Annotated in this window: 109 protein-coding genes, 4 tRNA genes and 1 pseudogene (2 of these 114 only partly in view); 61 read left to right on the forward strand and 53 right to left on the reverse strand. The window is 65.1% G+C overall.

Annotated features, from left to right (window positions below):
• Window positions 1-2,803: the 3' portion of an error-prone DNA polymerase gene (locus GGR40_RS11615; protein ID WP_429276393.1), read on the forward strand. Its footprint begins 428 nt before the window's first position; 2,803 of the gene's 3,231 nt are visible here — the last part of the coding sequence; its start codon lies beyond the left edge, outside the window; it ends in the stop codon at window positions 2,801-2,803.
• Between the two features lie 8 nt (window positions 2,804-2,811).
• Here the strand turns inward: GGR40_RS11615 and GGR40_RS11620 are convergent, their stop codons facing one another.
• The 3 genes from GGR40_RS11620 to GGR40_RS11630 form a co-directional block, all read right to left on the reverse strand.
• Entirely contained in the window at window positions 2,812-5,313 is a 2,502-nt protein-coding gene (locus GGR40_RS11620; RefSeq protein WP_429276394.1) for a PepSY domain-containing protein, read from the reverse strand.
• Window positions 5,314-5,789: 476 nt separating this feature from the next.
• The gene (locus GGR40_RS11625; RefSeq protein WP_429276395.1) at window positions 5,790-6,890 is read right to left on the reverse strand and encodes a glycosyltransferase family 4 protein; all 1,101 of its coding nucleotides are present in this window, start codon (window positions 6,888-6,890) and stop codon (window positions 5,790-5,792) included.
• 109 nt (window positions 6,891-6,999) lie between these two features.
• Window positions 7,000-7,857, reverse strand: a complete 858-nt coding sequence (locus GGR40_RS11630) for an MJ0042-type zinc finger domain-containing protein (protein WP_429276396.1) — start codon at window positions 7,855-7,857, stop codon at window positions 7,000-7,002.
• A 163-nt stretch (window positions 7,858-8,020) separates the two neighbouring features.
• On the opposite strand from GGR40_RS11630, the gene ftsE reads away from it, so the two are divergent.
• Genes ftsE through GGR40_RS11650 form a run of 4 tightly spaced genes read left to right on the forward strand, consistent with a single transcriptional unit; the run spans window position 8,021 to window position 10,923 of the window.
• Window positions 8,021-8,734, forward strand: a complete 714-nt coding sequence (gene ftsE / locus GGR40_RS11635) for a cell division ATP-binding protein FtsE (protein WP_429276397.1) — start codon at window positions 8,021-8,023, stop codon at window positions 8,732-8,734.
• Entirely contained in the window at window positions 8,731-9,651 is a 921-nt protein-coding gene (locus tag GGR40_RS11640) for a cell division protein FtsX (RefSeq protein ID WP_429276398.1), read from the forward strand. The genes ftsE and GGR40_RS11640 overlap by 4 nt, the downstream gene beginning before the upstream one ends.
• A 31-nt stretch (window positions 9,652-9,682) precedes the next feature.
• Window positions 9,683-10,222, forward strand: coding sequence for a YdcF family protein (locus GGR40_RS11645; protein ID WP_429276399.1), 540 nt, complete (start codon window positions 9,683-9,685; stop codon window positions 10,220-10,222).
• Window positions 10,219-10,923 (forward strand): lysophospholipid acyltransferase family protein, encoded by a 705-nt coding sequence (locus tag GGR40_RS11650; RefSeq protein ID WP_429276400.1) that lies wholly within the window; start codon window positions 10,219-10,221, stop codon window positions 10,921-10,923. Before GGR40_RS11645 ends, GGR40_RS11650 begins: the two co-directional genes overlap by 4 nt.
• Here the strand turns inward: GGR40_RS11650 and GGR40_RS11655 are convergent.
• The 3 genes from GGR40_RS11655 to hisC all read right to left on the reverse strand — a co-directional run bounded on the left by GGR40_RS11655 (window position 10,920) and on the right by hisC (window position 13,838).
• A complete protein-coding gene (locus GGR40_RS11655) occupies window positions 10,920-11,705 on the reverse strand; it encodes a transglutaminase-like domain-containing protein (protein WP_429276401.1) in 786 nt (261 codons plus the stop codon). The genes GGR40_RS11650 and GGR40_RS11655 overlap by 4 nt on opposite strands.
• A 79-nt stretch (window positions 11,706-11,784) precedes the next feature.
• Window positions 11,785-12,717 (reverse strand): prephenate/arogenate dehydrogenase family protein, encoded by a 933-nt coding sequence (locus GGR40_RS11660; protein WP_429276402.1) that lies wholly within the window; start codon window positions 12,715-12,717, stop codon window positions 11,785-11,787.
• Complete coding sequence (gene hisC / locus GGR40_RS11665) at window positions 12,714-13,838, reverse strand: histidinol-phosphate transaminase (protein ID WP_429276543.1); 1,125 nt, start codon at window positions 13,836-13,838, stop codon at window positions 12,714-12,716. Before hisC ends, GGR40_RS11660 begins: the two co-directional genes overlap by 4 nt.
• A gap of 116 nt (window positions 13,839-13,954) precedes the next feature.
• Here hisC and metX point away from each other — a divergent pair, with 116 nt between their 5' ends.
• Together metX and metW are read left to right on the forward strand one after the other, a co-directional pair.
• Window positions 13,955-15,055 carry a homoserine O-acetyltransferase MetX gene (metX, locus tag GGR40_RS11670; RefSeq protein ID WP_429276403.1) on the forward strand — a complete coding sequence of 367 codons (1,101 nt, stop codon included), beginning with the start codon at window positions 13,955-13,957 and terminating at the stop codon, window positions 15,053-15,055.
• A complete protein-coding gene (gene metW, locus GGR40_RS11675; RefSeq protein ID WP_429276404.1) occupies window positions 15,052-15,663 on the forward strand; it encodes a methionine biosynthesis protein MetW in 612 nt (203 codons plus the stop codon). The genes metX and metW overlap by 4 nt, the downstream gene beginning before the upstream one ends.
• 4 nt (window positions 15,664-15,667) lie before the next feature.
• Here metW and GGR40_RS11680 read toward each other — a convergent pair whose 3' ends face one another.
• Entirely contained in the window at window positions 15,668-15,979 is a 312-nt protein-coding gene (locus tag GGR40_RS11680; RefSeq protein ID WP_429276405.1) for a hypothetical protein, read from the reverse strand.
• A 95-nt stretch (window positions 15,980-16,074) separates the two neighbouring features.
• On the reverse strand, window positions 16,075-16,704 hold the full coding sequence (locus tag GGR40_RS11685; protein WP_429276406.1) for a LysE family translocator: 630 nt from the start codon (window positions 16,702-16,704) through the stop codon (window positions 16,075-16,077).
• Between the two features lie 160 nt (window positions 16,705-16,864).
• On the opposite strand from GGR40_RS11685, the gene GGR40_RS11690 reads away from it, so the two are divergent.
• The 10 genes from GGR40_RS11690 (at window position 16,865) to dut (ending at window position 25,514) form a co-directional block, all read left to right on the forward strand.
• Window positions 16,865-17,536, forward strand: coding sequence for a glutathione S-transferase family protein (locus GGR40_RS11690; protein ID WP_429276407.1), 672 nt, complete (start codon window positions 16,865-16,867; stop codon window positions 17,534-17,536).
• A gap of 174 nt (window positions 17,537-17,710) precedes the next feature.
• The gene (locus GGR40_RS11695; RefSeq protein WP_429276408.1) at window positions 17,711-18,760 is read left to right on the forward strand and encodes a ribonucleotide-diphosphate reductase subunit beta; all 1,050 of its coding nucleotides are present in this window, start codon (window positions 17,711-17,713) and stop codon (window positions 18,758-18,760) included.
• A gap of 212 nt (window positions 18,761-18,972) precedes the next feature.
• Complete coding sequence (locus GGR40_RS11700) at window positions 18,973-19,347, forward strand: hypothetical protein (protein WP_429276409.1); 375 nt, start codon at window positions 18,973-18,975, stop codon at window positions 19,345-19,347.
• A gap of 35 nt (window positions 19,348-19,382) precedes the next feature.
• On the forward strand, window positions 19,383-19,808 hold the full coding sequence (locus tag GGR40_RS11705; protein ID WP_429276410.1) for an MAPEG family protein: 426 nt from the start codon (window positions 19,383-19,385) through the stop codon (window positions 19,806-19,808).
• A 10-nt stretch (window positions 19,809-19,818) separates the two neighbouring features.
• The gene (locus GGR40_RS11710; RefSeq protein ID WP_429276411.1) at window positions 19,819-20,112 is read left to right on the forward strand and encodes a DUF1294 domain-containing protein; all 294 of its coding nucleotides are present in this window, start codon (window positions 19,819-19,821) and stop codon (window positions 20,110-20,112) included.
• A 69-nt stretch (window positions 20,113-20,181) separates the two neighbouring features.
• Complete coding sequence (locus GGR40_RS11715; RefSeq protein ID WP_429276412.1) at window positions 20,182-20,925, forward strand: class I SAM-dependent methyltransferase; 744 nt, start codon at window positions 20,182-20,184, stop codon at window positions 20,923-20,925.
• A gap of 7 nt (window positions 20,926-20,932) precedes the next feature.
• Window positions 20,933-22,513, forward strand: a complete 1,581-nt coding sequence (gene ubiB / locus GGR40_RS11720; RefSeq protein ID WP_429276413.1) for a 2-polyprenylphenol 6-hydroxylase — start codon at window positions 20,933-20,935, stop codon at window positions 22,511-22,513.
• Window positions 22,480-23,652: a hypothetical protein gene (locus tag GGR40_RS11725; protein ID WP_429276414.1), complete on the forward strand. Its 1,173-nt coding sequence runs from the start codon at window positions 22,480-22,482 to the stop codon at window positions 23,650-23,652. Before ubiB ends, GGR40_RS11725 begins: the two co-directional genes overlap by 34 nt.
• A 37-nt stretch (window positions 23,653-23,689) precedes the next feature.
• Window positions 23,690-25,060 carry a bifunctional phosphopantothenoylcysteine decarboxylase/phosphopantothenate synthase gene (locus tag GGR40_RS11730; RefSeq protein ID WP_429276415.1) on the forward strand — a complete coding sequence of 457 codons (1,371 nt, stop codon included), beginning with the start codon at window positions 23,690-23,692 and terminating at the stop codon, window positions 25,058-25,060.
• Window positions 25,044-25,514 (forward strand): dUTP diphosphatase, encoded by a 471-nt coding sequence (gene dut, locus GGR40_RS11735; protein ID WP_429276416.1) that lies wholly within the window; start codon window positions 25,044-25,046, stop codon window positions 25,512-25,514. The genes GGR40_RS11730 and dut overlap by 17 nt, the downstream gene beginning before the upstream one ends.
• Window positions 25,515-25,549: 35 nt before the next feature.
• On the opposite strand, the gene GGR40_RS11740 is transcribed toward dut, so the two are convergent.
• Together GGR40_RS11740 and GGR40_RS11745 are read right to left on the reverse strand one after the other, a co-directional pair.
• A complete protein-coding gene (locus GGR40_RS11740; protein ID WP_429276417.1) occupies window positions 25,550-25,729 on the reverse strand; it encodes a hypothetical protein in 180 nt (59 codons plus the stop codon).
• A gap of 126 nt (window positions 25,730-25,855) precedes the next feature.
• Window positions 25,856-26,539 carry a DUF4136 domain-containing protein gene (locus tag GGR40_RS11745; protein WP_429276418.1) on the reverse strand — a complete coding sequence of 228 codons (684 nt, stop codon included), beginning with the start codon at window positions 26,537-26,539 and terminating at the stop codon, window positions 25,856-25,858.
• A 216-nt stretch (window positions 26,540-26,755) separates the two neighbouring features.
• Here GGR40_RS11745 and GGR40_RS11750 point away from each other — a divergent pair, with 216 nt between their 5' ends.
• Window positions 26,756-27,412 carry an MOSC domain-containing protein gene (locus tag GGR40_RS11750; protein WP_429276419.1) on the forward strand — a complete coding sequence of 219 codons (657 nt, stop codon included), beginning with the start codon at window positions 26,756-26,758 and terminating at the stop codon, window positions 27,410-27,412.
• Window positions 27,413-27,424: 12 nt separating this feature from the next.
• On the opposite strand, the gene trpS is transcribed toward GGR40_RS11750, so the two are convergent.
• From trpS to secB, 4 genes are all read right to left on the reverse strand, one after another.
• Window positions 27,425-28,444 (reverse strand): tryptophan--tRNA ligase, encoded by a 1,020-nt coding sequence (trpS, locus tag GGR40_RS11755; protein ID WP_429276420.1) that lies wholly within the window; start codon window positions 28,442-28,444, stop codon window positions 27,425-27,427.
• Between the two features lie 15 nt (window positions 28,445-28,459).
• Window positions 28,460-28,621, reverse strand: a complete 162-nt coding sequence (locus tag GGR40_RS11760; RefSeq protein ID WP_429276421.1) for a hypothetical protein — start codon at window positions 28,619-28,621, stop codon at window positions 28,460-28,462.
• A 12-nt stretch (window positions 28,622-28,633) separates the two neighbouring features.
• The gene (gene murJ / locus GGR40_RS11765) at window positions 28,634-30,214 is read right to left on the reverse strand and encodes a murein biosynthesis integral membrane protein MurJ (protein ID WP_429276422.1); all 1,581 of its coding nucleotides are present in this window, start codon (window positions 30,212-30,214) and stop codon (window positions 28,634-28,636) included.
• A gap of 173 nt (window positions 30,215-30,387) precedes the next feature.
• Entirely contained in the window at window positions 30,388-30,903 is a 516-nt protein-coding gene (gene secB / locus GGR40_RS11770) for a protein-export chaperone SecB (protein WP_429276423.1), read from the reverse strand.
• Between the two features lie 372 nt (window positions 30,904-31,275).
• Between secB and GGR40_RS11775 the strand changes: the two genes are divergently transcribed.
• The 3 genes from GGR40_RS11775 (at window position 31,276) to GGR40_RS11785 (ending at window position 33,961) form a co-directional block, all read left to right on the forward strand.
• Window positions 31,276-31,971, forward strand: coding sequence for a Tim44/TimA family putative adaptor protein (locus GGR40_RS11775; RefSeq protein WP_429276424.1), 696 nt, complete (start codon window positions 31,276-31,278; stop codon window positions 31,969-31,971).
• Window positions 31,972-32,133: 162 nt separating this feature from the next.
• Window positions 32,134-33,345, forward strand: a complete 1,212-nt coding sequence (gene mltA, locus GGR40_RS11780) for a murein transglycosylase A (protein WP_429276544.1) — start codon at window positions 32,134-32,136, stop codon at window positions 33,343-33,345.
• Between the two features lie 10 nt (window positions 33,346-33,355).
• Window positions 33,356-33,961, forward strand: a complete 606-nt coding sequence (locus tag GGR40_RS11785; protein WP_429276425.1) for a Smr/MutS family protein — start codon at window positions 33,356-33,358, stop codon at window positions 33,959-33,961.
• 61 nt (window positions 33,962-34,022) lie between these two features.
• Here the strand turns inward: GGR40_RS11785 and GGR40_RS11790 are convergent.
• Window positions 34,023-34,096: transfer RNA gene (locus GGR40_RS11790), tRNA-Cys, on the reverse strand.
• A 191-nt stretch (window positions 34,097-34,287) separates the two neighbouring features.
• Here GGR40_RS11790 and mobA point away from each other — a divergent pair.
• Window positions 34,288-34,809 carry a molybdenum cofactor guanylyltransferase gene (gene mobA, locus GGR40_RS11795; RefSeq protein ID WP_429276426.1) on the forward strand — a complete coding sequence of 174 codons (522 nt, stop codon included), beginning with the start codon at window positions 34,288-34,290 and terminating at the stop codon, window positions 34,807-34,809.
• A gap of 3 nt (window positions 34,810-34,812) precedes the next feature.
• Here the strand turns inward: mobA and GGR40_RS11800 are convergent, their stop codons facing one another.
• Complete coding sequence (locus GGR40_RS11800) at window positions 34,813-35,523, reverse strand: winged helix-turn-helix domain-containing protein (protein ID WP_429276427.1); 711 nt, start codon at window positions 35,521-35,523, stop codon at window positions 34,813-34,815.
• A gap of 173 nt (window positions 35,524-35,696) precedes the next feature.
• Entirely contained in the window at window positions 35,697-36,896 is a 1,200-nt protein-coding gene (locus tag GGR40_RS11805; RefSeq protein ID WP_429276428.1) for an LL-diaminopimelate aminotransferase, read from the reverse strand.
• Window positions 36,897-37,119: 223 nt separating this feature from the next.
• Between GGR40_RS11805 and GGR40_RS11810 the strand changes: the two genes are divergently transcribed.
• The 5 genes from GGR40_RS11810 to lptG all read left to right on the forward strand — a co-directional run bounded on the left by GGR40_RS11810 (window position 37,120) and on the right by lptG (window position 43,352).
• Window positions 37,120-38,994 carry a PHA/PHB synthase family protein gene (locus GGR40_RS11810; protein ID WP_429276429.1) on the forward strand — a complete coding sequence of 625 codons (1,875 nt, stop codon included), beginning with the start codon at window positions 37,120-37,122 and terminating at the stop codon, window positions 38,992-38,994.
• A gap of 295 nt (window positions 38,995-39,289) precedes the next feature.
• A complete protein-coding gene (locus tag GGR40_RS11815) occupies window positions 39,290-40,336 on the forward strand; it encodes a phasin family protein (protein WP_429276430.1) in 1,047 nt (348 codons plus the stop codon).
• Window positions 40,337-40,506: 170 nt separating this feature from the next.
• Window positions 40,507-40,845 carry an ATP-dependent Clp protease adapter ClpS gene (gene clpS, locus GGR40_RS11820; RefSeq protein WP_429276545.1) on the forward strand — a complete coding sequence of 113 codons (339 nt, stop codon included), beginning with the start codon at window positions 40,507-40,509 and terminating at the stop codon, window positions 40,843-40,845.
• A gap of 181 nt (window positions 40,846-41,026) precedes the next feature.
• Entirely contained in the window at window positions 41,027-42,253 is a 1,227-nt protein-coding gene (gene lptF / locus GGR40_RS11825; RefSeq protein ID WP_429276431.1) for an LPS export ABC transporter permease LptF, read from the forward strand.
• 1 nt (window position 42,254) lies between these two features.
• Window positions 42,255-43,352 carry an LPS export ABC transporter permease LptG gene (gene lptG, locus GGR40_RS11830; RefSeq protein ID WP_429276432.1) on the forward strand — a complete coding sequence of 366 codons (1,098 nt, stop codon included), beginning with the start codon at window positions 42,255-42,257 and terminating at the stop codon, window positions 43,350-43,352.
• A gap of 43 nt (window positions 43,353-43,395) precedes the next feature.
• Here lptG and GGR40_RS11835 read toward each other — a convergent pair whose 3' ends face one another.
• Window positions 43,396-44,490: a fatty acid desaturase family protein gene (locus GGR40_RS11835; protein WP_429276433.1), complete on the reverse strand. Its 1,095-nt coding sequence runs from the start codon at window positions 44,488-44,490 to the stop codon at window positions 43,396-43,398.
• 137 nt (window positions 44,491-44,627) lie between these two features.
• Here GGR40_RS11835 and GGR40_RS11840 point away from each other — a divergent pair, with 137 nt between their 5' ends.
• Both GGR40_RS11840 and GGR40_RS11845 read left to right on the forward strand, forming a co-directional pair.
• Window positions 44,628-45,788: an N-acetyltransferase gene (locus GGR40_RS11840; RefSeq protein WP_429276434.1), complete on the forward strand. Its 1,161-nt coding sequence runs from the start codon at window positions 44,628-44,630 to the stop codon at window positions 45,786-45,788.
• 253 nt (window positions 45,789-46,041) lie between these two features.
• The gene (locus tag GGR40_RS11845) at window positions 46,042-46,416 is read left to right on the forward strand and encodes a pyridoxamine 5'-phosphate oxidase family protein (protein WP_429276435.1); all 375 of its coding nucleotides are present in this window, start codon (window positions 46,042-46,044) and stop codon (window positions 46,414-46,416) included.
• Between the two features lie 6 nt (window positions 46,417-46,422).
• On the opposite strand, the gene GGR40_RS11850 is transcribed toward GGR40_RS11845, so the two are convergent.
• Complete coding sequence (locus GGR40_RS11850; RefSeq protein WP_429276436.1) at window positions 46,423-47,094, reverse strand: glutathione S-transferase family protein; 672 nt, start codon at window positions 47,092-47,094, stop codon at window positions 46,423-46,425.
• A gap of 83 nt (window positions 47,095-47,177) precedes the next feature.
• Window positions 47,178-47,630: a glycine zipper 2TM domain-containing protein gene (locus tag GGR40_RS11855; RefSeq protein WP_429276437.1), complete on the reverse strand. Its 453-nt coding sequence runs from the start codon at window positions 47,628-47,630 to the stop codon at window positions 47,178-47,180.
• Between the two features lie 164 nt (window positions 47,631-47,794).
• On the opposite strand from GGR40_RS11855, the gene GGR40_RS11860 reads away from it, so the two are divergent.
• Entirely contained in the window at window positions 47,795-48,640 is an 846-nt protein-coding gene (locus GGR40_RS11860; protein ID WP_429276438.1) for a PhzF family phenazine biosynthesis protein, read from the forward strand.
• Between the two features lies 1 nt (window position 48,641).
• Here GGR40_RS11860 and GGR40_RS11865 read toward each other — a convergent pair whose 3' ends face one another.
• A complete protein-coding gene (locus GGR40_RS11865; protein ID WP_429276439.1) occupies window positions 48,642-49,271 on the reverse strand; it encodes a TetR/AcrR family transcriptional regulator in 630 nt (209 codons plus the stop codon).
• Between the two features lie 98 nt (window positions 49,272-49,369).
• Here GGR40_RS11865 and GGR40_RS11870 point away from each other — a divergent pair, with 98 nt between their 5' ends.
• The 4 genes from GGR40_RS11870 (at window position 49,370) to GGR40_RS11885 (ending at window position 54,250) form a co-directional block, all read left to right on the forward strand.
• A complete protein-coding gene (locus GGR40_RS11870) occupies window positions 49,370-50,791 on the forward strand; it encodes an efflux transporter outer membrane subunit (protein WP_429276440.1) in 1,422 nt (473 codons plus the stop codon).
• A complete protein-coding gene (locus tag GGR40_RS11875; RefSeq protein ID WP_429276441.1) occupies window positions 50,784-51,908 on the forward strand; it encodes an HlyD family efflux transporter periplasmic adaptor subunit in 1,125 nt (374 codons plus the stop codon). Before GGR40_RS11870 ends, GGR40_RS11875 begins: the two co-directional genes overlap by 8 nt.
• Entirely contained in the window at window positions 51,908-53,467 is a 1,560-nt protein-coding gene (locus tag GGR40_RS11880) for a DHA2 family efflux MFS transporter permease subunit (protein WP_429276442.1), read from the forward strand. Before GGR40_RS11875 ends, GGR40_RS11880 begins: the two co-directional genes overlap by 1 nt.
• Before the next feature lie 177 nt (window positions 53,468-53,644).
• Entirely contained in the window at window positions 53,645-54,250 is a 606-nt protein-coding gene (locus tag GGR40_RS11885; RefSeq protein ID WP_429276443.1) for a DUF938 domain-containing protein, read from the forward strand.
• On the opposite strand, the gene GGR40_RS11890 is transcribed toward GGR40_RS11885, so the two are convergent.
• From GGR40_RS11890 to GGR40_RS11910, 5 genes are all read right to left on the reverse strand, one after another.
• Window positions 54,237-55,580, reverse strand: a complete 1,344-nt coding sequence (locus GGR40_RS11890; protein WP_429276444.1) for an MATE family efflux transporter — start codon at window positions 55,578-55,580, stop codon at window positions 54,237-54,239. The genes GGR40_RS11885 and GGR40_RS11890 overlap by 14 nt on opposite strands.
• A gap of 457 nt (window positions 55,581-56,037) precedes the next feature.
• A complete protein-coding gene (locus GGR40_RS11895; RefSeq protein ID WP_429276445.1) occupies window positions 56,038-58,077 on the reverse strand; it encodes a putative bifunctional diguanylate cyclase/phosphodiesterase in 2,040 nt (679 codons plus the stop codon).
• Between the two features lie 177 nt (window positions 58,078-58,254).
• The gene (locus GGR40_RS11900) at window positions 58,255-60,462 is read right to left on the reverse strand and encodes a putative bifunctional diguanylate cyclase/phosphodiesterase (protein ID WP_429276446.1); all 2,208 of its coding nucleotides are present in this window, start codon (window positions 60,460-60,462) and stop codon (window positions 58,255-58,257) included.
• Window positions 60,463-60,614: 152 nt separating this feature from the next.
• Window positions 60,615-60,785, reverse strand: a complete 171-nt coding sequence (locus GGR40_RS11905; protein WP_429276447.1) for a hypothetical protein — start codon at window positions 60,783-60,785, stop codon at window positions 60,615-60,617.
• 68 nt (window positions 60,786-60,853) lie between these two features.
• Window positions 60,854-62,446 (reverse strand): isocitrate lyase, encoded by a 1,593-nt coding sequence (locus GGR40_RS11910; RefSeq protein ID WP_429276448.1) that lies wholly within the window; start codon window positions 62,444-62,446, stop codon window positions 60,854-60,856.
• Between the two features lie 149 nt (window positions 62,447-62,595).
• Between GGR40_RS11910 and GGR40_RS11915 the strand changes: the two genes are divergently transcribed.
• The 5 genes from GGR40_RS11915 to GGR40_RS11935 all read left to right on the forward strand — a co-directional run bounded on the left by GGR40_RS11915 (window position 62,596) and on the right by GGR40_RS11935 (window position 67,127).
• On the forward strand, window positions 62,596-63,984 hold the full coding sequence (locus GGR40_RS11915) for a helix-turn-helix domain-containing protein (RefSeq protein WP_429276449.1): 1,389 nt from the start codon (window positions 62,596-62,598) through the stop codon (window positions 63,982-63,984).
• Window positions 63,981-64,700 (forward strand): TonB family protein, encoded by a 720-nt coding sequence (locus tag GGR40_RS11920; RefSeq protein WP_429276450.1) that lies wholly within the window; start codon window positions 63,981-63,983, stop codon window positions 64,698-64,700. The genes GGR40_RS11915 and GGR40_RS11920 overlap by 4 nt, the downstream gene beginning before the upstream one ends.
• Window positions 64,701-64,792: 92 nt before the next feature.
• The gene (locus tag GGR40_RS11925) at window positions 64,793-65,836 is read left to right on the forward strand and encodes a mannose-1-phosphate guanylyltransferase (RefSeq protein WP_429276451.1); all 1,044 of its coding nucleotides are present in this window, start codon (window positions 64,793-64,795) and stop codon (window positions 65,834-65,836) included.
• Window positions 65,837-65,846: 10 nt separating this feature from the next.
• The gene (locus tag GGR40_RS11930; RefSeq protein ID WP_429276452.1) at window positions 65,847-66,668 is read left to right on the forward strand and encodes a class I mannose-6-phosphate isomerase; all 822 of its coding nucleotides are present in this window, start codon (window positions 65,847-65,849) and stop codon (window positions 66,666-66,668) included.
• Window positions 66,669-66,674: 6 nt separating this feature from the next.
• Window positions 66,675-67,127 carry a DUF2721 domain-containing protein gene (locus GGR40_RS11935; protein ID WP_429276453.1) on the forward strand — a complete coding sequence of 151 codons (453 nt, stop codon included), beginning with the start codon at window positions 66,675-66,677 and terminating at the stop codon, window positions 67,125-67,127.
• A 2-nt stretch (window positions 67,128-67,129) separates the two neighbouring features.
• Here GGR40_RS11935 and GGR40_RS11940 read toward each other — a convergent pair whose 3' ends face one another.
• From GGR40_RS11940 to GGR40_RS11950, 3 genes are all read right to left on the reverse strand, one after another.
• Window positions 67,130-67,630, reverse strand: coding sequence for a DUF421 domain-containing protein (locus GGR40_RS11940; RefSeq protein ID WP_429276454.1), 501 nt, complete (start codon window positions 67,628-67,630; stop codon window positions 67,130-67,132).
• A gap of 19 nt (window positions 67,631-67,649) precedes the next feature.
• Window positions 67,650-68,183: a hypothetical protein gene (locus GGR40_RS11945; RefSeq protein ID WP_429276455.1), complete on the reverse strand. Its 534-nt coding sequence runs from the start codon at window positions 68,181-68,183 to the stop codon at window positions 67,650-67,652.
• 107 nt (window positions 68,184-68,290) lie between these two features.
• A complete protein-coding gene (locus GGR40_RS11950) occupies window positions 68,291-70,051 on the reverse strand; it encodes a fatty acyl-AMP ligase (RefSeq protein WP_429276456.1) in 1,761 nt (586 codons plus the stop codon).
• Between the two features lie 150 nt (window positions 70,052-70,201).
• Here GGR40_RS11950 and GGR40_RS11955 point away from each other — a divergent pair, with 150 nt between their 5' ends.
• Together GGR40_RS11955 and GGR40_RS11960 are read left to right on the forward strand one after the other, a co-directional pair.
• Window positions 70,202-70,822 (forward strand): regulatory protein RecX, encoded by a 621-nt coding sequence (locus GGR40_RS11955; protein WP_429276457.1) that lies wholly within the window; start codon window positions 70,202-70,204, stop codon window positions 70,820-70,822.
• On the forward strand, window positions 70,823-71,311 hold the full coding sequence (locus tag GGR40_RS11960; RefSeq protein ID WP_429276458.1) for a DUF192 domain-containing protein: 489 nt from the start codon (window positions 70,823-70,825) through the stop codon (window positions 71,309-71,311).
• 304 nt (window positions 71,312-71,615) lie between these two features.
• Here GGR40_RS11960 and GGR40_RS11965 read toward each other — a convergent pair whose 3' ends face one another.
• The gene (locus GGR40_RS11965) at window positions 71,616-72,710 is read right to left on the reverse strand and encodes an extracellular catalytic domain type 2 short-chain-length polyhydroxyalkanoate depolymerase (RefSeq protein ID WP_429276459.1); all 1,095 of its coding nucleotides are present in this window, start codon (window positions 72,708-72,710) and stop codon (window positions 71,616-71,618) included.
• 194 nt (window positions 72,711-72,904) lie between these two features.
• Here GGR40_RS11965 and GGR40_RS11970 point away from each other — a divergent pair, with 194 nt between their 5' ends.
• Complete coding sequence (locus tag GGR40_RS11970) at window positions 72,905-73,312, forward strand: NADH:ubiquinone oxidoreductase subunit NDUFA12 (protein WP_429276460.1); 408 nt, start codon at window positions 72,905-72,907, stop codon at window positions 73,310-73,312.
• Window positions 73,313-73,562: 250 nt separating this feature from the next.
• Window positions 73,563-73,745, forward strand: a pseudogene (locus tag GGR40_RS11975) (DUF2155 domain-containing protein); the annotation flags it as partial.
• A 35-nt stretch (window positions 73,746-73,780) separates the two neighbouring features.
• On the opposite strand, the gene aat reads toward GGR40_RS11975, so the two are convergent.
• On the reverse strand, window positions 73,781-74,617 hold the full coding sequence (aat, locus tag GGR40_RS11980; protein WP_429276546.1) for a leucyl/phenylalanyl-tRNA--protein transferase: 837 nt from the start codon (window positions 74,615-74,617) through the stop codon (window positions 73,781-73,783).
• 125 nt (window positions 74,618-74,742) lie between these two features.
• Here aat and GGR40_RS11985 point away from each other — a divergent pair.
• From GGR40_RS11985 to rplA, 6 genes are all read left to right on the forward strand, one after another.
• A tRNA-Trp gene (locus tag GGR40_RS11985) sits at window positions 74,743-74,818 on the forward strand.
• A 59-nt stretch (window positions 74,819-74,877) separates the two neighbouring features.
• Window positions 74,878-76,515, forward strand: a complete 1,638-nt coding sequence (locus GGR40_RS11990) for a hypothetical protein (protein WP_429276461.1) — start codon at window positions 74,878-74,880, stop codon at window positions 76,513-76,515.
• 144 nt (window positions 76,516-76,659) lie between these two features.
• Window positions 76,660-76,854 carry a preprotein translocase subunit SecE gene (gene secE / locus GGR40_RS11995; RefSeq protein ID WP_008830820.1) on the forward strand — a complete coding sequence of 65 codons (195 nt, stop codon included), beginning with the start codon at window positions 76,660-76,662 and terminating at the stop codon, window positions 76,852-76,854.
• A 29-nt stretch (window positions 76,855-76,883) separates the two neighbouring features.
• On the forward strand, window positions 76,884-77,420 hold the full coding sequence (gene nusG / locus GGR40_RS12000; RefSeq protein ID WP_429276462.1) for a transcription termination/antitermination protein NusG: 537 nt from the start codon (window positions 76,884-76,886) through the stop codon (window positions 77,418-77,420).
• 280 nt (window positions 77,421-77,700) lie between these two features.
• Window positions 77,701-78,132, forward strand: coding sequence for a 50S ribosomal protein L11 (gene rplK, locus GGR40_RS12005; RefSeq protein ID WP_429276463.1), 432 nt, complete (start codon window positions 77,701-77,703; stop codon window positions 78,130-78,132).
• 4 nt (window positions 78,133-78,136) lie between these two features.
• Window positions 78,137-78,838 (forward strand): 50S ribosomal protein L1, encoded by a 702-nt coding sequence (gene rplA, locus GGR40_RS12010; protein ID WP_429276464.1) that lies wholly within the window; start codon window positions 78,137-78,139, stop codon window positions 78,836-78,838.
• A 111-nt stretch (window positions 78,839-78,949) separates the two neighbouring features.
• Here the strand turns inward: rplA and GGR40_RS12015 are convergent, their stop codons facing one another.
• From GGR40_RS12015 to rimO, 4 genes are all read right to left on the reverse strand, one after another.
• Window positions 78,950-79,444: a hypothetical protein gene (locus GGR40_RS12015; protein WP_429276465.1), complete on the reverse strand. Its 495-nt coding sequence runs from the start codon at window positions 79,442-79,444 to the stop codon at window positions 78,950-78,952.
• 31 nt (window positions 79,445-79,475) lie between these two features.
• Window positions 79,476-80,237, reverse strand: coding sequence for a competence/damage-inducible protein A (locus tag GGR40_RS12020; protein WP_429276466.1), 762 nt, complete (start codon window positions 80,235-80,237; stop codon window positions 79,476-79,478).
• Window positions 80,238-80,472: 235 nt separating this feature from the next.
• Window positions 80,473-81,135: a thiaminase II gene (tenA, locus tag GGR40_RS12025; protein WP_429276467.1), complete on the reverse strand. Its 663-nt coding sequence runs from the start codon at window positions 81,133-81,135 to the stop codon at window positions 80,473-80,475.
• 244 nt (window positions 81,136-81,379) lie between these two features.
• Window positions 81,380-82,759 carry a 30S ribosomal protein S12 methylthiotransferase RimO gene (gene rimO, locus GGR40_RS12030; RefSeq protein WP_429276468.1) on the reverse strand — a complete coding sequence of 460 codons (1,380 nt, stop codon included), beginning with the start codon at window positions 82,757-82,759 and terminating at the stop codon, window positions 81,380-81,382.
• 128 nt (window positions 82,760-82,887) lie between these two features.
• Here rimO and GGR40_RS12035 point away from each other — a divergent pair, with 128 nt between their 5' ends.
• Complete coding sequence (locus GGR40_RS12035; RefSeq protein WP_429276469.1) at window positions 82,888-83,280, forward strand: DUF1761 domain-containing protein; 393 nt, start codon at window positions 82,888-82,890, stop codon at window positions 83,278-83,280.
• Window positions 83,281-83,292: 12 nt separating this feature from the next.
• Here the strand turns inward: GGR40_RS12035 and GGR40_RS12040 are convergent, their stop codons facing one another.
• The 4 genes from GGR40_RS12040 to serS all read right to left on the reverse strand — a co-directional run bounded on the left by GGR40_RS12040 (window position 83,293) and on the right by serS (window position 87,658).
• Window positions 83,293-84,330 carry a potassium channel family protein gene (locus tag GGR40_RS12040; RefSeq protein WP_429276470.1) on the reverse strand — a complete coding sequence of 346 codons (1,038 nt, stop codon included), beginning with the start codon at window positions 84,328-84,330 and terminating at the stop codon, window positions 83,293-83,295.
• Window positions 84,327-85,460 (reverse strand): LysM peptidoglycan-binding domain-containing protein, encoded by a 1,134-nt coding sequence (locus GGR40_RS12045; protein WP_429276471.1) that lies wholly within the window; start codon window positions 85,458-85,460, stop codon window positions 84,327-84,329. Before GGR40_RS12045 ends, GGR40_RS12040 begins: the two co-directional genes overlap by 4 nt.
• Window positions 85,457-86,221 carry a 5'/3'-nucleotidase SurE gene (gene surE, locus GGR40_RS12050; RefSeq protein ID WP_429276547.1) on the reverse strand — a complete coding sequence of 255 codons (765 nt, stop codon included), beginning with the start codon at window positions 86,219-86,221 and terminating at the stop codon, window positions 85,457-85,459. Before surE ends, GGR40_RS12045 begins: the two co-directional genes overlap by 4 nt.
• A 156-nt stretch (window positions 86,222-86,377) precedes the next feature.
• Entirely contained in the window at window positions 86,378-87,658 is a 1,281-nt protein-coding gene (gene serS, locus GGR40_RS12055; RefSeq protein ID WP_429276472.1) for a serine--tRNA ligase, read from the reverse strand.
• A gap of 200 nt (window positions 87,659-87,858) precedes the next feature.
• Here serS and GGR40_RS12060 point away from each other — a divergent pair, with 200 nt between their 5' ends.
• A complete protein-coding gene (locus GGR40_RS12060) occupies window positions 87,859-87,990 on the forward strand; it encodes a hypothetical protein (RefSeq protein WP_429276473.1) in 132 nt (43 codons plus the stop codon).
• A gap of 60 nt (window positions 87,991-88,050) precedes the next feature.
• Here the strand turns inward: GGR40_RS12060 and GGR40_RS12065 are convergent.
• Window positions 88,051-88,125: transfer RNA gene (locus tag GGR40_RS12065), tRNA-Val, on the reverse strand.
• A 78-nt stretch (window positions 88,126-88,203) separates the two neighbouring features.
• On the opposite strand from GGR40_RS12065, the gene GGR40_RS12070 reads away from it, so the two are divergent.
• Window positions 88,204-88,530, forward strand: coding sequence for a DUF3297 family protein (locus tag GGR40_RS12070; protein WP_429276474.1), 327 nt, complete (start codon window positions 88,204-88,206; stop codon window positions 88,528-88,530).
• A 52-nt stretch (window positions 88,531-88,582) separates the two neighbouring features.
• Here the strand turns inward: GGR40_RS12070 and GGR40_RS12075 are convergent, their stop codons facing one another.
• Window positions 88,583-89,251 (reverse strand): CHAP domain-containing protein, encoded by a 669-nt coding sequence (locus GGR40_RS12075; RefSeq protein WP_429276475.1) that lies wholly within the window; start codon window positions 89,249-89,251, stop codon window positions 88,583-88,585.
• Window positions 89,248-89,472: a hypothetical protein gene (locus GGR40_RS12080; protein ID WP_429276476.1), complete on the reverse strand. Its 225-nt coding sequence runs from the start codon at window positions 89,470-89,472 to the stop codon at window positions 89,248-89,250. Before GGR40_RS12080 ends, GGR40_RS12075 begins: the two co-directional genes overlap by 4 nt.
• Between GGR40_RS12080 and der the strand changes: the two genes are divergently transcribed.
• Window positions 89,471-90,850, forward strand: a complete 1,380-nt coding sequence (gene der, locus GGR40_RS12085; RefSeq protein WP_429276477.1) for a ribosome biogenesis GTPase Der — start codon at window positions 89,471-89,473, stop codon at window positions 90,848-90,850. The two genes, GGR40_RS12080 and der, sit on opposite strands and share 2 nt — an antisense overlap.
• 35 nt (window positions 90,851-90,885) lie before the next feature.
• On the opposite strand, the gene GGR40_RS12090 is transcribed toward der, so the two are convergent.
• From GGR40_RS12090 to GGR40_RS12110, 5 genes are all read right to left on the reverse strand, one after another.
• A complete protein-coding gene (locus GGR40_RS12090; protein ID WP_429276478.1) occupies window positions 90,886-92,040 on the reverse strand; it encodes an AI-2E family transporter in 1,155 nt (384 codons plus the stop codon).
• A 146-nt stretch (window positions 92,041-92,186) separates the two neighbouring features.
• Entirely contained in the window at window positions 92,187-92,672 is a 486-nt protein-coding gene (bfr, locus tag GGR40_RS12095) for a bacterioferritin (protein WP_429276479.1), read from the reverse strand.
• Window positions 92,673-92,744: 72 nt separating this feature from the next.
• A complete protein-coding gene (locus tag GGR40_RS12100; RefSeq protein WP_429276480.1) occupies window positions 92,745-92,939 on the reverse strand; it encodes a (2Fe-2S)-binding protein in 195 nt (64 codons plus the stop codon).
• 63 nt (window positions 92,940-93,002) lie between these two features.
• Entirely contained in the window at window positions 93,003-94,301 is a 1,299-nt protein-coding gene (locus tag GGR40_RS12105) for a DUF418 domain-containing protein (RefSeq protein WP_429276481.1), read from the reverse strand.
• Window positions 94,280-95,284, reverse strand: a complete 1,005-nt coding sequence (locus GGR40_RS12110; protein WP_429276482.1) for an SPOR domain-containing protein — start codon at window positions 95,282-95,284, stop codon at window positions 94,280-94,282. Before GGR40_RS12110 ends, GGR40_RS12105 begins: the two co-directional genes overlap by 22 nt.
• 268 nt (window positions 95,285-95,552) lie before the next feature.
• Between GGR40_RS12110 and GGR40_RS12115 the strand changes: the two genes are divergently transcribed.
• Window positions 95,553-96,284, forward strand: coding sequence for an AAA family ATPase (locus tag GGR40_RS12115; RefSeq protein WP_429276483.1), 732 nt, complete (start codon window positions 95,553-95,555; stop codon window positions 96,282-96,284).
• 14 nt (window positions 96,285-96,298) lie between these two features.
• The gene (locus GGR40_RS12120; RefSeq protein ID WP_429276484.1) at window positions 96,299-97,618 is read left to right on the forward strand and encodes an SPOR domain-containing protein; all 1,320 of its coding nucleotides are present in this window, start codon (window positions 96,299-96,301) and stop codon (window positions 97,616-97,618) included.
• Between the two features lie 179 nt (window positions 97,619-97,797).
• Here the strand turns inward: GGR40_RS12120 and GGR40_RS12125 are convergent, their stop codons facing one another.
• Both GGR40_RS12125 and GGR40_RS12130 read right to left on the reverse strand, forming a co-directional pair.
• A complete protein-coding gene (locus tag GGR40_RS12125; protein ID WP_429276485.1) occupies window positions 97,798-99,051 on the reverse strand; it encodes a dihydroorotase in 1,254 nt (417 codons plus the stop codon).
• Window positions 99,048-100,028: an aspartate carbamoyltransferase catalytic subunit gene (locus GGR40_RS12130; protein ID WP_429276486.1), complete on the reverse strand. Its 981-nt coding sequence runs from the start codon at window positions 100,026-100,028 to the stop codon at window positions 99,048-99,050. The genes GGR40_RS12125 and GGR40_RS12130 overlap by 4 nt, the downstream gene beginning before the upstream one ends.
• Before the next feature lie 154 nt (window positions 100,029-100,182).
• Between GGR40_RS12130 and sppA the strand changes: the two genes are divergently transcribed.
• Window positions 100,183-102,081, forward strand: coding sequence for a signal peptide peptidase SppA (sppA, locus tag GGR40_RS12135; protein WP_429276487.1), 1,899 nt, complete (start codon window positions 100,183-100,185; stop codon window positions 102,079-102,081).
• A gap of 94 nt (window positions 102,082-102,175) precedes the next feature.
• On the opposite strand, the gene GGR40_RS12140 is transcribed toward sppA, so the two are convergent.
• Window positions 102,176-102,340: a hypothetical protein gene (locus GGR40_RS12140; RefSeq protein ID WP_429276488.1), complete on the reverse strand. Its 165-nt coding sequence runs from the start codon at window positions 102,338-102,340 to the stop codon at window positions 102,176-102,178.
• A gap of 144 nt (window positions 102,341-102,484) precedes the next feature.
• On the opposite strand from GGR40_RS12140, the gene GGR40_RS12145 reads away from it, so the two are divergent.
• Window positions 102,485-102,569: transfer RNA gene (locus tag GGR40_RS12145), tRNA-Leu, on the forward strand.
• A gap of 76 nt (window positions 102,570-102,645) precedes the next feature.
• On the forward strand, window positions 102,646-104,220 hold the full coding sequence (tig, locus tag GGR40_RS12150) for a trigger factor (protein WP_429276489.1): 1,575 nt from the start codon (window positions 102,646-102,648) through the stop codon (window positions 104,218-104,220).
• 91 nt (window positions 104,221-104,311) lie between these two features.
• On the opposite strand, the gene GGR40_RS12155 is transcribed toward tig, so the two are convergent.
• Window positions 104,312-104,956 (reverse strand): hypothetical protein, encoded by a 645-nt coding sequence (locus GGR40_RS12155; RefSeq protein ID WP_429276548.1) that lies wholly within the window; start codon window positions 104,954-104,956, stop codon window positions 104,312-104,314.
• A 282-nt stretch (window positions 104,957-105,238) separates the two neighbouring features.
• Between GGR40_RS12155 and clpP the strand changes: the two genes are divergently transcribed.
• Together clpP and clpX are read left to right on the forward strand one after the other, a co-directional pair.
• Entirely contained in the window at window positions 105,239-105,904 is a 666-nt protein-coding gene (gene clpP, locus GGR40_RS12160) for an ATP-dependent Clp endopeptidase proteolytic subunit ClpP (RefSeq protein WP_429276490.1), read from the forward strand.
• A 124-nt stretch (window positions 105,905-106,028) separates the two neighbouring features.
• Window positions 106,029-107,291, forward strand: coding sequence for an ATP-dependent Clp protease ATP-binding subunit ClpX (gene clpX, locus GGR40_RS12165; protein ID WP_429276491.1), 1,263 nt, complete (start codon window positions 106,029-106,031; stop codon window positions 107,289-107,291).
• A 107-nt stretch (window positions 107,292-107,398) separates the two neighbouring features.
• On the opposite strand, the gene GGR40_RS12170 is transcribed toward clpX, so the two are convergent.
• Both GGR40_RS12170 and GGR40_RS12175 read right to left on the reverse strand, forming a co-directional pair.
• The gene (locus tag GGR40_RS12170) at window positions 107,399-108,421 is read right to left on the reverse strand and encodes a DUF6624 domain-containing protein (RefSeq protein ID WP_429276492.1); all 1,023 of its coding nucleotides are present in this window, start codon (window positions 108,419-108,421) and stop codon (window positions 107,399-107,401) included.
• A gap of 36 nt (window positions 108,422-108,457) precedes the next feature.
• Entirely contained in the window at window positions 108,458-109,402 is a 945-nt protein-coding gene (locus GGR40_RS12175) for a cation diffusion facilitator family transporter (protein WP_429276493.1), read from the reverse strand.
• 353 nt (window positions 109,403-109,755) lie between these two features.
• On the opposite strand from GGR40_RS12175, the gene GGR40_RS12180 reads away from it, so the two are divergent.
• On the forward strand, window positions 109,756-111,030 hold the 5' portion of the coding sequence (locus GGR40_RS12180) for a TonB-dependent receptor (RefSeq protein WP_429276494.1). The gene runs 1,263 nt beyond the window's last position; 1,275 of the gene's 2,538 nt are visible here — the first part of the coding sequence; its start codon is at window positions 109,756-109,758; its stop codon lies off the right edge, out of view.

Consider the following 111,030-nt stretch of genomic DNA (forward strand, 5'->3'; position numbering starts at 1 on the left):
CACGCTGACGCCCAAACTCTGGCTGGCCGCGACGATGCCGCGCGCAGGCCGCGACGCCCGGCGGCTGGCGCAGCGCATGGTCCTTTCCCGGCGCACGGGCGTGCCCCTGCTGGCCACCAACGACGTGCTCTATGCCGTGCCGGAGGACCGCCCGATGCAGGACGTCCTCACCTGCATCCGCGAAGGCCTGACCATCCAGACGGCAGGCCGCCGCCTCGCCGCCAATGCCGAGCGCCACCTCAAGTTCCCGGCGGAAATGGCCCGCCTGTTCCGCGCCTGCCCCGATGCCATTTCCGCAACCGCAGACCTGCTGGACTGCGTGACCTTCACGCTGGAAGACCTGCGCTACGAATACCCGCACGAACCCGTTCCCGAAGGCTGGGAGCCGCAAGCCTGGCTGGAACATCTAGTCATGGAGGGCGCGCGCGAGAAGTTTCCCGATGGTTTGACGCAGGAATACCGGACCGTTCTCCAACAGGAGTTTGGCCTGATCCGGTTGAAGGAGTATGCCTATTACTTCCTGACCGTGCATGACATCGTTCGTCATGCCCGCAGCCTGACCCCCCCGATCCTGTGTCAGGGACGCGGCAGCGCAGCCAATTCGCTGGTCTGTTACTTTCTTGGCGTGACCCCGATCGACCCTGTGGATCAGAAGCTGCTGTTCTCTCGCTTCCTGTCACCCGGTCGCAACGAGCCGCCCGATATCGACGTAGACTTCGAGCATGAGCGGCGCGAGGAGGTGATGCAGTATATCTACCAGCGCTATGGCCGGGACCGTGCCGGGATCGCCGCCACGGTCATATCCTATCGGCAGCGCAGCGCCATTCGCGAAGTCGGCAAGGTGCTGGGCCTGAGCGAAGACGTGACGGCGCGGCTGTCAGGCACGGTATGGGGTAGCTGGGGCGGAGATGAACTGCCTGAAACCCGGCTGGCCGAAGCGGGGTTCGATCCCGCCAACCCTGAGGTCGAGCGGATGCGCGATCTGGTCGGCAGGTTGCTGAACTACCCCCGCCATCTTTCGCAGCATGTCGGCGGCTTCGTGCTGAGCGAAGGCCGGCTCGACGAACTGGTCCCGATCCATAACGGCGCAATGGAGGAACGCACTTTCATCGAATGGGACAAGAACGATCTTGAAACCCTGAGTCTGATGAAGGTCGATATTCTGGCGCTCGGCATGCTGACGGCGATCCGCAAGAGCTTCGATCTCCTGCGCGAACAGCAATTGGCCGACCTCACCCTCGATACGGTGCCCAAGGAGGATGAGGATACGTACAAGATGCTTTGCAGGGGCGATAGCATCGGCACGTTTCAGGTCGAAAGCCGCGCCCAGATCGCCATGCTGCCGCGCATGAAGCCTGCGGAACTGTACGATCTGGTCATTCAGGTCGCGATCGTGCGACCGGGGCCGATCCAGGGCGGGATGGTGCATCCCTACCTACGACGGCGGACCAAGGAGGAAGAGGTCGTCTACCCGGGTCCGGAAGGCGAGATGTATGACCTTCTGAGCAAGACGCTGGGCGTACCGCTTTTTCAGGAACAGGCGATGAGGCTGGCAATCACTGCGGCTGGCTTCACCGCGCCCGAAGCCGATCTCCTGCGCCGTTCGATGGCGACGTTTCGACGTAATGGCACCATTCACCAGCATCAGGAAAAATTCGTCGAAGGCATGGTCCGGCGTGGCTACCCGCAGGACTTTGCCGAAGGCTGCTTCAAGCAGATCGAGGGCTTTGGCGAATACGGCTTTCCCGAAAGCCATGCGCAGGCGTTCGGGTGGCTGGCCTATGTGTCGTCGTGGCTCAAGTGCCATTACCCGGCGGTCTTCACCTGCGCGCTGCTGAACAGCCAGCCCATGGGGTTCTACGCGCCCGCGCAACTGGTTGCCGATGCGCGCGATCACGGGGTGGAGGTGCGGCCCATCGACATTGTCGCCAGCGACTGGGACAACACGCTGGAAGCGGAGCGTGTGCTGCGGCTGGGGCTGCGCCAGATCGGCGGGTTCAAGCAGGAATGGGCTGTGGCGCTGGCAGAGGCGCGCGCGTCGGCGCCGATCACCGGCATGGAGGACGCCGCGCGGCGTGCCGACCTGCCTTCGCGCGCGCTGCGTCTGCTGGCCGATGCCGACGCGCTGGGTTCGCTCGGGCAGAACCGGCGGCAGGCGGGGTGGGAGGCGCGGCGGGTGCCGGCGGTGCAGCTTCCCCTGTTCGCAGCCCTTGATGCCCCTGAACTGGCGCGGGAACCCGATGCCGCGCTTCCGGCCATGGCGCCGTCGGAGGAAGTCGTCGCGGATTACCAGACGCAGCGGCTGTCGCTAAAAGGGCATCCGATGCAGTTCCTGCGCAGCCATTTCGCCGGGCAGGGGGCGCAGACCTGCGCTGAAATCAATGCCGGGCGCGATGAGGCGAAAGTCCGCGTCGCAGGTGTGGTCCTGATCCGCCAGAGGCCGGGGAAGGGCAACGCCATCTTCATCACCATCGAGGACGAGACCGGCGTGGTGAACGCCCTGCTGTGGGCGCGCGATTTCGAAAAGCAGCGCCGCGCGGTGATGGCCGCGCGGCTGATGCTGATCGACGGAGTGATCCAGCGCAGCAAGGAAGACGTGGTCCACCTCATGGTGGACAAGGTCACCGATGCCAGCGAGGCGCTTTCACGCCTGTCCAGCGCGCCCGTGCTGAAGCCGGAGCCGCTGCCCGGCGATGCGGTGCGCCATCCGGTCTACGATCCGAACCGTCCCACATCCGCCCATTCCACGCGCGGGCACCCCCGCAATGTGCGGATTTTGCCCCGTTCGCGTGATTTTCACTAATGGGCGGCCTAGTAGATATCGCGAAGGTAGCGCCCCGTTTCGGCCATCTCTTCCAACAGTGCGTCGCCCAGCACTTCACGCAGGGCCGCATCGACGGCGGGCGCCATGCCCAGCAGGCTGCCGCAGACCAGGATCGTCGCTCCGGCATCCACCTGCTCGCGCAGGAACCCGGCAGCTTGCGGGATCACGTCCTGAACATAGCGCCCGCAGTCCGCATCGCGCGACCATGTCCGATCGAGCCGCGCCAGAACCCCGTCTGCCAGCCAGCTTTCCAGTTCCGCGTTGAGGAAGGCGTCATGCGCGCGGCTGCGTTCGCCCAGCAAAAGCCAGTGCCCGCTGCTGCCTGCTTTCGCCGCCTGCCGCAGATGGCCGCGCAGGCCAGCCAGACCGGTGCCGTTGCCGATCAGGATTAGTCGGTTATGCGCCTCCGTCGTCCGGAAGCCGGGATTGGCATGAAGCCGCAACGCGACCTCCACGCCCAGCGGCGCATGCTCGGTCAGCCAGCCCGAACCCAGGCCCAGCGTCCCGTCATCGCGCCGGACCTGCCGGACGATGAGTTCGATCCGGCCATCGGCGGGGATGGAGGCAATCGAATATTCGCGATGAGGCAGGGCGCGCAGCCCTGCGACGATTTCCGCAGGCGCTCCATCCAGCCGTTCGGGCAGCACGGATCGCGCAAGGTGCGCCGCAAGCGGGCGGCCGTCGACGACCTCGTTCCCAGTCAGTCCGGTGCCGTCCAGCAGCGCAGCCACTGCCGCAGGGTCGTTGGCGGGGCGAATCTCGGCGATGTCGCCCGCCTGCCAGTCGGTGACGGCGCCATCCAGCGGAGACAGGGCGAGCAGGAATGCCGGGCCGCCAAGGCTGCCGGGATTGAGCAGTCGTCTTTCCTGCAGTCGCCACCGCCCGTATTGAGCCGGGGCGAAGTCGGCGGCCATCGGATCGGCGCCCAGCGCGGTCAACTGCTGCTGCCACTGCCGTTCCGCATCGACGTCTTCGCCATCGACCTCGATCGTATCGAACAGACGCCGCCCGCCGCCCGAATGAAGCCACTTGTCCACTTCGTGCCCGAATGCGCAGAACTGCGGATACTCGCGGTCGCCAAGGGCAAGCACGGCGTAATCGAGCTCGGCTGCAGAAGGGGCCGAAGCCATCGTTTCGCGCGCGAAACGGCGTGCACGGTCAGGCGGTTCACCTTCGCCATACGTGCTGACGACGAAGAGCGCGCGTCGGGTTCCCGCCAGCACTTCGCCGTCTACCGCAGACAGCGGCAGCACCTGCGCGCCGCCCAGCACCGCCGCGGTCTGGCGGGCGAGCCGCTCTGCACCACCCGTCTGGCTGGCGTAGGCGACGATCATGCCGCTGTCGTGGCCGCCGGGCGCAGAAGGACCAGCTTCCACACGGGCCAGCGCGCGCTTGCGCCGCCGCCGGGCCAGATAGAGCAGCAGGCCGGTAATCGTGAACAGCGGCATCGTCAGGCTGGTGATCAGGATGGCGATGCGCCCCGCCATGCCGAAGATCGCGCCGCGATGGACTTCCAGCATGCTGGTCGCGATGACTTTGCCCACGCTGCGGTCGGCATAGCGATCGATCTTGAGCACGCGACCGTCGGTTACGTCCATGTCGATGTTGTCGGTCATGCGATCGTGCCGGGCATCGGGCAGCAGTACGCGGAAGGAGGCTTTTGTGCCGTGTTCAGGGAGGCTGATGGAGACGCTTTCGTATCGGCCGCCCGTCTCGCGCTGGAGCGTGGTCCAGGCTTTGGCGAGAGGCACCTTGGGAGGCTCCTCATCGCTGCGTTGCGAGCTTTCCCCTTCGCGCTGCGCAGAGCCGGTCAGCACCACCATTGCGCCCTGCCGATACCATTCATAGGACCACCATAGCCCGGTGAAGGCGCTCAGCAGGTAGGCGATGACGATCCAGCTGCCGATGATGACATGCAGTTCACGATAAAGATTGCGCCCGCTCTTGCGCCAGTCGAGCACCAGCCACGCCCGCCAGTCAAGGGCGCGCCTTGGCCAGCGCAGATAGAGCCCCGTCAATGCGAAGAAGATCAGCGCGAGTGTGGAAAAGCCGGTGATCTGACGGCCCCAGCCTTTCGAGCCGTCGGGCAGTGCCAGCCAGCGGTGGATATCCTCGACGGTTCGGAAAAAGCCCGCGCCGTTGGCCTGGCCCAGCAAGCGCCCGTCGCGCGGATCGACATAGCTGCTTTCGCCCCGTCGCTTGCCGGGGGGCGCCTTGAACTGGACCTGCCATGCGCGCGTCGGATCGGCCTGTATGGTCAGGCGCACCACTTGCGCGCCATCCCGCGCGGCTGAGGCGCGGGCGATCACGGCGTCGGGCGAGAGTGGTCTGGCGCCGGGGGGGGGAAGCGTGACGATGCCGGGACTGATCGCGCGCATGATCGCGTCCTCGAAGCTCAGCGTCGCACCCGTCACGCCCATGACCGCCAGCACGAACCCCGCAGTAATCCCGAGGAACCAGTGAACCTGAAATAGAACTCTGCGCGTCACTTGGGTCTCGCCCCTTGTTCGAGGCACACCCCATGCGCACCCCGGTCCCAAAGCATGGGCCCGTTGACCTTGAGCTTTTTCGCTTTCCCCTCGAGCGCTCGCGCTAATGAGATCCAGTTGCAATATCAAGAGGCTATTAATCGTTTCATTTCACTCGCGGAACGCCGATCGGGTCGACCCGCGGGCGGCTTCATGCTAGTAAAGCGGCCAATTGGCGGGCCATATTGTGGTTTCACGAGGTCGCATGACGAAAACGGCTGATGATGACGGACATTGATCGGCGGGGTGGAACGTCCAGTACTCCGGAAATTCATGCAGGTGATGAGGGAGAGCCTGCTTTGGCGTCCGCGACCCTTGGCAGCAAGCCGATCCTATGGCGTTGGTGGCTTGTCGCGGCGGTCATCAGCCTCGGTCTGTGGGCCGGGATCGTGCTTCTGGTGATCTGAACCGTGTGCGAAAGCGGGGCGGTTGTCCTTTCACGCGGCGCGGGGCAGGGCGGGCGCGCTGAGCGTCAGCACGGCATCCAGCAGTCGTTCCCCTGCCGCAGCCCAGGTGAACTGGCGCGCGCGCGCCAGCCCATCTTCCACCTTGCGGGCAAACAGAACGCCTTGAGGGTCCAGTGCGGCTATGGCCCGGTTCCACGAATCAGGGTCATCGACGTCGGCGTAAAGTGCTGCGTCGCGACAAACTTCGGGCAGGGCGCCGGCGGGTGCGACCACCGCGGGCGTGCCGCATAGCATCGCCTCTAGCGGGGGCAGGCCGAAACCCTCCGTGCGGGACGGGCACAGCACGCAGCGGGCGTTGGAATAGAGCGCGCTCAGGGCAGAATCGTCGCACTTGCCCATGAAGATTGCGTCACCGGGCGGTTCGATGCCGGGGCCCGTAAAAGCCTCTCTCTGTTCGCCGACGACCACCAGCGGCACACCTGGCGCCGGTTTGCGGGCATAGGCGGCGAACACCACCGCGTTGTTCTTGTAGGCCTTTGCACTGCCGAACATCAGCGCATAGCCGCGTGGCGACAGGCGGTGACGGGCCAGCACCGTCTCGTCCGGCGTGACGTTCAGGATGTGGTCGACCCCGTTGTAGAGCACTTGCGTGGCGGACGCGGGAGACACGCCCATCACGTCGAGCATGCGCCGCGAGTATTCCGATACGGTCAGCACCATCGCGCTGGACCGGGCCATGCGCGGCGTAAGCAGGCGATAGCCCAGTCTCTGGCGAAGCGGATAGGAATTGTCCGGAAACAGGAACTGTGCATCGTGGATCAGCGTGATCTTGCGACGGTGCAGCAGCGGCGCGAGGTTGGCGAGGTTGACCAGTACGCCATCCGCAGCCAGCGAGGGCAGCCGCCGTTGTTCCCACCCCTGGGAGGGGGCCTCGTCGAGACTGCGCACGATGATGTTGCGCAGTTCGGGCGGCGCAACTGCGGAATGCCGCGCGGGCAGCAGCAGGGTCACCGCAGGATGCGTGCGGTGGTCCAGCAGGCGGTCGATCTCGCGGACCAGCCTGTCAGCGACCCGGTGCACGCCGTTGAGGCCGCCCGCGTAGAACTTTCCGTTGATGTAAACAGGCAGCATCGGGGTTCCCGGTCAACGTCCGCGCTACCCTAGCGGTGTTCTGGCGCCGGAACCTTCCGGCCATGCGCCGACTGTTGATCGGGGAAGGGGTTTTCCCAAGGCCGACTTGTCAGTCCGGCTTCCATCCGATTTCGGCGGCGGCGGCGGACTTGGGAATGTCGGTCAGCGCCTCGTTCACGGTGATTGCTTCGCCGGGGGCCAGGCTGGACTTTGCGGGAACGATTTCCTTGGCGTAGACCACGGTTTCACGCCGATCGCGCAGGATCACCAGAAGCGAGGGCACCTTGCGGGTCTGCGCGCCAATGTTGGTGATCGTGCCGCTGACGCTGAAGAACTCCGTCCCGTCGGGCAGGGGCTTGCGATCCTGCCTGCCGCGCGGGAAATCCAGCTTGAGGTCCGGCTGGGCCTGCTGGAACGCCGGGCGGGGGATCGGCAGCCAGTCGGGCAGGCCACCGATGGCGACGGCGACGGCCAGGCTCAGCATCGCCAGCGCAAAGGCGACGGCGGCATAGGTGCCCAGCTTCGTCCAGTTTCGGCGTGGACGGAACGGCGGCGAGAAATCGAAGCTTGATACGCCTTCGTCGGCGTAGCCCTTTACCGAAGTGTCATCGTAATATGCGGGGCCGGGCCGCCGTGACGGCGCGGGCGGGGGCATCGGGTCGGAGCGACGGGACTCGGCGGCCGCAGGCTCTACCGGGCGCGGGACGACGACCGCCGGGCGCGGCGACGGGCGCAAGGGTTCCGCCTGCTGGACGGGAGCCGGCGCGGCAACGGGCGCCTCCACCTCAGCCGCAACCGCATTCTGCTCTTCAAAAGCGGGCTCTGCGGCAAGGTCCGGGCCGTCCTGGAACCAGCTGTGGCGGCACTTTGCGCAGCGCACCGTTCTGCCTTCCACGCCGATGGCGCTGTCCGGGACGGCATAGCGCGTAGAGCAGGCAGGACAGGCGATGATCATGATCGCATTCATAAGCACGCCTTACGCGCATGCGACAAGCGCCCGGACAACGCGTTCGCGTCATGACGACCATTTTTCCACATGCCTTTTACCGGAACGTCCGGATGGCTATAGCTGGGGTGTCGCCCGCCGGGCCTGACTTCAACACGATCCTTCAGGACGATCCTGGGCGCGCATGGCCACTGACGGGGAAATCATTCACTTCGACAATGTCGGCCTGCGCTATGGCGCCGACCGCGAAGTGCTCAGCGACCTGACCTTCACGCTGCATGCCGGGCGGTTCTACTTCCTGACCGGGGCCAGCGGCGCGGGGAAGACGTCGCTACTGCGGCTGCTGTACCTGGCGCAGCGGCCTTCGCGCGGGGCGATCCGCATGTTCGGGACCGACGCGATAACCCTGCCGCGCGCCAGCCTGCCGGTGATGCGGCGGCGGATCGGAGTGGTGTTCCAGGACTTCCGGCTGGTGCAGCACCTGTCGGCGTTCGACAACGTGGCCCTCCCGCTGCGCGTCGCGGGCCATGCCGAGCGCGACATCGCCGGCCCTGTGCGCGACATCCTCGAATGGGTGGGCCTGACCGACCGGATCGAGGCCAGCCCGGCGACGCTTTCGGGCGGGGAACAGCAGCGCGTGGCCATCGCCCGCGCGGTGATCGCGCGCCCGGCCATGCTGGTGGCGGACGAACCCACGGGCAACGTCGATCCCGACATGGCGGCGAAACTCATCCGCCTTTTCGAGATGCTCAACCGGCAGGGCACGACCGTGGTGGTGGCGACCCACGACCTCGACCTGCTGCGCCGCGTGCCCGAAAGCCTTATCATGCGGCTGGACAAGGGGCGCCTGTCCGATCCTACCGGCGCCCTGCGCTATCCGCCGAGGAAGATCACATGAGGGGCGCTTCTGTCATGGGCCGGTGGTTTGCCGCCGGTCGCACGGTGGAACTGATCCCGCAGGGGCGCATGTCCGGGCCGATGCCTTGGGTGATCGCGATCATGGTAGCGATGACCGCGATCGCGCTGGCTGCCGGGCTGGCGCTGGGTAACGCGGTGTCCGCCGCCAAGGCCGAGATCGACGGCGGCGTCACCGTGCAGATTCTGGAGCCGCGCGCCGAAGTGCGCGAGGTTCAGGCCGCGCGGGCGCTGGCGGCGATCCGGGGGATGCCGCAGGTCGCTGGCCTCAGGCAGGTGCCGCAGGCCGAACTCGACGCCCTGATAGAGCCGTGGCTAGGCACCGGCATCGCGGCGGCGACGGGCGCGGCGATCCCGGTTCCGGCGCTGATCGACGTGCGGCTGAAAGGCCCGGCAAGCCCGGCGCAGCTCTCCGCGATCGGCAGGCGGGTCATGCCGGTGGCACCGTCTGCCCGGATCGACGCGCAGTCCAACTGGCTGAAGCCGGTGTTCGATGCGATGGTATCGCTGCAGGTGCTGGCAATGGTGATCGTGGCCCTGCTGGCGGGCGCGCTGGCGGCGGCGGTGCTGCTGGCGGCCCGTTCGGCGCTGGGCGCGAATCGCGACACGATCGAGATCGTCCACCTGCTGGGCGGCACCGACGCGCAAGTGGCGCGCGTGTTCCAGCGCTCCATCGGGTACGACGCGGCGGGCGGGGGCGCGGTGGGGCTGGCGCTGGCGCTGGTGGTGATCCTGACGCTGGGGCGGCGGTTCGACGGGCTGGGCGCCGGCCTCGTCGACAATGGCGCGCTGGTGTGGAGCGACTGGCTGATCCTGGCGGTCGTTCCGGTGCTGGCGACGGTCCTCGCAATGCTGACGGCACGGCTCACCGTGCTGCATGCGCTGCGAAAGATGCTGTAACTGCCGCAAACCCCTATATAGCAGTCCACCTATGTTTCGTCGCCTCACCGCCTTTGCCGTGCTGATCTGGTCGCTCGGGTTCCTGTGGTTCGCCGTGGCGCTGCCGGGGCCGCTGCCGGCAAACGTGAAGACCGACGCGATCATCGTGCTGACCGGCAGCCAAGGCCGGATCGAACATGCAATGGCGGTGCTGGCGGCAGGCAAGGCGCCGGACCTGCTGGTTTCCGGCGTGGACCGCGAAGTGCGTCCGCGCGAATTTGCTGTCCAGTTCAAGGTGCCCGCCCGCCTAATGCGCTGCTGCGTGACGCTGGGCTATCGCGCTTACGACACGCGCTCCAACGCGGTGGAAGCGGCGCAGTGGGTGGCGGAGCATGATGCGAAGTCGGTCCGCCTCGTCACGGCGGACTGGCACATGCGCCGCGCCGCGCTGGAGATCGCGCGCGAATTCCCCGACAGCGTGCGGTTGGAACTGGACGGCGTGCCCTCGCACCCCAGCTTCGGCACGTTGTTCCTTGAATATCACAAGCTGCTGGCGCGTGCCGGGCTGAACCTTTGGGAATGGCTGCGATGAAATCCGACAAGGCGAACGTGCTGGACGTGATCCGTTCGCTGCTGTTCTATCTGACGTTCTATCCCGGCACGGTGGTGATGGTGACCGCCTGCTTCATCGCGTCGTTCTTCGGGGACGAAGCGCTGCGTCGCACGGTGCGCGGGTGGAGCCTGCTGCACCGCTGGTGCGCGCGCTGGCTGTTGGGGATTCGCCTGGTCGTGGAAGGCGACCTGCCCAATGAAGGCGTGCTGGTGGCGATCAAGCACGAGAGCTTCTTCGAGGCGATCGATCTGCCAGCGCAGATGGATTATCCGGCGCCTTTCCCCAAGGCGGAATTGGCCGAAATCCCGGGCTGGGGCTGGGCGGCACGGCGCTACGGTGCTGTCGTGGTCGAACGGGGCGAGGGGGCCAAGGCCCTGCGCGCTATGGTGTCCAGCGCGCGCGGCTTCGCGGCGCAGGGCCGCTCGCTGGCGATCTTCCCCGAAGGCACCCGCGTGAAGACGGGCCAGCGACCGCCGCTGCAATCGGGTTTTGCGGGCCTCTACAAGCTGCTGGGGCTGCCGGTGGTGCCGGTGGCGGTGGACAGCGGGCGGCTTTATCACCGGCGCTGGAAGAAGCCGGGCACGATCACCATCCGCGTCGGCGAACGCATCGCACCGGGGCTCCCGCGCGACGAGGTCGAGGCGCGGGTACATGCCGCGATCAACGCGCTCAACGTCTAGGCGGTGACCAGTTCGCTGACCTCCACGGTCTGCGCCACCATTTCCACCTGCCCGTAGCTGGTCAGGAAGGAAACGTCCGCCGCGTCGCGCCCGACGCCGATCTTGGCCATGCGATCGGCCGTCGCCATCCGCGTTGCGTCGACCAGATGCCAGGCACCGTCGAGGAACACTTCGGCCACGGCGTGGAAATCCTGCGGTTCCACCCCAAGCCCGTAGACGCTGGCAAAGCGGGCGGGGATGCCGCTGGCGCGCACGAAGGCGATCATCAGGTGGGCGTAGTCCCGGCAAACGCCTCGCCGGCTCTTGAAGGTGTCGGCAGCGGTGGTGAAGGCGTCGCTCGATCCGGGTTGATATGTCAGCGTCTCAGCGATGCGGTGGCAGATGGCGGCTACGCGGGCGCCGCCTTCCAGGGCGCCGAATTCGCTTTCGACGAAATCGTGGAACGTGTCCGACGTGCAATAGCGCGACGGCATAAGGTAATCGACCGTCTCGCCCGGCAGCAGATGCGGCGGCACGGCAGGCAGCGTGGCGATGTCCGCAAGCATGCGGTTTACTTCGACTAGGGCCCTGTATCGGACCTTGAGCGGAGCCGAGGTGCGCAGCCAGATGCGTTCGCCGATGCAGGCCTGTGCGGGAACGCGGGCGAAGTGCTCGGTGGGTGACAGGTCGATCCGGGCATCGATCACGCGCTGTTCGGGGATCATCGCCGCTTCGATCTGCAGCAGCACGTCGACCGGCTGCGAGATCGCATATTCAAGGCGGGTGGTTATCGAAATCTGCATGCGGCGGCGTCCTGATGCAGGGGGTTGTGTTCGTAGATGTTGAACGCCGCCGCCGTCGATTATGTCCCGTTAAAAAATGTTAAGCCGCAGGCTCACCGACGGTCCCGCCATGATCGCCACGTCCGAAATCGGGGCGGGCGTCGTCCTGTCCTTCCTCGATGATGGAGCGGCGGATGGCGCGGGTGCGGGCAAAATGGTCGAACAACTGGTCGCCGTCACCGACGCGGATCGCACGCTGCAACGCGGTGAGATCTTCGGTGAAGCGCTGCAGCATCGTCAGCACTGCGTCCTTGTTGGACAGGAACACGTCGCGCCACATCGTCGGGTCCGATGCGGCGATGCGGGTGAAGTCGCGGAAGCCCCCTGCCGAATACTTGATGACCTCGCTCTGCGTCACGTCCTCCAGATCGGAAGCGGTGCCGACGATGGTGTAGGCAATGAGGTGCGGCAGGTGGCTGGTCACCGCAAGCACCAGGTCATGGTGCTCGGGCGTCATGATCTCGACATTGGCGCCGATCGCTTCCCAGAAGCCCACAAGGTCCGACAAGCGCACCATGTCCACCTTGGCGGGCGGGGTGACGATGCACCAGCGGTTGCGGAACAGGTGCGCAAATCCTGCGTCTGGGCCGGAGTTCTCGGTCCCGGCGACGGGGTGTGCGGGGATGATGACGTGGTCCGGCAGCGCCTCGCTCAGCGCCTTGGCGATCGCCTGCTTGGACGATCCGACATCGCTGACCAGCGCCGTCGGGGGCAGGGCTTCACGCACCTGCTCGGCGGCGATGCCCATTGCGCCGGGCGGGACGCAGAAGATCACAAGATCGGCGTCGCGCACCGCTTCGGATGCCGTGGCGCAGACTTTGTCCACCAGCCCGCGCGCGGAGGCGCGGGTGCGGTGGTCTGGCGACAGGTCGAACCCGGTCGTGCGGCTTTCGGGCAGGTATTCGCGCACGGCAAGGCCGATCGAGCCGCCCTGAAGACCCAGCCCGATGATGGCGATGTTGGCGAAGCTCATCTTGCCGCTTCCGCCATTTCGCGAAGGACGGCAGCGATGGCGTCCATGTCCTCGCTCTTGCCGATGGTGATGCGCAGGGCCTGGGGCAGGCCCTGTCCGGGCAGCCAGCGCACGATATAGCCGCGGTCGGCCAGGCCTTCCAGCGCGGCTTCGGCGCTCAGCGCGCCTTCGAACAGGACCAGCACGAAATTCGCCTGGCTGGGCAGCGGGCGCAGGCCATCGTTGCCCAGCGCTGCGAGGCTGGCAACGAAGCGCGCGCGTTCGTCGCGATTGTGGACGCGGCTGGCCTCGACGAAGGCCGTGTCCGCCAATGCCGCCAGCGCCATCGCCTGCCCGGTGGCGGAGACGTTGAACGGACCACGGATGCGGTTGAGCGTGTCGATGATCCCTGGCGCACCGGTGGCCCAGCCGATCCGCTCCCCGGCAAGGCCGAAGATCTTGGAGAAGGTGCGCGTCACCAGCACATTGTCGTGCCGTGCGGCCAGCGCAAGAGCGCCGTCCTCGTCCTCGGGCGCGACATATTCGCCGTAAGCCTGATCCAGCACCAGCAGCACGTCCGAAGGCAGCGCGGCGTGCAATCGCGCGATGTCGCCCTTGGGCAGGTAGGAGCCGGTGGGGTTGTTGGGGTTGGCGACGAAGACCACGCGGGTCCGGTCCGTCACCAGCGCCAGCAGCGCGTCGATGTCGGTGCCGTAATCGGCATCGGGCGCCACCACCGGCGTCGCTCCGCAGCGCCGCGCCGCGATGTCGTAGACCGCAAAACCATAGCGCACGTAGATCACTTCGTCACCGACGCCGGCATAGCCCTGCGCGGCGAGGTTCAGCAGTTCGTCCGAGCCGGTGCCCATCACCACGCGCGCCGGATCGATGCCGTGGCGCTGGCCGATGGCGGCGCGCAGGGCGGTGCTGTCCGGATCGGGATAGAGCGCGGGGCCCTGTGCCTTCGCCGTCAGCGCCGCATCGCTGGTGCCCAGCGGGTTCTCGTTCGCGGAAAGCTTGATGAGCGGGCGACCGTCCTTGCCTTTCGACCGGCCGGGCACATAGGCGTGGATCGCCGCGATCCAGGGCTTGGGTGCGGGGCCGGGCCGGGCGGCTGCGATGCGGGTTTCGGTTTCGCTCATGACGCGCGGCCCATAACCCAGCGTGGCGCGCAAGGCCAGCATGGGCACGAGGCCGATTGCGGGGGGGCGATGGAGGCTCTATTGCGCGTCGGGCTATGGCACCCGATCTTCAAACGATGCCCGTCCCTCCCATCGAGAACCGACACCTCGACCTCGACATGCCCCTGATGCTCGACAGCGGGCAGATGCTGCCCTGCGCGCGCATCGCCTACGAGACGTGCGGTACGCTGAATGCGGCCAAGGACAACGCGATCCTCATCTGTCACGCGCTGACGGGGGACCAGCACGTCGTCTCCAACCATCCCAAGACCGGAAAGCCCGGCTGGTGGGTGCGGATGGTCGGTCCGGGCAAGCCGATCGACACTGACCGCTTCTTCGTGATCTGCGCCAACGTGATCGGATCGTGCATGGGGTCCACCGGGCCTGCCAGCAAGGCGCCGGACGGCGACCCGTGGGGCATGCGCTTTCCGGTCATCACCATCCGCGACATGGTGAAGGGCCACATTGCGGTGCTGGATTCGCTGGGGATCGACAGCCTGCATGCGCTGGTCGGCGGCTCCATGGGCGGGATGCAGGTACTCAGCCTTGCCGCGAATTTCCCCGAGCGCGCGCGCGCCGTGCTGGTGCTGGCGTCGACGGCGCGGCATTCGGCGCAGAACATCGCGTTCCACGAAGTGGGGCGCCAGGCGATCATGGCCGACCCCGAATGGCGCGAGGGCAATTACTACGCTTTCGGCAAGGGGCCGGAAAAGGGGCTGTCCGTTGCCCGCATGGCCGCGCACATCACCTACCTGTCTGAAGCCGGGCTGACCGAGAAGTTCGGGCGCCGCCTGCAGAACCGGGAGGAGAAGACGTTCGGCTTCGACGCGGATTTCCAGATCGAATCGTACCTGCGCTATCAGGGACTGTCGTTCACCGACCGCTTCGACGCGAACTCGTACCTCTACATCACCCGCGCGATGGATTATTTCGACCTTGCCGAGGAGCATGGCGGGCTGCTGGCCAATGCCTTTGCCGGATCGAAGGCGCGGTTCTGCCTCGTCAGCTTCGATACCGACTGGCTTTACCCCACGGCGGATTCGCGCAACGTGGTCCACGCGCTCAACGCGGCGGGCCTGCCCGCCAGCTTCGTGGAACTTTCGGCGCCGTTCGGGCACGATTCCTTCCTGCTCGACGTGCCCGCGCTGGACCGCGTGGTGGGAGGGTTCATCGGATGAACGCGGCAATGAAGACCGGCCTGCGCCCCGACCTTGCGATCATTGCGGAGAACGTAGCACCCGGCGCCAGCGTGCTCGATGTCGGCTGCGGCGACGGCACGCTGATGCAGGCGCTGCGCGACGGGTCCGGCTGCGCCACGCGCGGGATGGAGATCGACGCGCTCAACGTCGGAGCCTGCGTGGCGAAGGGGCTGTCAGTGATTCAGGGCGATGCCGATACCGACCTGTCGTTCTATCCCGACAAGTCGGTGGACTATGCCATCCTGTCGCAGACGCTGCAGACGACGATGCGCCCCGACATGGTGCTGGACCAGCTGCTGCGCATCGGTCGCAAGGCGTTCGTCAGCTTCCCCAATTTCGCGCACTGGCGGGTGCGCACGTCGCTGCTGTGGAACGGCCGGATGCCGGTGACGCGGCTGCTGCCGGTCGCCTGGTACGAAACGCCCAACATCCACCACCTGACCATCAACGACTTTCGCGCATTGCTGAAGGTACGGGGCATTACCGTGGAAGGGCGCTGGTTCCTGTCAGGCGATACGCAGTGCAGTGCGGCGGCGGCGAACTTCCGCGCCGAACATGCAGTGTTCCTGCTTTCACGCGCAGGGTAGGCTTTCAGTACCCGGCCTGAGCGCAAAGACTGAACAGCTTCTTCACGCGCGGATCGTCATTACCGTGCTTGGCTGCCAAGGCATCCTTCCGGGCGCAGGTCGCACGGGCGCGTTGCCTGGTCGCAGCGGCGTTCCGACTGGCATTCTGCCGCGTGATCGCTTCGTTCATGACCTGGGTGCGGCCGATGCTTGCGGCGGCTTCACCATAGGACAGCGGGTCCAGCTGCGCGGCGGCAGGGGTGGCTGCAATCAGCGCAAGGGCACTGACGAAGAACAGTCTGCGCATCGTCTCGGCGTCTCCGAATGCGAAGGACACGAGCGACAGCTAGCCATGAGCGCCCGCAAGCTTCAACGCAGTGCATCCGGGCCGTGCAGCAAACGCGATGGGTCGGTGCGGCGGCGCGCAACCCCTCAGTTCGGCCGGGCTTTCAGCAGCGCCAGCCCGAAGCCGATGAAGAACACCCCGGTCACGCGGTTGAACGCCTGCTTGATGGCGGGGCGCGTAAGATATGTGGCCAGCGAACGCCCGCCCAGCGCATAGGCGCAGTACCAGCCGGTTTCGATCACGGTGAAGGTCGCGAACAGGATGGCGAACTGCGGTGCCTTGGGCAGCGTCGGGTCGATGAACTGGGGAAAGAACGCGGCGGCGAACAGGATGGCCTTGGGATTGCTGATCGCGATCGCGAAGCCGCCCCGGAACACGGCACCGGTCGAAGGGGCCGGGGGCAGCTCTGCAGAAGTCGGGTCAAGCGGGGCGGCCGGGCTGCGCCAGGACTTGACGCCCAGGTACACCAGATAGGCGACGCCGGCATAGCGCAGCACTTCGAATGAGCCCGGCAGCGCCAGCAGAAGCGTCGTCAGGCCGGCGGCGGAAGAGCCCATCAGCAGGAAGATCGCGCACAGACATCCGGCCATCGCAACGGTGCTGCGCCGGGCACCCATCTCCACGCTGCGTGACAGGACATGAAGCATGTTGGGTCCGGGCGTACCGGACACGACAAAAACCGCTGCCACGAACAGCCACCAGGTATGAAGCGTCATCGTACTCGCGTCCTTTCGTCGAACGGCCCGGGGTGCCTTATGCCGTGCGCAGCGTCAGGGCAACCGCATCGGAGGTCCGGGTCGGATCGCGGACTTATCCACCTGATTCGCGCGCTTTGGAAATGGACGTTGCCCGCCCCTTTCGGCATTCCGAATCGTCATGTGGCATATCTATCAGTTCCCGCTCTGCCCCTTCAGCCGCAAGGTCCGGCTGCTCATGGCCGAAAAGGGCATCGCGTATGAACTCCAGACCGCGCGCCCGTGGGAGGGCGAGGATCGGCTGTTCGCGATGAACCCTGCCGGACGCACGCCGGTGGTGCGCGAAACGGAAAAGGGCCTCATCCTGTCGGACAGCCGCGCGATCTGCGAATATTTCGAGGAAACGGTGGATCGCAACCCGCTCATCAGCGGCACCGCCCAGCAGCGCGCCGAGATCCGCCGCCTGATCGCCATGTTCGACGAGAATTTCTACAACGACGTGTCCGGCCCGCTGCTGCTGGAGCGCATGAAGAAGCGCCTTGTCCTGCGCCAGTCGCCCGATGCCAGGGCCCTGCGCGAATCGATGAAGCTGGCGCACGATTACCTCGACTACATCGACTACCTGATCGACAATCGCCCCTGGCTGTCGGGCGCGACGATGACGCTGGCGGATCTGGCGGCGGCGGCGCAGCTGTCGGTCGCGGATTATCTCGGCGGCCTCGACTGGTCGAGTCACGAGCAGGCGCGCGGCTGGTATCTGGTGATGAAATCGCGCCCCTCGTTCCGGCCGCTGCTGTCCGAACGCATGGAAGTGATCCAGCCGCCCAGCCACTACGCCGAAGTGGATGCGTAGGCGGGAAGGGGCACCCACAACCCCTAGGGGCTGAAATTTTCTCTTGCCCCCATATATCTGTGGGAAGATGATTCACTGACTCGATTTGCAAGCGATCTTGCGTATCTCTGATCGCTCCGCCTGAGCGTGCGAACGCACGGGCGCCCCCATCAAGCCGATCCACCGGAGCCGCCCATGTCCCTTCTCGAAGCCCGCAAGACCTACAAGCCCTTCGAATATCCCTGGGCTTACGACTACTGGAAAATCCAGCAGCAGGTCCACTGGCTGCCCGAGGAAGTGCCGCTCGGCGAAGACTGCCGCGACTGGGTGCAGAACATCTCGGAGCATGAGCGCAACCTGCTGACGCAGATCTTCCGCTTCTTCACCCAGGCCGACGTCGAGGTGCAGGACTGCTACCACGAAAAGTACGCGCGGGTCTTCAAGCCGACCGAGATCAAGATGATGCTCACCGCCTTCTCCAACATGGAGACGGTGCACATCGCCGCCTATTCGCACCTGCTCGACACCATCGGCATGCCGGAAAGCGAATACGGGGCTTTCCTCGAATATTCGGAACTCAAGGACAAGCACGACTACCTTCAGAAGTTCGGCGTCGACAACGACGAGGATATCGCCCGCACCCTGGCGATGTTCGGCGGCTTCACCGAAGGCGTGCAGCTGTTCGCCAGCTTCGCGATGCTGATGAACTTCCCGCGCTTCAACAAGATGAAGGGCATGGGCCAGATCGTCAGCTGGTCGGTCCGTGACGAATCGCTGCACTGCGAAGGCATCATCAAGCTGTTCCACACGTTCGTGCAGGAACGCGGCTGCCTGACCAAGGCGGTGAAGGACGACATCGCCGACCAGTGCCAGACCACGATCCGGCTGGAGGACAACTTCATCGACCTGGCGTTCGAACTGGGTCCGGTGCCCGGCATGACGCCCAAGGACATCAAGAAGTACATCCGCTACATCGCCGACTGGCGCCTTGGCCAGCTGGGCATGAAGCCGATCTACCTGATCGACGATCACCCGCTGCCGTGGCTGCAGCCGCTGCTCAACGGGGTCGAGCACGCGAACTTCTTCGAAACGCGCTCCACCGAATATTCCAAGGGTGCCACCCGCGGCGACTGGAACACTGTGTGGTCGAACTTCGACTCGCGCAAGAAAGTGCGCGCCAACGACGAAGGCGTGATCGACGACGGCTCCGAACCGGGCCTGTTCGGCGAAGTCGCGGCGGAGTGATCTGCCTGCGCCCCGTCCTGCTCATGCAGGGCGGGGCTGCTGGCGGTAAGGGAACGCCAAGTCCCTGCCGCTTCGGCAGGGTGGATTCGCGGCGGCTGATCGAGGCGACGGGCTGGTAGCGAGATGCCCGCCTGCCTTCCTTGTTCAGGTAGGGCTTGGCAACCGGCGGGCAACATGCGCATTTCTCCCATGTACCTCCTCGGAGATCCCGCATGAATCGCATGTTCGCCGCTCTTACCACCTTCGCGCTGGCCGCCACGCCTGTGTATGCGCCTGCGTTCGCAAAGGCGCCCGATCAGAAGCCCGTCTCCGCCGACAGCAAGGCCGGCAAGCGCGCCCTGCTCGACGAGGATGTGGTGACCGTGCGCAACGTCAGCCGGGCCGAGATCGTCAACGGCCTGCCGCTGCTTGACGATGACGGCAGGAGCGTCGGCACCGTGCAACGGCTGGCGGGCAACGACGTGATCGTATCCGACGGCAGGACCGAATACCGGGTGCCGTTCACCCAGCTTTACGCCTTCAGCAAGGACGGCGCCGACCGCTATGCCACGCGCACGCCCAAGCGGAAGATGAAGCGCGTTCACTGAACCTGCGCACCACACCGAACTTCTGGGAACAGCCGATGTCCGTCAACCCGACCCTGATCTTTCTGCCGCTGCTGGCCACAGTGGCGCTGACGTTCATAGCATTCGTGCGGATGATCATGGCGCGCGCACCGGTGATGAAGGCGAAAGGCCTGGATTATTACCGCGCTCAGATCGGAGATCCGGAGCCGGAAAGCGCCCGCGCAGCCGTGCGGCACTGGGATAACCTGCTGCAGTTCCCCACGCTGTTCTATGTCGCCTGCATCAGCGCCTTCGTGCTGGCTGTCGTCGGCAAGTGGACGCTGATCTTCGCCTGGGGCTTCGTTGCCGCGCGGGTCGTGCAAAGTCTGATCCACATGACCTACAACAACCCTTTGCACCGGGGGAGCGCCTTCATGTTGAGCGTGGCCTTCACGCTGGCGCTGTGGGTCAACATCGCCGTGTCGATCTTCGCGCGGGTCTGAAATACCCGGCGTGAGCCCGCCCGAAATCGCGCTGGTCGCGTTCGCCTTCCTCAACCTCGTGACCTTCGCCGTGTTCGGCTTCGACAAGCTGCGTTCACAAGGGCTACATGATCGCGTGCCCGAACGTGTGCTGCTGTGGCTGGCGGCGATCGGCGGCACGGCAGGCGCCTATGCCGGGCGCGGGGCGTTCAACCACAAGACGCGAAAGCAGCCCTTCGTCCTGCGCCTCCACGCCATAGCCACGGTCCAGGCTGGGGCATTGCTGCTGCTGGCATGGTGGCTGGCGCAGCGGGGCGGCCCTTGAGAAATCCATGTTGGCGTTCGCGGTAAAACCGGTGGCGCACCCGCGCCCTGACCGTTAGAGGACTGGCTTATGAGCAGCGAAACCAGCGAAACCGTTTCCTTCGGCTACGAAGACGTCGCCGCCGAAGACAAGGAAGGCCGCGTCGGCGCTGTCTTCTCTTCCGTGGCGCGCAAGTACGACGTGATGAACGATGCCATGTCGGCAGGCATGCACCGCCTGTGGAAGGACAAGTTCGTGCGCCGCGTCCGCCCGCGCGAGGGCGAGCAGATCCTCGACATGGCGGGCGGCACCGGCGACATCGCCTTTCGCATGGAAGCGCAGGGCGCCGTCGTCACCGTGTCCGACATCAACCAGGACATGCTGGACGTCGGCGTCGAACGCGCGGTGGAGCAGGGCATCGATTCGCTCGTCTGGTCGCGTCAGAACGCAGAGGAACTGAGTTTTCCCGACCGCTTCTTCGATGCCTACACGATCGCGTTCGGCATCCGCAACGTGACCCACATCGACAAGGCGCTGGCAGAGGCGCACCGCGTGCTCAAGTTCGGCGGGCGGTTCTTCTGCCTTGAATTCTCGACCACCGAATGGCCGGGCTTCAAGGAAGTCTACGACGCCTATTCGCACAAGCTGGTGCCCAGGATCGGCTCGATGATCGCGGGCGACGCCGATTCGTACCGTTACCTGATCGAATCGATCCGCCGCTTCCCACCGATGCCCGAATTCGAGGGCATGATCCGCAACGCCGGGTTCAGGCACACCAAGGTCGAGCCGATCCTCGGCGGCCTTGTGGCGATCCATTCGGGCTGGAAGGTCTGAACGCCCGGTGACCTCCACGCCCGTTCACATCGCGCGCCTCCTCAAGTGGGGCCGCGTCCTGGCACGCCATGGGGCGCTGCGCGGGATTGAGAATGACCGCAACGCGCCCGCGCAGGTCAAGCGCCTGTGCCGGATCGCCCGCTTCGGCGCGCGCCAGCCTGCGCAGCCGGACTATGCCGGCGCGTTTCAGGAGATCGGGCCTGCCGCTATCAAGCTCGGGCAGGCACTGGCGACCCGGCCGGATCTTGTCGGTGAAGGCCCCGCGCACAACCTGCTGACCTTGCAGGACAGCCTGCCGCCGGTCCCGTTCGAGGCGATCCGCGCGCAGATCGAAAGCACCTTCGGTCGCCCGCTGGAAACGATCTTCGCCTCGATCGAAGAAGCGCCGGTGGGCGCTGCATCGATCGCGCAGGTCCACCGCGCAGTGACGCCGGACGGGCGCACCGTTGCGGTCAAGGTGCTGCGGCCCGGTATTCGCGAGCAGTTCGCCCGCGATGTCGAGACGTATGAGTGGGCCGCCGCCCATCTCGAAGCGCTGGGAACGGAAGCCGCGCGCCTGCGCCCGCGTGCGGTCATCGCCAATCTCAAGCGCTGGACCCAGCGCGAATTCGACCTGCGCCGCGAAGCCGCATCGGCCTCCGAACTCGCCGATGCGATGAAGGGGATCGAGGACTACCGCGTCCCCGACATTGACTGGGACCGCACCAACGGGTCGGTGCTGACGGTCGAGTGGATCGACGGCATCAAGATGAGCAACCTGCCCGCCCTGCGCGCGGCGGGGCACGACATGCCCGCGCTGGCCCGCAGGCTTGTGCTGACGTTCCTGACCCAGGCGATTTCCTGCGGCTTCTTCCACGCCGACATGCACCAGGGCAACCTGTTCGTGCAGGGGAACGTCGGCGGTACCGGACCGGACCATACCACCATCGTCGCCATCGATTTCGGCATCATGGGCCGGATCAACCGGCAGGCGCGGCTGTGGCTGGCCGAGATTCTCTATGGCCTGACGACCGGCAATTACCGCCGCGTCGCCGAAATCCATTTCGAAGCGCAGTACGTCCCCAGCTATCACACGGTCGAGGAATTCGCGACCGCGCTGCGTGCCGTGGGCGAACCGATGCGCGGCAAGCCGGTTTCGGAACTGTCGGTGGGGCAGATGCTCGATGGGCTGTTCGCGATCACCCGCGACTTCGACATGGCGGTGCAGCCGCACCTGCTGCTGCTGCAGAAGACCATGGTGATGGTGGAAGGCCTTGCCACCGCTCTCGACCCCGACATCAACATGTGGGACGTCGCCGCGCCGTTCGTGAAGGACTGGATTCGCGACGAGCTGGGGCCGGAGGCCGTGATCGTCGACCGAGTGCGGGAAGACGTCGATACGCTGCTGCGCCTGCCTTCGCTGGTGCGCCGGATAGAGGAACGCTTCCCGCCCAAGGGCGGTGCGCCCGAACAGGCCCCGCTTCCCGAAGTGGAACTGATCTGGGCCCGCCGTAAACGCGAAAGTAACGGCTGGGGCGGATATGCTGCGGCGGCAATCCTTGGGGGCGCTGCGGCTTGGGCACTGACGTACTGGACTCTCCTGCACTGAGTGAAAGCCGTCTTGCGCGACTTTCGCCCGGCCTTGCGCGCGTGGCGCTGCTGGTGCTGGCGGCTTTGCTGATCGCCTCTGCAATCGTGCCGATCGCCAAGCCGGGCACCCGCTCCCCGTGGCAGGGCGCAGTCGAGGGGCCGGTGAACAGCGCGGGCGAGGCGATCGTCAGGCCGGGCGAACATTATGACGACGACATTGCCCTTTACGAGCGCGCTATCGAGCGGATCGCCGGGGGCGAGAACTACTACGACTTCATCGTCGCGGAGCATCGCGCGGCCCGCTATCCGGTGAACCCTGCCATCGCGGTGCGGCTGCCGACGCTGGCCTGCATCAACGCCGCCCTTGGCGAATGGGGGCAGATGGCGGCGGCGATCGCGCTGATGCTGGCGATCATTGCGGCATGGTGGCGCAAGCTGGGAGAGGGCGCGGATGATGGGGGAAGGGTGCAGCGCATGGGCACGGCGCTGGTCGCGGTGGCGGCATCGCTGCAGTTGAACCGGCACTATTTCCCGCTGCACGAACTCTGGGCCGGAGGGCTTATCGCGCTCTCGTTCGGGTTGCACCGCGTCGGTCGCGACGGGCAGGGCGGGCGCTGGGTGGCCGCGTTCGCTGCCGCGGCACTGGCGCTGGCGATCCGCGAACTCGTGCTGCCTTACGTGCTGTTGATGGCCGCCTTCGCGCTGATCCGCAGAAACCGGCGCGAGGCTGCTGCGTGGATAGCGCTGACTCTGGTGTTTATGACGGGCCTTGCCTGGCACTTGTCCATCATCGCGCAGCAGGTGTTGCCGAGCGATCCACACGGTCCGCCCTGGCTGGTCATGCGCGGACTGTCCGGGTGGCTGGGCAACGTGGCGCAGTCAAGCAACCTGCGCTGGCTGCCGCACTACATCGCCGGCCCGGCAGTGGTGCTGATGACGTTCGGCTGGCTTGGCTGGCGCAACCCGGCGGGGCTGCTGGGCTGCTTGCTGTGCGCCGGTTATGGTGTGGCCTTCATGCTCGCCAGCCGGTGGGACAATTTCTACTGGGGCTTGATTATCGCCCCTTCGGCATTCGCGGGGCTGGCTTTTGCGCCTGCCTTCCTGAGGGAACTGGCTGCCGCGGCGAAAGGTACCGGCATGGCCAAGATGCCAAACTGATTGCGCCCGTCTGCGCGCTGTTGCAGAAGCTCAAGCTATGAATGGACCGCGCATCCTGCTGATCGTCGGCGGCGGCATCGCTGCCTACAAGGCCTGCGAACTCGTGCGTATCATCCGCCGCGAAGGTGGTTCGGTGATGTGCGTGCTCACCGAAGGGGGCACGAAGTTCGTCACCCCAATGACGCTGGCCGCGCTGTCGGAGAACCCCGTCCATACCACGCTGTGGGATCTCAAGAACGAGGCCGAGATGGGCCATATCCAGCTCAGCCGGCAAGCGGATCTGGTGGTGGTATGCCCGGCGACAGCGGACGTTCTGGCCAAGATGGCTGCCGGCATGGCCGACGATCTGGCAACCACGCTGCTGCTGGCGACGGACAAGCCGGTGCTGGCCGTCCCGGCGATGAACGTGCGGATGTGGCTCCACGCTGCGACCGCGCGCAACGTCCAGACCTTGCGCGACTCCGGGGTGGAGGTGATGGAACCGGACGAAGGGCCGATGGCCTGCGGCGAATATGGCCCCGGTCGCCTGCCCGAACCGGCGCAGATCTGGCAGCGCATCGCCCGATGCCTCGGGCATGGACCTGAAGGCATAGTGGCTGACGATCCGGGCGGCCTGTCCGGCGCGCTGGTGCCGCGTGGACCGCGCGCGGTTCCGGCTGCTGTGACGGAGGCCTCGCCGTTGGCTGTGAAGGGCAGCGCCCGTTCCGCCCCCTCCACCGATCCGGGCGCGCTGGAACTGGTCCCGCTGACAGACGATCCGCTGCCGCTGCTGGGCCGTCATGTTCTCATCACCGCCGGGCCGACGCATGAGGCGATCGACCCGGTGCGCTACATCGCCAACCGTTCGTCGGGCAAGCAGGGCTTCGCCATCGCCGCCGCCGCCGCGCAGGCCGGCGCGCGGGTGACGCTGATCTCCGGCCCGGTCCATCTGGCGACGCCGCCCGGCGTCGATCGCGTCGATGTGGAAAGTGCGCTGGAAATGGCTGCTGCCGTCGATGCCGCCTTGCCGGCCGACGTTGCGGTGATGGTCGCCGCCGTCGCCGACTGGCGGGTGGCGCGTTCGGCGGAGCAGAAGCTCAAGAAACAGGGCGACGGCATCGTCGCACCGCTTGAACTGACCGAAAACCCGGACATTCTCGCGGGTCTTGCCCATGGCTTGCGCCGTCCGAAACTGGTCGTCGGCTTCGCGGCGGAAACGCAGGATGTCATCCGCTATGCCCAGGCCAAGCGGGTCCGCAAGGGTGCCGACTGGATCGTCGCCAATGACGTGTCCGGCGACGTCATGGGTGGCGACGCCAATACCGTCCACATCGTCCTGGCCGAAGAGGTGGTTTCCCTTCCCGAAATGTCCAAGGGGGACGTCGCGCGCGTCCTCGTCGAAAGGATCGCAAATGCACTCGCCGAATGAAGTCCCCGTCATGGTCAAGATCCTGCCGCATGGCCGGGGGCTGGACCTGCCCGTCTACGCTACCGACGGCGCGGCGGGCATGGACGTGGTTTCGGCCGAGGACGTGACGATCGCCCCCGGAGGTCGCCATGCCGTGGCGACCGGCCTGTCGGTGGCGATCCCGGTCGGCTTCGAGATTCAGGTGCGCCCGCGTTCGGGTCTTGCGCTCAAGCACGGGATTTCGGTGCCCAACGCGCCCGGCACGGTCGATTCGGACTATCGCGGCGAGGTCAAGGTGATCCTCATCAACCACGGCGCCGAGGCCTTCGACATCCGCCGTGGCGACCGCGTGGCGCAGCTGGTGCTGGCGCCGGTGACGCGCGCCTCGTGGATTGAGGTGGAGGAACTGGACGAAACGGCGCGCGGAGAGGGCGGATTCGGCTCCACGGGCGGCGTGGTCGCGCTGGGAAGCTGACAATCGCGTGGTCCCGGATCAGGTCCGGGGCGACGTCACTTGTGCTGGTCGTCGCGCTGGCGGCGCGCCTTGCGCCACTTCAGCCCGTACCATCCCGCACTGCCCAGGCCGCCGATCATCATGGCGCCCTTGGCCAGCGTTTCGAACGCAGCACTCAGCGCGCCGATGGTGACGCCCCAGAAAAGCTGCGAGAGGATGGCCATGAAATTGTGCATCGATAATCCTATGGAGCGCCAGATAGCGCCTGTCGCCCCATAGCAAAAGGACGGGCCCGCAATATTTCAGCGGACCCGTCCCTCGGTGTCTCCCACTCTTTGCAGGGGGGAGCCTGTCAGTCGTCGTTACTTCTTCTCGGGCGCGACAGTAATGCGCACGGTCTCACCGGAGTTCCCCGGGAAATTCGTGAACATCGCTTCCACGAGATTGGGCACGACATACTGCAGGCGGTTGGAGGTGGAGACGGCTTCCGCCTTGCCTTCGAACAGGCGCTGGCCGTCTGCGGCGCGGTCGATCTTCAGGTCGATGCCGCTGGTGTAGATGGTGTAGGACTGGATGGAGTTGTCGAAGAACGGATCGTACCAGCCGTAGCGCCACGGACCGCCCCAGCCGAAGCCACCGCCCCAGCCACCCCAACGGCGACCGTAGAAGCCGCCGTAGCCGCCCCACGGACCCCAGGGGCCGACTGGGCCGACGCCGGTGCTGCGGACGCGCTCACGTCCGGTATCGACGCCGTAGTCAAAGCGCACGACAAGGGTCGCCTTCGAAGGATCTTCGACCGGGGTGTAGCCCAGCTTTGCAAGGCGCTGGCTGACGAGCGAGGCATACTGGCTGAATTCCAGCCCGCCCGCCAGCTTCGGGTTGTCTGCAACGACAGCGAAGCTCTGGCCCTGTGGGGCCGGAAGCTGCGTCGCGAAGCGGGAAACGTCGGCCTTGAACGGCGTCGCGCAGGCGGCAAGTGCCATGAGCAGGACAGCCGCTACGGCCATCCGCAATCTGCCGAAATGTAATCCGGAATGGTGTGTCATTATCTTTGCTCCACGAACCCGAAGAGATCCTGTCGCCCCACTCCGGCGCGGCCTTCGATTCCTTGACTATCCTGCAATGTAATCAACGCCCTTAATAGAGGTTGAATGGACTTGGACAAGCGACGGACCGTTCCGGCGGTTAATCTTTCATCCACGCGCCCAAGGCGTTCGTCACGGCTTGATCGTCCATGCTTCATGTAGGAAAGAAGCGCCGCCATGACGAGTCCGTTCCCCATTCTTTCCATTCTTTGCGGCAAGGTCGCTCCATTCCGGGGCGATGACGAGCCGAGCGCCATCGCCAAGACCCGGATGGAAGGCCCGGTGCGGGTTCATCGACTGGGGCTGGCAGGGGATCAGCAGGCGGATCTGACGGTGCATGGCGGGCCCGACAAGGCGATCCATCACTACCCCCACGATCATTACGCATGGTGGCGCGAAACGATCGGCGACCATGCGCTGCTGCAGGATTACGGCGCGTTCGGGGAAAACGTCTCGACGTTCGGCCTTACCGAGGAAGAGATTTGCATCGGCGACAGGTGGCGGATGGGCACCGCACTTGTCGAAGTCAGTCAGGGGCGGCAGCCGTGCTGGAAGCTCGATCACCGGTTCGGCGGCGCGAAAGTCAATGCGGGTTGCGTCACCTCGCGCCGGGCGGGCTGGTACTATCGCGTCATCGAGGAAGGCGAGGTGGGTGAGGGCGACATGCTGGAACTGCTCGATCGTCCGTTTCCGGAGTGGAGCGTGCGGCGGGTGTTCGGCCTGCTCATCGCCGGCGATCACAAGCGCGACCGCGAAGGGCTGGAGGCGCTGGGCGCAGTCTCCGCGCTCGCCGAACCGTGGATCCGGCGACGCGCGAAGCTGCTGGGGGTTTAAGCCCCGGAACCGTCAGCCTCTGACGAGGCCCAGCGCTTCGTAAGTCTTTTCCAGCGTCGGAATGGCCAGTTCGCGGGCCTTCGACGCGCCCTTGCACAGGATGGCGTCAAGCGACTCGCGGTCCTCGCGCAGTTCGACGAAGCGCACATTGATCGGGGCGAGCTTTTCCACCAGCAGTTCGCCCAGCGCAGGCTTGAACTTGCCGAAGCCCTCGCCGCCGAACTCTGCCAGCACGGCATCGACGGTGGTGCCGGTCATGACCGCATAGATCGACACCAGGTTCTTGGCCTCGGCGCGGCCTTCCAGCCCTTCCTTTTCGGAGGGCAGGGGTTCAGGGTCGGTCTTGGCCTTCTTCACCTTCTGCATGATGGTGTCGGCGCTGTCGGTCATGTTGATGCGGCTCATGTCCGACGGATCGGACTTGCTCATCTTCGACGAACCGTCGCGTAGGGACATGATGCGCGCGGCCTCGGGCGGGATGAAGGGCGCGGGCAGGGTGAACAGCGGCGCGTCTTCGGTGCCGAAATCGTTGTTGAACTTCTGCGCGATGTCGCGGGCGAGTTCGAGGTGCTGCTTCTGGTCTTCACCCACGGGCACGTGGGTTGCCTGATAGAGCAGGACGTCGGCGGCCTGCAGCACCGGATAGGTGAACAGCGCGACGCTGGCGCCTTCGCGGTTCTTGCCTGCCTTGTCCTTCCACTGCGTCATGCGGTTGAGCCAGCCCATGCGCGCGGTGCCGTTCAGCAGCCACTGCATTTCCGAGTGCTGGGGCACCTGCGCCTGATTGAACAGGATCGAGCGGTCCGGGTCGATCCCGCAGGCGACCAGCGCAGCCACCATCTCGCGCGTGTTGGCGGCAAGGTCGGCGGGCACGTGCGGCATCGAGATGGCGTGCAGGTCGGCCAGGAAGTAAAGGCACTGACCCCCTTGTGCAGCGACTTCGTCCTGCATCTTCACCCAGTTGCGGATCGCGCCCAGGTAGTTGCCGAGGTGCAGGTTTCCGGTGGGCTGGATGCCCGAGACGATACGCATGGCCGCGTCCTCAATTCAGTTGTCGAAGGATGGGAGTTTCACGCGCCGGCGCGGCGCGCATGCAGGAAGGGTCAGCGCGAAACGCGCGCGACCGGACGCCATCGCCAGCAGTGGGGCGCAGAGTTCATCAAGGTCGAACGATCCTGCATAGGCAAGGCTCATAGCACGTTCGCTCACGGATGGAAGGCCTCAGGCGGCGCGCTTGCGACGGCGCAGCATGGCAAGGTCGTCGCGGGTGAAGGCACCCGACAGCAGCGTCGCCGCGCCGTAGACCGCGCAGCCTGCGCCGACCAGCACGGCCAGCGCCAGCCCACGAACAAGCCAGGTGCCTTGGACGTAAGGCACCATCAACCCCTGTCCGAACCACAAGGCCACGCCCATCGCCACGGCGGCCAGCGCCAGCCGGGGCGCCCTGCGTTTCAGACGCGCATCGACGGTAAAGTGCCCGCGCTTCACCAGCGTGCGGTAGAGCATCGCCACGTTAAGCGTGGACGCCAGCGCCGTTGCCAGCGGCGGACCCATGTGCTGCAGAGGCACGATCAGTGCCAGATTGCCGACGAGGTTCGCCACCATGGAGATCGTCGCGTAGCGCACCGGGGTCCTGGTGTCCTGCCGTGCGTAATAGCCGGGCGTCAGCACCTTGACGAGGATGTAGCTGGGCAGGCCGATCGAGAACGCCGCCAAAGCCTCTGCGGTGCGGGCGACGTCGTTGGCGTCGAACTTGCCATAGCCGAACAGCGCGGCGGCGATCGGCTGCCCACACACGATCAGCGCGACGGCGGCGGGCAGGGTGAGCAGCAGGGCAAGCTCAAGCCCCCGGTTCTGCGTCGCCATCGCCTCCGCATCCTGCCCTGCGCCCAGTTGGCGCGAGATGGTAGGCAGCAGCACGGTGCCAAGCCCGATGCCAATGAGGCCGAGCGGTAACTGGTTCAGCCGGTCGGCCATGTAGATGTACGTCACCGACCCGTGGGCCAGCAGCGACGCCGCCAGCGCGGTCGAGATGACGAGGTTGATCTGCACCGCGCCCGCGCCGGCAGCGGCGGGCAGGATCAGCTTGAGCAGCTGCTTCACGTCCGCATTCCAAACCGGCATCCGCAGCCGCATCGAAACGCCATTGGCGCGGCAGGCCCAGATCAGCCACGCCAGTTGCAGCGCGCCCGATACGGAGACGCCGATGGCCTGGTTGCGCGCGGTGATAAGCGGGTCTTCCGAATGAAAGCCCAGCAGCGCCACGATCAGCGTCAGGTTCAGCAGGATCGGCGCCGCGGCGTTGACCCAGAACTTGTTCAGCGAATTGAGGATGCCGCCCAGCAGCGAGACGAGGCTGATGAGGGCGAGGTAGGGGATGGTGATCCGGCTGAGCATGACTGCGTAGGCGAACTGGTCATGCGTGACGCCGTTGAAGTTTCCCGAGAGCAGGAACGTCACCGGCCAGGCGAGCGCCTCGAGCAGCACGGTCATAACGATCAGCACCGGCAGCAGCACCGACAGCGCCTGTTCGGCGAACAGGATCCCGGCGGGAAGGCCGCCGCCGTCCGCTGCGTCCCTGCCGCCCACCTTCTTGTTGAACATCGGGATGAACGCCGATGCAAACGCCCCTTCGGCGAACAGGGCGCGGAACATGTTGGGCAGGCGAAACGCGATGAGGAACGCGTCGGACGCGAATCCCGCGCCCACGAACCGCGCGAACAGGCTGTCGCGCACCAGCCCCAGCACGCGGCTGGCAAGCGTCAGTCCGCCGACGCTGGCAAGGGCTTTGGCAAGGTTCATGGCGCACAGTTCATGACAGAAGGCCCGGACGTCGTTCCGGACCTGATCCGGAACCGGTGGCAGTCTTTAGGCAAGCGCCGTCGGCAGGGTGCATTTGGAAGCGGCGGGACGGCTTGCCCGACAGTCCCGGATCACGCCCGGAACGACGGCGAACCGACCCGCCCCCCCCAAGATCAGGCGTGGCCGACGGGCTCGCCCATGCCGGCTTCCGCCTGCTGCTGCTGGGTCTGCAACTGCTGCACGTAAAGGCCGTTGAAGTCGATCGGCTCCAGCATCAGCGGTGCGAAGCCGGCGTCGCGCACGGCGTCCGACACCACGCGGCGGGCGTAGGGGAACAGGATGCGCGGCGCTTCGGCGAAGAGGAAGGCATGAGCCTGGCTCTCTTCCAGGTTGCGCATGCCGATCAGCGCGCAGTAGCTCAGTTCCACCGCCCAGGCGATGCCCGCGCTGGTGCGCGAGGAGCAGGTGATCTTCAGTTCGACTTCGTGGACTTCACCCTCGATCGCGCGTGCGCCGATGTTGAACTGCACGTCGATCTGGGGCTGTTCCTGCCACGCGAAGCTCTCGGGTGCGTTGGGGTTCTCTACCGAGAGATCCTTGACGTACTGCGAAATGATGCCTGCTGCGGGCGAGGAATCCTCGTCGTTGTCCAGGTTGAGGTCGGAAATGACGTTGCCTTCGTCGGCCATCTGATCTGTGTCCCGCAAATGAAATCTAGAAAACGTGGAATCTGAAAAACCTTCAGGGGCGCGCTAAAACATTTTGCGTGGGCATGGAACACCTGCCTTGCCGGAAAATTGTAGACCTATGCCCCGAAGGGCGCAGGCGGAGGCGGCGAAAGGTATCGATCCGGCGGAAAAATCCCCTGAACCGGCACTCATTCGTTGTTCATTTGTAATGCGTACCTATCTGGGTCTATGTTCGAGCGCTGAGCCGAGGGCGCTTCTGAGTCTTTCGGCCCGCTTTGCAGGGCAGTCGAAAGCCCGATGCGTCATTCGGCCGGTCCGCCTCAGGTTTTCCTCTGGTCGGCAGGTGGCGCGCAGTAGGATGGATTTAGGGACGTGACACCGGAAATAGTGATCCTGGCCATGATCGCAGCCTTCCTTGGCCTGCGGCTGTATTCCGTGCTGGGCCGTCGTGCCGAGCATGAGGAAGAGCCGATCCAGGGCCGCTTCGAAGGGCGTCAGGGTCAGAAGCCGGGCGCTCCGCGCGTGGCTCCGTCGCGTCCGGAACAGCGTACCGACCAGCGCGCCGAAGAGCGCAATCGTGTGGACCTGCGCCAGCGCGCCGTGCCGATCGCGCCGCCTTCGGTGGAGCGTGGTCTTGCCGAAATCGCACAGGCCGACCGCCGGTTCGACGCTGCCGCGTTCCTTGATGGTGCGCGCGGTGCGTATCGCATGATCCTCGAAGCCTTCTGGAAGGGCGACAAGGCCGAGTTGCGCCAACTGTGCGACCCCGAAGTCTACGAGGGCTTCGCCGCCGCCATCGACGCCCGTGTCGAGGCAGGGGAAACCCTGGACAACCGCCTGATCCGCATCGAGGAAACTGCGTTCACCGCAGCCGGTGTCGAAGGTGGTCATGCCCGCATCACCCTGCGGTTCCGCGCCGACATCGCCGCCGTCACTCGCGACGCCGAGGGTTCGGTGATTGCTGGTTCGCTTAACGACGCGATCGAGGCGATCGACGTCTGGACGTTCGGCCGTGCAGTGAACTCGCCCGATCCCGACTGGCTGCTGGAAGAAACCGACGAAGGGTGACGTTCGGCACGTCGCGCCGAAAGTTCCTGCGGGCTCTGCGGGGTTGATCCCGGATCGCGCCGACTGCTAACCGTTCGATCCTGATCCGCCCCGCGCCGCCCGCGCGGGGCTTCTGCTTTGTGAGAAATTGCCTTGCCGCCAGTGAGTGCGCCATCGACGCCGATCGCCTCCTGCCGGCACAAAGGCACCGTGGCCCTAGCCCTATCGGCGCTTCTGGCAGCCTGTAGCGGTGTCGTTCCGTCTCCCGGCGGGCCTCGCCCCGCTCCTCCGCCGACAGGGCAGGTTACCCCTCCGGTATCGCAGACGGCGCTTCTTGCCGGTGTAAAGCGTGGTCCTGCCGTGTCGGCCCTCGGCATGAGTACGGCGGACGCGGCGGGTGCGCTGGCATCGTTTCGCGAATCGTGCCCGCGCCTGATCGCCCGCAAGGATGCCAGCGGCCTGACGGTCCCCGGCGACTGGCGGCAGGCCTGCACCGCCGCTGCCGCCTGGGGCAACGGTTCACCCGCCGCGTTCTTTGCAGAGTTCTTCGAGACTGCGCGCGTGGGCACGGGGCAGGCTTATGCGACGGGCTACTATGAGCCGGAAATCGCCGGATCGCGCTACCCGCTGCCGGGGTATGACGTGCCCATCTATGGTTTTCCCACCGATCTTGTACGCGCCAGGCCCGGCGATGCGCCGCCGCTGCGCGATGGTCGCATGTCGCTGGGGCGTTATGCGCCTGACGGCGCGTTCACGTCGTACTTCGACCGTGCCCAGATCGATGCCGGCGCGCTTGCGGGCAGAGGGCTGGAAATCGCTTGGGCGGCAGATCCGGTGGAAGTCTTCTTCCTGCAGGTGCAGGGTTCCGGGCGGCTGGTCGCGCCCGATGGCACGGTAACGCGCATCGGCTATGCCGGGCAGAACGGTCTGCCTTACACCGGCATCGGCGGTGTTATGCGCGAACAGGGACTGATCGGCTCCGGGCCGGGGCAGTATTCCGGCTCGATGCAGGGAATCATGCGATACATCGCCGATCATCCGGCGGAGGGCCGCGCCCTGATGGAGCGTAACCGCTCCTGGGTGTTCTTCAAGGTGCTGACTGGCGACGGCCCGCTGGGGGCGTTGAACGTACCCGTGCGGGCAGGCAATTCGGTGGCGGCCGATCCCAGCTTCGTCCCTCTGGGCGCGCCGGTATGGCTCGATCTGGACCGCCGGGAAGCCAACGGGCTGTGGATCGCGCAGGACACCGGCGGGGCGATCAAGGGCGCCAACCGTTTCGACACGTTCTGGGGCGCAGGTGCCCGCGCGCGCGTGACTGCTGGCGGCATGAGCGGGCGCGGAACCGCCCTGCTGCTGCTGCCACGCGGTGTGCTGACGCGTCTCGGCGCACGGTGACAGGCCCGCAATGACCAGAGCGACGCCGCCCCGGTCCGGCCCCACCCGGCGCGCCGGACGCCGACTGTCAGATGAGGAGAAGGCGATCTGGGCGCAGGTGGCCCGGACGGTGACGCCGCTGACGCCTGAACCGCGCACGCCTGCCGCATTCGTCGGACCTGCCGCAGTGGAGACGCCGCCGCCTGCATCTGTGCCTGCCCGGCGCAAGGGCCGCGTACCGCCGCCGCTGCCGCCTCGGCCCGCAGCGCCACAGGCTCAGCCGGTGTTGCCCGTCAATCTCGACGGTTCGTGGGAAAAGCGGATCGCGAAGGGCACCCTGCTGCCCGATTTCAGCCTTGACCTGCATGGCTCCAATCTGGATCAGGCCTATCTGCGGCTGATGCACGGCCTTTCACAGGCGCGCGTGATGGGCGCGCGCGTGGTGCTGGTGGTGACCGGCAGACCACGCCCGGTGGACGCCGCCGACCGGGGCAGCGCGCGCGGCGCGATCCGCGCCAAGATCGCCGACTGGCTGGCCGCCAGTGAGCACGCTTCCGACATCGTGGCGGTACGCGGCGCGCATCGGCGCCATGGCGGGCAGGGGGCGCTTTACGTGGTGCTCAGGAAACGACGTTGAGCCCGACTGTGCGCCGGGTGCCCCCGAAGGGTGATCTTGTTACAAATGTCAGGAGAATGTGTGGAGGCCCGAGCCGGAATCGAACCGGCGTGCACGGATTTGCAGTCCGCTGCGTCACCACTCCGCCATCGGGCCCCTCATGGTGGACTGCGCGCCTAGCAACCGATCGAGGGGAGCGCAACGGGTTTCGCGAGTGATCGGCACGATTTGCGGTTCGTCGCTGCAGAATTTCCGGGAACCGCAGGGCGATCCGGGCTATTCCTTGCTTCCGCGACGACGCCTGCGCACGGCGTAGGCATCGTCAGTCCTGCAGAAAGGCGCCTGTCATGATTCTTGGAGCCGTACTCGCCGGCGGATTGTCCAGCCGCTTCGGCAGCGACAAGGCGCTGGCGGAGATAGACGGGCGCACGCTCATCTCGTTGGCGGTCGATGCACTCTCGGGATGGTGCGAGCATGTCGTGGTGACGGGACGCGAAACAGCCCCTGCGCCTACGCTGCCGGATTGGCCCAGAGCGGGGCTTGGGCCGCTGGGTGGGGTCGCTGCGGCGATGCACCATGCGCTGGACGAGGGGTACGAGGCGGTGATGACCTGCGGGGTCGATGCCGGGCTGCTTCCGGACGACCTGCTGGCCGTGCTGGGGCAGGCGCCCGCCTATCTGGTGCAGCAGCCGGTGATCGGCATCTGGCCGGTCTCTGCGATGCCCGCGCTGGAAGCGATCCTGCAGGGCACGCAGAGCCATTCGATGCGCCGGTTCGCCGAAGCCATCGATGCGCGCGGCGTCGAATTGTCCGCCCCGATCGCCAATATCAACACCCCGCACGATCTTGCGGCGATACGTGCCAGGTAGCTTTCAGGCGGTGACCTGAAGGCTCAGCGAAGGCGCCCGACCCTGGATGAAGCCGGTTGGCGCGGGGCGGGCCCGCTCCATGTCCGTGACCAGGCAGTATCCACCCGCAGGTGCAGTCGCTATCATGCCTGCAAGGTTCACGAAGCTCAGCTTGCGGCGCAGGCGCGACATGTGGACGGCGATGCTGTTGGTTTCGGGCACGAAACCCATCCGCCATACGTCCTGAATCAGATCCTGCTTGCTGACCGACTCACCAGGTGTGTCGGCCAGCCGCCAGATCAATGCGAATTCGCGCGGGTTGAGATTCAGCGGCTTGCCGCAGCCATATGCCTCCCGCGTGAGGAGGTCGAGTTCCAGATCGCCCAGGCGACGGTGCCGCGGCAGCCAGCGGGCCATCTCGGCCAGACGCGATGCACGCAGTTCGAATTCGCCGCCATCGATCAGGCTGCCGGTGAAGGCATCGCCGAAACCCTGCCTCAGCAGGTCCGTGCGTTCGTCCCCGGTCAGGCTGCCGATCACGATGACGAAGCGGCGCACGTCGCGCGGCATCGCCATCATCGCGTCCCAGCCGGTCTGGTCCTGCCGGTCCACCGGCATGATGCCGATGGCGTCGATCAGCGCGCCTTCGCCAAGATCGAGAATCCAGCCCCGCGTTCTCAAATCCAGTTCGCCCGGAATCCGGTCCGAACCCATCCAGCGAAAACGGTAAGGCATCTCCCGTTGTAAAAGCAAATCCGCCATCAATCCCCCGATCCAGCACGAATGCTGCAGTCGCGAGGAGATGGCGGATTTTTACCTTCTGGGACAACACGTATAATTTTACAGGACTAAGACTAAATTAACCCTCCAAACCCGCTAAATTACGTGCTTTTACAGTCTGTACCAGTTCACGATGAAGGCGTGTTGACCCCCTTGGAGGCCAAGAACCGCTTCACGTTGCGCGCGGCCTGGCGCAGGCGCTGCTCGTTCTCGACCATGGCGATTCTGACGAAGCCTTCACCGTCCTCGCCGTAACCGACGCCGGGTGCGACGGCGACTTCGGCATGGGTCAGCAATTGCTTGGAGAATTCCAGGCTGCCCATGTCCTTGAGCGCGGGGGGCAGCGGCGCCCAGGCGAACATCGATGCCTTGGGCGCGGGAATGTCCCAACCGGCGCGACCGAACGCCTCGACCATGACGTCGCGGCGCTTCTGGTAGAGGTCGCGGTTGCGCTGGACGATGTCCTGCGGTCCGTTGAGCGCCGCGCAGGCAGCCGCCTGGATCGGCGTGAATGCGCCGTAGTCGAGATAGGACTTCACGCGGGTCAGCGCCGAGATCAGCTTCTGGTTGCCCACGGCAAAGCCGATGCGCCAGCCGGCCATCGAATAGGTCTTGCTCATCGAAGTGAATTCCACCGCGACGTCCTTGGCCCCCGGCACTTCCAGAACCGAACGGGTCGGATTGCCGTCGTAGTAAAGCTCCGAATAAGCGAGGTCGGACAGGATCCAGACCTTGTTCTCCTTCGCCCAGGCGACGAGGCGCTCGTAGAATGCCAGATCGACCGTCTCGGCCGTGGGGTTCGACGGGTAGTTGACGATCAGGATCGAGGGGCGCGGCACCGTGAAGGCCATCGCGCGGTCCAGCGAACGCCAGTAGTTCTCGTCCGGGGTGGTCGGCACCGAGCGGATCGTCGCACCGGCGATGATGAAGCCGAACGTGTGGATCGGATAGCTGGGGTTCGGCGCCAGCACCACGTCGCCCGGCGCGGTGATTGCGGTGGCGAGGCTCCCGAGCCCTTCCTTCGACCCCATCGTCACCACGACTTCGCGTTCGGGGTCCAGTTCGACGCCGAAGCGGTTGGCGTAGTAGTTCGCCTGAGCACGACGCAGGCCCGGAATGCCCTTGGACTGCGAATAGCCATGCGCGTCGGGCTTCTGTGCCACTTCGCACAGCTTGTCGAGGACGTGCTGGGGCGGGGGAAGGTCGGGATTGCCCATGCCGAGGTCGATGATGTCCTTACCGGCAGTGCGGGCTGCGTGCCTCATCGCGTTCACTTCGGCGATGACATAGGGCGGCAGTCGCTTGATGCGGTAGAACTCGTCTTCCATGACCTGTAGGTATCCAGTAACTTGGGCGGCAGGATCGCCGCACCGCCCCTGTAGGGGATAACGGTCGCCTCGCAAATGGGGTTCGCGAAAATGCGCATCGCCAAAATGTGCGAACGCGAAAGATAATTGCACGTTTTGTCATGGGTGCACATGCGAAGAGGGGTCGACACGGTTCGCCGAGCAGGCCAACGTAAAGCTCAAACTCATTGGAGAGCGATTGCCGATGGCCACCGACGCCGAACCTGTCAGCGCCGACCTCATCAGCGATGTCATGAAGATCCAGACGCAGGCCTTCACCTCCCTGTTCGGGCAGATGGTCCCGGTCGAGCGTGCTGCCGAAGCCGAACCGACCGTGCAGTGGGCAGAGATCGTCGGGCGGCTTCAATCGATGTGGGCCGACTTCCAGGTGGAGCAGCTGACGCGGACCAGCGCCGAAGCGCCGTCGCACTTTGCCGACCCCGTCAGATGGGCTGCTACCGCAGAAGGCGTGTTCCGCCAGCTGCCCTTCACCAATCCCGAGGTGCAGCAGAAGCTGTGGAACGACGGGCTGTCGCTGGTGAATGCAGTCTTCGGGCAATATGGCCTGGGACCGCGCGCCGACGATGCGGCGCCGCAGCCCGAACTGCCCCGCAGCGATCGCCGCTTCGCGGATCCCGAATGGCGCCGCCAGCCGTTCTTCGCGATGCTCCATCAGCTGTACCTGATGATGAGCGAGCAGGTCACCGGCCTTGCCGAGGCGGTGGAGGGGCTGGAGCCTGCGCGCAAGGCGCAGCTGCTGTTCGCCACCCGCGCCATGGTCGATGCGCTCAGCCCGGCGAACTTCCCGCTGACTAACCCCGTGGCGCTTGCCCGTGCCACAGAGACGCGCGGCGAAAGCCTGGTGCGCGGATTCGAGAACATGCTCGACGACATGCGCAAGGGCCAGCTCACGCACACCCGCCCCGGCGCCTTCGTGTTGGGAGAGAACATCGCGGTGACGCCGGGCAAGGTCGTGTTCGAGACGCCGCTTTACCAGCTGATCCAGTACACCCCGACCACCGACAAGGTGCTGGCGACGCCGCTGGTCATCTTCCCGCCGTGGATCAACCGTTTCTACATCCTTGACCTGAACGCCAAGAAGAGCTTCGTGCGCTGGGCTGTGGAGCAGGGCATTACGGTGTTCATGGTCTCGTGGAAATCGGCGGACGCATCGCTGGCGGACGTGGTGTGGGACGACTACGTCGCCGCACAGATAGAGGCAGTGGACTTCGCGCGCGAACGGCTTGGCGTCCCCTCGGTCCATACCATCGGCTACTGCGTGGCGGGCACCACGCTGGCGGCGACGCTGGCGGTTCTGGCGCGCAAAGGAGAGGGCGACAAGGTTGCGAGTGCCACCTTCTTCACCGCGCAGGTCGATTTCGAGGAAGCGGGCGACCTCAAGAATTTCATCGACGACCAGCAGATAGAGACGCTGGGCCATCTTTCGCCCGAGGGCTACCTTGATGGGCGCTATCTCGCGGCCAGCTTCAACCTGCTGCGTGGCAACGACCTGATCTGGAACTATGTGGAGCGCAATTACCTGAAGGGGGAGGACTATCCCGCCTTTGATCTGCTTCACTGGAACGGCGACGTCACCAACCTGCCGGCGCGGTGGCATCGCGATTACCTGCGCGACCTCTACCGCGACAACCGGCTGGCCGTCGCCGATTCGCTGTCCGCCTGCGGTGTGCCGATCGACCTGCACCGGATCGCGACGCCGACTTACATCCAGGCCGGACGCGAAGACCATATCGCCCCACCACGCAGTGTCTGGAAGCTGAAGCGCTACCTTGCCGGTCCTGCCACGTTCGTGCTGGCAGGGTCCGGGCACATCGCGGGCGTGGTGAACCCGCCCTCCTCGGGCAAGTACCAGTACTGGACCAACCCGGATTCGCCCGAGACACTGGAAGACTTCGTGGCCGGGGCAAAGGAACATGCCGGGTCGTGGTGGCCGCACTGGGCCCAGTGGCTACGCGCGCTCGATCCCGCGGAAGTTCCGGCAAAAGGCAAGCGCAAGCCCGGCGGCCGTGGCGACAAGGTGCTCGAAGATGCGCCGGGCCGCTACGTGGCGGCTCGTTAAGGCCGCAGAACCATGAACAAGATCCATTTCGGCTTCTCTTGCAGGTTCATCCGTCATGGCCGTTGATGCTGACACATGTTTGTAATCTGCGCTCGGCAGCCTATAGCGGTAGGATCTGAGGGTTTGACGCGCTGCAGCATCAATTTGTGCAGCGCAGCATACAGGAGTTGACTTCGCTTCTGCAAAAACCTATTTTGCACTGCAGCAACGGTCTGTGCGACTCGTATTGGCAAGCAGACCGCCGGACGAAGGTCCGGATCGAAATCGAAGTTTTCACGGGAGGCTGGATTTACAGATGGCCGATAATGAAGACCCGAAGATCAATGTCGCTCCGGGAACGACGCCCAAGCTGGTCGAGGCGAAAATTGCGCCTAAGCCTGAATTGACTGCTGGCGCCAATCCGGCGCTGCCGTCCAAGGCCGATCTGCCGCCGGTTGGCGCGCCGATTGTTTCGCCAAAGGTTCCGGAGCAGGTCAAGGTCGCTCCCGTGAAGTCGGCAGCGATCGCGCCTGTGACGATCCCAGAGGTCGCCACACCCGCAAAGATCGCCAAGCCCAAAGCGGTCCCGGCAGCCAAGGCGCCGACGATCAAGGCCCCTGTTGCCAAGGCTCCAGCAGCCAAGACGGCCCCGGTCAAGGCGAAGCCCGTTGCAGTTGTTTCGACCGTGGCCGCTGCGGCCAAGGTCAATCCGGCGAAGACCGCTCCGGTCAAGTCGGAAGTGAAGGTTGCCAAGGACGTCAGTGAGGCAGTTGCGACTGTTTCGGTTCCGAAGGCGGCCGCCCCCAATGCGACGCCCAAGATCGCACCCACGCCTGCATCGCAGCCCGATGCCGGCAAGCCCGCCTTCGCAGGACTGTTCTCCAATTTCATGCTTGAGGAAACGACAATGAACGCAAGCGCTAACTTCTCCGGTTTCCAGAACGCCGTCAGCCAGGCTCAGGCCCAGGCCAAGGCTGCTTTCGACAAGGGCACGTCGGTGCTCGGCGAAGTCAGCGACTTTGCCAAGGGCAACGTCGAAGCTGCCGTCGAATCGGGCAAGATCTACGCCGAAGGCGTCCAGGCTCTGGGTTCGGAACTGGTAGCCGAAAGCCGCACCGCGTTCGAAACGCTGACCGGCGACTTCAAGGAACTGGCCGCTGCAAAGTCGCCCACCGACTTCTTCAAGCTGCAGAGCGACCTCGTTCGCAAGAACTTCGACACGGCCGTGGCCTACAGCTCGAAGAACAGCGAAGCGATGCTCAAGCTGTTCAGCGACACGTTCGCGCCGATCTCCGGCCGCGTGAGCCTCGCCGTCGAGAAGGCACGTTCGGCTTCGGTCTCGTCGCCGGCTTCGCCGCTCTGAAGATACGGCGCAGCTGGTCGGGCACTTCGTCCGGTTTGCCGCGCGACTGACAAGAGAATATGGGCCGGGGCACTTGTTATCAGGTGCCCCGGTACGATATTCTGAGCACCATGATTTCCCCGATCGCCGATTCCGACCTGCTCCTTCCTTCGCTCGCGTCCATTCCGGGCATGATGGCTGACGAAGGCGATTCCGATAACGGAACGGGCGACGATCACCAGATCGGCATTGCCACCAAGACTCGCGCAAAGCCCAAGAAGCCCAGCCAGTTCAAGGTGCTGATGCTCAACGACGATTACACCCCGATGGAATTCGTGGTGCTGGTCCTCAAACGTTTCTTCCACATGGATCTGGAACAGGCGACTCGCGTCATGCTGCACGTCCACCAGAAGGGCGTCGGCGTCTGCGGGGTCTTCCCTTACGAAATCGCCGAAACCAAGGTGAACCAAGTGATGGATTTCGCCCGGCAGAACCAGCATCCCTTGCAGTGTACGCTGGAGAAGGCCTGAACGCCCCCGCGTCTTCAGGCAGCATCCCTAAACAAACGCGATATGGCAACCTTGCTTGCCGCGCCGGGTTCAACAGGTGATCCGGAGGCGCTGCATCTCGCCGGACCGGTGCGACAAATCGCTTTGCCCTCCCGGCCCCAGCCGTTAAGGGCAGGAGTGAACGGTGAGTGACGACATCTAAGTGAAGTTCTTCAACGCCCTGGACCGCTACATCTTCCGCCTCGTGCTGATGCCGATGCTGGGCATATTCCTGCTCGCCGCGTCGCTGCTGGTGCTCGACAAGATGCTGCGCCTGTTTGATTTCGTCGCGACGGAAGGTGGGCCGGTGGGCGTCGTCTTCAAGATGCTGGCGAACATGCTGCCCGAATATGCGAGCCTGGCGATTCCGCTCGGGCTCATGCTTGGCATCCTGATGGCCTTCCGCAAGCTGGCGACGAGCAGCGAACTGGACGTCATGCGCGCCGTCGGCCTCAGCTACACCCGCATGTTGCGCGTCCCCTATATCATCACGCTGGTGCTGGTAGTGGCGAACTTCGCGATCGTCGGCTACCTTCAGCCACTGTCGCGTTACTACTACGAAGAACTCAACTACGAGCTGAAATCCGGCGCGCTGGGCGCGTCGATCAAGGTGGGCGAGTTCACCACGCTCAAGGATCGCATCGCGCTGCGTATCGACGAAAGCCGCGATGATGGACGCAAGCTGATGGGGATATTCGCGCGCCTGTCGAACGACAAGGGGCAGGTGCTGTCCATTTCCGCGCGCGAAGGGCGTTTCCTTTCGCTAAAAGGCAGCCCGGACACCATCATTTTCCGTCTGGAGCAGGGCCAGATCATTCAGGACGAACCTGGCAAACCGTCGCGCGTGCTGGCATTCACCCGGCATGACCTGCCGATCGAACTTCCCGCGATCGAGAAGTTCCGCCAGCGCGGCGGTCAGGAGCGCGAGTACCTGCTTCCCGAACTGCTGAAACTGGGCTGGAACAAGGATGCGCCCAGTGACGAGCGTGTTTCCAGCCAGGCAAACTTCAATTATCGCGTCGTCGAAGTGGTGATGATGCTGCTGTTGCCGCTGCTGGCGGTGGCTCTGGCCATTCCGCCCAAGCGCTCTACGTCTGCGCTCGGCCTGTTCGTGTCGATCGTGATGGTGGTGGCCTATCACAAGGTCAACCAGTACGCGAACGACGTGGCGTCTCTCGGCAAGATGAGTCCGATCCTTGGCTTGTGGGGGCCGTTCTTCATTTTCGCGGCAATCATCCTGTGGATGTACTGGCGCGTGGCCTACGTGCCGGGTGGGCAGGCCATCGGCTGGCTGGAAACCGCGTCCGACAAGATCGTGAAACGCCTGAAATCGCTGCTGCGCCGCAACCGGCGCGGACCGATCCTGCCGACGCCTGCGGACCAGAGCTGACATGAACCTCGAATTCTTCCCGTCCCGCTCGCTGACGATCTATCTGGCACGGCTGTTCGTTACCCGCATTGTCGCGGTGCTCATCATGCTGGTGCTGGTGCTGCAGGTGCTCGATCTGCTGGGCGAGAGCGGCGACATCCTGGCCTATAAGGGCAACGGCCAGATGCAGCTGCTCTATTACGTCAGCCTGCGCGTGCCGCAGCTGATTGCGCGGTTCCTGCCTTATTCGGTGCTGCTGGCCACGATCATCACGTTGGCCACGCTGAACCAGAACAGCGAAGTGATCTCGATGAAGGCGTCCGGCCTGTCCGCGCATCAGGTGCTGGCGCCGCTGATCCTGACCGCGCTGGTCATTTCCGGCATCAGCTTTGCCTTCAATGAACGGGTGGTCACCCGCGCCGCGCGCACGTTGGATGCCTGGCAGGCGGTGGATTACGGCCCGGTGCCAAAGGACGCCAGCCCCAAGGCGAACCTTTATCTGGCAGACGGGCGCGACCTGCTGCTGGCCCAGTCGCTGTCGGGCGAGGGCGCCGGCATGACCCTGCACGGCGTGACGTACTATCGGCGCGACGGCAACGACATGATCGTGGAGATGATGCGCGCGCCGACGGCGACTTACGCCAATCCCGGCTGGAAGCTGGACAAGCCGGTAAAGTTCGTGGTGGCCGATACGACGACCACCAATCTGGCTTCGGCCACGGTCGCGCCAGGCATCACTCCGATCAAAATCTTCGTATCCAAGGTAGATGCCGACGCCGAGGACATCTTTACGCTGGCCGGGTCGATCCAGTCCGTGCGTGAGGCAGGCCGCCGCACGACCGATCTTGACGCGGCGTGGTGGCACAAGCTGTCGGGGCCGCTGGCTTCGGCGCTGATGCCGTTGCTGGGCGCCGTGGCCGCGTTCGGCCTTGCGCGTTCGGGCGCGCTGCTGATCCGCGCGGTAACCGGGATGGCGCTCGGCTTTGCCTACTTCGTGTTCGACAACGCGGCGCTGGCGATGGGCAACTTCGGGGGCTATCCGCCGTTGATCGCGGCGTGGGCGCCGTTCGTGCTCTTCGCCCTGATCGGTGAGACGGTGCTGATCCGGACCGAGGAATAAGGCCCGTGAATACGGCCCCCGGAGCGATCCGAAGGCCGCTTCTTCACCGTACCTTCATCGTGCTGCGGGCCAGACGGCCCAGCAGCGGCGCAAGGCCCGGATAGCTCGCCTTGCCGTAGGTCGTCCCGGCATCCAGATGCGCGGTCAGGCGGCGATGCGCTTCGGCCAGCGAGTGATAGGGCATCGACGGCAGCAGGTGGTGCAGCGCGTGATAACGCAGGCCTACCGGTGCCCACATCGCCGCGACGAAGCCGGGCGGCGGCACGTTCACCGAATCAAGGTACTGTGCGGTCACGGTCATCGCCTCGCCGTCGTTCTCCCACAAATGGGCGACGAGGGTCCGGACCTGGTTCAGCAGCGCGGTGAACGAAACGACGCAAAGCGCGATCAGCAGCGGCCTCCATCCCCAGGTAGCGCTGGCGGCCAGCACCGCGATGGCCCATGCAGAGCAGCCCAGTTCCTGCCAGAACACCTGCCGGGCGAATTCGCCCTCGGCCTTGCGGCGGCGGTACTGCGGGTTGATCGCCAGCGCCGATGCGCGTTCCCACACCAGCTTGCGCAGGGGCGGGAACACCACGCCCAGCGGCACCAGCACGGCGGAGCGGATCAACAGCGCCACCGGCAGCAGGATCGCGGTCAGCGCGAAGACCGGCAGGCTCCACGGCTTCATCAGGGCCAACGGCAGGTATTCGGGATCGTCTACGGTGCCATAGCGGGTGCGTGCATGGTGCTGGGTATGCACGCCTTCGTACATCAGCGAGGGGATCAGCATCGGAATGCCCACCAGAAGGTTCCACCCGAAGCGGAAGCCGGGCAGGGCATCCTTGTGGATGTGCGTCAGTTCATGGATGAACAACAGCGCGCGATAGAGCGCAAGCGAAGACACCAGCCCCAGCAGCACCGCAACCGCCGGATTGCCGACAAGGATCGCGCCGGCCAGTGCGGCATAGCCGACCAGAGCGCTCATCAGCATGTCGGACCAGTAGATGCCGGGCCTTGCCGTCGCAATGTCGCGCGTCAGGTCGACGGCAGCGCGCAACATCGCCTTGTCATCGGGAATCTGCGAGTGCCACGTCGATCCCTGCACGGCGTCTCGTGCATTGGATTGGGGCAGGTCGATCGCATTCTGGGCATTCATGGGACAAGATTTCCAAAGTGTTTCCGGGCATAGCCCGCCCGGAATTGGCTTCACCGCGAATCGCTGGGCTTGACAAGGCGACGCCATCGGCAGCACCTCGCGCGCATATTCATCTACGCCAGAACAAAGGCAGCATCGTGGCCGAACTAGTCATCACTCCGATCTCCAGCAAGGCCGACATCGCCGCTTTTGTCGATCTAGCTTATCGACTCAATGCGTCAGATGAGAACTGGGTGGCCAATCTGCGCTCGGAAGAGATTTCCAAGTTCACCCCCGGCAAGAATCCGTTCTTCGAACATGCCCGCGTCCAGTTGTTCCTGGCGAAGCGGAACGCGCGCGTGGTGGGACGCATATCGGCGCACATCGATGAACAGGCACTGAAACAGCCGATCGAGCAGGGCATGGGGCCGGGCACCGGCAACTGGGGCGCGATCGAAGCGGAGGATGCCGAGACCGCCCATGCGCTGATCGCCGCTGCCGAACAGTGGCTGCGCGATCAGGGCATGACCCGCGTGCTGGCACCGATGAACCTTTCCGTCTGGGAAGAGCCCGGCATCCAGACAGTGGGCCACGATCATCCGCCGATGGTCATGATGGCGCACCACAACGCCGCGTACCAGGGCTGGATCGAAAGCCAGGGCTATGCGGCGGTCAAGACGCTGAAGACTTACGAACTGGACGTGACGAAGCAGTTCCCGCCACTGATCCAGCGGATCGTTTCGTCGGGCGAGAAGAACGCCAAGATCGTCGTGCGCAAGGTAGATCTGAAGCACTTTGCCCGCGATGCCACGATCATCTGCGAGATTCTCAACGATGCCTGGTCGGACAACTGGGGTTTCGTGCCGTTTACCGACAAGGAAATCGAATATACCGGCAAGGCTTTGAAGCCGCTGGTCCATCCCGAACTGATCCTCATCGCCGAATACGAAGGCGAGCCGGTCGCGTTCATGATGACCCTGCCGGACCTCAACGGCATCCAGATGAAGGTCAACAAGCGGACTGGCAAGCCGTCGGTGCTGGGCCTGCTCAAGCTGCTGCTGTGGCTGCGCAAGCCCAAGCCGGCGGACATGCGCGTGCCGTTGATGGGCGTGCGCAGGAAGCTGCAATCCTCACGCCTTGCCAGCCAGCTGGCTTTCATGATGATCGAATACATTCGCCGTGCTGCCGTGGCGAAGTTCGGGGCGCGGCGTGGCGAGATCGGCTGGGTTCTGGAGGACAATCAGGGAATGGTCGCCATTGCTGATGCCATCCAGAGCACGGTCAACCGCGAATACGTGATCTACGACAAGACGCTTTGATGACCGGCCCGCTCCGGCATTGCCGGGGCGGGCAGGGCGGAACTGCGGTCTGTACAAGGCGATCCGCGGCAATGCGGAATCTTATTGCACATGATAATCAATATAGATAATGGCGCGAGCGTGCGGCGCCCGTCGCGCGATCTTGCTTTCTTTACCCTGTCGACCGTGCCGTGCCCAATGCGTTCCGATCGCGGGTGCCCATGCGATGGGGCTTATTCTGGAAAGAGCAGCCATGAATGTCCTAGACGATGCAATGAAGCGCCTCCTGTCCGTGCAACTGCCGATTCAGGCGACGGTGAGCAGGGACGGGCTGCCCGATATCGGGCCGAAGCGCTCTCTGCGGGTCTATGACGATACGACGCTGATCTTCAACGAGAACACCGGCGGCCAGACCCTGCGCAACATCAACGAGGGGTCGAAGATGGCCATCGCGGTGATCGACCGGGATGCGCTCGACGGCTATCGCTTCGTCGGCAGCCCGGAAGTCTTCTCGGAAGGAAAGCCGTTCGACGATGCATGTGCCTTTGCCGAAACGGCGGGGATAAAGACGCCCAAGTTCGCAGTGCTCGTTCGTATCGAGGAAATCTACACGCTCCGGTCCGGCCCCACGGCGGGCCAAAAGCTGTAACCCTCTTCAGCCGGGCGCATCCCTGGCGGCGGTGAACAGTGCCAGCTGCGCATCGAAGGCGCGGCGGAACGCCGGTCGTTCCTCTGCGCGCGCCACATAGGCGGCGATGGACGGATGCGCCTCCAGCAGGCCGGAGCCGGACAGGCGGCGCAGGACCGAGACCATCATCAGGTCGCCCGCGGTGAACGCTCCCTCCAGCCAGTCTTCGTCGCCCAGCCATGCGGCCAGTTCGCTCAGGCGGATGTGGACCCGCTCGTGCAGGGTGGCCAGCCTTTCGGCGTGCCAGGGGCGGTCTTGCTCGAACAAGGCCGCCATCGATCGCTCCACGACCGGCGGCTCCACGGTGCTCAGCGCCGCGAAGATCCACATGACGGCGCGGGCACGGGGATCGGGGGCGTCGGGCAGCAGCCCGGGATGGCTATGAGCCAGATGGAGCACGATGGCCCCCGATTCGAACAGCACCAGCGGGGGAGCTTCCGGGCGGGTCTCCTCGAACGCGGGGATCTGGCCGAAGGGATTGCGGCGGCGGTGCTCGGCCTGCTTCATGGCGGTGAAGGAAACCGTGCGCACCGCATAAGCCAGGCCCGCTTCTTCCAGTGCCCAGCGCACGGGCATGTCACGCGCTAGGCCGCGTCCGCCGTCGGGTGAGTTGGCGAAGACGGTGAGGATGATGCTCATTTCACAGGCCTCCTTGCGAAAGACGCGCCGTCCTGTAGGGCGGCGCGTCTTCGTTGCGGGTTATCCGCGGGGCGTGTGGCCGATCACCGGCACTGGATGTCGCCCTTGTCGATCTCCCGGCCCAAAGCGCCGCCAAGGACGCCGCCAAGGATCGTACCGATGGTGCGGTCGCCATTGCCGGCAATCTGGTTTCCGGCCAGCGCACCCACGCCCGCGCCGATGATCAGGCCGGTCGTGCCGTTATCGCGCTTGCAGTAATAGCGACCGTCACGGCCACGCCAGACGTGCGAATCGCGGGTGATGCGGCGCGGCTGGCGATAGCGGCCACGATCGTCGTAATCGTTGCGCCAGCTTGAGCGCCTGTCGTCGCGGCGATCTCCACGCCTGTCCCAATCGCGCCTGTCCCAGTCGCGATCGTCACGGTCGCGGCGGCCATGGGCAGGCGCCCACGGCGGCGGGTCGGCGGAGACCGGCGCGACGGGCAGGGCGGTAATGGTGGCGGCCATCGCGGCCAGAGCCAGCAGGAACTTCTTCATCTTCTTTCTCCTGCGCTGCATCAGCGATTATCCATGAAGACGCCTCTGGACCGCCGCGCGGCAACGGGCGATTAACAAGAGCGTCTCGCGATCCGCAAGAAGACGGCGAGCGCCGTCCCTGCGGTGAAACGTTCACAAGTGCAATCGGTGCAGGAAGGCAAGTCATGTTTCTCGATCTCGTCGACGTTTTCGGTTCCGGTCCGTTGAGCGGCAACCCGCTGGCCGTGGTGCGCGGCGGGGAAGGGCTGGATGCGGCGGCGATGCTGGGACTGACCCGCTGGCTGGGCTTTTCGGAAACGACGTTCCTGCTGCCGCCCACCGATCCTGCGGCGGACTATCGCGTGCGGATATTCTATCCTGCGGGCGAACTGCCGTTTGCCGGTCATCCCACGCTTGGCAGTGCCCATGCCTGGCTGGCGGCGGGCGGCACGCCGCGCACGCCCGGAAAGGTCGTGCAGGAATGCGGCGTCGGCCTTGTTGAAGTGCGGCAGGAGCACGATCGCCTTGCCTTCCGCGCGCCGCCGCTGATCCGCTCCGGCCCCCTCGATGCGGATGACCGGGCAGAAGTTCTGCGGCTTACCGGCGCGGCTGAAGAAGATGTCGTCGCCGCGGTTCATGCGGCGAACGGGCCGGGCTGGAAACTGCTGCATCTTTCCTCGGCACAAGCGGTGCTGGCAGCGGAGCCGGTGGCGCGCGCCCCGGCGGGAACGGACGTGGCGTTGCTGGGGCCGTGCGCTCCGGGTGCCGCCGCGCAGTTCGAACTGCGTGCGTTCTTCGCCGATCCTGCCGGGCGCGTGGTGGAGGATCCGGTGACCGGCAGCCTCAATGCAGCAGTGGCGCAATATCTGTTCGACAGCGGGCAGGCGCACGGCGCTTATGTCGCCGCTCAGGGGCGAAAGACCGGCGCCGATGGCCTTGTCCATTGCTCGCGGGAAGAATCCACGGGCGCGGTGTGGGTGGCCGGCCGGGTGGAGACAGTCTCTTCCGGCGGCGCGCTTTCCATGCCCTGACTTATGCCGGCGCCGGCCCGTGTTCCGGCGGAGCGGGCCAGGCGATGTGGCCGATGAGGTTTTCGACGAAGGCGACATGCTCGGCAAGGTCTGCAGGGGTCGGGCGCAGCAGGACGTCACTGCGATAGCCAGTCACCGCTGAGGAAATGAGCTGCGTCAGCCTCGCCGCTTCCTCAGCGTCGAAGGCGGTGGCGAAGAACGTCGATATGGCGCCGCGCAGCTTGATCGGCCCGCGCGTGTAGAACGCCTCCTTGATCTCGGGAAACCGTTCTCCCTCGCTGGTGACCAGGCGATAGAGCATCACCGAACTGGTGCGTAGCAGGCAATCGATGAAGCGCAGGCAGGCGCGGCGCAGCGCGGGTATGGAGAAGCTCTGTCCGGTTAGAACTTCGTCCACATCACGTGCGAATGTCTCCACATGCCGGTCGATGACGGCCGTGAAGAGATCTTCCTTCGAGGCGAAATGCGCCCAGAGCGTCGCCTTCGATCCGCCCACTGCATCGGCGATCCCGGACATGGTGGTGGCGGCGTAGCCCTGCTCCAGGAACATGCCCGACGCGATGCTCACGATTTCGGCGCGCTTGCGGACCTTGTTCAGCTCCCGCTTCGATAATTCCGTATTTTCTGTCATGGTGTACTCCGCAGTACAGTTTTTCGTTGACAGAAACAAGCAGGCAAACGAATGGGGCCGTACCGATGAGTACAAAATTCCCCCCTCGAGTCGCGACAGTGGCCCTGCTGATCGCCTCCAGCTCGCTTGCAGCATGCGGCGTGCCCAATCTGGGACCGCGCGCGCAGCTGCGTCCTCCTGCTTCGCTTGACAGCGCCGCTTCCATTCAGGGCGTTGCTGCCGAATGGCCACAGGAACGCTGGTGGACCGCTTACGGCGATACCCAGCTGGATGGCCTGATCGACGAAGCGATCAAGGGTTCGCCCGACGTCGCCACGGCTATCGCCCGCATCCGGCAGGCGCAGGGCGCGTTGCAGTCGTCGCGCGCGAACCTGCTTCCGCAGATCGGCGGGCAGGGCTCTGCCGCGTTCGAAAAGCAGAGCTACAACAACGGCACTCCCGCCGAAGCCCTGCCCAGGGGTTGGAAGGACTACGGCACGCTGGCGCTGTCGGCGAACCTCAACCTCGACATCTGGGGCAAGAACCGGGCACTGCTGGCCGCCGCCACCTCGGCCACGGAAGCGGCGATTGCCGACGAACGCCAGGCCGAACTGGTGCTGGCGTCCGAAGTCGTCTCTTCGTACTTCGATCTCGGCCGCCTGCTTGAACGCCAGAAGGTGCTCGAAGGCACGCAGGCTGCGCGGGACAATACCGCAACGCTGATCGGCCAGCGGGTGGAGCAGGGGATCGAGAATCAAAGCTCGCAGCGGCAGGCCAATGCACTGGCCGCGCAGGCGCGCGGGGCCGTGGTCGCCAATCGCGAGCAGATCGAGAAGCGCCGCCATGCTCTGGCCGCCCTGCTGGGCGCCGGGCCGGATCGTACGCTGACGCTGACCCCACCCGCGATTGCCACGATCGCGCCGACGCCGGTCCCAGCCGACGCAGGCATCGCACTGGCAGGGCGTCGCCCGGACATCGTCATGGCGCGCCGACTGGTTGAAGCATCGGACAAGGGCGTGGAATACGCAAAGAAGTCGTTCCTGCCCGATATTTCGCTGCGTGGCCTGATCGGCCTGAGCTCGCTCGGCATCTCGAACCTGTTCGACGACGGGTCCGACTATGGCAGCGCGGGCGGGGCGATCAGCCTGCCGATCTTCCAGGGCGGTAAGCTGTCGGGCCAGTACCGCATGGCGCGGGCGGGTTATGACACCAACGTCGCCAGCTACAACAAGGCGGTGATCGGGGCGCTGCAGGAAGTCGCCGATGCCCTGTCTACCCGCGCTTCGGCAGCGGAGCAGGAACAGCACGCCATCGACGCGCGCCGCGAAGCCAACGCCGCCTACGACCTGTCGTTCCAGCGTTACAGGGGCGGGCTCAACACCTACATCGACGCTCTGAACGTCGAGACCACCGCGCTCGACGCCCGCCTTGCGGCTGTCGACGCCCATTTCGCCACCCTTGCCAGCGAAGTCGCGCTCAAGCGCGCCCTTGGCGGTGGTTATGCAGAAGATTCAGCCAGGAAAGCCACGACCGATGAGTGACGAAACCAGCAGCAGCGTGGTGGACAAGAGCAAGCGCAAGAACCTCCTGCTCGGCCTTGGCGGTGCGGTGGTGGTGATCGGCGGGCTGTGGTTCCTCTATGAGGAATTCATCGCCAGCGGTTCGGTCTCCACCGACAACGCCTATGTCGCGGGCGAGAACGCACAGGTCACGCCGCTGACCTCGGGCCGCGTGATCGACGTGCTCGTCACCGACACCCAGCCGGTGCGCAAGGGCCAGTTGCTGTTCCGGATCGAGGATTCGGACCAGCAGATCGCAGTCCAGCAGGCCGAAGCCAACCTGGCGATGATGCAGCGCAAGTACGGCCAGTCGCTGGCCAACAATGCCGCGCTGGGTGCCGCCGCCGGTGCCAGCGATGCGCAGATCAACACCGCGCGTGCCGGCCTTGCATCCGCGCAGGCGTCTCTGACCAAGGCGGAGACGGACTACAAGCGCCGCGCGGCGCTGGCCAATACCGGCGCCGTCTCGGGCGACGAACTGACCACCGCGCGCCAGGCGCTGGATTCGGCGCGCGCGTCCTATCAGGAAGCGCAGGCAGGGGTCGCGCAGGCGCGGGAAAACGCCCGTAGCGCCCGCCGCCAGGAAGAAGCCGCCGTCGCCCTGACCAAGGGCACGAACATCCAGACTGCACCGGAAATCCTGCAGGCGCAGGCCCAGCTGGCACAGGCCAGGCTGGACCTCCAGCGCACCGTCGTGCGCGCGCCGATCGACGGCGTCGTTTCGAAGCGGACGATCCAGGTCGGCCAGCGGATCCAGGCCGGTTCTCCGGCGATGATCGTGGTGCCGGTGGGTGAACTCTACGTCGATGCCAACTTCAAGGAAGATCAGCTCGCTCGCGTCCGGCCCGGCCAGAAGGCGGTGCTCAAGTCCGACCTCTATGGCGGCAAGATCGAGTACCACGGCAAGGTCGTGGGCTTCTCGGGCGGCACGGGCGCGGCGTTCTCGCTGATCCCGGCACAAAACGCGACCGGGAACTGGATCAAGGTTGTGCAGCGTCTGCCGGTGCGCATCCAGCTCGATCCCAGGGAACTGAAGGAGCATCCGCTGCGCGTCGGCCTCTCGATGGAAGCCGAGATCGACCTGACGGACGCCAACTGATGGCCGGCGCTGCTTCCGCAGCGGCGCAGGGCGGTGCGCAAGGCGGCCCCAGGACGTTGAGCGGCGCCAAGCTGGCGCTGGCCGGCTTCGTGCTGGCCATGGCCAACTTCATCGTGGTGCTGGACACCACCATCGCCAACGTCTCGGTCCCGCACATCGCCGGCGGCCTTGCTGTCTCGGTGTCGAGCGGCACCTGGGTCATCACGTCCTACGCGGTGGCGGAGGCGATCTGCGTGCCGTTGACGGGTTGGCTGTCTGGCCGGTTCGGCGCCTTGCGCGTGTTCATGTTCTCGCTGATCGGCTTCGGCGTATTCTCCACGCTGTGCGGGCTTTCGGGCACACTGGCGGCGCTCGTTGCGTTCCGTCTGGGCCAAGGGCTTTGCGGCGGTCCGCTGATGCCGCTGACGCAGACGCTGCTGCTCAAGATATTCCCCAAGGAAATGCAGCCGCGCGCAATGGCGATGTGGGCGATGACCGTCGTCACCGCGCCGATCGCCGGACCGATCCTGGGGGGCTACATCTCCGACAACTGGTCGTGGGAGTGGATCTTCTTCATCAACGTGCCCATCGTTGCGCTGATTTTCTTCGGTGTCTGGGTGCTGTTGCGCGATCAGGAAACGCCCACGCAGAAGCTGCCGATCGACAAGGTGGGTCTGGCGCTGCTGGTCGTCTTCGTGGGCGCGTTCCAGATGATGCTCGACCTTGGCCGCGACGAGGACTGGTTCTCGTCCACACGGATCGTGGCGCTGGCGTGCATAGCGGCGGTGTTCTTCGTGGCATTTCTCATATGGGAACTGACGGAAGAGCATCCGATCGTGGACATCTCAGTGTTCCGTTATCGCGGCTTTTCTGCGGCGACATTGTCGCTGACGATCGCGTTCGGCACGTATTTCGCCTCTATCGTCATCATCCCGCAGTGGCTGCAGACCTCGATGGGGTACACCGCCACCGAAGCCGGCAAGGCGATGGCGTTCAGCGGCGTGCTGGCGGTGTTCGCATCGCCTTTCGTGCCCAAGCTGATGCAGAAGTTCGATCCGCGCCTGCTCGTCTTCGTGGGCGTGTCGTGGATCGGCGTCTGCGCGTTGATGCGGATGACGTGGTCCAACGATATCACGTTCTGGACCATCGCCATGCCGCAGCTTCTGCAGGGCGTGGGCGTGTCGCTGATGATCGTGCCGCTGACCACGATCAGCCTCAGTTCGGTCCAGCCGCACCAGACGGCGGCCGCAGCGGGCATTGCCAACTTCGGGCGCACGCTGGCCGGCGCCGTGGCGACGGCCATCGTGACCACGATGTGGAGCGACATGGGGCGCGAGAAGAGCGCCGAACTGGCAAGCGTGCTCAACGGCGCGGACGCCACCGCGCAATCGCTGCAGCAGCAGGGCTACAGCGCAGAGCAGGCGAGGGGCCTCATCGCCCAGATGGTCGAAAGCCAGGGCACGGCGGTCGCCACCGGCGAACTGTTCGTGATCTGCGCGATCGCGCTGTTCATCGCCGCGACCACGATCTGGCTGGCTCCGCGCCCGCCCAAAAATGCCAAGCCCGCATCAGGGCACTGATCCTCTTGCCGGCACCTTGAAAGCCCCCCATTTTCAAGGTGCCGGCGCGATGGACCGGATGGAAGGTTCAGACGGCCCCCCAGCCCCCGAATGTCGTCCTGCTTTCCATCCGGTCCTCGCACCGTTTCAGCACGTTAGTGGCTTGCATGTCGGCTGGCACGACCCCACTGCTGACCCATGACGATGTCGGCGCGCCGCCAGGCTCCCGCCGTCGCCCGTAATCGCGGGCCGATCCTCGACGTCCTGCGCGATGCGCTGCCTGTGTCCGGGCGCGTTCTTGAGGTGGCATCGGGCACTGGCGAACATGCCGTCCATTTCGCGGCGGCGTTCCCCGATCTCATCTGGCAGCCCAGCGATCCCGATCCGGACGCCCGTGCTTCCATCGCTGCTTGGCGCGAAGAGGCAGGGCTGAACAACCTGTTGCCGCCTGTCGCGCTGGATGCATCATCGCCGCAGTGGCCGGTTAGCGACACGGAGGCGGTCGTGTGCATCAACATGATCCACATCAGCCCGTGGGAGGCGACTGAGGGTCTGATGGCTGGCGCGGCGCGGGTGCTCGACAGTGGTCGGCCACTCATCCTCTACGGCCCGTTCCGGCGCGAGGGCCTGCCGCTGGAGCCGAGCAACGCCGCATTCGATGCGGACCTGCGGCAGCGCGATCCGCGCTGGGGCCTGCGCACGGTGGAGAGTGTCAGGGTCTGCGCCTTCGATCAGGGGCTGGCTTTCGACAAGCTGGTGGAAATGCCCGCCAACAACCTGATGCTCGTCTTCAGGAAGGCCTGAAGCTGCGCCGGACCAGCCGGGGCAGCACCAGCGCCTGACCCACCGCCCGGCCGCCGAACAGCACGGCAAACGCGGTCCACAGGCCATGATTGCCCAGCGGCTGCAGCAGTGCCAGCAAGGCGAGGTAGGCGACCATCGCTACGCCCATCGTCATCAGCATCGCCCGCGTCCAGCCCGCACCGACGAACACGCCGTCGAAAACGAATGAGGACACCCCGATCACCGGCAGCACCGCCAGCCATGGCGCGTAGCGAGCCGTGGTGACGATAACGGCGGGGTCTGTGCTGAACGCGGCGGCCAGCGACGGACCGGCCGCAGCGTAAATCGCGGAGAGCGCCAGTCCGGTCGACCCGCCACTGACGAGCGTGGCCCGAATGGCAGCGGTGAAGCGCGCACGCGATCCGGCGCCCAGCGCTTCGCCGCACAGCACCTGCGCGCCGCTTTCGAACCCGTCGAGCAGCAGCGTGGCCAGCATGAACAGCTGGAACAGCACTCCATTGGCGGCCAGCGTCACCGGTCCCGCCCGCGCGCCGATGCGGGCGAACAGCAGGATCGATCCGGTCAGCAGCAGCGTGCGGATGAACAGGTCGCGGTTGAGCGCGAATAGCCGCGCCAGTTCCGCGCGCGCCCAGGTGGAGCGGCGGCGCAGGGCAAGCACGGTGTCCCGCGCGGCACCGGCGCGAATGACGACCACGCCGAGCAGCACGAACTTGAGCGCCTCTGAACTGACCGTCGCCACCGCAACGCCGGCAACGCCCCAGCCGACCACCAGCACCAGCAGCAGATCAAGGCCGATGTGGAAGACGTTGGCGGCAACCTCTGCAACCAGCACACTGCGCACGCGCCTTTGCCCGATCAGCCACCCTGTCAGCACGCAGTTCGCCAGCCACAGCGGAGCCGCCCAGTAGCGCACGGCGATGTAGGTTTGGGCCGCGTCGCGTACCGGCCCCTGCGCGCCCAGCAGGTCCAGCCCCAGCGGCACCGACAGAGGCATCGCCAGCAGCAGCGCCGTGCCAATCGCCAGGCCCACCGCCATGGCGCGCGCCAGCGTCTCTCCCGAATTGCCGTCGCCGCGTCCTGAACCTTGCGCGGTCAGGGCGACAGTGCTGGTGCGCAGGAAATTGAAGACGTTGAGCAGGCCGAGCATGAACTTGGCGCCCAGTTCCACGGCGCCCTGCGCGGATGCGTCGCCAAGGCGCCCGATGGCCCACATGTCGGCCAGACCAAACAGCGCGGTGGCCACGTTGGTCAGCATCGCAGGCAGCGCGATCGCCCATAGCTGCCGGTTGATCGATGGCACAGCCGGGGCGTCAGGGGAAAGGACGGTCACGCGGTCTCGACGGTTTGTGGTGGGTGACGGTGAGCGTGTAGCGAATCGCAGGAACGAAGCAAGAAGCCGGGATCGAGGGAACTCACGCGTGCTGCACCGCGACAAAAATCATCGGTGCCGGACAAAATGTCCAAGGCACAATGCTTGTAATTAGCGCCGAAATAAGGGATATTGAGATTATTGCAGAAGGCCGTAACGGTATGCTGCAATTGCGAGGAAATCGGCGCGCCGGAGTGATTGGATCATCCCCGGCGCGCTCTCTCCCAACACCGGTAAGGTCGCAATGACCTTTCGCCTGTCACATTGCACAAGTATTCGACTTTGGCAAAGCCCGAATTGCGTTTCATGCTGCGCAGCGCGCGAAAATTTCCACGCGCATTTCTGGCTGATTTCCGCGAAGTTTCATGTCCGGCGCTATCATGCTGGGAAATGTTTCCCGGGACGCCACAAGCCGCGCTCAATGGGTCAGCGTCGATGCAGGCGCGGCCTTGCCGAAGAGGTAGCCCTGGCCCAGCGTGCACCCTTCGTCGCGCAGGTAATCGCGCTCGATCGAACGCTCTATGCCCTCGGCGGCAACGGTCAGTCCCAGGCTGCGGCCCAGCCCGATAACGGCGCGGATCACGGCGCGTGAATTGGCCTCGTGGTCGAGGTTCAGGATGAACGACTTGTCGATCTTGATCTTGGTGAACGGGTAGTTGAGCAGATAGCTCAGCGAGGAGTAGCCGGTGCCGAAATCGTCCAGCGAGATGCCGATGCCGAAGGCGCGCAGATTGCGGATGATCGCCGAAGGGCGCGGTCCCTTTTCCATCAGAACTGCTTCCGTGATTTCCAGCTCCAGCCGCTCGGCGGCAAGGCCGGAGGTCGACAGCGCGTTGATGACCGTGCTCAGCAGGTTGCCGTTGCGGAACTGCAGGGGGGAGACGTTGACCGCTACCTTGACGTGATCGGGCCACGCCATGGCCGCCTGGCAGGCGCTGGCCAGCACGAAGCGGCCGATCTGGTCGATCAGGCCGATCTCCTCGGCCAGCGGCACGAAGATGTCGGGCCGCACCGCGCCGCGTTCCGGGTGGTTCCAGCGCAGCAGCGCTTCGTAGCACTGGACTTCGCCCGACTGCAGATCGACGAGCGGCTGGTAGTGCACTTCCAGCCCGCCTTCGCGTACAGCGGCGCGCAGGTCGATTTCCAGCCGGTTCTTTTCCTGCGCGGCAGCGTCCATGCCGGCCTCGAAGCTGCGGCAGGTGCCACGCCGCTCGCCCTTGGCGGCATAAAGCGCAAGATCCGCATAGCGCAGCAGCGTCTCCGGATTGTCGCTGTCATACGGAGAGGATGCAAAGCCGATGGTGGCGCCGATGTGGATGATGTGGCCCTGGACGTGGAACGGCTCGGACAGGGTGGTGATGATCGACTTGGCCACCAGTTCGGCCTGAGTCACGCTGGAGCGGCGGAAGATAAGGGCGAATTCGTCGCCGCCGATGCGGCACAGCAGTGCTTCGGGCGGGATCAGTTCGCGCATCCGGCGGGCGGCTTCGGTCAGCACGATGTCGCCGAAATGATGGCCATAGGTATCGTTTACCGGCTTGAAGTGGTCGAGATCGACCATCGCCAGCGTGACCGTCTCATGCGGGGCGGCCTGCTCCAGCAGTTCGCTGAGGTAGGCGTGGCAATGCGCGCGGTTGGCGAGCCCGGTCAGTTCGTCGTGCCGCGCCATGTAGGCCATGCGCTGTTCGATGCGGCGCCGTTCGGTAACATCGAAGATCGAGACGATGGCGCCTGCGAACCCTGCCAGATCGGATATGCGCGTGGCGATGACGGTTTCGATGCACGTGCCGTCGCGCCGCAGCATCTGCCAGCACTCGCTGGTGTCGGAACGGTCGGTGCCGAGCAGTTCCGCCGCGCGGGCGCGCCCCGATCCGGCGAAAAGGTCGGCGGCGGGCAGATCGGACATCGCCCCCGGAGCATAGCCGAACAGCGAGCAGGCGGCGTCGTTGGCTGTGCGGATGCGGCCGCTGTCACGATCGTAGACGAACATCGCCAGGGGGTTGCGCTCGAACAGCAGGCGGAAGGCTTCTTCCTTCTGCTTGAGATCGGTGATGTCCACGCGCACGCCGATGGTGCCGCCGCTGGCAAGGCGGCGTTCCTCGATCATGATGCAGCGCCCGTTGGACAGCCACTGTTCGTGCCGGGTGCCAGGCTGGGCAAGGTGTTCGAGGCGGCTGGCGAGCCATTCTTCCTCTTGCCCCAGCGCTTCGGGATAGTCGCCGCGGGCGATGCCGATGCGCAGGGTATCACCCAGCTTGGCGCCGCGCTGCAGAAGGTCGGCGGACTTTTCGTAGATCTGGGCGTACTTTTCGTTCCACAGGACGTAGCGGCCATCCTCATCGAGGAAGACCACCCCCTGCGGGATGGCCTCCATCGCCTCGCGCAGGCGGGTTTCGGCAAGCGACGCGGCCCGCAGCGCCGTTTCGATGGACGTGAGGTGCGCGTCCTCACTGTTCATTTCGTGATCAAGCCCCAGATACAACGCACATTCCCCATCTGAACCCATGCAGGCTATGGCGAAGGAGGTTAATTTTCTGCCCTATCGTGACGAAGTTGCGACATCGAAGGCGCCGAACTCCGCCAGTCTGCAGGATGAATTTTCTGTGACCGCGCATTTTTGACGGCTGGCCGAACGTCAGCCGCCTGACGCCTGCCCCCGTTCGGTCTGGCTGGGCGGCGCCTCGGGCCTGCCGAAGTAGAATCCCTGCGCTTCGTCGCAGCCTTCCGCTTCCAGCACGCGCAACTGGTTTTCGGTTTCGACCCCTTCGGCCAGCACCGGGATCTCCAGGCTCCTGCCCAGTGCCAGCACGGCCCGGATGATGGCCCGCGCCTGCGCGCTTTCCTCTGACCGGATGAGGAACGACTTGTCGATCTTGATCCGGTCGAATGGGAACGACTGCAGCGTATCGAGCGAGGAGTACCCGGTGCCGAAATCGTCGATCGCCACCGCCACGCCCATCGCCTTGATCTGGCGCAGGCAGTGTAGGGCACGCAGCTTGTCCGAGATGATGGCGGTTTCGGTGATCTCCAGTTCCAGCCGCCGCGCGGGCAGGCCGGTCTCGATGAGGATGGCGCGAACCATCTCCACCAGATCGGGCTGGAGGAACTGGACCGGTGAAAGGTTGACCGCCACCTTTTCGTCGCCCGGCCACGTCCTCGCTTCCAGGCAGGCCTGCCGCAGCACCCATTCGCCCAGGGCGATGATCTCCCCGGTTTCCTCGGCTATCGGGATGAAGTCGGCGGGCGAGACGAAGCCGCGCGTGGGATGCCGCCAGCGCAGCAGGGCCTCGTATCCGGCCAGTTCACCCGTTCGCAACGATCGCTGCGGCTGGTAGAGCAGGCTCATTTCGCCGCGCCCCACGGCATGGCGCAGGTCGTTGGCGATCTGGCGGCGCTGCCGTGCGGTTTCGTCCATGCCCGGCTCGAAGAAGCAGACCGATTCGCCCAGCGTCGCCTTGGCCCGGTACATCGCCAGATCGGCATTGTTGAGCAGCGTTTGCCGGATGGTGCCGTCCTGCGGGTAGATCGCCACGCCAAGGCTGACGCCCACGGTCAGCGGTTGCCCGTCCTCGGTCACAGTGGCGGTGATCGCCGCGCGGATGCGGGCGATGAAGTCGTTCAGATCGGCCCGGCTGTCATAGCGCAGCGCCGCGGCGAACTCGTCTCCACCCAGCCGTGCTATCGCCTCGCCGGGGCGGCGGGCCGCGGTCAGGCGCTCGGCGATGGTGCGCAGCAGGATGTCGCCCGAAGCGTGGCCGAAGGTGTCGTTCACTTCCTTGAACCGGTCGAGGTCGATGGCGATGACCGCCAGCCGACCTCCGGCGGTGCCGGCCTCGCCGATCATGTCATCCACACCCTGGTAGAAGTTGGCGCGGTTTGGCAGGCCGGTGAGCGCGTCATGCATGGCCATGTGCGCGATCCTGGCCTCTCCCTGACGCTGGGCGGTGATGTCCTCGAACGTGGCGATCCAGCCGCCATCGGGCACGGGCTGCTCCGTGACGGCAAGGATCAGATCCGGCCCGGCCTCAAGCGTCCACGACGGCGTGCCGCCGCATTCGTGCGCCCGCTGCACTGACTGGCGGATCATCGCCAAAGTCTCCCCCCGGCACTGGTCGCCGCGAGAGAAGAACCCTGCCAGAGTCATGGCCTCCAGCGTGCAGCCGGCGCCCCAGTCTGCCTCGGGGATGGACCAGATCCGGTAGAAGGCCCGGTTGGCGAGCACCAGCCGCTCCTGCCCGTCGAACATGCACAGCCCCTGCGTCATGTGCGCCAGCGCGGTATCCAGCTGCTGGCTCTTGCGGGCCAGGGCTTCCTCCGCATTCTTTAGCTGCGTGATGTCACGGGTGATCAACGAAAAGCCTATGTGCGTGCCATCGGGCTCGACAAGCGTTTCCACGGTGCCCGCTGCCCAGAACTCTATGCCGTCGCGGCGGGGGCACTGCCATATGCCCGTGGCGATGCCTTGCGCGGAAGCTTCTTCAAGTGCCTTGCGCGGGCGGCCTGCGGCGCGATCCGGGACGGTGAAGAAATGCTCGAACGACAGGGCGAACGCCTCGTCCTCGGCATAGCCCAGCAAGGCGTGGGCGCCGGCGTTCCACTGCGCCACGCGGCCTTCGCGATCGAGCATGCAGATCGCATAGCCGGACGTGCCGCGCAGCAGGCGCGAATATTGCCTCTCGGTCAGCAGCCGCGCGGTTCGGGCGCGATGTCGGGCCGCAAGCACGGTCACCAGCGCCGCCGTCAGGCAGAACGTCACCACCCCCACGAGGATCAGTTCCGGCAGGTGGTTCGCTGTCAGGTGAGCGAACAGGTCGGACAGGGATCGAATACCGGTTTCAGCCATGCCGATGTCCTAGCGCAGCAGCGTTGATACCCGTTGAGCGTGCTTCTGCGGGTATATACGCGGGCATACCGGGTGACACGACTGCAAATGGCCCGCCGCACCACGGGTGCGACGGGCCAAGCTTTCCTCCCCAGGAAAACGCGTGAGTTGCCTCAGCCGCGAACGGCGCTGCCGAGGCGGTGGTAGAGATTGGAATACTTGGACGAGATCGGATCGTCCTCATGGGCCTTGAGATAGAAGACGACGGCTTCCTGAAGGAGCTTGAAGTCCTCGTTGGAGAGCACCGCGCGCGCGCGGGTCGGTTCTGCGGTCATGGTGGTCATGCTATGTCCTTTCCTTGCTTGCTGTGCGGGTTGGTTCTTCAGGTGGCGAACTGGTTGCCCTAGCCGCTTCAGGCGGCGAACTGGTTCATCGTGTTGTGCGTGCCGCCGGCCTTGAGGGCTGCTTCGCCGGCAAAGTATTCCTTGTGGTCGTCGCCGATGTCGGAGCCGGCCATGTTCTGGTGCTTCACGCAGGCGATCCCCTGACGGATCTCCTCGCGCTGCACGCCCTTCACGTAACCGAGCATCCCGGCCTCGCCGAAGTATTCACGGGCGAGGTTGTCCGTGGACAGCGCCGCGGTGTGGTACGTCGGCAGGGTGATGAGGTGGTGGAAGATGCCCGCCTCGCGCGCCGCGTCCTTCTGGAAGGTGCGGATGCGTTCGTCGGCTTCCGCCGCCAGATCGGTGGCGTCGTAGTCGATGCTCATCAGCCTGGCCCGGTCGTAAGCGGACAGGTCTCGGCCTTCCTGCGCCCACACATCGAACACCTGCTGTCGAAAGTTGAGCGTCCAATTGAAGCTGGGCGAGTTGTTGTAGACCAGCTTGGCATTGGGTATCACCTCGCGGATGCGGCTGACCATCCCGCCGATCTGCCCGATGTGCGGCTTTTCGGTTTCGATCCACAGCAGGTCCGCTCCGTTCTGCAAAGACTGGATGCAGTCCAGCACACAGCGGTCCTCGCCGGTGCCGGGGCGGAACTGGTAGAGGTTGCTGGGCAGCCGCCGGGGCCTCATCAGCTTGCCGTCGCGGGTGATGAGGACGTCGCCGTGGCCGATGGCCGCCGGGTCCACCTCGTCCGCGTCGAGGAAGCTGTTGTACTGGTCGCCGATATCGCCGGCTTCGCGGCTATAGGCGATCTGCTTCGTCAGGCCTGCGCCCAGCGAGTCGGTGCGCGCCACGATCAGCCCTTCATCGACGCCCAGTTCCATGAAGGCGTAGCGCACCGCACGGATCTTCGCGATGAAGTCTTCGTGCGGGACAGTGACCTTGCCGTCCTGATGGCCGCACTGCTTCTCGTCGGAGACCTGGTTCTCGATCTGGATGCAGCAGGCGCCCGCCTCGATGAACTTCCTGGCAAGGAGGTACGTGGCCTCCGCGTTGCCGAAGCCCGCGTCGATATCGGCAATGATCGGCACGATGTGGGTTTCATGCCCGTCGATGGCGTGTTCGATGCGCCTGGCCTCCACTTCGTCGCCGGCGGCGCGCGCCTTGTCGAGGTCGCGGAACAGGCCGCCCAACTCGCGGGCATCGGCCTGGCGCAGGAAGGTGTAGAGTTCCTCGATAAGTGCCGGAACACTGGTCTTCTCATGCATCGACTGGTCCGGCAGGGGGCCGAACTCGCTGCGCAACGCGGCGACCATCCAGCCGGAGAGATAAAGGTATCGGCCCTTGGTCGTGCCGAAGTGCTTCTTGATGGCAATCATCTTCTGCTGGCCGATGAAGCCGTGCCAGCAGCCGAGCGATTGCGTGTAGCGCGCGGGATCGAGATCATAGGCCGCCATGTCCTCGCGCATGATGCGCGCGGTGTAGCGGGCTATGTCGAGGCCGGTGCGGAACCGGTTCTGCAGGCGCATGCGGGCGACCGATTCCGCCTCGATGCCGTTCCAGTGGCCTTCGGTGCCGATTGCCGCGCCGGCTTCGATGATCTTGCTCTGATACGTCACGGTGGGGGATCCTCTTGCGCAGCGATGCTGCTTGCGATGCACATGAGGTAATCTGCAGACCCGGAGCCGGGAACGTGCTGCGAAGTGCGATTGTCGAACTTTACAGATGTTCCTTGTAAAGTTGTCTGGTTATGACAGAGTGGCTTCAGATGGCAGACAACCGCCCCCTTTACCTCGGCCCGCGCCTGCGTCGGCTCCGCCGTGAACTGGGCCTGACGCAGCAGTCGATGGCGGACGATCTGGAAATTTCACCCAGCTACGTGGCCCTTCTGGAACGCAACCAGCGCCCGGTCACGGCCGATATGCTGCTGCGGCTGGCGCGGACGTACCGCATCGACATGGCGGAGATCGCGGGCGATGACGGGGAGGATTACGCAAAGCGCATCGCTGCCGTGCTGCGCGACCCGATCTTTGCCGATATCGACCTGCCCGCGCTGGAAGTGGCGGACCTCGCCACCAGCTTCCCCGGCATTTCCGAAGCGCTGCTGCGCCTGCACCAGGCCTATGTGCGTGACGCGCAGGCGCTGGCTGAACAGCGCGCCGCAGGCCCGTTGGCGCAGGAAAACGAACCCGTGCGCGAAGCGCAGCGCTTCCTCGCCGCCAACCGGAACTACTTCCACGCGCTGGACACCCGCGCCGAAGACCTTGCCGCAGAGATCGACAAGGCGGGCGGCGCGGTGGACTGGCTGGCCGCCAAGGGCGTGCGTGTGCGCTTCCTGCCGCCCGACGTACTGATCGATTCGCTGCGCCGGTTCGATCGGCACAACCAGCAGTTGCTGATTGCCGACACTCTGGATGCCGCCAGCCGCGCTTTCCAAGTAGCCACTCACATCGCCCACACTGCGCTGCGCTCCGAGATCAAGCAGGCGGTCCGCGCCGAAGCATTTTCCAGCCGCACCACGGCAACGCTGCTGCTGCGCGCGCTGGCGGGCTATGCGGCGGCGGCGATCGTCATGCCCTACACCCGCTTTGCCCGCGCGGCAGAGCAGCGGCGCTACGATATCGATGTCCTGTGCGCGCTGTTCGGCACCAGCTTCGAGCAGGTGGCCCATCGGCTGACCACACTGCAGCGGCCCGGAGAGGAGTGCGTCGGCTTCTTCTTCATCCGCGTCGACGAGGCGGGGAACGTGTCCAAACGGCTCGACGGCGCGGGCTTCCCGTTCGCCGCGCATGGCGGCGGCTGTCCCCTGTGGAACGTCCATCAGGTGTTCCGCCGTCCCGGAGAAATCGCCTCGCAATGGCTGGAACTGCCCGGTGGAGAACGCTTCTTCTCCATCGCCCGTACCGTGTCCGGCGCGCGCGGATCGGGTGGCCCGCGCGTGCTGCGCGCCGTGGCCCTGGCCTGCGCGGCAAGCGAGGCGGAGCGGCTGGTCTATTCCGGCAACATGGCAGCCACGCCGGTCACGCCGATCGGCGTCACCTGCCGATTGTGCCAGCGCGCGGAATGTACGGCGCGCTCCGTGCCTCCTATCGGACGCGACGTGCTGGCCGACGACTACCGCCGCGCACCGCAGCCCTATACCTTCAGCGAGACATGAGATGGTGGCGCTCCCGAAGCGGCCACTCCAAGCCGCGCTGGAGCGTGGCTGCGGTGGTCCTGCTGATCCATCTGGGGATTATCGCCGGGTTGATCCGCGCTTTCACCCCTGACGTCGCGGATCGCGTTGTCCGTTCGGCAACCCAAGCCTTCACCATAGACGCGCCGCCGCCTGCTCCCCCGCCGCCCGCGCCGGACCCGCCCGCTGCGGCCCAACCGCGGGCTGCCGACGGAGCACCGGCGGCAAAGGCCACCCCGCGCCCCGCGGCCATTCCCCGAGCGCCGGTCGTGATCGTCACGACGCAGGCTCCTCCGGTTGTCGGGCAGGGCACCCAGAATGCAGCGGGGGCTTCGGCACAGGGTGCCGGTACCGGCGCATTGGGCAGCGGCATGGGAAGCGGTGCAGGAGGAACGGGAACTGGCGCAGGCCGCGGCAGTTCTCCCACGGTGAAGATCGCGGGCAACATCAATTCGGCAAAGGATTATCCGCGCAGGACTCGCGATCTGCGCATCGATGCGTCCGTAACGGTCGAGGTTGCGGTAGGCGCGGATGGCCGACCCACCGCCTGCCGGATTGCCCAGCCCAGTCCCGATGCAGAGGCGGATCGCATCACCTGCCGGCTGGCGATGGATCGGTTTCGGTTCCGTCCCGCAACCGATGCCATGGGAAATCCGACAACCGCCGTCTATCGCTGGCGCCAACGGTGGTTCTATTGAGACAGACCCGAATCCTGCGCCGTTGCAATGCAGCAAAGCGTCTTTATTAGGGTCGACTGCAAGTAACATTCTCTTACGAGCGAAAGCCATTCATGCCCACGATAGTACCTGTCATTCTGTGCGGCGGCAGCGGCACGCGGTTGTGGCCGCGCAGCCGGGCAAGCATGCCCAAGCCGTTTCTTCCGCTGGTAGGGGACAGCACCCTGTTCGAGGCGGCGCTGGCCCGCTGCCCGGGTACTGACGGTTTCGCGCCGCCCGTCGTGGTGACGGGTCACAAGCACCTCGCCCATGTCGAGGCGCAGCTTGGTGCGATCGACGGCGCGCAGGTCATCGTCGAGCCTTCGGCACGCAACACCGCCGCCGCCATCGCGCTTGCCGCGCTGCGCCTGCCTGAAGACGCGGTCATGCTGGTCTGCCCCAGCGACCACCACATCGGTAATGTAGAGGCGTTCGCCGTCGCCGCCCATGCCGCAGCCGCGCTGGCGGAGGACGGCTGGCTGGTCTCCTTCGGGATCGAAGCGACGCGGCCCGAAACCGGCTTCGGCTATCTCAAGCGTGGCGAACCGATCTCGCAGACCGGTTTTCGCACCGCGCAGTTCGTCGAAAAGCCCGATCTGGATCGCGCAAAGGCGTTTCTGGCGGAAGGCATCTATGCGTGGAACGGCGGTATCTTCGCCTTCCGCGTCAAGGACTTCCTTGCCGAACTGACCGCGCACCGCCCGCAAGTGGCGCAGGGCGTGGCCGATGCCGTCGCCAAGGGCTCCGCAGATGGTCAGCGCTTCCACCCGGACGCAGCGACTTTCGCCGAAGTGCCCAGCGTCTCGGTCGACTACGCGGTCATGGAGAACACCACCCGCGCCGCGATGGTGCCTGCCGATATGGACTGGTCGGATATCGGCAACTGGCAAGCCCTGCACGAAGCGCTTCATCGCGACGACGACGGCAATTCCGTGCGCGGGCAGGGGCCAGTTGAACTGGTCGACTGCCGCAATGTCCTGGTGGACAGCGATGGCCCGCGTGTTTCGGTCATCGGCCTTGAAGATGTGATCGTCGTCGTCGATGGCGATGACATCATGATTACCACCGTCGCCGGGGTCCAGAAAGTGGGCAACCTGTCCGGCGCGAAGAACCAGTAAGGCAACCGTCATGACTGCATCGCTCCCGATCCGCCAAGTGGAGAAGCCCTGGGGCGTGGACAATCTTCCTGCGCCGTTCACGGCTCCACGGGGGGAGCGCATCGGCGAGATCTGGTTCGAGCCGCCTGCCGCACTGCCCGAACTTCTGGTGAAGTACATCTTCACCAGCGAAGCGCTGTCGGTGCAGGTCCACCCATCCGACGCGCAGACCGTTGCCAAAGGCATCGGTCGGCAGGGCAAGGAAGAATGCTGGCTGATCCTCGACGCAGAGCCGGATGCGGTCCTGGGCATCGGGTTCGACCACGAGATCGACGCCGAGGCAATGCGCGCCGCAGCTCTGGACGGTTCGATCGAGCAGTTGATGACCTGGCACAAGGTTGCGCCGGGCGATTTCTTCTACATTCCGGCCAACACCGTCCACGCGATCGGCGCGGGGGTCAGCCTGATCGAAGTGCAGCAGAACAGCGATATCACGTATCGGCTGTACGACTATGGCCGCCCGCGCGAACTGCATCTGGATGAAGGCATGGCGGTGTCGCGCGGAGAGACTTACGCGCTGGACCGCTGGCACCGCAATGTCCCGGCGCATGGCTCGCACGTGCTCGTCGATGGGCCGCTGTTCGTGCTGGACCAGGTGGAGGGGACACCGTCCCCCACCGTCGCCGCGCGGTATCCGGGGGCATTGCTGGTGATCCCGCGCGAAGGCAGCGTCACCATCGGCGGCGAAACGATCGCGCCCGGTGGTTGCGGGCTGGCATCCAGCCTGCAGGACGTGCGTTTTGCGGATAACGGCGTGTGCCTGCTGGCGCGGGGCTGTCAAACCGGGGCGTGAAGTTGCATGAACGATGCAATGATCGTCCAGACCATCCAACTTGCCCTGACGCCGGTGTTCGTGCTGGTGGCCATCGGCAATATCCTGAACATCCTGTCTACACGCCTTGGCCGGGTGGTCGATCGTGCACGCACCCTGCAGGAGCGGTACGAAGGTACTCAGGGTCCTGAGCATGACATGATCGTCAGCGAATTGCGCCTAGTGCACAAGCGCATGACGCTGATCACCAAGGCCATTAAGTTCATGGTCTTGTCGGCCCTTGCCATCGGCGTCACCGTGGCGGTGCTGTTCCTGTCGGGGCTGGGCGGGCTGGACTGGCACGCTGCGGCTGCGATGACGTTCCTGGCGGCAATCGTGCTGCTGTTGGTGGCGCTGGTGCTGTTCCTGCGCGAAACGCAGGTCGCCGCCGCTGCGCTGGAGATCCCCAGCGACTATCTGGAACTGCACCGGGAAATCTGATCTCAGGCGGTCTGCGTGTCGTCATCCCCATAACGCGGATCGACATCCCCGCCAGAGCCGCCTTCTTCCTTGCGGATGAAGCTGATCTTGCCTTCCGGCTCCAGGATCGCCCACGCGACCTGCCGCAGGGTGGAGATCCCGGCCAAGCGCATTTCTATGGCCAGTTCTGCGTCGTCGATCCGCTCTTCGTCCAGATTGCCCTTGAGGAGCCGACCGTCACGCACAAGAACCACGGGGCGGCTTTCCAGAACCCGCCGGGCCTTGGGAAAGCGATGGGCAATCAGGCCCATGGCAAAGCTCCATGCCGCGAAGGTGAAGATCGCCAGCATTGCCCCGGTGAGCGAAAAGTCCTGATGCGTCACGCCCTGCTGGATGAGATCCCCGGTGACGATCAGCGATACCAGTTCAAACGGCGCCATCTGTCCCAGCTCGCGCTTGCCCATCAGCCGCAGCAGCACATAGACCACCACGAACATCACAGAGGCGCGGATTACGATCTCCATCAGGCCACCCCGATATCGTTCATGGCAGCACCGTGACTTTGACGGGGATCGCCAGCAGCGAACGTTCGCCATCCGCCACCCGCATAAAACCCGACAGCGTGCGCAGGGCACGGGGCTGGATCTGGCCGTCGAACTTCACACGAAAGCTCTCGCCCGCCTCAACTCTGCCGAAATGGTAGGTGTAGCGCCCGTCCAGCGCCTCGGCGCTTTCGGCGTCGGGTGCCAGGGTGTCGATGCTCATGCCGCGCCACAGCGGTTCGTCCACTGACACGACGAGGTCGGCCACCGTCCGGTTCGGGGTCACATTGAGAACGGTTTCGAACCAGTTTCCGCTGCGCAGAATTGGTTCGTACTCCAGTTTCGCGGTAGCCGCCGGGGCGCGATATTCGGTGACATGGGGCGGACCCCCACCCAGCCAGCCGCTCATCGCGGTGCCCAGCACCAGGGTGAACACGATAACGGCTATCGGGGAGCGCCAGCGCGCCAGACGCGGCACTTCGCAGTGAAGCGGATCGATGCCGTATGGAGCCTGCGAAGACGCGTGTTCGGACATGGACAGGAAATTCGCGCATGCCGCCGATGTTCCCGCGGCCCATTCGGTCGCAGATGCAGAAGCGGGGCGCCTTTCGACGCCCCGTTTCTATTTTCGTCAGCTTCGGATCAGGCCGCCAGCTTGAACGGCTCGATCTCGCCCGACAGGTACAGCTTCTTGGCCTTGGCACGGCTGAGCTTGCCCGAACTGGTGCGTGGCAGGCTCTTGGGCGGCACCAGTTCGACCACGCAGTTCATGCCGGTGATCGAGCGCACCTTGTCGCGGATCAGGTCGCGCAGTTCGAGACGCTTGACCGGATCGGACACGCGGCAGTGGACGAGCACGGCGGGGGCTTCCTCGCCGTTGTCCGTCTCGACCGAGAACGCCGCGATGTCGCCGTGGTTGAAGCCGGGAAGCTGCTCCACCGCCCACTCGATGTCCTGCGGCCAGTGGTTCTTGCCGTTGATGATGATCATGTCCTTGGCGCGACCGACGATGAACAGGTAGCCATCCGTCATGTAGCCCATGTCGCCGGTGTCCAGCCAGCCATCGACCATGCACGCCGCCGTCGCTTCCGGGTCGCGGAAATAGGAATGCATCACTGAAGTGCCACGGCACCAGACCTTGCCGATCTTGTGATCGCCAAGCGGGCCGCCGTCCTCGCCCCGGATTACTACTTCCATGTCCCGCACGGGCTTTCCGCAGTTGACGATGGCGCGGTAGCGGGCAGGGCGGCTGAGGTCGCGCGGGGCGCCGGACAGACGCTCTTCCTCGACCAGTTCGACGCGGATGCCTTCGCCCGGCGGCATGATGGTGACCGCCAGCGTCGCCTCGGCCAGGCCATAGCTGGGCAGGAACGCGCTCGCCTTGAAACCGGCATCGGCAAAGGCGTTGACGAAATTCTGCATCACGTCGGGGCGGATCATGTCGGCGCCGTTGCCGGCAATCCGCCAGCGCGACAGGTCGAAGCGGTCGCTCACCGGGCTCTGGCTGGAAATGCGGCGTGCGCAGATGTCATAGCCGAAGGTGGGCGAATAGGACGCGGTGGTGCCCTGATTGCGGGTGATGAGGTCCAGCCATGCCAACGGACGGCGAGCGAAATCTTCAGTCTTGAGGTAGTCAGCCGAGACCTGGTTCGCGATCAGCGACAGGAAGCAGCCGACAAGGCCCATGTCGTGATACCACGGCAGCCACGACACGCAGCGGTCGGTCGGCTGGAAGTCCATGCCGTGGCTATGCGCGGCAAGGTTGGCGAGCAGCTGGCTGTGCGTAACGGCAACGCCATGCGGAAAGCGCGTGGAGCCGCTGGAATACTGCAGATAGCAGATGTCGTCCGGGCTGGCCTTGGGCAACTCGACAGCCGGAGCGTCCTTCGCAGCAAAATCGGCCCAGGTCGCATGAGCGCAGCCCTGACGTTCGGCGGCGGCGGCGGTCATCGCCGCGATCTCGTCCGGACCGATCAGCAGCACCGGGTCCGAGCTGGAAAGCTGGACGGCCAGCTGTTCGATATAATTGTCCTTGCCGCCGAAGCTGGTGGGCAGCGGCAGCGGCACCGGCCAGGCGCCAGCATAGACCACGCCGCAGAACAGCGCCGCGAAATCGGTGCCGGTCTCGGCGATCAGGGCGATGCGATCGTCCTTCTTCACGCCGCGAGCGATCAGCGCATAGGCAACCTTTTGCGCGTCTGTGCGTAATTCCGAGAAGGGGTATACGCGCGTCAGAGTGCCGCGCGGGTCATGGAAATTGAACCCGCGCCTGCCCTTGGCGGCATAATCCAGGGCGTCGCCGAAAGTGGCGAAATCGGCGAAGATACGCGGCAGCGTGTCTTCGTTAGGGGTGGGGGTAAGTGCCTGCCCCGTATTCGGCACCACTTCGATGGTGTCGGCCATATGTTCTAACCCGTTGTAGTTATACCGTTTCTCTGGCGAGATCGGGGCTTCTAAATGGTCCATCCTGAACCGGACCTAGCTATGTTGCGTCCCGAAGCGGTCTCGCGCAGGCTCCCCAATCCTGCCTGAGTGTGGCACGAATAGGGCAACATGTCGGACAATCGTCGTAATCAGCAGTCACGAGGGCCAGATTCGCGTGGCCCGCAACCCCTGACCCCGAGCCGGCTGGAGGAACTGGCGCTGGCCTATGTCGCGCGTTTCGCTACGACGCAAGCCAGGTTGCGCGGTTATCTGCAGCGCAAGCTGAGGGAACGGGGCTGGGCCGGAGACGAAGAGGGCAGCGAAGATGGGTCGGCGCCGGTGGAGGAACTGGTCGCTCGTTATGCTGACAAGGGCTACGTGGACGATGCGTCCTGGGCACGGATGAAGGCGGGCAGCCTGTTGCGTCGCGGGTACGGCGCGCGCCGCGTGGGCGAAGCTCTTGGGCAGGCGGGCGTCGAAGAGGCGCTGGGGGCAGAGACCCGGCCCGGTATCGGCGAACAGCGGCAGGCCGCGCTGGTTCTGGCGCGGCGGCGGCGGTTCGGCCCGTTCGCGATGCGGACGGCGGTCGATCCAAAAACGCGCGACAAGCAGCTTGCAGCGATGTTGCGTGCCGGGCACCCGCTCGACATCGCACGCCGGATCGTGGAGAGCGAAGATGCCGATGCGCTGGAAGAATGGGTGCGTGATTCGCCCGATGACTCAGGCGCGATGGAATTCGGAGACTATTGAATGCGACTAACCCGTTCCACCATCGCCGTTTCCCTGCTGCTGGCGTTTGCCGCCTGTTCGCAGGGCGGACATGAGGCCACTGCCAAGGCTTCCGCGACGCAGGCAGTCCATCCGGTATCGGGACTGCCGGTGAAGGATCTCAAGGTAAAGTCCGCGAACGGTACCCACGCCTTCAAGGTGGAAGTCGCCTCGACCTTCAAGCAGCAGGAGCAGGGGCTGATGTTCCGCACCGCCATGGGGGCGGACGAAGGAATGATCTTCCCCAACAAGCCGCCCCGCCGCGCGGCCTTCTGGATGCGCAACACGGTGATCCCGCTCGACATCATCTTCATCGGCACTGACCACCGTATTCTCAACATCGCCGCCAATGCGGTGCCTTATGATGAAACCCCCTTGCCTTCCGACGGCGTCACCTCCGGCGTGCTGGAACTCATCGGCGGCCGCGCCGCGCAACTGGGCATCAAGCCGGGCGACAAGGTCAGCTGGTAATAGCGGCGACTGCAGCCTTTGCCCCATCCAGCGTGCGGGGCGTGTCTGGATATGAGAGCAGGGCGCGCTTGTCGTTGTAACATTCGCTGAGGCTGAATAATGCTCCGGCTGCCAAACCCCCATTGCTTCGCTTGAAGAAGGGGTGCCGGGCATCTCAAATCCGGACGACGCTGCATGGGCGACATCATCTCTATTGGCGGCAACTTCCGGGCGTTATCTACGTCGACACACTGTTGGGCGGTTAGATGCCAGCCTTGCCGTTTTGTGTGGCTGCTGCTGCTTGCTCCAAATGGGCATGCGCGCCTTAACGCGCCTCCTTTGCGAGTTCCTTGACCATGGCGTGGACGGCTGAAAGTTGGGTGCCTTCGCGCGTAGGGAAGGTGGCGAACAGGCCCTTCATGCCGCCGTCATAACCCCACCAGTCCCAGCAGCCCATTGGATTGAACGGCGCCGCTGCACTTGGGATTACCTGGGGATAGAGAACGATGATCCGGTTGCTGTCTGCCCATTCGTTGTAGCCGAGCCGCCCATATATCGCGTCTCCCACGCCCGCGACTGCGCCTGCGCCGCGCGCACCCTGCAGGCAGCCATGGAACACCACATGGACGACGCACTTCGACCCGGCAGCATGGCAAGGTGCGGGAACGTAAAGGTAGCCGGTGTCGTCCAGGCTGGACTGCCCGCGTCGAAACGGGCGCTGATCGAACGGTTGCGGGGTACTGGACAAAGCTTTCGCCTTTGGCCGCAGGCGGCGGAAGATGTGCCGCAGGATCGCTTCGGGCTGGTCGTAAATTCTGGTACCGTTGCGACAGCGGCTGATGTAAGGCGGAGCCGTTGGCACTGCGCAATCGTCTCCCAGATCGTCCGACAGAAAAGCGTGTCCTGCCTTGATGGAACGGACATAGAGCAGGTTGCCTTCGCCCTTGATGCGCGTGCGATAGAAGGCATCCAGCGCATTCATCGTCGCGCCGGAAACGACCGAGTCACTCGCGCCGTGGAAAAGATACAGCCGCTGCCGGGCGATCGCCGTTGGTGCGTCGATGAGGTCCATCTCGCGGTACTTGTCCAGCAGCGCGGCAATGCCGGGAGCACTCACGTTCTGCCCCTTCATGCATTCCCCCGCCCGCCGCAAGGCCGAGGGGCCACCAGCCTGAGAAGCGCCGTAAGCAGCGCAGCCATAGGGCCCGCCTGCGACGATCCCGGCCCCGATGGTCGTTTCGGAAAAGGCGACAGCGTACTGGACCGCCATGAACCCGCCGGAGGACAGCCCGGACACCGACGTTCGCTGAACCTCCGCCCCAAGATGCGGCAGCGCGGGGATTTCCGCCGGTGCAGCGGCCAAGGCGGGTCGCACCAGCGCGGCTAGCAGAACTAGAGCGGCAGTGAGCAGGCGGTGCATGCGATTTTCCCCGTATTTTCGTGCGGCCGTACTTGCTCTTGTGCGAGTGAGACTGCCCTAGCCGCGCGGCACTGTCCATATCGTGATGCCTCCATAACGGCTGTCCGCAACATCCATTTTCGTGGTCATTTTCCGGCGGGCCATGCGTGCAAGGCGCTTGCCTTCGTGGGGCGATCGGGGCTAGTGCGCGGCACATGGGAATCCTGTCCAAGATCTTCACCTGGTGGGACGGCGCCACCATCGGCACCTCGCTCTGGAGCTCGCGCAATGGCGAGCATGTCGGCACCGACGCGCAAGGGAACAAGTACTTCCGTTCCAAGAGCGCCAAGGTGAAAACCACCGAGGGATACGAGCGCCGCTGGGTGATCTACGCAGGCGCCAACGATGCCAGCAACGTGCCCTCCGAATGGCACGGCTGGCTGCATCATTCCTATGACGGCGTGCCCGAGAGCCACCTGCCGGCGCCGCGCATCTGGGAAGTGGACTACACCCCCAACGCCACCGGCACTGCAACCGCCTATCGACCGCAGGGCGCCCTGGAACGTGGTGGCCGTCGTGCTGCCGCCACCGGCGACTACGAAGCCTGGTCGCCGGAAGCCTGAGGCTTTAGGTGTGATTCGCGTCCAAGGTCTGGCCCGGGGACTCGCGCTTTCCTTGCTGCCGGCTCTGGCTGCCTGCGGTGGCGAGCCTCCTCCCGATGTGCAGGACACCAGCGTTCCCGATGCCATTGCGGGCATGCAGGCAGGCCCGGCGCAGGCGGCCAAGGGGCAGCAGATCGGCACGCCCAACAAGGATCGTGTGGTTACGCTGGGCGTCCTCAACAAGCGCAACAACCTGACGCAGGACCTGGTGATGAAGCCGGGCGAATCGCGCCGGATTGGCAATCTGGTGGTCAAGGTGGCGACTTGCGAAAAGACGCTGCCCTGGGAAAAGCCGCAGGAAGAGGGCGCGTTCGTTCAGGTCTTCGTTGAGCAGCGCCGGTCTACTGCGGAAAAGCTGGCGTGGAACAAGGTGTTCTCGGGCTGGCTGTTCAAGAACAACCCCGGCGCCAACGTGGTGGAACACCCGGTCTATGACGTCTGGGTCAAGAGTTGCGCGATGAGCTTCCCCGGTGAGGAAGCCAGCCCCGAGGACGACGCGTCGCCCAGCAGGGCGTCCAATGCGTCCGGCAGTGCCAGCACACCGGCACCTGCGGCCTCCCCTGCGGCAACCGCATCCGCGTCGGCCGCCGCCGATCCCGAACCGATCGAGGAACCTGCCGTCGAGCAGTGATCCGGTGTTCTGCGGTCTGCGGCTGTTTGCCCTGCCTGCGCCCTCTGAAGCAGGGCCAGATACGCTTTCTGCGGCATTTCCACCGCGCCCATCGAGGCGAGGTGCGAGGTCATGAACTGGCAGTCGAGCAAGGTGACCCCACCCCGCCGCAGCGCCGCCACCAGCCAGCATAGCGCCACTTTTGACGAATCGCTTGCCTTTGAAAACATCGATTCGCCGCAGAACACCCGGTCGAACCCTACGCCGTAGAGGCCGCCCACCAGCTCGCCTTCGCGCCACACTTCGATGGAATGGGCATGGCCCAGGAAGTGCAGGTTCTCGTAGCTTTCCTGAATGCGGTGGCTGATCCAGCTGCCGCCATCCTCATCCGCGCGCGCGCGCCTTGGCGCGGCGCAGGCGTCCATCACTTGCGAGAAAGCGCGGTTGCAGGTGACCTCGAACCGGCCGCGCTTGAGGCTGCGCGCCAGCGAAGTCGAGACATGCAGCCCGTCAAGCGGCAGGATTGCGCGCAGGCGCGGTTCGATCCAGAAGATTTCCGGATCGTCACGGGCGTCGGACATCGGGAAGATGCCGCTGCGGTAGGCGAGCATCAGGAGTTCCGGCTCGATGATCGGGTTGGACCGGGGAGCGTGCACCGTCACGTCCTAGCAGAACGCACGGCAAAGTGCCAATTGCTGCGCATCGCGAGGCGCATGTGTCATTTGTCCACAATCGCCGCTTGCCATCCACCCAGTCTCCGATTAGAGGCCGCCCAGCCCGCAGGAGTGTAGCTCAGTTGGTAGAGCATCGGTCTCCAAAACCGAGGGCCGTGGGTTCGAGTCCCTCCACTCCTGCCAGCATCTTCCCAAGATCGCGATAATCGCCCCTTCGGGGAGAATCGAGAGGCAAGTCCTGCATGTCGGTGCAGGTCATGCCGTTCAATTGCGGGCCGAGTTGCTTTAACGAGAGCCCGTTCGCCGATTCGGGCACAAGCGGGAAGATCCAGTCGCACATGCACGCCAGCGCGCATCCTGACACCGTAGAGGGCGAAGCCGCCCGGGTAAGCGAAACGTCTGTAAGCGAAGGGTATCTGCGCACGCGCCACGAAGCGCTGTGGATGGGGATCGTGCTGTCGCTGCTGGCGATGCTGCCCGCCATCGTCGCCTGGGCGCCGCAGATGACCGATTATCCGTCGCACCTTGCAGGGTTCAAGGTCATGCTCGATCATGGCCATGACCCGTTCCTGACCCGCTATTTCCTGTTCAAGTGGGAGTGGACGGGCAACCTCGGCGCCGAACTGCTGATGGTGCCGCTGACCCCGCTGCTGGGGCTTGAGGCGGCAGGCCGTTTCATCGTCGCGGCGATCCCGTTCCTGACCGGCATGGCGATCATGGCCGTCGAATGGAGCCTTCGCAAGCGCATCGGGGTTGGCGCGATCCTCGCCTTCGCGATGATCTGGTCGCCCTCGTTCCTGATGGGGTTCCTCAACTACTCGCTGTCCATCGCTTTTGCGCTGTTCGTGCTGGCCGCCTGGGTGCGGCTGGAGAACTGGCGCTGGCGCTGGGCGGTGATGATCCCGGCCAGCTTCGTTGTATGGCTGTGCCATGTCTCGGGCTGGGGCGTGATGGGTGTGCTGATCTTCGGCTACGAATGGTCGAAGCGCAGCGGCTGGCGCGATTGGCGCCCGTTCGTGAAGCCGTGGCCGCTGATCTTCCCGATCCTGCCGATGCTGCTGGGCATGGGCGCCAATTCCAAGGTGTCCTACGGACGCTGGGGCGTGCTCGAGTACAAGTGGCAGATCCTGTACCGGGCGATGCGCAGCTATGACATGACCTTCGACATCGCCAGCCTGTGCGTGGTGGTAGCGGTGATCGCGGCGGCGCTGGTGATCCGGCGGTTCGACGGGCGCGTGGGCTGGGCGGCACTGATCCTGCTGATCCTGACCCTGGTGGTTCCGCGCCAGATCTTCGGCGGCGACTATGCCGACTATCGCCTGAGCACCGCCGCCCTGCTGGTGGCGTGCCTTGCCATCGACTGGCCGGTGCCGCGCTGGGGGCTGGCGCTGGCGGGGCTGCTGTTCTCCGCCCGCATCGCGGTGACCACGGTGGTCTGGTACGAGGATGCGCAGACCGCCCGGCATCTGATCGGCGCCATGGACCACGTGCCCGAAGGCGCCCGCGTGGCGACTGCGATCGCGATTCCGCGCCGGCAGTGGTTCTTCGGTCCTTTCGAGCATTTCGGCAGCTATGCAGTGGTGCGGCGCAGTTCGATGGAGAATTCCAACTTCGCGCTGCCCGACGTGCACATGCTGGCGATGCGCGAGACTCGTTACCGCTTCAACGATCCGACGCAGCGCATCCTCTACAGCGACAGCCAGCGGATCGACCTGCGCAAGTTCAAGCCCGCGCGCCACGCCGACTACCTGTGGTACATCGGCACGAAGGCGCCGGTGGCGATCCCGGACGGGGCGCGGATCGTCTATGCAACGCCTAACTCGTTCCTTGCGCGCCTGCCGGATGCGGTGGACCTTGCAAATCCGGGCGACGGGAGCTAAATCCCCGTCTCCTCCCGACAGGCGGACATCATCAGCCCCTCCCGGCCCCGGCCGGGGCGGCGATGGCCCCTAGGCGGAAGAATCGCAGATTTCCGCGCTCCCCACTGTGGCTGGGACGCGGCATAGTTAGAGAGCGACGTAAGAATGGCCAAGATCACCCCCGGCGAATTCATGCGCCAGGTCCAGGCGGAAACGCGCAAGATCCACTGGCCCTCGCGCCAGGAGACGGTCACCACCGCGATCTTCGTCGGCCTGATGACGGTGCTCCTGGCGGTTTTCTTCCTCGGCATCGACGCGCTGTTCGGCTGGGTCGTCAGCGCGCTGCTGAACGCCCTCTAATCGCCAGAATTCAGGACAAAGAGACAGACATGGCCCGCTGGTACATCATCCACGCCTATTCCGGCTTCGAGAACAAGGTGAAGGAAGCCATCATCACCGAGGCCGAGCGCATCGGCCTTTCGCAGCTCGTCGAGGACGTGCAGGTTCCTTCGGAAACCATTACCGAAGTGAAGCGCGGCAAGAAGATCCAAACCGAGCGCAAGACGATGCCGGGCTACGTCCTCGCCAAGCTGACGCTGAACGACGACGTCTACCACCTGATCAAGAATACCCCGAAGGTCACCGGTTTCCTGGGCGCGAACAACAAGCCGCAGGCCATCAGCGAGACTGAGGCATCGCGCTACTTCGGCGCCGCCGAGGCTGCGGCCGCTACCCCGCGCAAGACCGTCAACATCGATTACGAGATCGGCGATTCGGTCAAGGTGCTGGACGGCCCGTTCGCCAGCTTCAACGGCATCGTCGAGGAACTCGATTTCGACAAGAATCGCGTCAAGGTCGCGGTGTCGATCTTCGGCCGCGCCACCCCGGTGGAGCTGGAATTCGAGCACGTCGAACTCAGCAAGTAAGGCTTTTTCGCCGTCGCACACGATACAGGCGCCCCGCTTCGTGCGGGGCGTTTTGCGTTCGGGAGCGTGGCAGGAGAACGGCATCGTCACGCTGTGAAACCGCCTCTTCCCATGCGCCCGGTTTTCGTATAGGGGCGCGCACTTCGGTGAAGGCGGCCTGCCGTTACCGATTCCCTGCGGGAGGGGCGCTGCTCACACGGTCCCCGCCAAAACCGCTAGACATGAGCGTCGGTTCGCCAATGGGGCAAACGGGCGCGACAGTGTGAAAAGGAGTGGCCCCATGGCCAAGAAGATTACCGGTTACATCAAGCTGCAGGTTCCTGCAGGCAAGGCCAACCCGTCGCCGCCGATCGGTCCGGCTCTGGGTCAGCGCGGCGTGAACATCATGGAATTCTGCAAGGCGTTCAATGCCGCCACGCAGGAACTCGAGAACGGCATGCCGATCCCGACCATCATCACCGTCTACGCTGACCGCAGCTTCACCTTCGTCACGAAGACGCCGCCGGCCACCTTCCTGATCAAGAAGGCCGCTGGCCTGAAGTCGGGTTCGAAGGAGCCGGGCAAGGTTTCCGCCGGAAAGATCCAGCGTTCGAAGCTGTCCGAAATCGCCCAGGTCAAGATGGCCGACCTCAATGCCAACGACATTGAGGCCGCAACGAAGATCATCGAAGGCTCCGCTCGCGCGATGGGCCTCGAAGTGGTGGAGGGCTGAGATCATGGCCAAGCAGACCAAGAACCAGAAGGCTCTCGCAGCCAAGCTCGGTGACAACCTGAAGTTCTACGCCGTCGATGATGCGCTGCAGCTTCTGCGCGACGTCAAGGCGACCAAGTTCGACGAGACCATCGAAGTCGCGATGAACCTGGGCGTCGATCCGCGCCACGCAGACCAGATGGTCCGCGGCATGGTTTCGCTGCCTGCCGGTACCGGCAAGACCGTTCGCGTCGCCGTGTTCGCCAAGGGCGACAAGGCTGCCGAAGCTCTCGCCGCCGGTGCCGACAAGGTTGGCGCCGAAGACCTCATGGAAGACATGCAGGCCGGAAACCTCGACTACGACCGCGTCATCGCCACCCCGGACATGATGGGCGTCGTCGGCCGTCTCGGTAAGCTGCTGGGCCCCAAGGGCCTGATGCCGAACCCGAAGCTGGGCACCGTCACCCCGAACGTCACGCAGGCTGTGAAGGACGCCAAGGGCGGCCAGATCGAGTTCCGCGTCGAAAAGCAGGGTATCATCCACGCCGGTATCGGCAAGATGTCGTTCTCGGACGCCGACCTGAAGACCAACTTCTCGGCCTTCGTCGACGCGATCGTCAAGGCGAAGCCGGCTGGCGCCAAGGGCAAGTACGTCCGCAAGATCTCGCTCTCGTCCTCAATGGGCCCGGGCCTGAAGATCGACACCACCGAGATCGCCGGCGCCTGATTTCAGCGCCGACGTCCACGGACACAGAAGGGCCGGGAGGGAAACCTCCCGGCCTTTTCTTTGGTGCAGGATTATGAGGCTGGGATCACCTCGGACCCGATCCGGATGGCGTCAGAGAGCCAGGTTAGCTGCTGCGTAGCATTCCACCAGATAGGCCAGGGGCCGTTCGTCTGGCAGCACCAGCATGGCGCGGTGGGTCGAAATCGTGTCCGCCGGGCAGTTCTCTGCCGGCCCCATGACGGTCGCCAGAGCCTTGCGCCGGAAACGCAGTGGCGCAACCACTTTGCCGAACGGCACGTTGGTGGAACGCAGCGCTTCGTTCATGGCGGGGGTGAGGCGGCCGGGGACGTACCAGTTCCACGCGACGGACAGCACCGTGCCACCGCAGCTCAGTTGCACATGGCGCAGCGCGATGCCCTCGTCATCGTGAAGACCCAGCCGACCGGGCAATTCCGCGGGCCAGTCCTTGTTGGAGGCGGCGAGCATCCGCGCCGTGATCTTTGGATCAGGGATGCCGCGCTGGCCGCACCATTCCTCCAGCGCCAGCGTAGCGCTGTCATGGCGGGCGAGGGTAGCCTCGAACTGATCGAGCGTAGGAGCGGGCATCGTCGTTGCCATCACGGCAAGCGCTGCAAGCTCAAATCCCACCGGGCACCGCAGGCCGGTCCATGGCGGCAAGACCGTCGATCAGGGCGCACACACAGGCGGCAAGATCATCCGCGCTGACCGAGCGGACCACGAAGTTCGCGCCAGTGCGGCCTTCCGCCCAGAACGGGTAGGAGCCGATCTGGCAGGTTGCGAAAGCCTTTTCCGTATCGCGCAGCAGTCCAGCGACTTCGCTTTCGCCGACCCAGCAGCCGACTGTCTCGGCCAGCAGCGGTGCGCCGCCCTCCAGTTGGCCGGACAGCGCATCGAGCATGCCTGCGGTGATGCTGGGGACGCCCGCCATGATGAACACGTTGCCGATTCGGATGCCGGGGGCGCCGGTGTAGCGATTGGGGATCAGGCTGGCCCCCTCGGGCGTACGCGCCATGCGCAGGCGCGCCTCGGTCAGTCCGCCGCGTGTGGTGTAGTATTCCTCAAGGATCGCGCGGGCCTCGGGATGGACGATCACCGGAACGTCTAGTCCTTCAGCGATGGCGTCTACGGTGATGTCGTCATGGGTGGGGCCGATGCCCCCGGTGGTGAAGCAGTAATCGTTGCGCGCGCGCAGCGTATTGACAGCCTCGACGATGGCGGCGGTTTCGTCGGCCACCACGCGTACTTCCCTGAGGCGGATGCCCTGCACCTGAAGCCAGGATGCGACCTGGGCGATGTTCTTGTCATGCGTGCGGCCAGACAGGATTTCGTCGCCGATGACGACGAGGGCGGCGGTGAAGATTCGCTGCGGAGAAGCCATGCTTGTATCGCTAGGGCAATTGTGTGCCGACCGCCACCCTGCGCAGGCTGGTAAATCCCTGCCATACGGCCAAAAAGAAAGGGCCGGTCCGAAGACCAGCCCTGTAGAAGTTTTGGGAGAGGATGCCTGAAAGGCCCGATCCTTATGTCCGAATCAGACCTTTGCTGCAAATGCGAAAAGATTGAGCAAAGTTGCAAGGAATGCAACTCGAACATTGCGCGGATCGCTACAGGCTTCAGATTGGCCATGTGGCGCGACGGTACGCGGAATCCCAGAACATCCATTCATAACGCGTTGCATGATGGAACGCGCGGGCCATGGCCGCTAGCGTGGATGGTGTCGCCTCGGCTGCGGCTTCATCGACCAGCTGGCACACGCGGTGGGTAGCTTCCCCGAAAGCAGGCGCCGCATAAGTGTCTATCCACGCAGCGTAGGGGTTCGGGGCGGCGGCTCGCGGTTTCACATGGCAACCGACTTCCCAGTAGACCCAGAAGCAGGGCAGGATCCCGGCGATCAGTTCCTCGTAGCTGCGGGTCGCGGCAAGCGCCGTCAGGTAGCTGGTGTAGGCCAGACATTCGGGGCTGGGTTCTGCACAGTGGGCTGTTTCGGCGCTGACGCCGAACTGCGTGAAGAAGGCCTGATGAAGCGCTTCTTCCACCTGCACGGCCACTTTGGCGCCGTCGGAGAATTCCAGCCTTCCCGCAGCGGTCGGCGCACGCGCTGCGGCCAGCGCAAGGGCTCGGGCGTATTCGGCCAGGTACAGGCTATCCTGCACGATGTAGTGGCGGAAGCTCTCCGGTGCCAGCGTGCCATCCGCCAGTTCGATCAGAAACGGATGGTCGAGAATTGCCCGACGTAGCGAAGCGACATCCTCCCAGACCGATTGGCAGAAACTCATGGATGGATTCCCTCTGACGCCGGACATGTATCGGCGGCTTAGGAATCGGATGCAAACACGTCAATCGATGGTCTTTGACGCAGCCAAAAAGAAAGGGCCGGTCCGAAGACCAGCCCTGTATAAGTTTTGGGAGAGGATGCCTGAAAGGCACCCCTCATATGCTGTTCAGAGCCGATTCCCGCAAACGCGCAAAGCGCTATCACAGTTGCATGGCTTGCAACGATCGCGGGCCGTGCGCTGTGTGTCAACTTTGCAGAACGGCTCCGTAAAGGTCGTGCTCGTCCGCATCTTCGACGAGAACTTCAACAATATCACCTACTTGCAAGCCTGCGGCATCGCGCAGAAAGACGTTGCCGTCGATCTCCGGCGCGTCTGCCTGTGAGCGTCCGGTTGCGCCGACGTCACCGTCCTCGTCCGCTTCGCCCACCTCATCAACGATCACCGGCAGCACCCGGCCGACCTTTGCAGCCAGCTTGGCGGCGCTGATCGCGGCGGTCTTTTCCATGATACGCTGGTAGCGTTCTTCCTTGACCGCTTCGGGTACTGCATCGGGCAGGTGATTGGCGGCGGCCCCTTCGACCGGTTCGAAGCGGAAGGCGCCGACGCGGTCGAGTTGCGCTTCGTCCAGCCAGTCCAGCAGGTACTGGAAATCGGCTTCGGTTTCACCGGGGAAGCCGACGACGAAGCTGGAGCGGATCGCGATATCCGGGCAGATTTCGCGCCACTTGTGTATGCGGTCGAGCACCTTGGCCTCGTTGGCCGGGCGCTTCATTGCCTTGAGCACTGACGGTGCGGCGTGCTGGAAGGGGATATCCAGGTACGGCGTGATGAGTCCTTCGGCCATCAGCGGGATGACGTTATCGACGTGCGGGTAGGGGTAGACGTAGTGCAGGCGAACCCACGGCTTGCGGCCTGATGCATCGCGCAAGCCGCCCAGTTCGCGGGCCAGATCGGTCATGTGGGTGCGGACTGCATGGTCCTTCCACATGCGCTCTTCATGGCGGACGTCGACGCCGTACGCCGACGTGTCCTGACTGATCACCAGCAGTTCGCGCGTGCCTGCCTGCACCAGCTTCTCGGCCTCGCGCAGCACCGCGTCGATGCGGCGGCTGGCCAGCTTTCCGCGCAGGCTGGGGATGATGCAGAAGCTGCACGCATGGTTGCAGCCTTCCGAAATCTTAAGATAGCCGTAGTGGCGCGGGGTCAGCTTGACGCCGGCGTCGTCGTAGGCCTGAGGGATCAGGTCGAGGTAGGGCGAGAGTTCGGGCGGCGCCGCTTCGTGCACCGCTTCGACCACTGCCTCGTACTGATGCGCGCCTGTCACCGCGAGAACCTGCGGGAATTTCGCGCGGATCGCCTCGGCCTCGTTGCCCATGCAGCCGGTCACGATGACGCGACCGTTCTCGGCGATAGCCTCGCCGATGGCGGCAAGGCTTTCCTCCTTGGCGGAGTCCAGGAAGCCGCAGGTGTTGACGAGCACGACGTCAGCGCCGGAATAGTCCGGGCTCATGTCGTAGCCGTCCGCGCGCAGGCGGGTGAGGATGCGCTCGGAATCGACGAGCGCCTTGGGGCAGCCGAGGCTGACCATGCCGACTTTCGGCGGGGAGGGGAGTTCGATAGCCATGGGATTGGCGCGCCCGATACCCGCAAATGGGCGCCGAGTCACGAAAAACGAACTTTGCGTGTGATTCGCAAAACTTGCACAAGTGTACGTAGCCTGCAAGACAGGGGCACGCTTGAGGAGATTGGGTGATGGGTCCGGTGAATTGGCTAGCCGTAGTGCTGGCCGCAGCGCTTGCGGTGATCGTGGGGATTGTGTGGAACACCGTGCTGTTCCCTGATCGTCGGCAGATCGCGCGCGGCGATGCGGAGCGGGCCAGCGGGCACGTCACCATGACCGTGGTGTTCCTCATCAGTGCGGCGATGCTGGGCCATGCACTGGCGCGGATCGGCAGCGAGACGCTGGCAATGAAGCCGTGGCTCTACTTCATGCAGAGCGGCGGGCTGGCGATCGCCTTCGTGATGCCCGCGGTGTGGCTGACCCATGCCCGCAGCCGCACCGAACCGATGCGCCGGGTGATCGACTGCGCGTTCTGGCTGGTCGCCTATCTGGCGATGGGCCTGGTATTCTGGTTGCTGGGGTAAGGTCGCGGTGCTTCAGGGTGTGACGGCGATCTCGACGACGACGTCGCCCGCCTGCAGCGCCTGCGCGCCCGGTTCCCAAAAGCCGATGCACTGCTCGCCGCGATAGATTCGCACGCCCTTGCCGGTCTGCAACTGATCGAGCGATTTGCCGATCTCTTCGGGACGTACGGACCGTTCGACCAGTTGAACCCGCCCATCCACTGAGGCGAGGTCGGACATGTAGTCGGCGATGTGCTGGCCTTCGGCGGATCCCGCCAGCAGCAGGCCGGTGAAGCGTACCGGATTGATGACGTTGTCGGCGCCGGCCTGCCGGGCCAGCAATTCGTTGTCGTCGGCGCGGACCACCACGGTGATCGGCACGCCGGGCGCCAGATGGCGCGCCGTTAGCACGATCAGGATCGAGGTATCGTCGCGCCCAGCCGATACCAGGATCGTGCGCGCGGCCTCGATCCGGACGGCGGAGAGCGTTTCGTCGCGCGTAGCGTCGCCTTCCAGCACGTTGCAGCCCTGCTGTTCGGCATGGCGCAGCCGGCCGTACGAAGGATCGACGACGACGATGCAGGCCGGGTCGGTCCCGCGCGCGATCAGTTCCTGCACCGCCTGCGATCCGCTGACGCCGAAGCCCAGCACGACCACGTGGTCTGACAGCCGTTCCTGGATGCGCTTCATGCGCCAGCTCTCCCAGCTATGCTTGATGAAGTAGTTGTAGGCCGTGCCCACGAAGATGAAGATCACGGCAAAGCGGATGGGGGTGACGATGACCGCCTCGATCAGGCGCGACTTGTCGCTGACGGGGGCAATGTCGCCGAAGCCCGTCGTGGTGATCGAGATCATCGTGAAATAGAATACGTCGAGGAAGCTGACGGTCCCGTCGTGCGTGTCCTTCAGCCCGTCGCGGTCGATCCAGTGGATCAGCACCACGAACATCACCAGCGCAAACGCTCCGCCAAGCCGAAGGCCAAGGTCTGCCCAGACCGGCAGATCCACCGCCCGCTTGAGCGGCTTGGTCAACTGGCGAGCCAGCTGCCGGGGGGCGCTGGGCTTGCTCACGGAGCCTTTGGCAGTTGGCCCAGCGGATCGACCGGTCGGCCATCCTGCCGCACTTCGAAATGAAGTTCATCGCCCTTGGCGCGGCCCGTATCGCCGACCAGGCCGATGCGTTCACCCGCCGCGACTTTCCCGCCTTCTTTCACCGTCACGCGGCTAAGAAAGCCGTAGGCGGTGAACCAGCCGTCGCCATGGTCGAGCACCACGAGGTTGCCGAACTGGTCCTTTTCCTCTCCCGCGAACCTGACCGTTCCGGCAGCGGCGGCACTGACCATGGTGCCCTTGGGCGCGGGAATGTCGATGCCATCGTGATAGTCGGACCCGGTGGCGTAGCCGCGCCGTACCGTGCCGGTAAGCGGCCAGGCGAACCGCGCGGACTTTGACGCCGTGGCTGGAGCAGCGGATGCCGGGGGCCTGGCCGCCAACGTCCGGGCGCCGGTCGCGGGTGGGTCGAGCAGGGTGGGGATCAGCAGATTCTGGCCCGGCTTCACCGGCGCATCCGGATCGAGGTTGTTGGCCAGCGCGATCTGTTCCCACGGAACCGCCGTGTCCATCGAGATCGAGAACCCCGTCTCGCCCGCCTTGACCCGGTGGCGGCCCGTGCGCGGAATCTTCAGCTTCTGGCCGACGCGCACGTCATAGGGCGGCTGCAGACCGTTGGCCTCGGCGATCAGCACGCGGGCGACTTTGGCGCGCGCGGCGATGCCGCCTAGCGTTTCACCCGGCGCGACGAGATGCTCGGTTTCGTAATCCGCAGCGCTGGCGGCGATTGGCGCGCGAGCCTCGATCACGCGGGCGGCGCTGGCGACCTGTCTTGCGGCAGGGGCGGCTGCGTCGGCAGCCTTGGCCCCCTGCGTCGATTTCGCAGTTTGTGCCGGCTTGTCCCTGGCTGCAGTTGCCGCCGCCTTTGCCGTCGCAATGTGCGGAATAGCCAGCTTCTGCCCGACCCGGACGACGTAAGGTTCCTTGAGCGCGTTCGCCTTGACGATGGCGCTGGCAGGCACGCCCGCCCGATTGGCGATGCCGTTCAGCGTCTCGCCCGACTGGACGACGTGGACCGTGTCCTTCCCCTCGGGCGCGGCCAGAGCGGGTGTGCTTACAAGCGCCGCCGCCAGGAATAGCGCAGGTTTCATGCGCCAAACTGCCCGGCCAGCGCCTGCAGCGAGGCTTCGTGCGTCAGGTCGAGATGCAGCGGGGTCACCGAAACGTAGCCTTCCGCGATCGCCTCCAGGTCGGTCTGGTGACCGGGTGTGTGTTCGATCCCGTGAAGGCCAAACCAGTAATAGGGAAAGCCACGCGGATCGCGCCCTTCGACCACCGAGCCGCGCGCGTAGTTATGGAAGCCCTGGCGCACCACGCGGATGCCTCTTACGTCGCGGCCGAGCAGCGGGGGGAAGTTGACGTTGACGAGGGTGCGCGGTGCAAACGGCTGATCCAGCAGGGGGCGCAGCACCTTGGCGCCCCATTCCTCGGCCGCGGAAAAGTCGACGCCGTCGCCCAGATCCTCCCGAGAGGGCACCTGGCTAAGCGCGATCGAGCGGATGCCCGCCAGCGCGCCTTCCAGTGCTGCCGAGACAGTGCCCGAATAGGTCACGTCATCGCCCAGATTGGCGCCGCGATTGACGCCCGACAGGATCAGGTCCGGCGGCCCCGGCAGTGCCTTCTTGAGGCCCAGCGTCACCGAATCGGTCGGCGTACCGGTGACCGAGAAGCGTTTTTCCGCATGCTGGCGCATCCGCACCGGGCGGTTGAGTGTCAGCGAATGCCCCGCGCCCGACTGTTCCTCGCTCGGTGCGCAGATCCAGATATCGTCCGAAAGCTGCGCGGCGATCTTCTCCAGCACATAGAGGCCGGGGGCGTTGATGCCGTCGTCGTTGGTGAGGAGAATGCGCATATTCATGCCTTTAACCATATCGCGCGGCAGGCGTCGCGCGGAAATCATGCCCAACTATGTTGGCGCGGTGCTTCGAGACGCCAAAGTTCAGGCGGACGGGGGGCGGGACTCTGCTCCATCCCGTCCGGCCTCCCACGTTTCAAACGCTCCAGAACGTCAGGCCAGCACGTCCAGCGTTTCGATGCCGCCCATCCATGGCCTGAGCGCTGCCGGTACCGTCACCGAACCGTCGGCCTGCTGGTAGTTCTCCAGAACCGCCACCAGCGTGCGTCCCACTGCCAGGCCCGACCCGTTCAGCGTGTGCACAAACTCGGTCTTCTTCGCACCTTCCGGCTTGTAGCGGGCGTTCATCCGGCGCGCCTGATAGTCGCCGCAGTTCGAGATCGAGCTGATTTCACGGTAAGCGCCCTGGCCCGGCAGCCAGACTTCAAGGTCGAACGTCTTGCGCGCCGTGGCGCCCATGTCTCCGGCGCAGAGCAGCACCTTGCGGTAAGGCAGTTCCAGCGCCCGCAGTATGCCCTCGGCAGCGGCAACCATGCGTTCATGCTCGGCCTCGCTCTCCTCCGGGCTGGCGATGGTGACAAGCTCGACCTTCTCGAACTGGTGCTGGCGGATGAACCCGCGCGTGTCGCGGCCCGCTGCGCCTGCCTCCGAACGGAAGCAGGGGGTGAGCGCGGTCATGCGCAGAGGCAGCTGCGTGGGGTCGAGGATGTCGCCGGCCACCGCGTTGGTCAGCGATACTTCGGCAGTGGGGATCAGCCAGCGACCATCGGTTGTGCGGAAGAGGTCTTCGGAGAACTTGGGCAACTGGCCGGTGCCGTAGACGGCTTCGTCCCGGACCAGCAGCGGCACGTTGCATTCCACGAAGCCATTGGTCGCGGTCTGTGTGTCCAGCATGAACTGCGCCAGGGCCCGATGCAGGCGCGCCATCTGCCCCTTGAGGAACGTGAAGCGCGCGCCAGACAGCTTCGCCCCCGTCTCGAAGTCGAGGCCGAGCGCGGGGCCGAGGTCGGCGTGTTCCCTGGGCGTGAAGTCGAAGGTGCGCGGGGTGCCCCAGCGCGCGACCTCGACGTTCTGCGCCTCATCCTCGCCATCAGGGACTTCGGCGACGGGGATGTTGGGCAGGCCCGCAAGCGCGTCCTGCAGCCGGGCTGCAAGATCCTTTTCCTCAGTCTCAAGCGCGGGCAGGGTGTCCTTGAGCGCGGCGACTTCGGCCTTCAATGCTTCTGCCGTTGCGGCATCGCCCGAACCCATCGCCTTGCCGATCGCCCTGGAGGCGTCGTTGCGGCGGTTCTGCCCTTCCTGCAGCCTTGTGGCGACGGCGCGGCGCTGTTCGTCAAGCGCGACGAGCGCGGCGGATACGGGTGCCACGCCGCGGCGGGCAAGGCCGACGTCGAAGGCTTCGGGGTTTTCGCGGATCTGGCGGATGTCGTGCATAGTGCCCGAGCCTATGCCGCCTGCGCCTTTCACCCGCAAGACGAAGCGCGGCGAATGTCGCGGATGTGGAGGCAAAAAACCGCGTCGGCCTCATGCATTCATCGGGTCGTCGCGGGGTGCACGTCCTGTAACCGGGCGTTCATCGTTGCGGTGGCGACAGGGGGCGCATGTCCATTTTACCGCAAACAATTCGCTGCTCTATGAACAAGCACAAGGTCGATCGCCACAAGGTGGAGTGGGACGGGCTGCACTATGTGGGCAAATGCGAAGGGTGCGGCGCCGGCGTCTATCGCATAAGCCACAAGCAATGGCGGCTGCTGGGCCCGGAATGAGCCGTTAGGATAGAGCTGGCGGGAACACCGCTGAACCGGATCACCATCCTCTTCTAAGGATGGTGGGCGCGACAGGGATTGAACCTGTGACCCCACCCGTGTGAAGGGTGTGCTCTACCGCTGAGCTACGCGCCCGCTCCGTTGGCGGAAGCGCGCCTTTAGACAGGGCGGATCGAATTGACAAGCGGTGATTGCAAGATAAATCGCATCGGCATGACTGAAGACACCAACACGCCCGAATCCGCGCCGCAGGCCGCTCCCGTCACCTCCGGTCCGGACGTGCCGCCCGATCATCTGGCGATCAACCCGCGCAGCCCGTTCTTCGATCAGGACAAGCTGCAGCGCGGCGTCGGCATCCGCTTCAAGGGCACCGTGCGCACCAATGTCGAGGAATACAGCATTTCCGAAGGCTGGGTGCGCGTGCAGGCCGGCAAGACGCTGGACCGCAAGGGCAATCCGCTAACCATCAAGCTCGTCGGTCCGGTAGAGGCCTGGTACGAAGATCTCGGCGAGGACGCGCCGGTTGCCAAGAAGGGCTGAGGCTTGCTGCCCAGGGCCGGTCACGCATGGCCGGCCCTGGGCGGCGAAGCGATCAGAAGTTGCCGGCGATGATTGCGCCGATGGGGTCGCTGCGGCGGCCCTTTTTCGTGGCCGGTTTGAGAGTGCCGGGTTTGGCGGCGGCGATCATGGCAGGCGTTGGGCCGAATTGCGCCTTGTCCCGGTCGGGCACGGCATCCTTCAGCCTGGCGCCGGGCCTGGCGTTGTAGATGAAGCCCGAAACCGGCCAGTGCGTGGTGCCCAGGTTGCGTGACGGGCCGTACCAGATCCGCACCTCGCTCCAGTCGTTGTTCGGCGATACGTCCAGCGCCGAGACATTCCGTTCGATTTCGCCGGGGGTGGACCAGTTCGCATGGCTCAGCAGCACGGTGCGCGCGTCGATCACGCGGCTGACCGTCGCGACATGGCCCAGCCTGGAATTGTTGAACGGTTTGATCGCCATCACCGCGCCGACGCGCGGGGCGTTGCCGGTGGCGTAGCGGCCCCGGGCCTGCTGCCACCATGTCCAGGCATCGCCATAGAGCTGGATGCCCGAAGTGGTGCGCGCATAGGGCACGCATTCCAGATGGCCGGGTGCCTTGGGCACGCTTTGCGCCGATCCGGCGTCCGCGTCCACGGCGATGACGGTACTGGCGATGGCCCCGCCCGGCAGTGCGCAGGCGGCGGCAAGCGCCATGGCGGTGATGCTGCGGTAAACCCTCATGAACGCCGTTCTGCCCCCTGAAGATTGACATGCATCTTCGGTGCTTGGTTAACGACGAGGCAGGAAAAGGTTCCGGCCTTTCCCTTGAAATCGCGCGAATCTTGCGGAAAATCGTTTGCAGTCGTTTTAACAGGATGCAGTGGCGAATTGCCGTCAGACTGACTGCGAATCACCGCAACGCTTGCCAAATCCGCCGGAAATGCCCAAGCGGGTGGCATCATGCTTCCCCAAGTCATCATTATCGGCCGGCCCAACGTCGGCAAGTCCACGCTGTTCAACCGACTCGTCGGCAAGAAGCTGGCGCTCGTGGACGACCAGCCCGGTGTCACGCGCGACCGTCGATTCGGCGATGCCGAGCTGCTGGGCCTCAAATTCCAGATAGTCGACACTGCCGGATGGGAGGACGACGAGGCCGAGACTTTGCCCGGTCGCATGCGCAAGCAGACCGAGGCGGCGCTGGAGACGGCGGACGTCGCGCTGTTCGTCGTCGATGCCCGCGCGGGCCTGACGCCGCTCGACGACGAGATCGGCAACTGGCTGCGTTCCTCGCCAGTTCCCGTGATCCTGTTGGCAAACAAGGCCGAAGGCCGTGCAGGCGAGGGCGGGTTGCTGGAAGCCTACTCGCTGGGCCTTGGCGATCCGGTCGGCATCTCTGCCGAGCATGGCGAAGGCATGGCTGACCTCTTTGAGGCGCTGCTGCCTCACCTTGACCCGCTTCAGCCTGAGGAAGACCCGTTCGCCGAGGAACTGGACGACGAAGCGCTGTTGCGTGCGCCGCTCAAGCTGGCGATTGTCGGGCGTCCGAATGCGGGCAAGTCCACGCTCATCAACAAGCTGCTGCGTGAAGACCGGCTGCTGACCGGCCCGGAAGCCGGCATCACCCGCGATTCGATCACCATCCACTGGCAATGGACCGATCCCAAGACCGATGACGTGCGCGAAGTCCACCTCATCGACACCGCCGGCATGCGCAAGCGCGCCAACGTGACCGAGAAACTGGAACGTCTGGCAGTAGCCGATGCGCGCCATGCGATCGACTTCGCCGAAGTGGTGGTCCTGCTGCTCGACGCCACGCGCGGGCTGGAGCATCAGGACCTGACCATCGCCTCCAAGGTGCTGGAGGAAGGCCGCGCGCTGATGATCGCGATCAACAAGTGGGACGTGGCAAAGGATGCCTCGGGCCTGTTTAACGGCATTCGCGCCGCCCTCGACGATGGCCTTGCGCAAGTCCGCGGGCTGCCGCTGCTGGCGGTTTCAGCCCGGACCGGCAAGGGGCTGGACGAGTTGATCGCCGCTGCCTTCTCCATCCGCGAGGCGTGGAACAAGCGCGTGCCGACCTCGGCGCTCAACCGCTGGTTCGACGATGCCCTTTCGGCCAACCCACCCCCGGCGCCGGGCGGCAAGCGCATCAAGCTGCGCTACATCACTCAGGCAAAGACCCGTCCGCCGGGCTTCGTCGTGTTTGGGACGCGGCTTGACCTGCTGCCGGAAAGCTACAAGCGCTATCTGGTCAACGGCATGCGGCGCGAACTGGGCTTTGAATCGGTGCCGATCCGTCTGAACCTGCGCAGCGCGAAGAACCCCTTCGCCAAGGATTGAGCTGTTGTCCCGGACCTGATCCGGGACAACGATGCTTATGACGGGTGGGCCACCGCTTCGTCGGCTGCCTTGGCTGCGGCAGCTTCGGTCTGGACCGGGACGGGGGAACCTTCACGCACCGCCACCTTGGCTTCGCGCCGGTCGCGGTGCTGGTTCCATACCGCGATGAACAGCGCGGCGATCACCGGGCCGATGATGAAGCCATTAAGACCAAACAGTTCCAGCCCGGACAGCGTCGCGATCAGCACGACGAAGTCGGGCAGGCGGGTGTCGCGGCCCACGAGGATCGGGCGCAGCACATTGTCGACCATACCGATGATGAACACGCCGCAGAACACCACGATCCCGGCGTGGACGGTGCTGCCGGTGGCGAAAAGATAGATGGCCACGGGCACCCAGATCGCCGCCGTGCCGATCGCCGGCAGCAGTGAGAAGAAGCCCATCATGACGCCCCAGATCAGCGCACCCTCGATGCCCAGCACGGAGAACAGCAGGCCGCCCAGGAAGCCCTGAACGACAGCGACGACAACTGTGCCGCGCATCGTCGCGCGAACCACCAGCAGGAAGTTGTCGATCAGCGAATCGCGCGTATCGGCATGCAGCGGCAGGCTGGTGCGGACCATCTCGCCATAGCGGTCGCCGTCGCGCAGCAGGAAGTAGCTGAGGTAAAGCATCACGCCCAGCGCCGCGACGAAGCTCAGCGCACCCTGGCCGACCGAAAGCACACGGCCCGCCACCGTCTGCAGGCCGCTGGTGATGCTGGAGCCGAACTGGCGGCGGATCGTCTCGAAATCGTTGAGGCCGTACTCGGAGATCAGGCGGCGCATGCTGGACGGCATGGCGCTCTGCACCTGCTGGAAGATGCGACCGAAGTCGATCTGGCCGCTGGTGATCTTCTGGTAAAGCACGGTCGCTTCGTTGACGAGGCTGATGCCCAGCAGGATCGTGGGGACCACGAACAGCGCGATCAGTCCGAACAGGACGATCGAGGCCGCCAGATTCTTGCGGCCGTTCATCCGGTCGGCCAGTTTGGCGGTCAGCGGCTGGAACATGATCGCCGCCACCACGCCCCACAGAACCGCGCCGAAATAAGGCGCGAGCAGGTAGGCCGCAGCCAGAGAAATCAGCACCACGAGGACGGCGAAGCCGATGTCCTCCGTCTGTAGTCCGCGCTTTTCGTCAGATCCCATTCAGCCCCCTTACAACGCAAAACCGCTCGTGCCATCGGATAAACGACGGCACAAGCGGCGGTTCCCGTCGTGGGGAAATCTGCCTTGCGCAAGCGTTGCGGCGAACACCGCGTGAGCATGTCCTGGCAGACATGCTCACGGCTGGATCATTCCGATTCGCCGGCGGGCTTGCTCTGCAGTTGGCAGTAGTTCTGGATGCCCATGCGGGCGATCATGTCGAACTGCTTTTCCAGGAAGTCGACGTGCTCTTCTTCGCTTTCGAGAATGCGAGCGAAGATTTCACGGCTGACGAAATCGCGCACGGTCTCGCAATGTGCGATGGCTTCCTTGAGCATCGGGATCGCATCGTATTCCAGCGCGAGGTCGGCCTTGAGGATTTCCTCGACCGTCTCGCCGACGCGCAGCTTGCCCAGGTTCTGGAAGTTGGGGAGGCCATCGAGATAGAGGATGCGGTCAGCCAGAACGTCGGCGTGCTTCATCTCATCGATGGATTCGTGACGCTCGTACTCAGCAAGCTTCTTGATGCCCCAGTTGTCCAGCATGCGGTAATGCAGCCAGTACTGGTTGATGGCGGTCAGCTCGTTGAACAGCGCCTTGTTCAGAAATTCGATAACCTTGAGGTCGCCCTTCATCGCGCGGAAACTCCTATGTTGGAGCCGCGGCCTATAATCGGCAATGTCGAGTCGGGCAAGTCAGGTCATGAATTAGGCGGCTGCAGAGATTCCCATTCCTGCCGACGCATGTTCGTCGGCGATGATGTCTTCGGCTTCGTCCAGGCACTGGCGGCACTGCGGAGGCCGACCGATGGCACCGTAGATCGCTTCGGCATTGCCGCGACAACGGCGTGCCGCGCAGCGAAGCTCGGTCTCTCGAATGGCATTGCAGATGCACACGTACATGAGCGAATCCTCTATTCGCCTTCCAATATATGCGAGTGCGAGTGGATCGCAATAGCATATTTGCTAGTCTGGGCGTGGGCGCAGGTTCGGCAAGACCCGGTGTTCGACCAACGACCGCCACAGCCACTCCAGCGGCCCGCGCTGGAAACGGCCTAGCCATGGAGCACTCCAGCCCAGCATCAGGGCCCAGCCGCCAAACACGAAAAGCCATTGGCCGGCGGGTCGCACACTGCCGAACAGGCCAAGGCCCCAGCCATAGAAGATGAACGTCATGACCAGACTGGTCAGCACGTAGTTGCTGAAGGCCATCCGCCCCGCCGACACGATCCGCCGCCCGATCCATGTCGCTCCCGGCCAGGGCGCGGCAAGCACCAGCAACCCGGCATAGCCGATCCCGCCCAGTACATGCGGCATCGCCAGTCCCCACGCGATCGCCGCTTGCATCGCCACGGGCGGAAAGCCGCGCGGCCACGCCCAGCCCAGGAACAGTGCCGTCAGGACGAGCCCGGCGAAAGTGCAGGCCAGCGCCAGCTCCTTCACCCGCCCGCGCGACATGGGGCGGCGCGTGCCGGGTGCGAAGAAGCCGGTGCGATAAAGGACCATCCCGATCAGCATCAGCGGCAGCGTCTCGGAAAAGGCGCCGGATACCATCTGCACCGGCCAGAATGGACGCTCCACCAGCTTGATGCGCAGCAGATCAAGCCAGCCCAGCGCTCCTTCGCGCAGTTCCTGTGCGGCCCAGGCGTGGACCGGCTCCATCCGGGAGGCCAGAAGCCGCAGCTGCGTAGGGTCGGCGACATTGCGGCGAAGGGCGGTCTCGGCTTCGATCGCGGTAGCTGCGTCCAGCATCCCCCAGATATGCCAACCATAATAGAGCGCCAGCGCACTCCATATCAGTATCCGGTCGGGCAGGGGGCGCATCAGCAGCGCCGCGATCCCGCAGGTCGCATAAAGAAACAGGATGTCGCCCCACCACAGCAGCAGATAGTGCGCCAGTCCGAAGAGCAGCAGCCAGCCCAGCCGCCTCAGCTGCAACGCGTCGCCGTCGCGGCCCGCGGCCTCGCACCGTTCGTGGAACAGTACCAGCCCGGCGCCGAACAGCAGCGTGAACAGCGCCCGCATCTTGCCCTCGAAGAAGAGGAACCCGAAGGCCCAGGCAGCTTCGTCAAGTTGGCTCGGAGCGGCAAGGGCGGGGGCGAAACGCGGTGTGATCGCTCCGATCATCGGCCCGGCGAAGCCCGCGATGTTGATCGCCAGAATGCCCAGAACGGCAACGCCCCGGATCAGGTCAAGCGAATGTATCCGCTCCGGCAGGGGGGCGGCGGCGTCTTCCGGAACGATCAGTCCCGGGCCGCTATGCACCCGAAGCCACCGGCGGTCAGGCGGGCGCAGGCGGCATCGGCTTCGGCCTTGGAGCCGAAGCCTGCGGCCTGCAGCTTGGTCAGCTTACCCGCCGGCACCATCATGCGGGGATGCCCGGCAAGTTCGGCGCGGCCCTTGATGCGGTTCCAAAGCGCTTCGGCATTGCCGGTGACGCCAAATGCGCCAAGCTGCACGCGCCAGGGTCCGGCGGCGCGAGGCGCAGCGGCGGGCGCAGGCTTGTGTAAGGCAGGCTTGGCCTGCGGCTTCGCGACAGAAGCGGGGGGCGGGGCAGGGGGCAAGGTGGCTTTTGCCACATGGGGCGCCGCGGATGGCGTCGCGACGGCCATGGTTGGGCCGCTGCCTTGTGTGTCGAGTTCCACCGTCGTGCTCAGGCGCTGGCGGTTCGCCTGCGCTTCGGTCGCCAGCTGCGAGGCCAGGGCCACGCTTTTCTGTCGGTCGGCAAGCGGAATGTGCTGGTCCATCTGCGCCAGCGCGCTTGTCGCCTGCGGCAACCCCGCCTGCTGTGCCAGACTGGCCAGCGCATAAGCGCGGACCCAGTCCCGCTTGACGATGTCGCCGTTGAAGTGGCCCACGCCCAGGATGTACTGCGCACGCGGATCACCGCGCGATGCGGCGGCTTCGACGTAAGGCAGGGCGTGCAGGCGTTCACCGCGCTGGAAAAGCAGCAGGCCGTAGGCGTCTGCCGCCTGCGGATGCCCCTTGGCAGCGGCCTGTCCGTAAAGCGCTTCTGCCTTGCCAAGGTCCAGCGGCTCTCCGCGGCCAAGCTTGTACGCCTGCGCCAGATTGAACATCGCGTCGGGATCACCCCTGTCGGCCAGCGGCTGCCATTCGCGGATGGCGGCGGCGTAATCGCCGGTGGACCACGCATCGACGCCTGCCTTCACGTCCGCACCGGCAGGCGCTGCAGCCAGCGCCAGCGCAGCGGCAAGAACTGTGGTCGCGGGGGTAAAACTCTTGCTCACTGCCTGCCTTGCGTCCGGAATTGCCCCATCGATATCCCATGTAAGCTTAACAGGCAGCCGGATGCCAGCACCAAGCGCCGCTAAGGTCAAACGGGATCTTGCATCATGCCTAGGATCGAAGAGTTAACGGGCAGTGCACGGCAGTGGCACGCGTGCTTCATGCATGGCGCAATTGCGACCGACAACTTAGGCAATTAACCGTAAATTAGGAACGATCAGGCACTCCCTTCTGCGGGCACTGCGTGTCCGCTCATGGGGGTTCACGGTTTTGCGCGTTTTGGCATTGGCATCGCAGAAGGGCGGCTCGGGCAAGACGACGCTGTCCGGACACCTGGCGGTAGAGGCCGAACGCGCCGGAGCCGGGCCGGTCGTGCTGATCGACATCGATCCCCAGGGCTCCCTTTCCGACTGGTGGAACGAGCGCGAGGCGGACACCCCCGCCTTTGCTCGCACTACCGTGGCACGACTTGCCGCAGACCTGCAGACGCTGCGCCAGCAGGGCTTCAGGCTCGCCGTCATCGACACCCCGCCTGCGATCACCCTGGCGATCCAGAGCGTCATCGCGGTGGCCGAACTGATCGTCATCCCGACCCGGCCCAGTCCGCATGATCTGCGCGCGGTGGGCGCTACGGTCGATCTGTGCGAGCGGTCCGGCAAACCGCTGGTCTTCGTGGTCAACGGCGCCACGCCCAAGGCTCGGATCACCGCAGAGGCCGCCGTCGCGCTTTCACAGCATGGCACCGTGGCCCCCGTCACCGTCCACCAGCGCACGGATTTCGCAGCCTCGATGATCGATGGCCGCACCGTGATGGAGATCGATCCGAACGGGCGCTCCACCGCTGAGATGGCAGCGCTGTGGGCCTATGTGGCCGACCGTCTCGAAAAGAATTTCCGCCGCACGATCTTCGCTGCGCCCCCTGCCGGCCATTCAGCGCCGGGGCCCGTGGGGCCAAGTGCGCTGCGCCCGGTGGGCGGCTTCGGTCGCCGCGTGCCGGCATGATTTTTCAAGGAAGCATGATGAAGAACCGCCCCTCCAGCAGTGCCCGCACCGCCGGCTTCACCTTGTGCTCGGCCATGGTCGCTGCGCTGCTTGCGGGCTGTGCAGGCGGGCACACGGGCATGGCCAGCACCAGTGCGGCGCACGGTGAGGCGATGCCGGGTACTCCCGGCGATGCCGAACTGGCGAAGATCGAGGGCCGCGTAGCGAAATCTCCACGCAATGCCGCGGCGCGCGTGGCGCTGGCGCAGGGCTACCTTGCTGCCGGCCGCTTCGAATCTGCGACGCAGACGTTCGAGGATGCCGTGGTTTTGGGCGACATGACCGCGCGGACCGGGCTGAGCCTGGCGCTGTCCTACATCGGTTCGGGCCGCAACGCGCAGGCGCTGGAGGTGCTGGCGCGCCATGCGCAACAACTGCCCGTGAGCGACTACGGCCTTGCCGTGGCGCTGGCAGGGCATCCGGCCGAAGCCGTTGCCGTGCTGTCCGAGGCGGTCAAGAGCGGTGCCAATAATCCCAAGACGCGCCAGAACCTGGCCTATGCCTATGCGCTGGACGGGCGTTGGGCAGAGGCACGGGTGGTCGCGTCGCAGGACGTTTCCGGTGAGGAACTGGATGCCCGCCTGCAGGAATGGGCCGGCAATGCGCGGCCCGGCCTTGCTCGCAAGCGGGTGGCCGGACTGCTGGGCACGCCGCTGCGAGCTGATCCGGGGCAGCCGGTGGCGCTGGCCCTGAACGGCGTTCCCGATACCGCGCCCCGCGCCCTGATGGCAGCGGCGGAGCCGGTTGCGCCCGCAGCACCTTTGGGTGAACTGCCGGCGATGCAGGAACCCGAACAGATGTCGGACGCACCGGCCTTTGCCGATGTTCCTGCACGGAGTGCGCCGATTCCGCGCGTCGCGCTTGGCGCGCCTACCGCCCCGCGCAGCACGATTGAGCGGGCGTTCGATGGCAGTCTCGCCAAGGCGCAGAAGGCTCCGGTGCGCAAATCGGCAACCCCGGTGGCGAGCGTCGCTGCAAAGGCTGCTCCGGCAGCGGGCGGCCATGTGGTGCAGTTGGGTTCCTTCAGTTCGATGGACGGTGCCCGGCGCGCCTGGGCGATCTTCCAGCGGCGCGACCCGTCGCTGCGCGGGCACACCATGCGCATCACCGAAGCGGACGTGAACGGCCGTCGCTACTACCGGGTCGCCGCCGAAGGCTTTGCGCGCGGTGCAGCGCAGTCGATGTGCTCGACTGTCAAGGGTCGGGGCGGCGAATGCCTGGCTTACGAAGGATCGCGCGCCGGCTCCGGCACAGCGACGAAGCGCGAGGGGCGGGCGGTGCTGGCGAGCCGCTGATCGGCTTTGGCCCGACTGCCGGGGGGCCTATCCTGCTCCCCGTTGCGATGCCAAGATGAGGTCACTTCGGCCATCGCCACTACGCTGTGCTCAGCGCGAGACGGCGATGGCAGATGGAGCCCGGGGCGTCTTGGGGACGAGGGGAGACGCGGCAATCCCGCACCCCTCGCGTTCTTAGCTTAGCCGCCGACCTTCTTGGTTCGCACCGCGATGCCGCCCTTGAACAGCGCCAGCACACGCCCCTGAACCGGCTGACGATCGAACGGCGTGTTGCCCGCAGCAGCGGCCATCTTGTCCGAATTGACGATCCACGGGCGTTCGGGATCAAGCACGGCGATGTCCGCCTCTGCACCCACCGCCAGTCGTCCGGCATCGACGCCGAGCAGCCTTGCCGGATTGCCAGCGATCAACTCGAACGCGCGCGCCATGTCGATCACGCCGTCGCGAACGAGGTTCAGCGTCAGTGGCAATAGCGTCTCCGCGCCGGCCATGCCGGGGGCCGAATCGCTGAACGGCAGGCGCTTGTCCTCTGGACCGCGGGGATCATGGCCCGATGCGATGACGTCGATCGTACCGTCGGCGATGGCGGCGACCAGGGCCTGCCGGTCCGCCTCGCAGCGCAGCGCGGGCGACAGATGCGTGAACGTGCGGAATGCTCCGATCGCAAGGTCGGAGAGCATGAAGTAGGCGGGGCTGACACCCGCCGTCACCTTCAGCCCGCGTGTCTTTGCAGCGCGCACGAGGTCCAGCCCGGCGGCGGTCGTCACGTTGCGGAAGTGGATCGCCGCATTTGCCATTTCAGCCAGCGCGATGTCGCGGGCAATCGCCAGCGCCTCTGCCTGGGCAGGCGCGCTGGGCAGGCCCAGACGGGTCGCCATTTCTCCGGCGGTGGCAACGGCATTGCCGACAATACCGGCGTCCTCGGCGTGGGCGATGACGACCATACCCAGCATCCCGGTATACTGCAGCAGCCGTAGCATCGTACCCGAATCGCCGACCCAGCGCCGCCCGGTGGCGACGGCGCGGGCGCCCGCATCACGCATCATCGCGATCTCGGCCAGTGCCTTGCCCTCCAGCCCCTGCGTCGCGGCGGCAAGCGGATGGACCCAGAAGTCCGGCTTGCCCGACTGCGCGGCGAAACGCACCCGCGCCGACACGTCGAGCGGCGGGTTCTGGTCCGGCATGAGCGCCGCGCGGGTGATCCCGCCGAAGTGGAACGCGGGCTTGTCGATCGCGAAGACGCCGATGTCGACAAGGCCGGGGGCGACGATCTGGCCGCGCGCGTCATGCACGGTGTCGCCGTCCTGCGGCGCAACGTCCGCACCGATGGCGGTGATGAACCCGCCTTCCGCCCGGACCGCGCCGGGCCGAATCGAGCCGTCGGGCAGCAGCAGGCGGCCGCCGATGACGGTCAGGGGTGCGTGCGCGCTCATGCCCAGCCCTCCATCTTGCGGCCTTTTCGGGTGAGCACGTCCAGGCAGGCCATGCGGATGGCGACGCCCATTTCGACCTGCGTGGTAATCATCGATCGCTCCACATGGTCGGCGACGTTGCTGTCGATCTCGATACCGCGGTTCATCGGGCCGGGGTGCATGACCAGTGCGTTCGATTCGGCGAGTTCCAGCCGCTCCAGCGTCAGGCCGTAGAGATGGCGATATTCACGCGGGGAAGGAATGAACTGGCCCTCCATTCGCTCCATCTGCAGGCGCAGCATCATCACTACGTCGGCCCCCTTCAGCGCCGCATCGAAATCGTGGAACACCTTCACGCCCATCTGCTCGATGTCGGCGGGCATCAGCGCGGGCGGCGCGCAAACGCGCACTTCGGCGCCAAGCGAGGCCAGACACAGGATGTTGGATCGCGCTACGCGGCTATGCAGGATGTCGCCGCAGATCGTCACGCGCAGGCCGTTGAAGGCTCGCTTGGCCTGCCGGATGGTCAGCGCATCCAGCAGCGCCTGTGTGGGGTGTTCGTGCTGGCCGTCACCGGCATTGAGCACCGGGCAGTCCACCTTGTCCGCGATCAGCTGCACCGCGCCCGAACTGGCATGGCGGATGACGATGGCGTCGGCGCGCATGGAATTTAGCGTCATCGCCGTGTCGATCAGCGTCTCGCCCTTCTTCACGCTGGACGTGGCGACGGCCATGTTCACCACGTCCGCGCCAAGGCGCTTGCCTGCGATCTCGAAGCTCAGCAGCGTGCGCGTCGAATTCTCGAAGAAGGCGTTTATGATCGTCATGCCGGACAGGAGTTCGCGCCGCTTCTGCGCGCCCCGGTTCATCTCGACCCACTGTTCCGCCTCATCGAGCAGGAACCAGATCTGGTGCGGAGCAAGGCCCGCGATGCCCGTGAGGCCGCGATGCGGAAAGGCGAGGGCGCCTGCCGGATAGGTATATTCTGGGGATGTCATCAAAGACCATGCCTTAGGCGGCAGCGCCGGGCGGGGCAAGGGGGCGCGGGGGGAAAACCTCGGTTCCGGAGCAAGTCCGGGGTGCGGTGCGTTGTGTGCCCTTTCCCATTGCGCACACCAGCAGGTAAGGCTGGGCGCGAAAGGTGTTCGGTACATGAGATTCGCGCGCAAGGTCTGGAAGTTGCTGGTGGCCGTGAAGGACGCGCTGGCTCTGCTGTTCCTGCTGGCCTTCTTCGGGGCGATCTATGCCGCGTTGATGGCGCGTCCGGTTGGCGGCAAGGTGGAGAACGGGGCGCTGCTGCTCGACCTCGATGGAACCGTGGTGGAGGAAAAAAGCAAGGTCGATCCGCTCCAGTTGCTGACTGCCGGCGACGGTCAGATTCACGAGTTCCAGGCGCGCGACGTGGAACGCGCGCTGCGGCTGGCGGCCACCGACACGCGGATCAAGGCGGTGGTGCTGGACCTGTCCCGCTTTCTGGGCGGGCGATACGTTCACCTTCACCAGATCGGCGCGGCTATCGATGCCGTGCGCAAGGCGGGCAAGCCGGTGCTGACGTTCGCCAACGTCTATGCCGACGACGGCGTGCAACTGGCCGCGCATGCCAGCGAGGCTTGGGTGGATCCGATGGGGGGCGCCTTTGTGGCCGGGCCGGGCGGCAACCTGCAGTTCTACAAGGGGCTTTTCGACAAGTACGGCGTCAATGCGCACGTCTTCCGCGTGGGCACGTACAAGTCCGCCGTCGAACCCTACATGCGTACCGACCTTTCCCCCGAAGCGCGGGAGGATTTCAGGCTGGTGCTCGATTCGCAGTGGAATGCGCTGCGGGCCGAGATCGCCCGCGCGCGCCCTAAGGCGCAGCTGGACCGCATGGTTGCGGACCCGGTCGGCTGGAGCAAGGCCCACGGCAACGACATGTCCGAGGCTGCAAAGGCTGCGGGCCTGATCGACCGCATCGGTGACCAGACCGAGTTCGAGGCCCGCGTCGAGAAGCTGGTGGGCAAAACTACCATCGCCCATGCCAGCGAGGATGCGCCCGACTACGCCCATACCACACTGGCGACCTGGCTGGCGGCAAACCCGGTGAAGGGGGAGGGCGCCAAGATCGGCGTCGTCACCATCGCCGGCGAGATCGTCGACGGCGATGCCGGGCCGGGCACGGCAGGCGGTGATCGCATCGCCCGCCTGCTCGACGACAACCGGGAAGCGGGGATGAAGGCGCTGGTCGTGCGGATCGATTCGCCGGGCGGATCGGTCATGGCTTCCGAACGGATCCGCCGTGCGATCCAGCGCTGGCGGGACGCGAAAATCCCGGTCGTAGTGTCGATGGGCACGATGGCGGCAAGCGGTGGATATTGGGTTTCCACCCCCGGCCAGCGCGTCTTTGCAGAGCCTGCGACGATCACCGGGTCGATCGGCGTCTTCGCCTTCGTGCCCAGCTTCGAGAAGACGCTGGCGGACTTCGGCGTCACCAGCGACGGGGTGCGAACCACGCCGCTGGCGGGCCAGCCCGACATCCTGGGCGGCTTCACCCCCGAAGTCGAAGGCATGTTGCAGGGATCGGTGGAGAGCATCTACGGCAAGTTCCTGGGGATCGTCGGCAAGGCGCGCGGCAAGACCCCGCAGCAGGTGGATGCCATCGCGCAGGGCCGTGTCTGGCCGGGTGCTGACGGGCAGCGGATCGGCCTGGTCGATCAGATGGGCGGTCTGGACGATGCGCTTGCCTATGCCGCCAAACTTGGCGGCGTCGGCAATGGAAAGTGGCAGGCGGTCTATCTGGCCGAACCGGACGATTCGTTCAGCGCGTTCGTCGAAAGCATGACGGCAGGATCGCAGGATCAGGCAGCGGCGTATGATTTCGCCGGACTGGTGGCGGTGCGCCAGCGCTTGCAGATGGCGCAGGCGATTTCGCGGCTGGACGGCGTTTTCGGAGCGCAGGGCGTGCAGGCATACTGCCTGCAATGCACGGCAGGGCCGGATTACCGCAGCGTGGCCAAGCCGCCGCGCGCGGACTCCACCATCGCGATGCTCGGGCGGCTGGTCGGCTGGCAATAGGCCGTCGTCTCGGTTCAGGCCGGGTTACGATGCGAACAGACCCGGGGCGGCTCCACGCTGCCCCGGGTCGATGCGTTTTAAAGCTACGGAATGTTCAGTCCGGCGGCGGCAGTTCGGTTGGCGCGCTGTCGGGCTGGTCGAAGTCCGGGCCTTCTGCGGGGTTTTCTTCCGGATGGCCGGGCGCGCCGGGGTCGTTGCCCGGTGTCGGGAACTCTGCGGGCGTGTCGCCGGGATTGTCTGCAGGCGGTTGGGTGGCCATGATCGTGTCGCTCCTCTCGCCCCCTCTCAAGCCTAACCCCCGTCGTCACCGATACGTTCCGCACGGTATCGCCGACTCGTCGCACTTGCCCTTTTTCTCGGGACGCTATAAGCGCCCGTGCCTTGAGTTTCAGGCTACACTCATGCGGGCGTGGCGGAATTGGTAGACGCGCTGGTTTTAGGTACCAGTATCGAAAGATGTGGGGGTTCGAGTCCCTTCGCCCGCACCAATCCGTCACCTGTGCGAGGGTAGTGCCGCGTAATGCTGGCCGAGAGGCCCTTTGGATTGCACAGGAAGGCATCGAAATGCAGATTGTCGAGACGACCAACGAGGGCCTGAAGCGCGCCTACACGGTCACGATTCCCGCCGCCACCATCACCTCGAAGGTTGAGGGCGAGGTCAAGAAGATCGCGCCGCAGGTCAAGATGCCCGGCTTCCGCGCCGGCAAGGTTCCCGCGAACCTGGTCAAGAAGCTGCACGGCCCGGCGATCCATCAGGAAGCGCTGAACACCTCGATCCGTGAAGCCATGGACAAGCTGGTGGCCGACAACGCCCTGCGTCCTGCGATGAACCCCGACGTCAAGCTGACCGACGGCTACGAAGAAGGCAAGGACGCCGAACTGACCGTCAGCCTCGAAGTGCTGCCGCAGATCGAAGCGCCCTCGCTCGACGGCCTGAAGCTGGAAAAGCTGAACGTCCCCGTCTCGGACGAAGCCGTGACCGAAGCGGTCGAGAACATCGCGAAGCAGCAGCAGCGCTTCGAAACCAAGGACGGCGAAGCGGCTGACGGCGACCAGCTGATCATTGACTTCACCGGCAAGCTCGACGGCGTCGAGTTCGACGGCGGCAAGGCCGAGAAGGCTCCGCTGGTGATCGGTTCGGGCCGCTTCATCCCCGGCTTCGAAGAGCAGCTGGGCGGCACCAAGGCCGGTGACGAGCGCACCATTACCGTGACGTTCCCCGAAGACTACCCGGCAGAGAACCTTGCCGGCAAGGAAACCACCTTCGACATCGTCGTGCACGAAGTGAAGGCGCCTGCCGAATCGAAGCTCGACGACGACTTCGCAAAGGAACTGGGTCTTGAAAGCCTGGAGCAGCTGCAGGGTCTGCTGCGCGGCCAGCTGGAGCAGGAAACTGCCGGCCTGACCCGTACCGCCATGAAGCGCTCGCTGCTCGATCAGCTGGCTGCCGGCCACGACTTCCCGGTGCCGCCGACCATGGTCGAGGCCGAATTCTCGCAGATCTGGCAGCAGCTCGTCCAGGAAGCGCAGAACGAGGAAGATCCGGCTGCCGCTCTCGAAGAGATCGAGGCCGAGAAGGACGACTACCGCAAGATCGCCGAGCGCCGTGTGCGTCTGGGCCTGCTGCTGTCGGAGATCGGCCAGGCCAACGGCGTCGAAGTGACGCAGCAGGAAATGGGCATGCTGCTGCAGCAGGCTGCGCAGCAGTACCGCCCCGAAGATCGCCAGCGCTTCGTCCAGTACGTGCAGCAGGATCCGATGATGGCCGCCCAGCTGCGCGCGCCGCTCTATGAGGACAAGGTCGTCGACTTCCTCATCGAGAAGGCCGAAGTGACCGAGCGCGAAGTGACCCGCGAGGAACTGCAGGCCGCGATCGAGGCCGACGCCGACGGCGAGACCACCGAAGCGAAGAAGCCCGCGAAGAAGGCTCCTGCCAAGAAGGCTGCCAAGAAGGACGAAGCCGCCGAGGCTCCGGCTGGTGAGGCTGCCGCCGAAGAGAAGCCGAAGAAGGCTCCCGCCAAGAAGGCCGCTGCCAAGAAGGACGAAGCCGCCGAAGCTCCGGCTGACGCTGCTGCGGATGAGGCCAAGCCCGCCAAGAAGGCTCCGGCCAAGAAGAAGGCCGCTGCTAAGGAGGACTGATCCTCTCCAGCGGTTCCGCCTGCAAACAAAAAGGCCCGGTGCAGCGATGCACCGGGCCTTTTTGTTTGCAGGCGGAGAGCGAGGGCCCCGTTCAGTCCCCCAGCTTGCCGAAGGGCATCAGCTTTCGGGCTAGTGCCGCCGCCGCCTTGCCGTCATTTGCGCGAAGGGACGGGAGGACCGCCTGCGCCGCGCGCTTCATCACGGCGTCAAGCGGCGTTGCCGTCTGGCCGTTCGCGGCAGCTTCCGCCCAGCGACGGGCTAGGGCGATGTCATGCGGATCGTTGCGGATCTGCAGCAGGGCGGCAAGGCCGGGGTAGAAGGCGCGGTCCCCGCCCAGCGACACGGCTTTAGCCAGTGCCGTCTCCCCGGATGCGACGCGTGCACCCAGTGCGGTACGGGCCAGGAATCCGCCCAGTTCGTCCACCGCGCCCAGATGCCATCCGGCGATCACCATCTGGGTTTCAGGGTCGCGCGGGTTCTGCGCTGCCAGCTTCTGGAACACGTCGAGCGAAGCGCGCACGTCGGACCGGCTGCGGGTCAGCTTGCCTCGATAGCCGATGGCGATGGCACGTTGCAGGGTAGCTTCGCGGTCGCCGGGGCGGGCGGCGAGGATCCGGTCGGAGGCGCTGATCGCCTGCGCGACCAGTTCCAGCGCGCGGGGCTTGGTGGCGGTCTGGAAGGCCGCGGTGGTCAACAACTCGCGGGGGGTTTCGGCAAGAGCGGCGGCTGGGGCCATGATGGCGATTGCAGTTACGGCAACAAGCGTCGAACGGTACACACAGGCTCCTGCGATGCGGGAATGACGAAGGTGGCCGAACATTGCGCCGCACGCCAGTGGCTATCGTCGCGGCCTGCACCCCGCCTGTCCCGTTTCGGACGGTGACAGTTCCTGCCCGGAGCCGCTGAACCCTGTCTGCGGGCCCCGAAAACACCTTCTCCCCCGTCCGATAGGTTAACCCCCTTGAACATCGCGCATTGCCACGCGACATAGGCGAGGCAAATCGTAAAGAGGACTCCCATGCTCGACCTGTTTGGCGCTTCGGGCGCCCAAGGAAAGTTCACCACCGATCCCGTGACCGGCGCTCTGGTGCCGATGGTCGTCGAGCAGACCAGCCGCGGCGAACGTTCGTTCGACATCTATTCGCGCCTCCTGCGCGAGCGCATCGTGTTCATCACCGGCCAGGTCGAGGACCACATGGCTTCGCTGATCGTGGCGCAGCTGCTGTTCCTCGAATCGGAAAACCCGACCAAGGACATCTCGATGTACATCAATTCGCCGGGCGGCGTCGTCACGGCGGGCATGGCGATCCACGACACCATGCAGTACATCAAGCCGCGCGTCTCCACCGTGTGCATCGGCCAGGCCGCCTCGATGGGTAGCTTCCTGCTTGCCGCCGGCGAGCCGGGCATGCGCATTGCGCTGCCGAACGCCCGCATCATGGTGCACCAGCCTTCGGGCGGCGCCCAGGGCATGGCCAGCGACATCGAGATTCAGGCCCGCGAAATCCTGCGGATGCGCCGTCGCCTGAATGATCTCTATGTGAAGTACACCGGCAAGTCGCTCGACGATATCGAGAAGGCGATGGACCGCGACACTTTCCTCGAAGCCGAGGAAGCGCTGGCGTTCGGCCTCGTCGACAAGGTGTTCGAAACCCGGCCCGACGCCGACAAGGCGGAAGGGTAATCCACTCCAAACGACGGGAGCCGGTCTTTCAGCCTATGGCAAGCATTTGGCCGTAGGATTGCAAAACCGGCATCCCCCGGAGTAGAGTCAGCGAGTCGCCTCGCTTGGAGGCCAAAGACGGAAAATGACGAAATTGAGCGGATCTGACGCGAAAAGCACCCTTTACTGCAGCTTCTGCGGCAAGTCGCAGCACGAAGTGCGCAAGCTGATCGCGGGGCCTACGGTTTTCATCTGCGACGAATGTGTCGAGCTTTGCAACGACATCATCCGCGAAGAAACCAAGGCGGGCATTGCCGGTCGCAAGGAAGGCGAAATCGTCTCCCCGCGCGACATCTGCGAGATGCTCAACGACTACGTGATCGGCCAGGAACGCGCCAAGCGGGTCCTGTCGGTGGCTGTCCACAACCACTACAAGCGCCTCAAGCATAGTGGCAAGCAGGGCGACGTCGAACTTTCGAAGTCGAACATCCTGCTGGTCGGGCCGACCGGGTCGGGCAAGACACTGCTCGCGCAGACGCTGGCCCGCACCTTCGACGTGCCTTTCACGATGGCAGATGCCACCACGCTGACCGAAGCGGGCTATGTGGGCGAGGATGTGGAGAACATCATCCTCAAGCTGCTGCAGGCGTCCGACTACAACGTCGAAAAGGCGCAGCAGGGCATCGTCTACATCGACGAGATCGACAAGATCAGCCGCAAGGCCGAAAACCCGTCGATCACGCGCGACGTGTCGGGCGAAGGCGTGCAGCAGGCACTGCTCAAGCTGATGGAAGGCACCACCGCCTCCGTTCCGCCGCAGGGTGGGCGCAAGCATCCCCAGCAGGAATTCCTGCAGGTGGATACGACCAACATCCTGTTCATCTGCGGCGGCGCATTCGCGGGTCTGGAAAAGATCATCGCGGATCGCCTGCAGAAGCGCTCGATCGGCTTCGGTGCGCATGTCGCCGACCCGGACAAGCGCCGTGTGGGCGAACTGCTGCAGAAGGCGGAGCCCGAAGATCTGCTCAAGTTCGGCCTGATCCCCGAATTCGTCGGCCGCCTGCCGGTGATCGCGACCCTCAACGACCTCGACATCGAGGCGCTGGTCAAGATCCTCAAGGAACCGAAGAACGCGCTGATCAAGCAGTACGCCCGCCTGTTCGAGTTGGAGGATGTGGAACTCACGTTCACCGACGAGGCGCTTGAGGCGATTGCCCAGAAGGCGATCGACCGCAAGACCGGCGCGCGCGGCCTGCGCTCGATCGTGGAAGGGCTGCTGCTCGACACCATGTTCGACCTGCCGACCGAACGGGACATTGCTGAAGTCGTCGTCGACAAGGATGTCGTCGATGGCCGCAAGGAACCCGTCCGCGTCCTCAAGGGCGACAAGGCCGAAGCCGCCGCCTAAGGCACGCCGACGCTGAACAACAAGAAAGGCCGCTTACCGCAAGGTGGGCGGCCTTTCTTGTAAAGGCGCACTGCCTGGCCGTTGCCGGATAGCGTAGATCGTCGGCGTCAGCCCTTTGGACAGTCGCCATAGACTTGCTGAAGACGCGCCATGTTCTTGCCCAGCGGCTCAAGCCCCATGTCCTGACGTCGCGCCTCCACCGCAGCGGCATCCTCCAACGGCCGGGGCACGCGTTTGCCACCTTCGCAGGTCGCCTGCGTGGCGTAGCGCTGGGCACCTGCAATCTTCAGCATCACGCGATCGTAGAGATAGGCGTAGTTGCTTTTCGACACTTCCCCGGTTGCCAATAGCGGCTCCATCAGCCGTAACGCTTTCAACTGAAAGGGCGGGTCGGCATCGGCATGCTGGACCAGCAGCCAGGCCCGGCCGGACGCCCGCTCTCCAACCTCGGAAATCTTCGGCCAGCCGTTCTCCTCGACCACGGCCTTGAGCCAGCGCGTATTGCGCCGGTCCCGTTCGGCCATGGCCTGACCGAGCCGCGAGACCACGATCGCCTTTTCGTCGGCAGTCAGCTTGTCCCAACCCGGAATGCGGCCGTCGCTCCAGTTCCAGCCCAAGCGCAGCATCTGCTCGCCCACCGGGCGGACCAGCAGTTCCTCGCGCAGCGGCATGTCCGCCGCCGCCAATGTCTCTTCCGCTGCACGTACTGCGGCAAGGTACGTCTCCGCGATGGGCGTTGCGCGGTCCAGTGCCTGCGTGAACTGTGCGAATGTCTGGCGCTGCGTTCCTCGGGGTGGCATCGCCACTGCGTCGCAGACTGGATCGCGCAGGACGATCGACATGCCGGGCGGAGGTAAAACGCCCATGTCGGCCAGTTCGGCTGTGGTCTGTTCGCGGTCTGCCTGGCGACACGCTTCCACCCAGGCGACGACCTGTGCATTTGCCGTCTTGTCGGCCGCAGAGGCATCCGCGAACCGGCCTTTCAGCCAGCTATAGTCACCCGGATCAAACCGCCCGTCATGGATGTAGGGCGCCAGAACCGCCGGCGGCGGCGACGCGGCAGCGGTCAGGACGAGCATTGCGGCAAGCGCGAGAAACCGGGCGTGGTGCATCGCCCACAAGTGAATCATGCCACTTGCGCGAAGGCAAGCGCGCGTGGCGTGCCGTCAGACCACGGTCTCGCTGGCCAGAGCGCAATGATCGTGGCCGTCCGTCTCGATCTGGATAGTTGGATGACCGATCCCGAACTCATGCTCCAGATCATGCGCAAGCGCGTGCAGAAACCCGTCGCCAGGTTGGCCGCCCGGCATCACGAGATGCGCGGTGAGGGCGGTTTCGGTCGTGCTCATGGGCCAGATGTGAAGGTCGTGTACCCGCGTCACTCCCGGGCGCGCAGCCAGGAACGTGCGAACGGCGGCACCGTCGATGCCCTCCGGCACACCCAGCATCCCCATCCGCAGCGAATCGCGCAGCAGGCCCCAACTGGACCAGCCGATCACTGCGGTGATGACCAGCGAGGCGATCGGATCGACGACCGCCCAGCCGGTCCAGATGATCACCAGCCCCGCAATCACCACACCCACCGACACCAGCGCGTCGGCCATGAGGTGCACGAACGCCGCCCGCAAGTTGAGGTCGGACCTGGAGCCCTTGGCGAAAAGCAGCGCCGAAAGCCCGTTCACCGCGATGCCGATGCCCGCCACAACCATCATCGTCGTGCCGGTGACGGGATCGGGATCGGCAATGCGGCGAACCGTCTCCACCAGGATCGCGCCGATGGCGACCCATAGCAGCGCGGCATTGGCGATCGCCGCGAGGATGGAAGAACTCTTGAGGCCGTAGGTGAACCGCTCGGACGGCGGACGGGATGCCAGCACCGACGCCGCCCATGCCAACACCAGCGAGAGCACATCCGACAGATTGTGTCCGGCGTCGGCAAGCAGCGCCATCGAATCGCTGGCGAATCCGGCTATCACCTCGGCAACGACGAAGATCAGATTGAGCGAAACGGCAATCGCGAAGGCTCGGCCCGGATTGGCGGTTGCTGCACCTGCACCATGATGATGGTGGCCATGATGGTGATGCCCGTGATGGTGATGCCCTGCGCTCATCGGGGTGAACTGGCATGAAGGGGGCGGCAGCATCAAGCTATGACGTAACATCACCTGCGGCACTATGACCACAGTGTGGCAGCAGGAAAACAGTTCTCGCAAGATGTGGCATTTATGCCGCAGAAGCTCTCGAGCGCTGACATGCAACTTTTTGATTTGAAACGTAATTATCTGAATTGCGCAAAGATATGTGGCTGTAGAATCACGAAATTTCACATGCGCACATGCATTTGAGTCCCAACCGTCAGAAAGTTGTCATATCTCGCTGCTCTTAGCAGCCGCAGCAAATGCGGCCGGGCTCACGTTCGTCGCGTGTTGTGACCACTCCAGTCTGACAAGCTCAGGGGCATATCATGAAATTCACCTCCCTCCTCTCCACGGCAACCAGCACGATCGCCGTCGGCGCTGCGATGTTCGCAGTCCCCGCCTTCGCGCAGTCCACCGGTTCGGTCGACTTCGAAGAAAGCACCATCGTCGTCACCGGTCAGGTCAACAAGGGCGTTGCCGGCGTTCAGCTGCCGAACACCTCGAAGGCGAAGCAGGTTCTGAACCAGGACATCATCGCCACGCAGGTCCCGGGTCAGACCATCAACGACACGATCAACCTGATGCCGGGCGTCAGCTTTCAGAACAACGACGCCTTCGGTTCGTCGGGCGGTACTCTGACCATTCGCGGCTTCGACGATTCGCGCATTTCGCAGACCGTCGACGGTATCCCGCTGAACGACACGGGCGGCTACGCGCTCTATTCTAACCAGCAGATCGACCCGGAAGTCATTGAGCAGGTCAACGTAAACCTCGGCACCACCGACGTCGACTCGCCGACCGCCGCCGCTTCGGGTTCGACCGTCAACATCCGTACCCGCAACCCGTTCGACGACTTCGGCGTCCGCTTCCTGGGTTCGGCCGGTGACTTCGGCTTCTTCCGCATGTTCGGCGAACTCGACACCGGCGTCCTGAACTCCAGCGGCACCAAGGCGTTCTTCTCGGCTTCGAAGGCCGTCAACAACACTGTGTACGGCGGCATCGGCCAGATCGACAAGATGCAGTTCAACGGCAAGATCTACCAGCCGCTGGGCGATAATGGCGACTTCATCTCGGTCGCAGGTCACTGGAACCGTAACCGCAACAACTTCTTCGGTTCGACCCCGCTGCGCCTCGACCCCACCCGCACCGTCGGTCCGGATTCGAGCAATCGCTTCCCGCTGACCAAGGATGAGCGCTTCTACAAAATCGACGAATGCCAGATCCCGGCAGGTGTCGCCGGTGCTCCGGATGCGGCCAGCAGCTGCGGTTCGCTTTACGACTACCGCTTCAATCCGTCGAACACGGGCAACCTGCGCATCAATTCGCGCTTCACGCTCACCGACAAGCTGACCCTGAACGTCGACCCCAGCTTGCAGTACACCCGTGCAAACGGCGGCGGCACGGTTGTCGCTCGTGAAGGCTTCTACACGCAGTCCGCCAACGCGACACGCGGCGCCATCACGGCTGCTCAGCAGGTTTCGGGCTACATCGGCGGTTCGCCTTACTTCGGTGGTGTCGATCTCAACGGCGATGGTGATACGCTGGATCAGGTCCGCATCCTGGCACCGAGCAATACTGAAACGTGGCGTATCGGTGTGATC

Origin of the sequence: Novosphingobium gossypii (assembly GCF_050433305.1) — a bacterium.
GTDB classification, from domain to species: domain Bacteria; phylum Pseudomonadota; class Alphaproteobacteria; order Sphingomonadales; family Sphingomonadaceae; genus Novosphingobium; species Novosphingobium gossypii.

Excerpts from the sequence above, each read along its gene's own strand:
- GGR40_RS11625 (WP_429276395.1), bottom strand. The coding sequence starts at position 6,890 with ATGCTGCCTGTTTACATCAACGGAAAGTTCTACGCGGGCGGCCTCAAC.
- GGR40_RS11630 (WP_429276396.1), bottom strand. The coding sequence starts at position 7,857 with ATGAATGCGATCATGATCATCGCCTGTCCTGCCTGCTCTACGCGCTAT.
- ftsE (WP_429276397.1), top strand. The coding sequence starts at position 8,021 with ATGGCCACTGACGGGGAAATCATTCACTTCGACAATGTCGGCCTGCGC.
- GGR40_RS11640 (WP_429276398.1), top strand. The coding sequence starts at position 8,731 with ATGAGGGGCGCTTCTGTCATGGGCCGGTGGTTTGCCGCCGGTCGCACG.
- GGR40_RS11645 (WP_429276399.1), top strand. The coding sequence starts at position 9,683 with ATGTTTCGTCGCCTCACCGCCTTTGCCGTGCTGATCTGGTCGCTCGGG.
- GGR40_RS11650 (WP_429276400.1), top strand. The coding sequence starts at position 10,219 with ATGAAATCCGACAAGGCGAACGTGCTGGACGTGATCCGTTCGCTGCTG.
- GGR40_RS11655 (WP_429276401.1), bottom strand. The coding sequence starts at position 11,705 with ATGCAGATTTCGATAACCACCCGCCTTGAATATGCGATCTCGCAGCCG.
- GGR40_RS11660 (WP_429276402.1), bottom strand. The coding sequence starts at position 12,717 with ATGAGCTTCGCCAACATCGCCATCATCGGGCTGGGTCTTCAGGGCGGC.
- hisC (WP_429276543.1), bottom strand. The coding sequence starts at position 13,838 with ATGAGCGAAACCGAAACCCGCATCGCAGCCGCCCGGCCCGGCCCCGCA.
- metX (WP_429276403.1), top strand. The coding sequence starts at position 13,955 with ATGCCCGTCCCTCCCATCGAGAACCGACACCTCGACCTCGACATGCCC.
- metW (WP_429276404.1), top strand. The coding sequence starts at position 15,052 with ATGAACGCGGCAATGAAGACCGGCCTGCGCCCCGACCTTGCGATCATT.
- GGR40_RS11685 (WP_429276406.1), bottom strand. The coding sequence starts at position 16,704 with ATGACGCTTCATACCTGGTGGCTGTTCGTGGCAGCGGTTTTTGTCGTG.
- GGR40_RS11690 (WP_429276407.1), top strand. The coding sequence starts at position 16,865 with ATGTGGCATATCTATCAGTTCCCGCTCTGCCCCTTCAGCCGCAAGGTC.
- GGR40_RS11695 (WP_429276408.1), top strand. The coding sequence starts at position 17,711 with ATGTCCCTTCTCGAAGCCCGCAAGACCTACAAGCCCTTCGAATATCCC.
- GGR40_RS11700 (WP_429276409.1), top strand. The coding sequence starts at position 18,973 with ATGAATCGCATGTTCGCCGCTCTTACCACCTTCGCGCTGGCCGCCACG.
- GGR40_RS11705 (WP_429276410.1), top strand. The coding sequence starts at position 19,383 with ATGTCCGTCAACCCGACCCTGATCTTTCTGCCGCTGCTGGCCACAGTG.
- GGR40_RS11715 (WP_429276412.1), top strand. The coding sequence starts at position 20,182 with ATGAGCAGCGAAACCAGCGAAACCGTTTCCTTCGGCTACGAAGACGTC.
- GGR40_RS11730 (WP_429276415.1), top strand. The coding sequence starts at position 23,690 with ATGAATGGACCGCGCATCCTGCTGATCGTCGGCGGCGGCATCGCTGCC.
- dut (WP_429276416.1), top strand. The coding sequence starts at position 25,044 with ATGCACTCGCCGAATGAAGTCCCCGTCATGGTCAAGATCCTGCCGCAT.
- GGR40_RS11740 (WP_429276417.1), bottom strand. The coding sequence starts at position 25,729 with ATGCACAATTTCATGGCCATCCTCTCGCAGCTTTTCTGGGGCGTCACC.
- GGR40_RS11745 (WP_429276418.1), bottom strand. The coding sequence starts at position 26,539 with ATGACACACCATTCCGGATTACATTTCGGCAGATTGCGGATGGCCGTA.
- GGR40_RS11750 (WP_429276419.1), top strand. The coding sequence starts at position 26,756 with ATGACGAGTCCGTTCCCCATTCTTTCCATTCTTTGCGGCAAGGTCGCT.
- trpS (WP_429276420.1), bottom strand. The coding sequence starts at position 28,444 with ATGCGTATCGTCTCGGGCATCCAGCCCACCGGAAACCTGCACCTCGGC.
- murJ (WP_429276422.1), bottom strand. The coding sequence starts at position 30,214 with ATGAACCTTGCCAAAGCCCTTGCCAGCGTCGGCGGACTGACGCTTGCC.
- secB (WP_429276423.1), bottom strand. The coding sequence starts at position 30,903 with ATGGCCGACGAAGGCAACGTCATTTCCGACCTCAACCTGGACAACGAC.
- GGR40_RS11785 (WP_429276425.1), top strand. The coding sequence starts at position 33,356 with ATGACCAGAGCGACGCCGCCCCGGTCCGGCCCCACCCGGCGCGCCGGA.
- mobA (WP_429276426.1), top strand. The coding sequence starts at position 34,288 with ATGATTCTTGGAGCCGTACTCGCCGGCGGATTGTCCAGCCGCTTCGGC.
- GGR40_RS11800 (WP_429276427.1), bottom strand. The coding sequence starts at position 35,523 with ATGCCTTACCGTTTTCGCTGGATGGGTTCGGACCGGATTCCGGGCGAA.
- GGR40_RS11805 (WP_429276428.1), bottom strand. The coding sequence starts at position 36,896 with ATGGAAGACGAGTTCTACCGCATCAAGCGACTGCCGCCCTATGTCATC.
- GGR40_RS11810 (WP_429276429.1), top strand. The coding sequence starts at position 37,120 with ATGGCCACCGACGCCGAACCTGTCAGCGCCGACCTCATCAGCGATGTC.
- GGR40_RS11815 (WP_429276430.1), top strand. The coding sequence starts at position 39,290 with ATGGCCGATAATGAAGACCCGAAGATCAATGTCGCTCCGGGAACGACG.
- clpS (WP_429276545.1), top strand. The coding sequence starts at position 40,507 with ATGATGGCTGACGAAGGCGATTCCGATAACGGAACGGGCGACGATCAC.
- lptG (WP_429276432.1), top strand. The coding sequence starts at position 42,255 with ATGAACCTCGAATTCTTCCCGTCCCGCTCGCTGACGATCTATCTGGCA.
- GGR40_RS11835 (WP_429276433.1), bottom strand. The coding sequence starts at position 44,490 with ATGAATGCCCAGAATGCGATCGACCTGCCCCAATCCAATGCACGAGAC.
- GGR40_RS11845 (WP_429276435.1), top strand. The coding sequence starts at position 46,042 with ATGAAGCGCCTCCTGTCCGTGCAACTGCCGATTCAGGCGACGGTGAGC.
- GGR40_RS11850 (WP_429276436.1), bottom strand. The coding sequence starts at position 47,094 with ATGAGCATCATCCTCACCGTCTTCGCCAACTCACCCGACGGCGGACGC.
- GGR40_RS11855 (WP_429276437.1), bottom strand. The coding sequence starts at position 47,630 with ATGAAGAAGTTCCTGCTGGCTCTGGCCGCGATGGCCGCCACCATTACC.
- GGR40_RS11860 (WP_429276438.1), top strand. The coding sequence starts at position 47,795 with ATGTTTCTCGATCTCGTCGACGTTTTCGGTTCCGGTCCGTTGAGCGGC.
- GGR40_RS11865 (WP_429276439.1), bottom strand. The coding sequence starts at position 49,271 with ATGACAGAAAATACGGAATTATCGAAGCGGGAGCTGAACAAGGTCCGC.
- GGR40_RS11875 (WP_429276441.1), top strand. The coding sequence starts at position 50,784 with ATGAGTGACGAAACCAGCAGCAGCGTGGTGGACAAGAGCAAGCGCAAG.
- GGR40_RS11880 (WP_429276442.1), top strand. The coding sequence starts at position 51,908 with ATGGCCGGCGCTGCTTCCGCAGCGGCGCAGGGCGGTGCGCAAGGCGGC.
- GGR40_RS11885 (WP_429276443.1), top strand. The coding sequence starts at position 53,645 with ATGACGATGTCGGCGCGCCGCCAGGCTCCCGCCGTCGCCCGTAATCGC.
- GGR40_RS11895 (WP_429276445.1), bottom strand. The coding sequence starts at position 58,077 with ATGAACAGTGAGGACGCGCACCTCACGTCCATCGAAACGGCGCTGCGG.
- GGR40_RS11900 (WP_429276446.1), bottom strand. The coding sequence starts at position 60,462 with ATGGCTGAAACCGGTATTCGATCCCTGTCCGACCTGTTCGCTCACCTG.
- GGR40_RS11905 (WP_429276447.1), bottom strand. The coding sequence starts at position 60,785 with ATGACCACCATGACCGCAGAACCGACCCGCGCGCGCGCGGTGCTCTCC.
- GGR40_RS11915 (WP_429276449.1), top strand. The coding sequence starts at position 62,596 with ATGGCAGACAACCGCCCCCTTTACCTCGGCCCGCGCCTGCGTCGGCTC.
- GGR40_RS11920 (WP_429276450.1), top strand. The coding sequence starts at position 63,981 with ATGAGATGGTGGCGCTCCCGAAGCGGCCACTCCAAGCCGCGCTGGAGC.
- GGR40_RS11925 (WP_429276451.1), top strand. The coding sequence starts at position 64,793 with ATGCCCACGATAGTACCTGTCATTCTGTGCGGCGGCAGCGGCACGCGG.
- GGR40_RS11930 (WP_429276452.1), top strand. The coding sequence starts at position 65,847 with ATGACTGCATCGCTCCCGATCCGCCAAGTGGAGAAGCCCTGGGGCGTG.
- GGR40_RS11935 (WP_429276453.1), top strand. The coding sequence starts at position 66,675 with ATGAACGATGCAATGATCGTCCAGACCATCCAACTTGCCCTGACGCCG.
- GGR40_RS11940 (WP_429276454.1), bottom strand. The coding sequence starts at position 67,630 with ATGGAGATCGTAATCCGCGCCTCTGTGATGTTCGTGGTGGTCTATGTG.
- GGR40_RS11945 (WP_429276455.1), bottom strand. The coding sequence starts at position 68,183 with ATGTCCGAACACGCGTCTTCGCAGGCTCCATACGGCATCGATCCGCTT.
- GGR40_RS11950 (WP_429276456.1), bottom strand. The coding sequence starts at position 70,051 with ATGGCCGACACCATCGAAGTGGTGCCGAATACGGGGCAGGCACTTACC.
- GGR40_RS11955 (WP_429276457.1), top strand. The coding sequence starts at position 70,202 with ATGTCGGACAATCGTCGTAATCAGCAGTCACGAGGGCCAGATTCGCGT.
- GGR40_RS11960 (WP_429276458.1), top strand. The coding sequence starts at position 70,823 with ATGCGACTAACCCGTTCCACCATCGCCGTTTCCCTGCTGCTGGCGTTT.
- GGR40_RS11965 (WP_429276459.1), bottom strand. The coding sequence starts at position 72,710 with ATGCACCGCCTGCTCACTGCCGCTCTAGTTCTGCTAGCCGCGCTGGTG.
- GGR40_RS11970 (WP_429276460.1), top strand. The coding sequence starts at position 72,905 with ATGGGAATCCTGTCCAAGATCTTCACCTGGTGGGACGGCGCCACCATC.
- GGR40_RS11990 (WP_429276461.1), top strand. The coding sequence starts at position 74,878 with ATGTCGGTGCAGGTCATGCCGTTCAATTGCGGGCCGAGTTGCTTTAAC.
- secE (WP_008830820.1), top strand. The coding sequence starts at position 76,660 with ATGGCCAAGATCACCCCCGGCGAATTCATGCGCCAGGTCCAGGCGGAA.
- nusG (WP_429276462.1), top strand. The coding sequence starts at position 76,884 with ATGGCCCGCTGGTACATCATCCACGCCTATTCCGGCTTCGAGAACAAG.
- rplK (WP_429276463.1), top strand. The coding sequence starts at position 77,701 with ATGGCCAAGAAGATTACCGGTTACATCAAGCTGCAGGTTCCTGCAGGC.
- rplA (WP_429276464.1), top strand. The coding sequence starts at position 78,137 with ATGGCCAAGCAGACCAAGAACCAGAAGGCTCTCGCAGCCAAGCTCGGT.
- GGR40_RS12015 (WP_429276465.1), bottom strand. The coding sequence starts at position 79,444 with ATGCCCGCTCCTACGCTCGATCAGTTCGAGGCTACCCTCGCCCGCCAT.
- GGR40_RS12020 (WP_429276466.1), bottom strand. The coding sequence starts at position 80,237 with ATGGCTTCTCCGCAGCGAATCTTCACCGCCGCCCTCGTCGTCATCGGC.
- tenA (WP_429276467.1), bottom strand. The coding sequence starts at position 81,135 with ATGAGTTTCTGCCAATCGGTCTGGGAGGATGTCGCTTCGCTACGTCGG.
- rimO (WP_429276468.1), bottom strand. The coding sequence starts at position 82,759 with ATGGCTATCGAACTCCCCTCCCCGCCGAAAGTCGGCATGGTCAGCCTC.
- GGR40_RS12035 (WP_429276469.1), top strand. The coding sequence starts at position 82,888 with ATGGGTCCGGTGAATTGGCTAGCCGTAGTGCTGGCCGCAGCGCTTGCG.
- GGR40_RS12045 (WP_429276471.1), bottom strand. The coding sequence starts at position 85,460 with ATGAAACCTGCGCTATTCCTGGCGGCGGCGCTTGTAAGCACACCCGCT.
- surE (WP_429276547.1), bottom strand. The coding sequence starts at position 86,221 with ATGCGCATTCTCCTCACCAACGACGACGGCATCAACGCCCCCGGCCTC.
- serS (WP_429276472.1), bottom strand. The coding sequence starts at position 87,658 with ATGCACGACATCCGCCAGATCCGCGAAAACCCCGAAGCCTTCGACGTC.
- GGR40_RS12060 (WP_429276473.1), top strand. The coding sequence starts at position 87,859 with ATGAACAAGCACAAGGTCGATCGCCACAAGGTGGAGTGGGACGGGCTG.
- GGR40_RS12070 (WP_429276474.1), top strand. The coding sequence starts at position 88,204 with ATGACTGAAGACACCAACACGCCCGAATCCGCGCCGCAGGCCGCTCCC.
- GGR40_RS12075 (WP_429276475.1), bottom strand. The coding sequence starts at position 89,251 with ATGAGGGTTTACCGCAGCATCACCGCCATGGCGCTTGCCGCCGCCTGC.
- der (WP_429276477.1), top strand. The coding sequence starts at position 89,471 with ATGCTTCCCCAAGTCATCATTATCGGCCGGCCCAACGTCGGCAAGTCC.
- GGR40_RS12080 (WP_429276476.1), bottom strand. The coding sequence starts at position 89,472 with ATGATGCCACCCGCTTGGGCATTTCCGGCGGATTTGGCAAGCGTTGCG.
- GGR40_RS12090 (WP_429276478.1), bottom strand. The coding sequence starts at position 92,040 with ATGGGATCTGACGAAAAGCGCGGACTACAGACGGAGGACATCGGCTTC.
- bfr (WP_429276479.1), bottom strand. The coding sequence starts at position 92,672 with ATGAAGGGCGACCTCAAGGTTATCGAATTTCTGAACAAGGCGCTGTTC.
- GGR40_RS12100 (WP_429276480.1), bottom strand. The coding sequence starts at position 92,939 with ATGTACGTGTGCATCTGCAATGCCATTCGAGAGACCGAGCTTCGCTGC.
- GGR40_RS12120 (WP_429276484.1), top strand. The coding sequence starts at position 96,299 with ATGATGAAGAACCGCCCCTCCAGCAGTGCCCGCACCGCCGGCTTCACC.
- GGR40_RS12125 (WP_429276485.1), bottom strand. The coding sequence starts at position 99,051 with ATGAGCGCGCACGCACCCCTGACCGTCATCGGCGGCCGCCTGCTGCTG.
- GGR40_RS12130 (WP_429276486.1), bottom strand. The coding sequence starts at position 100,028 with ATGACATCCCCAGAATATACCTATCCGGCAGGCGCCCTCGCCTTTCCG.
- sppA (WP_429276487.1), top strand. The coding sequence starts at position 100,183 with ATGAGATTCGCGCGCAAGGTCTGGAAGTTGCTGGTGGCCGTGAAGGAC.
- GGR40_RS12140 (WP_429276488.1), bottom strand. The coding sequence starts at position 102,340 with ATGGCCACCCAACCGCCTGCAGACAATCCCGGCGACACGCCCGCAGAG.
- tig (WP_429276489.1), top strand. The coding sequence starts at position 102,646 with ATGCAGATTGTCGAGACGACCAACGAGGGCCTGAAGCGCGCCTACACG.
- GGR40_RS12155 (WP_429276548.1), bottom strand. The coding sequence starts at position 104,956 with ATGGCCCCAGCCGCCGCTCTTGCCGAAACCCCCCGCGAGTTGTTGACC.
- clpP (WP_429276490.1), top strand. The coding sequence starts at position 105,239 with ATGCTCGACCTGTTTGGCGCTTCGGGCGCCCAAGGAAAGTTCACCACC.
- clpX (WP_429276491.1), top strand. The coding sequence starts at position 106,029 with ATGACGAAATTGAGCGGATCTGACGCGAAAAGCACCCTTTACTGCAGC.
- GGR40_RS12170 (WP_429276492.1), bottom strand. The coding sequence starts at position 108,421 with ATGATTCACTTGTGGGCGATGCACCACGCCCGGTTTCTCGCGCTTGCC.
- GGR40_RS12175 (WP_429276493.1), bottom strand. The coding sequence starts at position 109,402 with ATGAGCGCAGGGCATCACCATCACGGGCATCACCATCATGGCCACCAT.